The following is a 112,311-nucleotide window of genomic DNA, read 5'->3' as shown; positions in this document are numbered from 1 at the left end:
CGGTGGCCCAGATGAACTCGGCCATCACTCGCCCCACGGCGTTAGAGTTCCGCGGCGAGGCGGCGCGCTGAGCAGGGCGCGACGAGCGGCGGCGAGCGGCGTGGTGACGTCGCCACCGCGGCGCAGGGCGTCGGCGGCTGCGTCGAGGGCAATGGCTGCGCTGCGCTCCTGTTCCGGCAGTCCGACACGGATCAGCAGCAACGAGTCCGCAGTGGCCGCGGGGTCAAGGCTCGCGTTGGCCAATGCGTTGTCGAAGCGCGCCAAGCGGGCCGCGCGCTCGGGGTCGAGCGCGGCACGTGGACTGCGCTGGCCTGGCCTGGCCTCGTCCTTGCCGGCGAGGCGCACGCGGGCGAGGTCCACCACGACCCGCGGCGGGCGCCCGCGCAGGTAGATGCGCTCGGCGGCACGGGCGCGCTGCAGTGCCTCGATCGCGCGCTCCATCCACGGAATCGCGGCGGCAGGGCGTCCGGTCTCGAGTTCGCTCGAGGCTCGCCACATGTGGTTGTAGGCCTCGAGCAGCGGGCGATTGATCGCCACGATCGGCGTCTCGTCGCCGTGGTTGTCGAGGCTGCGTGTGACATCGGCGTTCGCGGCACGTTCGGCAGCGGCGAGGATGTCATCGACGTTGACTTCGGAGTCCGGCGAGTGGTCGTGCCCGTCCCCGGCGTAGTGCGAGTGTTCCCCGCCGTCCTCGTCGCCGCCGAGTCGGAGGAAGACGACCTCACCAACTTTTTTGCGCAGCTTGGTCTGGTCCACGGCGATGACGCGGGAGCGACGCGTGGTCTCGGCCTCGCGCAGTCGACGCGAGAGCTCGACCAGCTCCTGCGTCTGCATCAGGATCATCCGCTGGGAGAGCGCGTCCTTTTCCGGCTCGGCGGGTGGCAGTGGCTCCACGGAGACTGAGTCGTATTCGTCCGCGCGCGCGATGCGCAGCGTGCGTGTCTCGGAGCTGCCCTGCCCCGGGCCGGTCACGTCGTTGAAGTCGCGGGCGAGGGCGCGCAGGTGGATCATGTCACCCGGCTTGAGGCCCAGCGTATCGAGACGCAGCGTGCCGGCGATGCGCCCCTCCCGGGTGCGCGGTTGGAAGCGCTGCGCAGCGGCTCGCACCGTGCGGAAGGTGTAGAGCTCGCCGCTGCCCGCCGAGATGATGAGCTCGAAGGCGGCGTCCTGCAGGCCGAGGTCGTCGCGCAGCTCGGCGGCCAGTGGCAGCTCGCCTCGCGGTTCGCGCAGCACCGAGTCACGGGCTGGAGCTTCGAGACGCACGCTCGGTACAGAATCGATCAGTGGGTCGAGCAGCAGCACGCGCTCGCCGGCGGGGCCCTGGAGACGAAGCGCCGTGGCGGCGGCTGGCATCGGCAGGGTGATGGTCCAGCGGTCACCGGATGCCAGCGCGCGGATCTCAGCCGCAGACCCGCCCGCATCGCTTGAGTTGCCGCCCGACGTTGCGTCTGCGCCCGTGCCCGCCCCCGCCGCTCGCGCCGTCACGCCGCTGCCCCGCCCTTCAACGGTCACGCGGCTGCCTACCAACGCCTGCACCGTGGCGGGGTTGTCCACGACTTCGCTTTGCAGTCCGCTGTAGGCTGGCGGCAGGAGCCGCACGACGATGGTCGCCAGGGGATTCGCGGCGGCGGCGCTGCCCGCGCCGACACGGTTCAGGGCGTCACCAGCTGCGGGAGCGCTAATGCGCTGCATCACGCCCGCTGGCAGCAGGAGGAGGAGCGCGGCGACCAAGAGCAGAGCGAATGCCGGCTTCGTGAGCGAGGCCTTCGCAGCGTCGCGCAGTTCGCGCTCGAGCGGCACGGCGTCTGTCGTTGACTGCAGCGTCGGCGAGGGCGCGGCGAGCCCCGCCTGCGTGACCAGCGTATAGCGCAGTGCCGGGAGCCGACGCTCGAACCACAGCGCGATCTGCTCGTCCGTCGCCCGCAGCACGTCGCGCAGTGGGCCAGCCAACTGCCACAGGCCCACCGCGAGCGCCGCAAGACACGGGGCTGGCGCGAGCCGCGTGCGCGCCGTGAGGCCGAGGCCGATCACGGCATCGAGCGCCACGAGCAGGAGCGCGGCCAGCGCAGCCGCGAGCGCGGCGTAGAGCGCTGCGCGCCCCGCGGCGACGAGCACGAGTTGGCGCTTGGCGCGCTGCAGGCGCTGGCTTGTGGTCACGCCTTGGCCTCCGTACGACGGCGCAGCAGCTGTTCGCTCACGAGCGCCAATGCCGCGAGCAGCAGCAGCCAGGCGGCTAGCGGTGACGCATCCGCGCGCAGCGGCAGTAGTTGCTGCGCCGACGCCAGGTGATCGGGGCCACGCAACCACTCAAGCGTGGAGTCGGGCAAGGCCGGCGCGACGTCGCCACCGCACGGTGCAAGCACCACATCAAGGAACTCGGCGAAGGGCTGCCGCAGCGTCAGGTCGCCTTCGATCGGCAGGCCGACGCCGACAGTCTTGGCGCAGCCCGCGCCGAGTGCGCGTTCAGTGGCTGCTATGGTGCCGTCGCGCCAGCGGGCGATGGATCGACTGGTCGCGGCGCCGCCCTGACCCGAGCCCATAGCAGATTCGGCCGCTGCCGAGTCGCCGAGGGGGACTCGAATGAGCGGTGCGACCACCGACGCGGCCTCGCTGCCGAACGCCACGACACCGTCTGGCCTGACGACAGTGCCTTCGCCCCGCGCAGGCCAGTGCACAAGCACGGCCCCCGTCGTCCCCCGCGCCCACGCCGAGTCCGCTGGGCCGGGCGCATCCCGCGTCACCCGCAACGGATGCGAGCCTCGGCGCCGCGACCACGCCGCGAGTGCCGGTGCCAGTGGATCGTCCCGCATCGACGAACGCAGACCAGCACGAAGGCCGCGAGTGCTGTCGCGGCCAGCGCGCAGCTCAACGAACTCCACACGACCCGGCCAGGCGGCACGGAGGGTCGCCGTGGCCGCATCGAGCGCGTCTCGTCGGGAGGTACCAACCAGCACCAGTCGCAGCGAGTCGGCACCGCGCGCGATCTGCGCAGCGGCATCGCCGGCGGCGACCAGTGCCGGCGACCAACTGGCGCGGCGCACGGATGGCGACGAGAGGCTGTCCAAGGCGTCAACCGGCACGATGCGTGCTGCTGTATCGAACACCACAAGCGCGGCGCCCTCGCCGAGCTGTTCGCGCGCCGCGTGTCGCGCAGCCTCAACGTCGGCGACTGCCGTAGTCCATTCCAGCGCGACCACCGCGCGCACGCTTGGCCCGGGCGCATCCAATAGCGGCCGCGCGAAGGCGAGCGCGAGCGCGGCCACGGCGAGCAATCGCAGCGCCAGCAGCAACAGGTCGGTCGGCCTCGCTGCACGTGAGACCGCGCGCGCCTCCGCCTCCGGTACGAATCGCGCCGTGGGGAGCGGTGCCGTGGGCGGACGACGCGTCGTGAGCAGGTGGATTGCCACGACGGCAGCTGCGGCCGCGGCACCGAAGGCAAGTATCCAGGGCGCGAGGAAGCTCATCGCGTGACCTCAAGCACGCCTGCCCGGGCCACGCGGCGCACGACGAGCTCTACCGGCTCGTCATCCACGATCTCGTGCACGACCACGCCATCGCGGCGGCAACGCTGCGCGACATCGGTTCGGAACGCGGCGAAGCGCTGGCGATACCCATCGCGCGTGAACGGCACGAGCGGACGTTCAAGGCTCGGGTCCTCGGGATCCCGCGCCATCACATCGGTCGGCGGCGGCTCGAGTTCCTGCCGCGACACCACGTGCACGAGATACGCCTCGCCACCGCGCACCACGTGCTGGGCCAGCGCGGCGCGCCAGCTGTCGAAGTCGCCGAGGCAGTCGGTGATAAGCACGCAACGCGCGGCGCTCGCGGCCAACAGCGGCGTCAGCGGCCGCGCGCCCGAAGGCTCCACGCCATTCAGCGTGCGCGTGATGTCCGCGAGCACGCCGGCCCGCGTGCGCGGCTGCAGGCGGATCGGGCCAGTGTTTGCGTTGACGAGCAGTCCAACGGGGTCACCGCTGGCGTGCGCCACCGCCGCGAGGCCGACGGCCACCGCCTTGGCGGTCGTCCACTTGTTGGCGTCGGCCGCGGGGAATCCCATCGACGCGCTCGCGTCCACGACAAACGTCGTCCCCAGCGTGGCGTGGTCCGGCGCAAGCCGGATGAAGGCCCGATCGCTGCGGGCGAGCAGTTTCCAGTCGAGTCGACGCGGGTCATCACCCTGCCGGTAGGGCCGGTACTCGGCAAACTCCGGCGCCGCGCCGCGTGACCTCGCTTGGTGCGCACCCGGCGCACCCTGCGGCACGGGCCGACGCGCGGGCCAGCGCACGCCGCGCACGGCGTCGAGCAACGCGCCGTACGGGCCGACCGGCACGCTAGATCCCGGTCAGCCCGCGCGGCTCGGGGACGCGCGCGAGCAGGTCCTCGACAATCCGCTCCGCGTCCACGCCCTCGGCCTCGGCGGCAAAGTTCGGCAACACGCGATGCCGCAGCACCGGGCGCGCCACGCGACGGATGTCGTCGGGCGAGACATTGTGCCGCCCGTCGAGCAGCGCCGCGGCCTTGGCGCCGAGAATCAACGCCTGGCCAGCGCGTGGGCCGGCGCCCCAGCGCACGAACTGCTCGACCAACGGCGTGGCTTCCCCACCCTTGGGCCGCGTCGCGCGGGCCAGGGCTGCGGCGTAGCGCAGCGCCGCGTCGGCCGCGGGAATCTCGCGCGTCAGCCGCTGCAGGTCGCGTACCTGCTGCGCGTCGAGCATCGGCTTCAGTGGCGCGTCGTCCACGCCCGTGGTCGCACGGAGGATCGAGACCTCATCGTCCGCGTCGGGATAGCCGATGCGGATGTCAAAGAGGAAGCGATCCAACTGCGCTTCGGGCAGCGGATACGTGCCTTCCTGCTCGATGGGGTTCTGCGTGGCGAGCACGAAGAACGGCTCGGGCAGTGACATCGTCTCGCCGGCGGCGGTGACGCGGTGCTCCTGCATCGCCTCGAGCAGCGCGGCCTGCGTACGCGGCGGCGCGCGGTTGATCTCGTCGGCGAGGACGATGTTGGCGAACACCGGCCCGCGCACGAAACGAAACGCGCGGTGTCCAGTCTGCGAGTCTTCCTCGAGCAGCTCGGTACCGGTGATGTCGCTGGGCACGAGGTCCGGCGTGAACTGGATGCGCCGGAAGTCGAGCGCCATCGCCTCGGCCACCGAGCGGATCATCAGCGTCTTGGCGAGGCCCGGCACGCCCACCAGCAGCGCGTGGCCGCCGGCGACAAGGGCCATCAGGATCTCATCGAGCACATCCTGCTGCCCGACGATGCGGCGGCCCACCTCGGCGCGCAGCGACGCCGCGGCGGCCAGCAGCTGTTCGCGATCAGCTGCGGTCGGAACTCGCGCGGCGGTGGTCAGCGGACGGGCCGCCGGTGGCGGTACGTGAGGAGGAAGGTCGAGCCGTCGCGGGCGCCGGCCACGCTCACGGGCGCGCCTTCATCGAGCACCTCGAAGCCGCGCAGCTTGAGCACGAACTCCTCCAGCGGGTGATGCTGCTGGCCGAAGGCCTCCAGCGCGGCCTGCTTGAGCGCGGTGACGCTGGTGTCGCTCGCACAGCGCACGGCGATGGTGTCCCAGACCTCGGGCATCTGCACGCGCACGGTGAACGCGTCCGCGGCCTCGGCGCCGAGTCCGATCAGGCCCGGGCGGGCGCGGAGGGAGTTGACGAGCGCGCTCACGCGACGGCTCCGGCGGTCGCGGCCTCGGCTGCCGGCGGCAGCGAGGCGAGGAACTGCGCGACCTGCGCGTCGAAGAGATACGACGAGGCGCTGACGGCGGTGCCGCCGGCTTCCTCGGTGGCGGCGATGACGATCTCCTCGCCGCCCTGGCCGCGGAGGCTCATCCAGTTGGGCCCCTGCTTCTCGAGGAAGGCCGCGTAAATGCCCGAGCGGCGGGCGAAGAAATCGCGCGCGGCTTCAAGGACATCGGCGGTGCTGAGGACGGTGCGCTGGTGCTGCAGGGTGCGGCCGGACTGCTGATGACGCGTCACGAGTGGTGCTCTCCTATTCGATGTCGGTCAGACACCTGAAATCTATTCGACGGTTGCGTCGATGTCGTCGGTCTGGGACTTACGCGCGGAGTGGTCCGGGCGTTCGTCCTCGAGGGCGGCCTCGGCACGGCGGAGTCGGGTGCGCAGGGCGGCACGCTCAGCCATCAGGGCCATGAGGTCTGCGCCCGCGGCCAAGAGCCCTCGGATGCCGCTGCTGCGCAGTCCGGCGGCCTCGAAATAGAACGCGGCCACGCCCAACACGCCCTCCGTGGCCTCGAGGGGGATAGCGACGAGGGAGCGAATGCCGAGCTCGCCGGCGACCTCCTGCCAGTCCTCCATCTCCGGGTCGGCGAAGACGTCCCCGACCTCGATGGTCCGTCGCTCGGCGGCGGCCTCGCCGGAGGGGCCGAAGCCGAGTCGGACGCGCATTTCGCCGAGCCAGGGCCGCCAGCGCTCGGGCCAGCCGTGGGCGGCGGCGAGGAGCATCAGTTCGCTGTTGCGGTCCAGTACGAACACGGCGCCGGCCGTGGCGCCGGCGGCCGGGCAGAGGCGGTCGAGGGCGTCCTGATAACCTTCCGCTGGGTCGATAGCCCTGGCGGCCGCGTGAGCGATGCCTCGGATGGCCTCGATGGCCTGGCTGTCCTCTTTGGTGGGCTCAGGGGCTGGCTTGAGCTGCCATCTGTTTCGGCGGGCGGGCATTCGTGTTGGGCTGGGGCTCGTGCGATTGCCACAGAGGCACAGAGACACAGAGGGTGCATCACCGCACTTCGACCTCTGTGACTTCTCTCCTGAATCTCTTAAGGGGGTGTGGCGGACAATACTGTCCGCCACACCCCCAAAGAAACTTGACCAAGATTGGCGCAGAGGCCAGCGCGTGCCCCGACCCCTCTGTGCCTCTGTGCCACTGTGGCAATCAGTTGCAGTTAGTCCGCGTACAGCCGAGCCGCCAATGAGTCGCGCAGAGTCATCGTGATCGGTCCGACCACACCGCCAGCCACGGGTCGCTCGTCGAGCGTGACGATGGCCTGCACGTCGGTGGTGGTGCCGCAGACGAAGAGCTCCTGCACGTTCGGCAGCTCGCGCAGCGTGAACGGGCGCTCCTCGCAGCGGATGCCGTGTTCGCGGACGATCTCCATCAGGATCGCCCGGGTGATGCCCGGGAGGATGTAGTTCGTGAGCGGGGCCGTGCGGAGGACACCATCGATGACCGCGAAGCAGTTCGTCGCCGCGCCCTCGGTGATCATGCCATCGCGATGCAGGATCGCCTCGTAGGCGCCCGCTTCCGCGGCCGCCTGCCGGGCCAGCACCGGACCCAGGAGGTTCACAGTCTTGAGGTCGCAGCGGGCCCAGCGTTGGTCTGCGTAGGTGATGCCCTTGGCGCCGCGCTGGCGCATCTGCTGATTCGGCACGAAGGCCGCGGCCGAGCCGTAGATCGTCGTGGCCGTTCCGGCGGGCGGGAAGTGATGCGTGCGCGGGGCGGCGCCGCGACTCACCTGCAGGTAGACCGTGGCCTCGCCATCGCCGAGTCCGTTCTCGGTGACGAGCCGCTCGCAGACGCCGCGCATCGTGGCCGAGTCGGCGCCGCTGGCGTCGATACGCAGGCCGGCGAGGCCCTGCGCCATCCGGGCGGCGTGCGCGTCCCAGGCGAAGATGCGCCCGTTGATCACGCGCACCACTTCATAGATGCCGTCGCCGAAGATGAAGCCGCGATCCTCCACCGGGATCATCGCGTCCGCTTTCGGGACGAACTTGCCGTTGAGATAGACGATGCTCATATGCGACTCAGCCCACCATGCGTTCGATGCCGGCGATCACCGGCGCGAAGGACAGCCCCTTGCCTGCCACGCGCTGCGCCTGCTCGTGCGCCAACTCGCGCTGGCCGTGCGCGAAGAGTTCCTCGACCATCCACGGGCCCGCACGCGGATTGCGCCACCAGTCTGCGTCGAATCGCTCGCGCAGCGATTCATCGAGCACGGCCTGCAGCTGCCAGGCGCGGAGGTAGCGGGCGGCGTAGTAGCGCGGGTCCACGTCCACGAACGCATCACTGCGCTGGTAGCGGAAGCCCGTCGCGTCCGAGAGCGTCTGCACGAAAAGGTCCGGCAGCGCACTCCACGCCACCGTACCAGAGTGCAGTTGCGTCTCGTAGATGAGCTTCGCGCAGTAGCGTCGCACGAAGTGCAGTTCCTCAAAGCCCATATACCGCAGGAACTCGCCGAGTTCTGTCTTGCCGAGTCCGCTGTAACGCGCGAGCCAGCCACGGTCCTTGAGGCGATGGTCGAAGAGCATCGCGTAGCCTTCGGTGACCGAGTTGTCGCCGAGCCAACGGAACTCGAAGGGCAGCGCGCGGTCCATGTTGGCGAAATGCAGCGCGTGGCCGAGTTCGTGGAGCAAGGTCATCCAGTCGTTCTGGCCACCGTGCGGGCGCAGCACGAGGTGCACCACGTCCGGGATGCGCACCGGCGCGCAGAACGCCCGGGGCCGCTTTCCTTCCCGCTCGGCCGTGTCGTAGCGCACGCGGCCGTTGGCGTCGGGGCTCGTGCCCATCTCCGTGACCTGGCGGCGCACCTGACGCTCCATCTCCTCGGCCGTGAAATACGGATCGAACTGCGGCGCGCGCATCAGCGCGGCGACGTCGGCGCGCGTGGCGTCGGTGGGCGTGAGGTCGAGGCCACGCTTGAGGAACTCAGGGAAGATCTCGTCCCACATGGCCTGCGTGTCGCGCAAGAAGGCCTCGCACTCGGCGCGCAGGGCGTCGAGCGAGACGCCGCTCAGGGCTTCCCAGCTGGCGTTGTAGCCCGTGGCGATGCCGAAGGACGCGACCAGCTCGTGTTCGCGCTGGAACTTCTCGAGGCGCATCGGGGCCAGCTCGCGCTCGACCAATGTGGAGCGGGCGTTGTCGAGCGCGCGACGCGTAGCGGCGTCACGCGTGTTGCCCAGCGTGATCGGCACTTTCTGGTAGGGCTGCTCGGCACCGTCCGGTGTGCGGACGACGGCCTTGTTCTCCCAGGCAATCTCGCGCTCGTCCAGTGCGGCGAGCTCGCGACCGATGCGGGATTCGATCAGCCAGTCGAGCAGGATGCGGGACGAGCGATGGGCGGCGGCGCTGGCCGACTCGGCAAAGGCGCCGGCGGTGGTCGCAGCGCCTGGGCGAGTGCCCGCGCCAGCACCCGAACCGCCATCAGTCGGCTGCGTCGCCTTGAACAGCTCCAGAGCCTGCGCAAACGCCTCGTCGTTGTACGCGGCCTCGTGCGCCGCATAGATCGGCTGAAGCTTCGGCTCCCCCTTCAGCCCCGCATACGCGGCGTGGTACTCCTCGGAGATGGCCTCGAGGAAGGCCTCGCCGCGCTGCCGGAGGGCGTCGAGCGACTCGTCGCGGTCAGCCATCGACGAGCGACGCACGCGCGCTCGCGTGGTCGGCCTCGATGTACTTGCCGATGATCTCAACCACCTTCGACGTCGAGACGCGGATCTGGCCCATGTCGTCGCGGAATCGGATCGTCACGTCGTCGTTGGCGGTGGAGTCGCCGTCGATGGTGATGCCAAACGGCGTGCCCGCTTCATCCTGCCGGCGATACCGCCGGCCGATCGCGCCCGCTTCGTCGTAAAACACGTTGAACTTCTTCCGCAGCGCCGTCGCTAGCTTCTCGGCCATCTCCGGCTGTCCGTCCTTCTTGGTCAGCGGGAACACGCCGGCCTTGATCGGCGCCAACGCGGGATGGAAGCCCAGCACCGTGCGGCCTTCCTGCTCGCCGGGGACGGCCTCTTCGCGCAGGGCGTTGACCATCACCGCGAGCGTCACGCGGTCCGCGCCGACGGAGGTCTCGATCACGTACGGCAGATAGCGCTTGTTGGCCGCCTGGTCCACGTACTCCAGCTTCTTCGACGAGAACTGCTGGTGCTGGGAGAGGTCAAAGTCGCTGCGGTTGTGCACGCCCTCGATCTCCTGGAAGCCCAGCGAGCCACCGAAGTCGAAGTTGATGTCGAAGGCCGCGCGCGCGTAGTGCGCGAGTTCCTTGTCGGTGTGTTGGTGGAACTCGAGGCGGTCGCGCTCGAGGCCGAGGCCGAGGTGCCAGTCGAGCCGCGCCTGCTTCCACTTCTCGAACCACTCCATGTCCGTGCCCGGCTCGACGAAGAACTGCATCTCCATCTGCTCGAACTCGCGCGTGCGGAACGTGAAGTTCCCGGGCGTGATCTCGTTGCGGAACGCCTTGCCGATCTGCGCGATGCCGAAGGGCACCTTCTGGCGCGTGGCCTGCTGCACGTTCAGGAAGTTCACGAAGATGCCCTGCGCCGTCTCGGGGCGCAGGTAGACCACGGCCGCCGAGTCCTCGACGGGGCCCATGAAGGTCTTGAACATCAAGTTGAACTGCCGCGGCTCGGTGAGCTGGCAGTCTGTGTGCTCGCCCGGCTTCTTGCTCGGCTTTCTGGGGCACTGGGCGTCGGCGAGCTTGTCGGCGCGGAAGCGCGCCTTGCAGGCCTTGCAGTCCACCAGCGGGTCAGAGAAGCCGGACACGTGGCCGGAGGCTTCCCAGACCTTGGGATGCATCAGAATCGCGGCGTCGAGGCCCTCGACGTCATCGCGCTCGCGCACGAGGGCGTTCCACCAGCGCTGCTTGACGTTGTTCTTGAGCTCGACGCCCAGCGGGCCGTAGTCCCAGACGGATCCGGTGCCGCCGTAGATCTCGGAGGACTGGAAGATGAAGCCGCGGCGCTTGGCGAGGCTGACGAGGGTTTCGAGGACGTCGGGGCGTGACACTGCGGACGGAGGACGGAGGTCGAAGGACGAACGCGATGGATGCGGGAATCTAACGTCCTGCTGGCGACCTGCCCGGTGCGCGGATATGCTCCCCCGACAAGGTCCAAGCCGCCTCCCTTGCCGACCACGCCAGCCCCTCCGCCTGCAGGGCCCAGCACTCCTCTCGCGAGGGCGCTGGGCTGGCTCACGCCCCCGGGCAACAGCAGCGTTCGGCTGCGGCGTCTCCTCACGGTCGTCGTTGGCACCTGTGCGATCGCCACGGTGACCATGGTTCCCCTGGCCCTGCTGCTGCCCGAGACCGCCGGCCGCCGCCTGAGCGCGCTGGCCGTGCTCCTCGTGGTCGCGGCGGTGGTCGTCGCCGTGGCCCGCAGCGGCCGCGTGGCGCTGGCCAGCTGGCTGCTGATCGCGGGGCTGCTGGCCCTCGTCACGGAGCGCGCCTGGTTCAACGGCGGGCTGTACTCGGTGATGCCGGCCTATCTCATCGTCTTCGTGCTGATGGGCAGCGTGTTGCTGCAGCGGCGGGGAGCGATTGCCGCGGCAGCGGCTGGCGCCGTCATCGCCGGCGTGTTCGCCCTCGGACACCTCTCGGGCTGGATTCTCCCCGCGAGCGGCAGTGAGCCTCCGTTGGCCGTGCTGATCCAGACGCTGCTCGTCATCGGCGTCTCCCTGCTACTGCAGGGCATGGCAGCCGCCGCATTCCAGGGCGCGCTGAACAGGGCCGAGTCGGAGATCCGCGAGCGCGCCGCGACCCAGGCGCGGCTCGACCTCGCACTCGAGCTCGGCGAGATCGGCATTTGGACCTATGACTTGGCGACCGGCCAGTTCCACGTCGATGAGCGGACGCTCAGAGCGCGCGGTATCGCTGGGACCGAACGCCGCAGCTTTGATCGCGCGGAATGGCGCAGCTGGATTCATCCCGAGGACCGCGACCAATCCTGGGCGGAATTCGAGCTCACGCTGAGACACGGCGCTCCGCTGCACATCGCGCTGCGCACGCTGGGAGCCGACGGTGCGACCCGACACATCGTCAGCTCCGCGACCCCCATTCGCAATGCTGCCGGCGACATCACACAGATCCTCGGCATCAGCGTCGATGTCACCGACCGCACCGTGGCCGAGCTCGAGCGCGCGCGACTCGTGCACGACCTTGGCGAACGGGTGAAGGCGTTGCGCCTGCTCCACGCCACGGCCGTCACCTCGCAGCGCGCGTGGTCGGATACGCGCGAGCTGCTCGGGCACGTGGTGGCATTGATGCCCGCCGCTTGGCAGTACCCGGAGTGCACCGAAGCGCGCATTGTGCTCGGCGAGGTCGAGGTCGCAACGCCCGGCTGGCGCGAGACCGCCTGGATGCAATCTGCCCCGCTCACGGCGATTGGGCGGAGCGGCTCCGTCGCGGTGGCCTACACGGAGCAGAAGCCCGACGCGGACGAAGGTCCGTTTCTCCGGGAGGAACGCGATCTCCTCGCCTCGCTGGTCGAGATGCTCTCCGCCGTGCTCGAGAGCCGCCAGACGCAGCAACTGCTGGAGGAGCAGGTGGACAAGCGCACCGAGGAACTGCACCAGGCGCGCCAGCGGCTCGCCGAGCAGCTGCACCAGCTGCAGGACCTCGAGCGACTGCGCGACGACCTGTCGAAGATGATCGTGCACGACCTCCGCGGTTTCCTCACCGTGATCATCGCCAACCTGGAGATGGCGCAGGCCGAGTCTGGCGACGGGCCCGACGGCGTGGTGATGGATGCGCTCGGCGCCGCGCAGGCCGTGAATCGGATGGCCAACACGATCCTCGACGTGAGCCGGCTCGAGTCGGGGCAGATGCCGATCAACCGCACGCCGACGGAGCTCTGCGAACTGGCGCGGGAGACGGCGCGGACCTTTGCGGTGATGGACCGCTCGCGGAGCATCCGCTGCGAGTCAACGGTCCGCGTTACGGTCGACTGCGACGCCGACCTCGTACGGCGCGTCCTCGAGAACCTGGTGAGCAACGCGCTGAAGCACACGCCGGCAGGCGGTACCATCACGCTGGACGTGCGGGAGGATGCAGACGGCGTTGCCGTCTCGGTCCGCGACGAGGGCGACGGCATTCCGGACGACCTACGCCCGCGACTCTTCGAGAAATACGCAACGGGCCGGCACGACCCGCGGTATCACTCCTCGGGACTCGGCCTCGCCTTCTGCAAGCTGGCCGTGGAAGGCCACGGCGGAACCATCGCTGTCGCGCCGGCCGAAGGCCGCGGCAGCGTGTTCACATTCACCCTGCCGCGAGCGCCGCAGCAATCTGCGCCCCGTGCCCTCGCCCGTTCTCGATGAACACCTTGTTGGCGTCGTAGCCGCTGGCCAGCACACCGGCCAGGAACACGCCCTTCACATTGGTTTCCATCGTCGACGGGTCGTGCTTGGGGATGCCTGTCTTGTCATCGATCCGCACACCGAGCTCACGCAGCAACTCCGAGTCGGGCGTGAATCCGGTCATCAGATAGACGTGTTGGCCCGGTAGGATCCCTTCCCCGTCCGGCCCCTCGACGTGCACGCGCCCAGGCTCGATGGCCGTCACGCGCGTGTTCCAACGCACCGCGATGCTGCCGTCCTTCATCCGGTTCTCAAGATCGGGCAGCACCCAGGGCTTGATGTTCTTGTCGAAGGTCGGCCCGAAATGCACCAGTGTCACGCGCGCGCCGTGGCGATACAGATCCAGCGCCGCCTCGGCCGCTGAGTTGCCGCCGCCGACGACGATGGCCTCGCGCTGGAAGGCCTCGTGGCCCTCGCGGTAGAGGTGCGTCACGTGCGGCAGTTCCTCTCCCGGGACCTTGAGGAGATTGGGCGTCCCGAAGTAGCCGGTGGCGAGGACCACGGCGCGGGCGTGGGTGGAGACGATTTCGCTGCCGCGCGGCTTGGAGTGCAGGAGGAAGCCATCGCCCTCTCGACGGATGTGCACCACCGGCTCGTACTGCCGCACCCGAAGGCCGAGATGATTCACCACGCCGCGATAATAGGCGAGGGCGTCGCGACGCGTCGGCTTCTCGCCGGCCAGCGCGAAGGGCACATCGGCGATCGCAATCTTCTCGGCGGTGGAGAAGAAAGTGATGAACGACGGGTACGAGGCGATCGAACTCACCACGCAGCCGCGGTCAAACACCACGGCCGGAATGCCGATCTTCTCGATGGCCGCGGCCGCCGCGAGACCACAGGGCCCTGCCCCGACCACGGCCACCGGCAGCGGGCCGGCGTCCTTCACGGCGTGCAGCACCGCGCGGTCGGGGCCGGTGCTGCTCACAGCCCGATGATGCAGGCGGAGCCGGTGTCGCTCACAGCCCGATGATCTGGTCCCGGCGGGTGCCGACGCTCACGTACTGCGCCGGGCACTCCACCAGCTCGACGATGCGATCGAGATACTTTCGCGCGTTCGTCGGTAGCTCGGTCAGCTTGCGCGCGCCGCTGGTGGGCGTCTTCCACCCATCGAACCACTCGTACACAGGTTCGATGCCCTCCAGCTCGGCGATGTCGCCCGGGAACTCGCTCACCACCTCGCCGCCGATCTTATAGCCCGTGCAGAGCGCGATCTTCTCGAGATGATCGAGCACGTCGAGCTTCGTGATCGCCAGGCCCGTGAGCCCGTTCACGCGCACTGCGTAGCGCACGACGACGGCGTCGAACCAGCCGCAGCGGCGCGGACGGCCCGTGGTAGCGCCGAATTCATTGCCGACCTTCCGCAGCTCCTCACCCATCGCGTCGTTGAGCTCGGTCGGCATCGGGCCGCCACCGACGCGGGTGGTATAGGCCTTCACCACACCGATCACTGCGTCCAGCGAGCGCGGCGAGATGCCCACGCCGATGGCCGCGCCACCGGCTGTCGTGCTCGACGACGTCACGAACGGATAGGTGCCGTGGTCCACGTCGAGCAGCGAACCCTGTGCGCCCTCGAGCAGCACGGCCGCGCCCTGCTTCTGCGCGCGGTGCACGGCGAGTCCCACGTCTTCGGCGATCGCCAACAGCCGCGGCGCGATCTTCTCCAGCGCGGCGAGCGTGAACGCCGAGTCTGCGCGCTTCTCCGAACCGAAGCCCGCCAGGATGTGGTTGGCGTAGTCCGTGCCCTTCTCCACCAACGCCTTGAGGCGAGCTGGATTGCGCAGGTCGAGCACGCGGATGCCGCGGCGCGCGACCTTGTCCTCGTAGGCCGGGCCAATGCCCCGCCCCGTGGTGCCGATGGCCTTGCTGGCGGCGCTCTCCTTGTCCACCAGCTTGTGGTAGGGCATCACGAGATGCGCGCGGTCCGACAGATAGAGCCGGCCCGCGACGTCCACGCCATTCGCCACCAGCGCGTCGACCTCCTCGAACATCGACTCGGGATCCAGCACCACGCCGTTGCCGATGGCGCAGCGCACACCGCCGTGCAGGATGCCGCTGGGCACCTGGTGCAGCACCGTGGACTCGTCACCGACGTGCACCGTGTGGCCCGCGTTGGCGCCGCCCTGGTAGCGCACAACCCAGTCGGCACGCTCGGCGAGTACGTCCACCAGCTTGCCCTTGCCCTCGTCGCCCCACTGGGCGCCGACGATCACGATGGTGCGAGTCTTGGTATCGAACATTCTTGGTCTGCGAGGGCGGCGAGGGGGGCGCGCGGCCGGCCCAGTGGAGGGGCGGCGAAAAACCACAAAAAAACGCCCCGGCAGGCGGGGCGTTGAAGAAATCTACGGAGAGTGCCGTCGGAGGCAACCAAGGTCTGAGTACCCCGGATCGGCGCTCACTGTTCGCCAATGAGCACGAGGCCCTCGACACGTAGGCCACGCGCAATCGGGACGCGGCCATCGAAATCGGTCGCAGCCCCGAAGGAAACCCGCCTCGCTACGATCCGCGGGTCGGCGCGAACTCAGGGTGCTGTGCCTCCAGCGAGACGTGGCGCAGATACCTCGCGAGAGAATCGATCGAGTCTCTCGAAACCCAGTCTCCCTCGACTTCAGCCTGCAAGTACACACCTCCCGACGGAATGGCCTCGATAACCGCCGCCGGGGCCTCAGCCTGCAGCGTGGACAAGCCGCCTAGTCGGTCAACCAGCGCAGAACCCAGAAGGTTGCCCAAGTACGCAGTTCGAACGTAGTCGCCAACCTCATGGCGATAACGCTGCCAGAACCCAAGCCAGGCCCAGTGCTCTCGCTCGTCGTCCGAAGGTTCACTGCCTAGCAACGATGAGGGAATCGCGTCCAACTCCATCTGAGCCTCCGCGTACGTTCTCGCGCGATGAATGAAGCCGTAGGATGCGCGAAGCTGGGCGAAGCATTCGATCGTGATCGTCGAAAAACTGCCGAGCGCACGCGTCCCGTCGCCCGGCCGAAGTATCAGCTTGACCTCGAACGGATAGGCCGCACGCCGAGACGTTACGGCGGTCGACAACCAGAGATCCACTTCAAGGCGAGAACCTTCCAACGCATCGCCCTCAAAATCCAGCATTACGGCTGACAGTTCGCCAGCAGCTGCATCCGCAATCAGAGTCCGCTCGATTTCGGTAGTTAGGCGAACTCGTCGCGACGGACGGGTCGACTCGCGCCGCACATGTTTGCACCCAACGACCGTCCGGCGACCAGATGCAGCGCTCAGACTCTGTATCAGGCCAGCGAGATGAGTGGAACGCTCCGAAAAATCTGTTGAGTGATAGATGATGGAGGCTAGCATCGGCGATCAAGGGTCATAGTACTTGGCACGAAACTCGTACGTGCATTCCGGGCACTGCTGCGCAGCGGCGCGCTCGTACTTCCTCGCTGACGCGGCTGCCGCCCGCCGTCCGCTCTCGGTGTTGGGTTTGAGGTCCTCAACGATAATGTGGTTGCCGTCGCGTTTCCACGCATCAGGTCTCAAGCGTTCCTTCCCAAGGGTCTTGTTGACGTTCCAGCCTCCCTCGGCAGTCTTCTCCGCGAAGTAAGCGTCATGCGCTTGGTTGCCGCGCCGCACCGCCGCCGCGACACGTGCGTTGCGCATTCCTGCCCCGGCGACCGCCGGAACCATCGGAACGACCGCTGCGACGACGTCGATCGCGAGTGCGAGACCGTTCCCGATCCCTAGCCCGTTCTTCTTGATGTCGGCGATTCCTGCGACGATCATGGCAACATCGAAGAGGCAGTCTGGACATAGCCCAAACGGATCGCCCGAGTTGACGGGGTCGCCATCCCCATATCCGTACAGATTCAGCCCGCCCGCGAGCCCGATCGGGTCCTCCTGCGTGAATCGACCCGTCTGCGGATCGTAGTATCGATTTCGGCGATAGAGCAGCCCCGTGGCATCAGCCTGATCGCTCACGAGGCTCCCCCACCAGCTGTTGGTCTGTGGGGGGCTGGTCCTCGCATCTGGAGCGTGCCGAATGTCGACCTGCGCAGCTGGCCAAACGGGTTCGTAGCCGAGTGTCGTTCCCGAGATCTGGATCTCGCCTGCTGCGTTCCCGCGCCAGTTTCGAATGATCGAGAGCCCGACCCCGCTGCCGTTCCAGACCAGCAGAGGCACGTCGATGGCGCCCGCCTGCATGTTCCGTCGCTGGCCGTACCACGCATCGTTCGAGGGAGAAACGTCTAGCGTTGCTGGCGACAGATTCCAGGCCGCAGGCCGCCGCGACTCCCAGAGAAGGAAGTCACCGTCCCACGCGGCGCGCGTCAGCGACTGCTGGCACGCCTCAGGATGCGGGCTGGTGGTCGGAGGATCACCGCAACCAAGCGTGTCTGCGTACGTGTGCGCCAGCACCCGACGCCCCAGCGCGTCATACCAATAGTCGTGCGTCTGCGCTACGCCACCAACAGTGTCATTGACAACCCGATACTGCTGGACCCGTCGGGGCTTCTCGTTCGCATCGTAGAAGTTCCAGGTCCAGAGATGGCCGCCAGTCGCACGCGAGAACGTATCCTCGCACATGACTGGGGTCCAGACGCGTCGAATGCTCTTCTGAGTCGCAACGTTGCCGGAGGCGTCGTAAGTGATATTCTGGAGTTCACCCGCTCCCGTGGACACCCATGTTAGCCTGCCCGACAGACCTGCGTTTCGTACTCGACCGGCGAGCGGAAGCCCAGTGACGAGTGTCGCCGCTCCCGATTGTACCACGCCTCGATGAAGGTGCCAAGCTCGTGGCGCGCGTCCTCGCGCGTCTCGAATACGCCGTCATCGAGCAGCTCCTTCGTCAGCGTCGCGAAGAAGCTCTCCACCACCGCGTTGTCCCAGCAGTCGCCCGTCCGACTCATGCTGCAGACCATGCCGCCGTCCCGGAGCGCCCGCTGGTAGGCCGCGCTCGCGTACTGCGATCCCCGGTCGGAGTGGTGCAGCGCGCCGCAGGCCCCGCGGCGCCAGCGCGCCATCTTGAGCGCCGCGAGCACCAGCTCCTGATCGAGCCGGACGCTCGTCGCCCAGCCGACGACGCGGCGGGACGCCACGTCGAGGATCACGGCCAGGTAGAGCCATCCTTGGTGCGTGGGGATGTAGGTGATGTCGGCCGCCCAGCGGCGATTGAGGTCCGTCCGGGTGCCGACCGCGAAACGCCGGCCGAGCCGGTTGGGCGCGACGGGCTGCGTGTGCTCGGAGTTCGTCGTCACCACGAAGCGGTGCGCGCCTTTCGCCCGCAGCCCCGCGAGCCGCATCAGCCGCGCCACGCGCTTCTCGCTGCACACGTGGCCCTCTGCCCGGAGCTCGCGGCAGAGCCGTGGGCTGCCGTAGCGCCGGCGCAGTCGGTAAAAGTGCTTCCGCACGTGCACTAGCAGCGCCGCGTCCGACTGTCGGCGCTTGCTGAACGGCTCCGCCCGCCACTTGAGCCGGCCCTCGACACCCCGAGCACGCGGCACAGCGTGCTTACGCGCCACGTGCGGGCGTGCGCGCGGATGAACGCATACTTCAGCGGGCATCCCTGGCGAAGAAGGCCGTCGCTTTTTTTAGGATGTCGCGCTCCTCCTTCAAGCGCGCGTTCTCGCGCCGCAGCTCGCGGTTCTCCTCCGCCAACGTCTTGGGACGCTGGTCCGGCTCCGCATACCCCGCCACCCGCGCGTCGCGGCGCCAATTGCGGAGCGTCTCCACGTGCACGCCCAGCTCCTGCGCGAGCGCCCGGATCGGGGTCGAGCCCTCCAGCACCCGTCGCAGCGCCTCCTCCCGGAACTCCAGGCTGTACGCCTTCGGCTGCTTCTTCCGCATGGATCACCTCCTGTCCAGAAGCTCTCTCTGGACCGTTGCGGTGTCCACTAAATCGGGTGAACATCACCCCACCACGCGATCGAACTGCGATACGAGTTCTCTCCAGCTACGGGCGACTGCACTGCGAGCCTGTCAGCGTCAGCGAAGTGCCGGGACTGCGATGTAGAGGCAAAGATAAACGACCGTATGGGTCATCACTGAGACCTCGAGCCCTCTGGACCAGTAGAGCCAGCCATACATGACGCCGGCAATCATGTTCACGGTCAGCACGCGCGCAACGGTGAACGGATCATCCATACTGCTGAGGTGCCACCACAGGCCGGTGATCGCCGCCGCCGCGAGAGTGCCACACCACTGCGCCTACTCTTTCGGCTTCTCCACGACGCGAGAGAGCGCGAGATATGCCAACCACGCAATGAACGTGGCGAGCATGAGGCGAAACATCACTTCTTCAAGCACGCCTCCGAACAGTGACACGAAGACGCGGGATACAACCGCGGGATGATCGTCGAGCGAGGGCATGCGGCCAATCGTGGCCCCGTAGAACAGCAGGACGTCAACGGCGACGATCAGTAGCGCAGTGAAAATGCCGAACACCGGAACGAGGCGCAGGTCTCGGAGCAGATCTGGCCGCGTGCGACCGGACGGTGCGGCGAGCCCAAGCGGCGTTCCCAGTCCAAGCGGGCGGGGTGGCCAAAGTAGTTTCATTGCGTCTCGCGGTAATCCATGGCGTCAAAGTCGTAATGCGGCACTCACCGAGGTGAGCACTCGACCGAGTATCGCAACTCCGCCATTCCTTCGCCAATCATGCGGGCGCCACGGAGCCGGAGTGTGGGACTCAGCACCTGCCGAGGGAACAGCGGCTTGCCGCGCCCGAGCGTGACGGAACCGACCTGGATGATGAGCTCGTCCAGCAGGCCCGCATCGTAGAACTGGCCCGCGAGTTCACCGCCACCAACGACCCAGCGATTGCGTTGACCCGCCGCAGCGACCATCGCGGCATGCACGGGCGGGACCGGTCCCTGCACAAAGCGGAGGTCAGCGCCCGGGACCGTAGGAAGCCGGCGAGTGGTATAGACCCACGTCGGCTGGGTGTAGGGCCAGCGTGAGCCCGTCTGCGCGGCAACCGTGGCGACATTCCGCAGAATCCACTCGTAGGTGGCGGATCCCATGGCCAGCGCACCGACCTGAGCGAAGAACTCCGGGTAGCCGGTGGCATTCAAGTCGGCGAGCGGGAACAGCCAGTCGATCGAGTGGTCATCGGTGGCGAGGAACCCATCAAGGCTCGCAGCCGTATAGTACTGTGTTCTCATGGAGATGTGTGGACGGCCCGCAAGGCGTCAGCTTCTGCAGCGGGCGCTCCAATAACATGCGCGCGCAGCGCGCTTCCATAGACGCCCGTCTGCAGCAATCATCGCCATTCCGGCGCCTCGCGAACGTTGCGACCAGAGGGCCCGCCGCGCAACGGAACGATGACGGGCCGCACCCGAGTCGGGCGTATGCTCGGCGCTGCCCGGTCCCGGAGCGCGCGGTGGGCATCGTGGCCTGCTTGAAGACGCACGGCAAGGGGCAAACTGGCATCCGCACCTCCATCCGCTCGTCACCGACGGCGGCTTTCGGCCCGACGGGACGCTCGTCGCATGGGCCGTGCATGACACCGCTCCGTTGACCGAGGCGTTCCGCCGCGCCGTGCTCCGGCGCTTCAGCCTGGATCTGTTCGACACCGCGCAGGCGGCGGCGTATCGCTCCGACAAGTCGGAGGGGCCAACGGCGGGGACCGAGACCGTGGACCCGCTGGAGTTCCTGGCCCGGGAGCTGGTCCACACCCCTGAGAAGGGGCACGTCACCACGCGCTGCTACGGCTGGTCTGCCAGCCGCCCGCGCGGGATGCGACGGCAGGCGGAGTCCACGGCCATGGCGGTGCCGCCGCCGATCGTGCCCGCGGGACGACTCGCGCCAGATCTGTAAAGTCGCCCCCCTCGCGTGCCCATCCTGCCACGGCACGATGCGGATCGTCGCCTTCATCACGCAGGCGTCGGTGATCGACCGGATCCTCACGCACCTCCGCGCACGCGCGTCCACGGCCGCACCTTGCGGCGCGCGGTGTTCCTCCTCGACCCGAAGACCGTCCGGACTGGGCGCCGCGCGCCAAGCGACGGCAGCCTCCCGCGCCCCCCGAGCACGGCCCCGACGCCCCGCCGCAACCCGTTCATCGGTGCTCGCGCGGTCGGCGATCGGACGGTGTACTCGACCGACCCCGATTGCACGTCCTATCCCGCTATAGTCTGTGCGGGGCCGGCGTGACCGGTGGTCGGGTCGCTGCACAGCCTTGCGGGGGCGCAGTCCGGCAGATATACTTGACATAAATCATGTCAACTGTCGATTTGCTGTCAGGTATTGCCCGAGTCCCGATCAGCTACTTCGTCTACTCGGCGTTCAGCTACTACGGCGGGCGCCACGGCGGACAGCTGCCCGGCAGCTGGTTCGTGCGCGCCCTGACTGCGCTCGGCCGAAACGAGGACGCCGTGCGGCAAACGCTCTACCGCATGGAGCAGGATGGTGAGCTGATCGGCCGCAGGGCGCGGCGCACCAAGTTCTATCGCCCGTCGGCGTACGCGCGCGCGGAGATCGATGCGGGAACCGAGAAACTGTTCGCCGCACGCGACGAGCGGTGGGATGGCCAGTGGACGTTCGTGCACGTCGGGCTGCGGCGGCCGGCAGTGGCGAAGCAGCGTGAACGCGTGATTGCGCTGCTGGCGGTGGAGGGGTTTGCGAGCGTGGACGCGAACCTCTACGCCCATCCACGACGGGCGGAGCGTCGCCTGTACGAGGCGTTGCCAGCGGCCAGCAGGCGGGAAGTCGTCATTCTACGCGGCGTGCCGGGCAACGCCGAATCCACCGCCGCCCTCACGGCCCTCTGGAAGGTGGGGGAGCTGGGACGGCGGTACGCAAAGGTCGAAGCGCAGCTTCAGAGACTCGAGCGGACCGCAGCACGGAGAATCGACGACGCCGACGCGTTCCGATGGCGATTTGCCGTCGTCTTCGGATTCCTCGGCGTTGCGTGGGACGACCCGAACGTGCCGGGGGAACTGCTCCCGCCGGATTGGCCCGGTGAGCGCGCGCGCGATCTGGCGGCGCGCCTCTATCGGAAGCTGCTGCCGGGCGCGGTGCGATACGGCGACGCGATTTACGCCGAAACCGAAGCCTCAACTATCACCGAGGGAGCGTCACGATGAAGCCTGCATTCACTTCCGCACTGGTTGCTCTGACCACCATGAGCATGTGGCCGGCTTTGGTGGTGGAGCAGACCTGCGCGCCGGGCGTCCCCGTCGCATTCGTCGGCGCCGACGTGCTGACGATGATCGATTCTGCGCTGCTGCGGCGGCAGACGGTGCTCGTGCGCGACGGTCGCATCACCGCCATGGGGTCTGTGCAGGTGCCGCCGGACGCGTGTCGCATCGACGCCACCGGACAGGTGCTGATGCCCGGCCTGTCGGACATGCACGCGCACATGACCCGCTCATCGATTCCTCTGTTCCTCGCGAACGGCGTCACGCTCGTCCGCGAGATGAACGGAAGTCCCGCGCACATCGAGCTTCGCGACCAGATCGCGACAGGTCAGGTTGTCGGCCCGCGGCTTGTCGTCGCATCGCCGCTGCTGACTGGCATCCCACTGCGTGTCAGACACCGGCTGATCGTCTCGGAGCAGGATGCATACGAGGCGGCACATGAAGCGAAGGACGCGGGATACCAGTTCCTGAAGATCTACGACGACCTGTCGCCCGAAGCCTATGAGGCACTCGAAGCGGCTGGCCGAACGCTCGGCCTTCCGCTAGACGGCCATGTGCCAGCCAGCGTTGGCCTGAAGCGCGTCATCGCTGCGGGCCAGGCGATACAGCACACGGACAAGGTTGCGTTCGCCCTGGCCGGCCACAATCCCGATTCGGCCAGGCTGCCGGAAGCACGCGCGCTGTTCGCGGGCAAGGGCGTCTGGCTGACGCCAACTCTGGCATCGCTGCGCGCACTCGACGGCGCCGGCACATCGGAGTACGCGGCCGCGTTCGAGCGGCCGGAGATGGCCTATGTGGACTCTACGACACTGGCGTGGTGGTCGACGCTGCGGCGCGGAGACCGACGGCCGGTGAGGTTGTCGCCGTACTATCACTTCCAGACCGCGCTGCTCAAGACACTGCGCGACAGCGATACGCGCTTTCTGCTGGGAACGGATGCTCCGAATCCACTGATGGTCCTCGGATTCTCGGTGCACGATGAGCTGGAGACACTGGTGCGTGACGCGGGCTTCACCAGATGGGAAGCGCTCGTCGCAGCAACGCGCAACCCGGCGATGTTTCTCGGCGATTCGACAGGTGGGATCATTCGCGTGGGAGCGCGGGCCGACCTTATTCTTCTCCGGGGCAACCCGCTGAAAGACCTCGCCACGCTTCGCGCCCCAGTTGGTGTGATGGCCGCGGGATGGTGGCTCGATCGGGTGCGACTGGACGAGATGCTGGCCGAAGCAAAGGCGAGATAGCCTGCAAGCAGGCTTGCCGAGCGAAGCTCGGAATCGACATATGCCACGCTGCAACCCCAGGGGACCGAATGGAGACATCCAAAGTGATCGTGCCACTCGCGGACCTCCAAAGGAGATCGCACCTTCGCGTGCTCTTCTGCGCCGTCGTCGCCGGGTGTTCATATGCAGCGCTGGCGTTCGCCGCATCGACCTTCTGAGCCCAGGGCGCATAACGTGCGCTTGTGCCGCAGCCGGTTGTCAGCCCATCAAGTCACGTTAGGCGGTACGGCGTGAAGCGAGAACCATTGCTAGCGGCACCGGGACGGGGGCAAGCTGGGGGGCGCTGATCCCCCGGACGCCCAGCCACGAAGGGCACGCGCTCATCCTCGACAACGATGCGATCGGTGACGAGCTGCCGAACCGCCGTCGCCTCGCGTCGGGCGGGTGTGAAGCGTCGGCGACGGAGCGCCCGCAGGGCCGCCTCCCCGAACTCCGGCGAGGTCGCAAAGAGTACGCGCGCGCGCTCGAGAGCAGGTACACCGCGCTCGTCGACCACGAATTCGAGTTCGGCGACGAGGCATTGAATGCCGTCTGGAAATACCACCCCTGTGGGGCGCCCGCCTCCACGCGGGCGGGCTGGCGTCTCGACCTCGCAAGCCGCAAACACCGGCTGTGATCCGAATCGCACGGAGTCTGGCGGCACGGCGGCGCACTCGACCGCCGGTGTCTGCGCTGCGAGGGCGTGCCACGGGAGCAGGAAGAGGAGGAGGCCGAAGACTCTCACTGCGCATCTCCTATGACACGAAGGTCTCTGATGTCCGGTGAATTCAAGCAATCAATGCAACGGCTTCGTCGAACACTTCCGCCGGCGTGTGGAAGTCGAGCGTCTTGCGGGGCCGGCCGTTGAGCCGGTCGGCGACGGCGTCGAGCTGCCGCTGCGTAACGTTGGCGAGGCTCGCGCCGGTCGGGAAGTACTGCCGCAGCAGGCCGTTGGTGTTCTCGTTCGTGCCGCGCTGCCAGGGACTGTAGGGGTCGCAGAAGTAGACCTGCACGCCGGTGGCCACGGCGAAACGCCGGTGGTGCGCGAGCTCCGTGCCGCGGTCCCAGGTGAGGGAGCGCGTGACGTGCGTCGGCAGCCGGCGGATCTGCCGGATGAGCGCGGGCACCACCTGGCTCGGCTCCTTGCTCGCGACCTTCACGAGGATGGCGAAGCGCGAGCTGCGCTCGACGAGCGTGGCGATGTGCGTGTTGCCGCCGCCCGCGAGGAGGTCGCCCTCCCAGTGGCCCGGCACGGCGCGGTCCGCGGCCTCCGCCGGGCGCGCGCTGATGGGGACGGCGTCGACGATCTGGCCGCGCCCCTGCCCCTTGCGCGTCGACGCGCGGGAGCGCCGCACGACGCGCCCCGTGCGGAGGTGCGTGAGCAGCTCCTTCTTGAGCACGCCGCGCGCCTGGACGTAGAGCGAGCGATAGATCGTCTCGTGCGACACCTGCAGCTCCGGCGCGTGGGGGAACTCGCGGCGCAGCCAGCCGCTGATCTGCTCCGGCGACCACTGGGCCTTGAGCTTCACGGCAATGAGATAGCGCAGGCGCGGCCGGGACGCGAGGCGGCAGGCCTTCGGCCGGCGCGCGAACTCCCACGCGCGGCCGTCGGCGCGAATCGCACGGTACCTCGTGCGGCCGCCGTGCCGCGCGACCTCACGGCTGATGGTCGACGCCGCGCGGCCGAGGCGACGCCCGATGGCGCGGAAGGACTCGCCCGCGGCCAGCGCCCGCGAGACGACCTCGCGCTCCTCGAACGACAGCACGCGCTCCGAGCGGGCGCGGAGGCGCGGCGAGATGCCGCCCTCCAGGCGGATCACGCCGTGGACGGCGCCGGGGTTCTTGGCGAGGTCGGCGGCGATCTCACGGATCGAGTCGCCGGCGCGGTAGCGCCGCCAGAGCTCGGTGCGCTGCTGCCAGGTGTAGCCGTGCGCGCTGGGGATGAACATCGCAACTGCCTCCATATAGAAGGGACCCATGAAGGTGTTGCATCGACCCTTTGAACCCAGTCCGCCTAACGTTTGCTTCAGCTGTGGCCGTTCAAATAAGACGCGGCGGCGGGGCCGCCGCAAACACCTCGCCCTAGGCCAACAGGCGGCGGCCCCGCCGCCGCCTCCGACGCACGGCCATCTGCTGCAAGCGTCGTTAGGGCGTCGCGCGCGGCACCATAAGCGCTGCTAGTCTCCAGGTGCGCAGGCCGCAGCTGCCACTGGTCACGCGAAGTCCCGTTCTCACCCAGGTCTCGTACGCCGGATGCGAAATGGAAATGTCATAGACGCCAGGGCGTCCCACCGCGCTCTCCACGTGAAGCCAACCGTAAGCTGATGTGTCAACTGGCACGACAAGAGAGTCGAGGAAGCCGTCCGCACGCTGCGTCAGCGTGAAGCCCGCTGCGTTCACCTCGGACCAGGCAGTGTCCGTGACCCGCACCTGAATCGAGGGGCGGTCCCAGTTTGGGGCGCCGCCGTTGCACACGGTCAAGTTGTCCGGATTGCAGCTTGCGAGCCCGAAGGACGCCACAACTGCGCTCGAAACGCGGGCAACCCAGCGCCAGCCTGACGGAGCCGCAAGGATGAGGGGCCGTTGTCGCATCGCTGAGAACTACCCGTGCACATTGTCGGCGGTCACGAACGCAAACCGACCGCCCTAACGTGAATTAGCAAGCAGCATCATTCACACCTACAAGTGCATCTCGCACGCGCCAGGTGCTATATGCACCGGTAGGTCTGCCACACACGCCGGCGCGCAAGCTCCACCAATCCAATCACTTGCCAACCGCGCGCCCGACGCGCCCCAGCGGCGCATCCATGCCTGCCCCGCCTGTGAATGCAAAGCTGTGAGCAGGACGAAACAGCCCTACGCCAACACCCCCGCCACTTCGGCTCGTCCCCCCGCATCCAACGCCAACAACGGCTGACGCGGCACCCCACCAACCTTCCCCACCGCATCCAACGCCGCCTTCACTCCGGGCACGCCGAGCTTCGCGACAATCACGTCCGCCATCGGCTTGAGCGCCGCCTGCGCCTCCGTGATCCCGTGCGCATTCGCAGTCTGCACGCCGCGCAACACCTTGAGCGTGAGGTCTGCGGCAAAGAGTGAGACGGCGAGAATCCCGCCGCGTGCCCCAGCCTCCAGCGCCGCCCGGAACGTCGACCCAGACCCCGTGATCACGGAGAAGGAATCCGACTGCGCCTTCAGGAACCCCGCGAGCTGATCCAGCGACCCCGAGCTGTCCTTGATCCCAATCACGTTCTCGTGCTCGGCCAGCTCCGCCACCAATTCCGCCGGCAACGCGAAATGCATGTACTTCGGGATGTTGTAGAGCATCACCGGAAGCGGCGACTCGTCCGCCACGCGCCGATAGTGCGTCCGCAGCTCCGCCATCTGCATCGAGGACGCGTAGTAGTGCGGCGCCACGACGAGCACCGCATCCGCGCCGGCGCCCTTCGCGGCGGCGCAGCGCGCGACCGTCTGCCGCGTGCTCTCCGCCCCGCAGCCCGCAATGAGCCACTGGTCGGCAGCAATCAGCGGCCGCGCCGTCGAGAGTAGCCGTACCCGCTCATCCTCTGCGAGCAGCGCTGCCTCACCCGTCGAGCCAGCAACGACGATTCCCGATAGCCCCTCCGCCAGGTGCGCGCGCACGTTCGCCGCGAAGCCCTCAAGGTCCAGATCCTCCGACCCTGTCACGAACGGCGTCGTGACCGGTCCAAACACCCCGCTCAGGCTGCGCATCATCCACCCATGTTGAACTTGAGCGCCAAGTCACTCGGCCGCGTCGATGCCGCCAGTGCCACCTTGAGCTCGATCTGTTCCTCCTGCACCAGCTGCTCCAGATGCTGGTCGAAGGTCTGCATCCCATACTGCTCGCGGCCGGCGGCGATGTAGTCGCGGATCTCGTTGACCCGGTCACGGTCGAGCATCAAGTCGCGGATCGTCGGTGTCACGATCATGATCTCCAACGCGGCCACGCGCCCGTTCCCATCCTTGCGCGGCAGCAGCCGCTGAGACACGACGGCGTGCAGCGACTCGGCGAGCCGCACGCGCACGACGTCCTGCTCCTCGGGCGGAAACATCGCCATGATGCGCAGCACCGTGCTCTGCGCATCGGGCGTGTGCACGGTCGAGATCAACAGGTGCCCCGTCTCAGCCGCCTTCATCGCCGTGTCGATGGTCTCAGCATCACGCATCTCGCCGATGAGCACGACGTCGGGATCCTGGCGCAGTGCCGCGCGCAGGCCCATCCGGAAGTCGGCGGTGTCCACGCCGATCTCGCGCTGCGTCACCGAGCTCTGCAGGTCGCGATGCAGGAACTCGATCGGGTTCTCCAGCGTGACGATGTGCTTGTTGGCGTGCTGGTTGATGTGGTTGATCATCGCCGCCATCGTCGTGCTCTTGCCCGAGCCCGTCACACCGGTGACGAGGATCATCCCGCGCTCGGCCTCGGAGATCTGCTTGAGCACGGGCGGCACGGCCAGCCGCTCGAAGCTCGGCACCTCGAAGGGAATGACGCGCATCACGATCATGAAGCTCGAGCGCTGCCGCAGGATGTTTACGCGGAAGCGCCCGATGCCCGGCGCGCCCCAGGAGCAGTCGTAGTCGTTGATCTTGTCGATGCGCGCCCGGTCGTCCTCGTTGGCAATCAGCCGCAGCGCGATGCTCTTGGTCTGCTCGGGCGTGAGCGACTGCTTGGTGAGCGGCACCAGCTTGCCGTCGATGCGCGCGCGAAAGACGTCGCCGGCCTTGATGTGCAGGTCGCTTGCGCCGCGCTCCACCGCCGCCTTGATGATCTTTTCCATCGGCTCCGTCGGGTCAGTAGCCGGCGCGCTTGTCCACCACGTTGCGGAGGGGTTCCCCCGCCCGATAGCGCGCCCAATTGTCGAGGAACAACGCCTGCAACCGGTCCCAGAAACGCCGCGGCGACACACCACTGACGTGCGGGGTCCAGAGAACCTGCGGAAGGTGCCATAGCGGGCTGTCCGCCGCCAGCGGTTCCTTGGCAAAGACGTCCAATACCGCCCCACGGATACGGCCGGCCTCGAGCCCCTCGGCCAAGGCCGCTTCGTCCAGCAACGCACCTCGTGCGACGTTTACCACGATCGCGCCCGGCCGCAGTGCCTTGAGCCGCTTGGCGTCGAGCAGCTGCCGCGTCTCGTCGGTCAGCGGCGTCGAGAGGACAATCACGTCCGCGTGCGGCAGCAGGCCATCGAGTTCGCTGAGTCCGTGGATGGCCGCGAAGCCGTGTGGCGCGCCGAGTCCCGGCCGTCGACGGATACCGGTGACACGCGCGCCCAAGGCCTCGAAGCGCCAGGAGATCTCGCTGCCAAGTCCACCCGCGCCGATGACCAGCACGTGGCACTCGTCAATCTCACGCACCAAAGCGCGCGAGGTGGCGAAGGCGCTCTGGTCCCAGTTTCGGTCGCGACGCATCTCGGCGGCGAGATCCAACGCACGCAGGAAGTGCAGCACACCCGCCAGCACGTGCTCGGCGATGGTCGGGCCGTAGGTGCCGGCGGCGTTGGTCAGCAGCACATCGCCCTCACGCACTTCGTCGAACAAGAGCGTCGCGACGCCCGCCGTGCCCGTCTGCACCCACTTGAGCTGCTTGCCCGCGAGGAACAGCGAGCGCGGCATCCCAAAACCGAAGTAGACCTCGGCGTCGGGAATGACGCGCAGAGACTCGTCACTCGGCTGCTGCGCGCCATCGCCGAAGGAATCGGTCTCGGCCTCCACGATGTGCGTGCGCCAGCCGTCCGGCGTGGCCTCGCGGATCGCCGCAGCCACGCGGTCAGGCAGGTTGAAGGCCTCCGCCTTGGAGCGGAGGTCCACGACCAGCAGGCGATCAGACATCGCGCGGGAGACTACGAGCGCCGTTGGCGCAGGTCTTAGGCATCACGATCGGCTATCGTGCCGCGCGCCGCACTCGGGTCGCGATCGGCGGCCCGACGTCCGCCACGCGGCGGCGTGTCCGCCGCGCTGCGATCCTCACTGCGCTCCGCGTGCGGATGATGATTGTCGTCGTGCCGCGCGAGGAAGCGCCCCTCGATCCACCCAAGCCCGCGCAACACGATCATCACCGTCGCCGTCGCGGCCAGCGCCTCGAAGTGGTAGCCCGCGCCGACCGTGAGCCCAATCGCCGCCACGACCCAGATCGTCGCCGCGGAGGTAAGCCCGGTGATGGCCCCGCGCGTGTGCAGAATGGTGCCCGCGCCGAGGAAGCCGATCCCCGTGACCACCTGTGCGGCGATGCGGCCAGGGTCACCCACACCGCTGTCCTGCGTGATGCGAATCGAGAGATCCATCAACAACGTCGAGCCGATGCAGATGAGGATGTTCGTGCGCAGGCCTGCCGGCTTGCCCCGCATCTCGCGCTCGAGCCCGATGCCGCCGCCCGCCAGGATGGCGACGAGGATCTTCGCCCCCAGGTCGAGGCGCAGCGTCTCGACGAGCGCAAGGAAGTCAGCCACGCGCGTCGAGCCCCATCTTGTCGCGCACGGTGTTCATCGTGGCTCTCGCCACCTCGCGCGCGCGCGCCGCGCCCTTGCCGAGCAGTGCATCCACTTCGGCCGGGTTGGCCTGCAACGACTCGGCGCGCGAGCGGATGGGCGTCAGTTCCTCGACCATGTTCGCGTGCAGCACCTTCTTGCAGTCGATGCAGCCCCACTTGGCGCCGCGACAGTTCGCATCCACCTCGGCGACCGTCGCCTCGGGCGAGAAGGCCTTGTGCAGCTCGAAGATCGTCTTGCACTGCTCGGGCGTGCCGGGATCGGTCTTCCGCTGGCGCGCGGGATCGGTGATGGCGGGCCGCAGCTTGGCCCACATCTCGTCCGGCGTCTCCAGCAGGCCGATGGTGTTGCCCAGCGACTTGCTCATCTTCGCCTGCCCGTCGAGACCCACGATGCGCCGCGTCGCGGTGAGCTTTGGCTTGGGCTCGGGGAAGAACGGCGCGTCGGGCGAGAAGCGCGCATTCCAGTTGCGGGCCACCACGCGCGAGAGTTCCAGGTGCTGCACCTGGTCCTCGCCCACGGGCACGGTGTCCGCGAGATACAGCAGGATGTCCGCCGCCTGCAGCACGGGATAGTTGAGCAGGCCGGCCATCACCTGCTCCTGCTTGGCGGACTTGTCCTTGAATTGCACCTGGCGTTCGAGCTCGCCGAGTGGGGTCACGGTGTTAAAGACCCACTGCAGCTCGGTGTGCTGCGGCACGTCGCTCTGCACGAAGAGCGTGCACTTGGCGGGGTCGAGCCCCGAGGCCAGCAGCGAGATCGCCATGTCGCGCGTGCGGCGCCGCAGGTCCTCTGGCGCGTAGGCGATGGTGATGGCGTGGTAGTTTACGATGCAGAAGAACGACTCGTGCTCGTGCTGCAGCGCGACCCAATTCTTCACGGCCCCCAGGTAGTTGCCGATGTGGAGTTCGCCGGAGGGCTGGATCCCGCTGAAGACACGCGTCATCACACGAAGTTACGGAGCGTAGAGTGGGGCATCAACGGGAGAACGCGGAGCTGTTGGCGATGGCGGTCCGGGCCGCGGCGGCGGGCGCGGCGGTGATCGCCGAGGCGGCGCCACGGGTGCGGGAGCTGGACTGGCACTCAAAGGCCGCGCCGACGGACTTCGTCTCGGAGGTGGATGTGGCCGCCGAGCGGGCGATTCTGGGGCTGCTGACGGCCGAGCTCCCCGAGGCGGCGGTCCTGGCCGAGGAGTCCGCGACCTCCCTGCCCCCCGAGCGCCTGCAGCGCGGCCTGGCGCTGGTGGTGGACCCGTTGGACGGCACGACGAACTTCCTGCACGGATTTCCGGCCTACGCGGTCTCCATCGCGATCCTGCGGGACGGGGAGCCGGTGGCGGCGGTGGTGCACGATGTCCCTCGTGGCGAGGTCTTCACGGCCACCGCCGGGGGAGGCGCCTTTGTCGGGGACAGCTCGACAGCCGCGAATGGGTCCGCTGGCCGCGAGCGCCTGCGCGTCTCGACCATCTCCCAGCCCGAGCGGGCCCTGATCGGCACGGGCTTCCCGTTCAAAGACGCGGACGACATCGGGCCCTACCACCGGCAGATGGCGTCTGTCATGGCAGAAGTTGCCGGCGTCCGCCGCCCCGGCGCGGCCGCCCTGGACCTGGCCAGCGTCGCCGCCGGCCGCTTCGATGGCTTCTGGGAGCAGATGCTCTCGCCCTGGGACTTCGCCGCCGGGATGCTGCTCGTGCGCGAGGCCGGCGGCATCGTGACGGACCTGTCGGGAGCCCACCTCAGGGCCTTCGGGAGGTCATCCGTTTTGGCCGGTTCCGCCGTGATGCATCGGTGGCTGGCTGAGGCTTTGGCGCGGGCTTAGGGGAACTGCTTTGCCACAGAGACACAGAGACACAGAGAACCGCAACTTCAACTTCCTTGGGGGTCCCTCGGGCGGATCCCAGCGGGGCGACCGCCTCCGAATGCACTTGTAGTTCTCTGTGTCTCTGTGCCTCTGTGGCAATGCAGTTCCCCCCCTCCACAAGGGCTAGATTCAAGCACCACCCCGAATCCACAACAAGAGCGAAATGTCCCTAGTCGAGTGCGTCCCGAACTTCTCCGAAGGCCGCGACCCTGCGGTCATCAATGCCATCCGCGATGCCATCGCCAGTGTGCAGGGCGTCGTGGTGCTCGATGTCTCCAGCGACCACGACCATAACCGCACCGTCGTGACCTTCGTGGCGCCCACGGACGTGGCCGCCGAGGCCGCGTTCCGTGGCATCAAGGTCGCCAGCGAGCGCATCGACCTCACCCAGCACCAGGGCGAGCATCCGCGCATCGGGGCCACCGACGTCTGCCCCTTCATCCCGCTCGAAGGGACGTCGATGGAGGACTGCATCGTCCTCGCCCGCCAACTCGGCGAGCGCGTGGGCAATGAGCTGCAGATCCCCGTGTTCCTCTATGAGCGCGCCGCCTCGCGGCCGGATCGCGTCAACCTCGCGGACATCCGCCGCGGTGAGTTCGAGGCCGCGCGCGAGGAGATCGGCAAGGATCCCAAGCGCACGCCCGACTACGGGCCCAACAAGATCCACGCCACCGCCGGCGCCACCGTCATCGGCGCGCGGCCGTTCCTCGTCGCCTTCAACGTCTACCTCGGCAGCAAGGAGAACATTGCCGTCGCCAAGAGCGTCGCCAAGGCCGTGCGCGGATCCAGCGGCGGGCTCAAGGGCGTGAAGGGACTCGGGCTTGAAGTGGACGGCCAGGCGCAGGTGTCGATGAACCTCGTGGACCTCGACGCCACGCCCCTGCACCGCGCCTACGAGATGGTGAAGATGGAAGCCGAGGCGCAGGGCGTCACGCCAACCTGGAGCGAGATCGTCGGGCTCGTGCCCGAGCGCGCGCTGTTCGAGGCCGCGGCGCGGCATCTGCGTTGGCGTGGGTACTCGCCCGAGGCCGTGCTCGAGCGGAAGGTGCGCGCGGCGGCTTCGGGCGGCGAGAGCGTCGCCGGCTTCACGGCCGACGTCGCGAGCTCGGCGCCCGTGCCAGGTGGCGGCTCCGTGGTGGCACTCACCGGCTCGCTCGCGGCGGCGTTGGCGCAGATGGTGGCTGGACTCACGGTGGGCCGGAAGAAGTACGTCGCCGTCGAGGAGCAAATGAAGGAGCTCGGGCTGCGCGCTGCTGCGTTGGTGAAGCGGCTGCGTCAGCTCAAGGATGAGGATGCGGCCGCGTACACTTTGGTCAGTGATGCATACAAGCTGCCGAAGGAATCGCCCGAGCAGGTGACCGCGCGCGACGCCGCCATCCAGGCCGGTCTGATGAAGGCCGCCGAGGTGCCGCTGGAGACGGCGCGCTGGTGCGCCGAGGTGGCGGAGCTGGCAGCGATCTGCGCCGAGAAGGGGAACACCAATGCGGCCAGCGATGCTGGCGTTGCCGCACTGCTCGCCGAGGCCGCGGCCAAGGGTGCCGCGTACAACGTGCGCATCAATGTGGTCGGGATGCCGGACAAGGCCGCTGGCGCGCCGATGGCGAAGGAGTCCGAGCGTCTGGTGAAGACGGCAAGTGAAGCGGCGGCGCGGGCGACGGCAGCGGTTGAGAAGCAACTCGCGTGAGTGCGCCGCGCGCGACCGCACTCTGCGTGGGCGCCCTGGGCGTGAGTGCACAACGTAGCGCAGGCGCGATGCGAGTGCTTCGCAGCTTTGGTCGCGCGGCGTTGCTCGCGCTGCTGCTCCTGGCGACCTCCGCGTCAGATGCTCGCGCCCACCTCGGCCTGCGCAGTTCATCGCCGGCCGCAGGCGACACCGTCCGCACGCGCATCACCGAACTGCATCTCGGATTCACCCAGAACCTCACGCTTGATGTCATCCGCCTGCGGCTCTCGGATGCCACCGGTCGCGAGATCCCGCTCGGTGGCCTGCGCTACGTCGAAAGCTCGCTGCGCGATTTCGTGGTGCACGCCGGCCCCGTGCTCTGGGACGGCGACTACCGGCTCGAGTGGCACGTGGTGGGCGCAGATGGGCATCCGGTCACGGGCGAAATCCGCTTCGTGGTCGCCGGTGTGCAGCAGGCGCCGCCTCCGGCCGATCCGCTCGAGGGGTTGCGGCCTATTCCCGCCGGACCGCCAGCCGCCCTGTCGGACGTAGAGTCTACCGCCGCGCTGAACACGCCCTGGGCCGTCACCGTGCGCACGGCGCACTTCGGATTCCTGCTGGTCACCGTGGGTGTGGTGGTCTTCGCGTTGGTCGTGATGCCGGGTGCGCAGCGCCGCGTGCTCGCCGAGTCGGCGCCCTTGGAGCCGGCCGCGGTGCCAGCGTTGTCCAAGCGCGTCGCGGTCGTTGGGATGTTTGCCTCTGGCCTGCTGGCCCTGGCCACCGACCTGCGGATCGACGTGCAGGCCAATGCGCTCTTCGAGGCCTTCGGCGGCGGTGAGGCGGGCGCGCGGGCGTTCATCGCCTCGCTGCAGGGCATGCCCTGGATGCGCGCGCTGGTCTGGCAGGCCTACGCGTCCATTGTCTCGCTAATCGGCTTCGTGATGGCACGGCGGGGAGTACGCTGGGGCTGGTGGGTCGCGGCCCTCGCAGTGCCCGTCTTCGTGGCCGCGCCCGGCTTTGCGGGCCACGCGGCGAGTACGGAGCCACGCACGGCAGGCCTGATCCTCGACGCGCTGCACGTGCTTTCCGCCTCGGCCTGGCTGGGCGCGCTCGTCGTGATGTTCGTGGCGGCCATCCCTGCCCTGCGCAGGCTGCCGAACGCCATCAGCGGCCCGCAGATCGCCGCGCTGGCGGAGTCGTTCACGCCGATGGCGCTCACGGCTGCGGCCGTGCTGGGCGTAACCGGCGTGGCCGGGGCCTGGCTGCGAGTGGGCTCAGACGCCGCAGCCTGGACCGGGCCCTACGCCACGGCGCTGCAGACGAAGATGGCCGCGCTGGCGATTGTGCTGGCGGCGGGGTTCTGGAACTGGAAGCGTGTGCGGCCGCGGCTGGGCGGCGCGGAGGGTACGCGGGCGCTGGTGAGGACGACGTCGGTTGAACTGCTCGGCGGTGCGCTGGTGTTGATCGCGACAGCCGTGCTGGTGGCGACGCCGCTGCCGCACTGACGGCTGCGCCGCCATCGGCGGCGACAGCAGCGACTAGTCCAGCGTCGTCAGCACCCGCGGCCCATCGGCCGTGATCGCCACCGTATGCTCGAAGTGCGCACTCAGCGCCCCATCGAGCGTGACGATGGTCCACTTGTCCGACAGCGTCTTGGTGGCTGCCGCACCCGCGTTCACCATCGGCTCGATCGCCAGCGTCATCCCGGCCTGCAAGCGCGGCCCCCGCTTCGGCTTGCCGTGATTCGGCACCTGCGGCTCCTCGTGCATCGCCGCCCCGACACCGTGCCCGACCAGATCACGGACCACGCTGAAGCCCGCCTTCGTCACCACGCCCTCGACCGCATGGCCGATGTCGCCGATGTGGTTGCCAAGCTTGGTCTCGCGGATGCCGGCCCACAGCGACGCTTCCGTGACCTCCATCAGCTTCTTGGCCTCTGACGAAATCTCACCCACGGCGTAGGTCCAGGCCGAGTCGGTGTGGAAGCCGCCATAGTGCACGCCGATATCCACGGTGATGATGTCCCCGTCCTTCAGGATGCGCTTGGCGCTGGGGATGCCGTGAACGATCTCCTCGTTGAGCGAGATGCAGGCCGAGCCGGGGAAGCCGTAGAGACCCTTGAAGGACGGCGTGGCACCCGCGTGCGAGCGGATGAACGACTCCACCATCGCGTCGATCTCCAGCGTGCTGGCGCCGTCGACGAGGGCAGGCTTGATGTGCTGATGCGTGGCGGCGAGGATGCGGCCGCCGGCGGCCATCGTCTCGAGCTCGCGTGGGCTCTTGAGCTGGATCATCGCGTCAGGCCCACGGCAGTACGCGGTATGGCGCGGACGGCTCGCGCCGTCACTTCCCTACAGCCTTGAGCGCGCGCGCCGTCACGTCGTCGAACGAGCCCACGGCATCGATGTGCTGCACATTCGCCTTCTCGCCGACATACCAGTCCAGCACGGGCTTGGTCTGCGCGTGGTACACGCTGAGCCGGTTGCGGATGGCCTCGGGCTCGTCGTCCTTGCGACGCACCAGGGTGCCGCCGCAGCCATCCGGGCAGGGGGTGCCGGGCTGCTCGCCCGTGAACGGCTTCTGCGTCTTGTCGCAGGTGGTGCGGCCGGAGAGGCGCTCCACGAGCAGTTCGTCGGCGATCTCGAAGTTGAGCACCACGTCGACCTGCTTGCCGATCTCCTTCGTGAGCCCCTTGAGGCCCTCGGCCTGCGGCACCGTGCGCACGACGCCGTCGAGGATCGCGCCCTTCGCGTAGGTGCTCGACAGCAGCGCTTCCTTGATGATCCCGAGAATCACGCTGTCGGGGACCAGGTCACCGCGGTCCATGAAGCCCTTGGCCTCGAGACCCAGCTTCGTGCCGTCCTTCACCGCGGCGCGGAGCACATCCCCTGTAGCGAGCTTGGGGACGCCGAGGGTCGCGGCGATCCGCTCCCCCTGCGTCCCCTTGCCTGCACCGGGTGGTCCGAGCAGGACGACCAGCACCTAGAAGCCCTGCGTGACGTTGCGACCCCGGAAACGCACGCGGCCACCCTTCTTCATGAAGCCGTCGTACTTGCGGAGCAGCAGGTGGTTCTGCATCTGGGCCATCGTGTCGAGCGCCACGCCGACCACGATAAGCAGCGAGGTGCCGCCGAACTGGAACGGCACGCCAAAGATGTCGGCCAGCCAGATCGGGAGCAGCGCGATCACGGTCAGGAACGCCGCACCCGGCAGGGTGATGCGCGAGACCACGTGGTCGATGTACTCGGCCGTCTTCGAGCCCGGCTTGATGCCCGGGATGAAGCCGCCCTGCTTCTTCAGGTTCTCCGCCAGGTCCACCGGATTGAAGATGATGGACGTGTAGAAGTACGTGAAGAACATGATGAGCACGGCCGAGAGCGTGAAGTAGAGCCACGTCCCGGGCGCGAACATCTCGGAGAACTGGGCCAGCGCCGGGTTGCCGGAGAACTGCGCGATCGCGCCCGGCACCACGATGATGGACTGGGCGAAGATGATCGGCATCACGCCGGCGGTGTTGATGCGCAGCGGGATGAAGTTCTTCGCCGCCTCGCGCTGACGGCCGCGGGCCATCGTGCGCTGCGGGATCTGGATGGCGATGCGGCGCGCGGCGAGGGTCATCGCCACGGTGCCGGCCACCACCAGGAGCATCGTGATCGTCATCCCGATGAGCGAGAGCAGCGAGACCGCGCCCGTGCTCACGAAGGAGAACGTCTGGAAGATGCCCGGGATGAAGCGCTCGACGATGCTGAAGAAGATCAGCAGCGAGGCGCCGTTGCCGAGGCCGCGCTCGGTGATCTGCTCGCCCAGCCACATCACGAACAGCGCGCCCGTGGTGAGGAAGAGCACCATCTGGAAGACAAAGCCCGTGCCCGGGTTGAGCACGGCGCCCTGCACGCCCGAGGTGAACAGCGCGTAGCCATAGCCCTGCACGGCGGCGAGGGCGACGGTGCCGTAGCGCGTCCACTGGGTGATCTTCTTGCGCCCCTCCTCGTCCTTCTGGAGCTTGTCCATCGAGGGGACCACCGCGGCCGCGATCTGCATGAAGATCGACGCCGAGATGTAGGGCATGATGCCCAGGGCGAAGATCGTGGAGCGGGAGAGGTTCCCGCCCACGAACAGGTCATACAGCCCGAGCAGCCCACCGCCCTGGCTGGCGAAGAAGTCCAGCATCGCCGTCACGTCCACGCCGGGGGCGGTGACGTGCGAGCCCACCCGGTAGATCACCAGGCAGAGGAACGTGAACGTGATCTTCTGCCAGAGCTCCGGCGTGCGGTAGATGTTCCCCACCGCCGCCATCGGGTTCGGCTGGGCCATTGCTTACGCCTCGACCGCGCCGCCAGCGGCGACGATCTTGGCCTTCGCCGCGGCGCTGACCTTGAGTCCCTTGACCGTGAAGGCCTTGGTGACCTCGCCGTTGGCGAGGACCTTGGCCGGCCCCTTCGACGCCTTGGCGAGGCCAGCGGCCTCCAGCGTCTCCATGGTCACGTCCGTGCCCGACAGCAGCGCAAGCTCATCGAGCCCGATGACCTGGGCCTCGACGCGGAACGGATTATGGAAGCCACGCTTCGGCACGCGACGCGTGAGCGGCATCTGGCCGCCCTCGAAGTGCGGCTTGTTGCCGCCCGGGCCGTGGTGGCCGGCGCGGGCCTTGATGCCCTTGTGACCCTTGCCCGACGTCTTGCCCGTGCCGGAGCCGGGGCCGCGCCCGAGGCGCTTGCGGTTCCGGTGCGAGCCCGGCGTACGCGCCAGGGTGCCCAGGGTGATCTTCTCGTCGCTCATCGCTTACTCCTTCTCCGGCGTGACGGACACGAGGTGCCGCACGCGCTTGATCATCCCGCGCAGGCTCGGGCTGTCCTGGTGCACCACCGAATCCTGGTGGTGCTTGAGGCCGAGCGCCTCGAGGGTGGCGTTCATCTTCTTGTCATGGCCGATGCCGGACCGCACCTGCGTGATGCGGACCTTCCCCTCGGTGAGGGTGTTCGGCTCGGTGTGCTTGGGCCCGCGGGTGCGGTGCCACACGAACGTGCGCGGCATTTACACAACCTCCTTCGACTTCGCCCGCGACTTGTACGGCAGCGAGGAGACCTCGACGCCGCGCTCGCGCGCGATCTGCTCCACCGTCGTCAGGCTGGTCAGCCCTTCGAGCGCGGCGAGCACCATGTTGTGCGGGTTGGTCGAACCCAGCGACTTGGTGAGGATGTCGTGGATGCCCACGCACTCCAGCACCGCACGCACCGCGCCACCGGCGATCACGCCGGCACCGGGGGCCGCCGGCTTCATCAGGACCTTGCCGGCCCCGTGACGCCCGACGATCTCGTGCGGGATGGTCGCGCCGGTCATCGGCACGCTCACCATGTGGCGACGCGCGGCGTCGACGGCCTTGCGGACCGCCTCGGACACCTCGTTCGCCTTGCCCGTCGCCACGCCAACCTTGCCCTGACCGTCACCGACGGCGACGAGGGCGTTGAAGCTGAAGCGCCGGCCGCCCTTCACGACCTTGGCGACGCGGTTGATGGCGATCACGTTCTCCAGCAGGTCGCTGCCTTCGCGCTCCTGCATCGGGGCGCCGCCACGGCCGCCGTCACGGCCGCCGCGACCATCGCGACCACCGCCCGGACCACCGCGACCGCCGCCGGGACCACGGCCACCGCCCGGACCACCGCGGCCGCCGCCCGGGCCACCGCGCCCGCGCCCGCCACCCGGTCCACCACGGCCACGGCCACCAGGACCGCCCGCGCCCCCTCCGAATGCTCCACTCTGTTCAGCCATTTAGAACTCCAGCCCGCCGTTGCGGGCTCCGTCGGCCACCGCCTTCACGCGGCCGTGATACTGGTAACCACCACGATCGAACACGACCTTCGTGATGCCGGCGGCCTTCGCCTGCTCGGCCACACGCTTGCCGACCTCGACCGACTTCTCCGACTTCTTGCCCGTCAGGCCGCTGTCCGTCACGGTCATCAGGGTCTTGCGCTGCACATCGTCCACCAGCTGGGCGGTGATGTGCTTCAGCGACCGGAACACGACGAGACGCGGCCGCTCGGCCGTGCCCGCCACCTTGGCCCGCACCCGGGCATGACGGCGCTGCCGCAGCGCGGCGCGCGTCTTCGGAACTCGCTTCCCAGGCATTACTTACCTCCGGCCTTGCCGGCCTTCCGGCGGATGGTCTCGCCCACATACTTGATGCCCTTGCCCTTGTACGGCTCGGGCGGACGCAGCGACCGGATCTCGGCGGCCACCTGGCCCACCTTCTCCTTGTCCGCGCCCTCGATGACGACCTGCGTCGGCTGCGGCGCCGAGAGCTTGATCCCCGCCGGTGCCTTGTACTGCACCTGGTGCGAGAAGCCCAGCGCGAGCTGCAGCCCGAACGGCTTCGGCTCCGCCTTGAAGCCGACGCCCGTGATCTCCAGCTCCTTCTTGTAGCCCTTCGACACGCCCTCGACCATGTTGGCGATCAGGGTGCGCGAGAGGCCGTGCAGCGACTTGTGGCCTGGCTCATCCGACGGCCGCGCCACGGTGATGACATTGCCCTCGAGCTTGACGGACATCTCGGGGTGGATGGTCCGCGACAGTTCCCCCTTGGGGCCCTTCGCCGACACCGCATTCCCCTCGACCTTCACCGTCACGCCCGACGGGACGTTGATAGGCAGCTTGCCAATACGCGACATGATGGGGTCTCCTTACCAGACGTAGGCGAGGAGCTCACCGCCGGTGCGCTGCTGGCGCGCCTCGCGGTCCGTCATCAGGCCCTTCGACGTGCTGAGGATCGCGACCCCCAGCCCATTGCGCACGCGCGGGATCTCGGCGGCGCCGACATACTGCCGGAGGCCGGGCGAAGACACGCGCTTCAGCTCGCGGATGACCGGCGTGTTGCCGGCATACTTGAGCGCCACGCGGAGGACCTTCTTCCCCTCGGGCGTCTCGAGCGTCTTGTAGTCCGTGATGAAGTTCGACTCCTTCAGCAGGCGTGCGATCTCCACCTTCATCTTGGACGCCGGAATGTCCACGCGGCGATGCTTCGAACCGACAGCATTGCGGATCCGCGTGAGCATATCGGCGATCGGGTCGGTCATGCTCATTTGGTGACTCTCACTGAGTATGGATGTGGTTCCCGGGGCATTGTGCGGTCCGGGCCTTCATCCGTTGAACTGCTGAACCACAGTTGTGAGTTGTGAGTGGTGAGTTGTGAGTGAACGGCAACGACTCACTACTCATAACTCATAACTCACAACTGCCGTCCTACCACGACGCCTTCCGAACCCCCGGAATCAGCCCCTGCAGCGCCATCTCGCGGAACGCGATACGGCTCAGGCCGAAGGTGCGGATGTTTCCGCGGCTGCGGCCGGTCATTTGGCAGCGGTTGCGGATACGGGCCTTGGCACCGTTCCGAGGCAGCTTCTGCAGCGCGACCTGCGCCGCCCGCTTCTCCTCGTCGCTGGCCGTGACGCTCTTCACCACGGCGCCGAGCGCGGCACGCTTCGCGGCCTGCTTGGCCGCCATCGCCTTGCGGCGCTCGTTCTTCTCGATCGTGCTCTTCTTTGCCATAGAATCCTCAGCCCTGGACGACGATGGGCTTGTCATCGCCGCGGAACGGCATCCCGAGCTCCCGGAGGAGCGCGAAGGCCAGGTCGTCGCGGTTCGTGGTCGTCACGAACGTGATGTCCATGCCGTGGATCTGCTCCACGAGGTCATAGTTGATCTCGGGGAAGATCATCTGCTCCTTCACGCCGAGGCTGTAGTTGCCACGGCCGTCGAACGAGCGGGTGGACAGCCCACGGAAGTCACGGATGCGCGGGATGGCCGTGGACACGAAGCGGTCCATGAACTCCCACATCCGCGCGCCGCGCAGCGTCACCGACACGCCGATCTCCTGGCCTTCGCGCTGGCCGAAGTTCGCGATGGACTTCTTGGCCTTGGTGCGCACCGGCTTCTGGCCGGTGATGGTGGCCATCTCGTCCACGATCGCGTCGAGCACCTTGGGCTGCTTGATGGCCTCGCCCATGCCGACGTTCAGCGTGATCTTCGAGAGGTTGGGCAGCTGGTGCGGGTTCTTGAGCCCGAACTGCTGCATCAGCTTCGCGCGCACCACCGACTGGTAGTGCTTCTGGAGGCGGGGCGCCGGCACCGGCAGCCCCACTCCCTTATGGTCCTTCGGCAGCATCGAGGCGCGCTTCTCGCCGCCCTGGCCACCGCTCTTCTTGCCCTGCGTCTTGGTCGTTGCCATTGGTCAGTCCTCGCTCAGCGGCTGCGCGGGATGGGAGACCCGCTCTTGGCGCTGATGCGCTCCTTCGTACCGTCGGCGTCGATCTTCGCGCGCACGCGCGTCGGCTCGCCCGACTTGGGGTCCAGCAGCATCACGTTCGACAGCGCGACGGGCGCCGGCATCTCGATGATGCCCGACTGCTCGTCGGCCGTGCGCGCGCGACGGTGCTTCTTCACGATGTTGATGCCCTCGATCGTCACGCGGCCCGTCTTCAGGTAGACGCGGATGACCTTGCCGTCCTTGCCGGCGTCGTCGCCGCGCATCACGCGGACCGTATCACCCTTGGTGATCTTGGTCTCGACGCGATCGGCGTTGCGGGCGTGGCGCAGGACGTTCTTCTTCCCGCGCGTCTTGCGATGGGTCAGGATACGCATTTACAGCACCTCAGGGGCCAGCGACACGATCTTCATATAGCGCTTGTCACGCAGCTCGCGGGCGACGGGCCCGAAGATGCGCGTGGCACGCGGCTCGCCCTTGTCATCGATGATGACCACGGCGTTCTCGTCGAACTTGATGTAGGACCCGTCCTTGCGGCGGGTCTCCTTGACGGTGCGGACGACGACGGCCTTGGCCACGTCGCTCTTCTTCACGGTGCCGTTGGGGAGCGCGTCCTTCACCGCCACGACGACCTTGTCGCCAAGGCCGGCATAGCGACGGCGCGTCCCGCCGAGCACGCGGATCACGAGCGCCCGCTTGGCGCCCGAGTTGTCCGCCACCTTCACCACACTCTCTTGCTGGATCATGGTAGTCGGTCTCCCTTAGCGCGCGCGCTCGACGATCTCGAGGAGGCGCCAGCGCTTGTCCTTCGACAGCGGGCGGGTCTCCACGATGCGGACGGTGTCGCCGACCTTCGCCGAGTTCTCCTCGTCGTGCGCCTTCAGGCGCTTGGTCCGCGTCACCATCTTCCCGTACACGGGGTGCGGCACGCGACGCTCGATCGCGACCACGATTGTCTTGGCCATCTTGTCGCTCACGACCAGGCCCTGACGCACCTTGCGGGTGGCCCGGCTCGCGGCGGCGGAATTCACGGTTTCAGCCATCTGGGTCTCCTCTCGCGCGCCTTAGCGCGCGGCCTCCATCTTCTGGGCCTTCTCGCGGAGCACCGTCTGAAGCCGCGCGATGTCGCGGCGGATGGTGCGCAGGCGCAGCGGGTTCTCGAGCGCCTCCGTGGCGCCGCGGAAGCGGAGACGGAACTTCTCCTCCTCCAGCTCGCCGAGACGCGTGCGGATCTCGTCCACACTCAGTTCCCGAATCTGATCAGCCTTCATTGCCCTGCGCCTCCTCGCGCACCACGAACTTGGTCTTCACGCCCAGCTTGGCGGCGGCCAATCCCAACGCCTGCTGCGCGATCTCCTTCGTCACACCCTCGATCTCGAACAGCACGCGGCCAGGCTTGACCACCGCCACCCAGAGTTCCGGCGAGCCCTTGCCCTTACCCATGCGGGTCTCGGCGGGCTTCTTCGTCACCGGCTTGTCGGGGAAGATCCGGATCCAGACCTTGCCGCCGCGCTTGATGTGGCGCGTGAGCGCCACGCGCGCGGCCTCGATCTGGCGCGCCGTGATCCAGCCCGGCTCCAGCGCCTGCAATCCAAAGTGGCCAAAGGCCACCGTCGCGCCGCGACGGGCCAGACCCGTCGTGCGCCCCTTGAACATCTTGCGGAACTTGACCCGCTTCGGTGCCAGCATTGGTCAGCTCTCCTTAGGCGTCCGAGGAGTACGTCGAGTTGCCCCGACGACCCTCGATGACCTCGCCCTTGAAGATCCAGACCTTCACACCGATGGTGCCGAAGGTGGTCTTCGCGGTCGACGTCGCGTAGTCAATGTCCGCGCGGAGCGTGTGGAGGGGCACCCGCCCCTCGTGGTAGCCCTCGACGCGTGCGATCTCGGCGCCACCGAGGCGGCCCGAGCACTTCACCTTGATGCCCTCGGCGCCCATGCGCATCGCGCTCTGCACCGCGCGCTTCATGGCGCGACGGAACGAGATGCGCTGCGCCAGCTGGGCGGCGATGTTGTCGGCGACGAGCTGCGCCTCGATCTCCGGGCGCTTGATCTCCTCGACGTTCACGCCGACTTCCTTGCCCGTCAGCTGCTGGAGCTCGGTCTTGAGCTCCTCGACCGCCTGGCCCTTCTTGCCGATGACCACGCCCGGACGGCCGGTGTGGATGGTCACGACGACCTTCCCCGGCTTCCGCTCGATGGTGACTTCGGCGATGGCCGCGCCCGAGAGACGCGCCTTGAGGTACTTCCGGAGCAGCGCGTCTTCCTTGAGCAGCGCCGGGAAGTCCTTCTTGGCGAACCACTTGGACCGGTGCTGGGTGCTCACGCCGAGGCGGAAGCCAACCGGATGCGTCTTCTGTCCCATTATCGACCTTCCTTCTCGGCCACGACGATCTCGACGTGGCTGGTTCGCTTGATCATCGGCGTCGCCCGGCCCATGGCCGCCGGCGTCCACCGCTTGAGCTTCGGTCCCTCGTTCACGATCGCGTGCTTCACGTACAGCGCGTCCACGTCGAGCGCCGCGTTGTTCTGCTTCGCGGCCTGCTCGGCGTTGGCGACGGCCGACGACAGCACCTTGGAGATCTGCTGCGCCGCGTGCTTCTTGCTGAACTTCAGCATCGAGAGCGCGTCGTTGACCGGCAGCCCTCGGATCTGGTCAATGACCAGCCGCATCTTGTAGGGCGACTGCCGCGTCGTCCGCTGGATGGCCCGTGCCTCGGTCATGGCTTACTTGCCTCCCTTGGCCGGGGCCGCCGCCGCAGCGGGCGCCGCCTTCTTGTCGGTCTTGTTGTTGCCGGTGTGGCCACGGAAGAGGCGCGTCGGGGCAAACTCGCCGAGCTTGTGCCCGACCATGTTCTCCGTCACGTAGACCGGGATGAACTTGTTGCCGTTGTGCACGGCGAACGTGTGCCCGACGAACTCGGGGATCACCGTGCTCGCGCGCGACCAGGTCTTCACGACCTTCTTCTCGTTCTTGGCGTTCATCGCCACGACGCGCTTGAGCAGCGCCTCCTGGATGAACGGGCCCTTCTTGATGGAACGTGACATAGTTGGGTTCCTTGATCAGCTCTGGGTGGCCTTGCCGCGCTTCCGGCCACGGACAATCAGACGCTGCGACGCCTTCTTCTTGTTGCGCGTCTTGACGCCCTCCTTCTTGCCCCAGGGGCTCACCACGTTGCGGCCGCCGCGCGTGCGGCCACCGTGCGGGTGGTCCACCGGGTTCATCACTTCACCGCGCACCTTCGGGCGACGCCCCATCCAGCGCGTCTTGCCGGCCTTGCCCCACGAGACCAGCTCGTGCTCGGCGTTGCCGACCTCACCGATGGTGGCGAGGCAATCGCCGTGGATCAGGCGCATCTCGGTGCTGGCCATGCGCAGCGTCACGTAGTCGCCTTCCTTCGCGACCACCTGCAGCGAGGTGCCGGCCGAGCGGGCCATCTGGCCGCCCTTGCCCGGCTTGAGCTCCACGTTGTGCACGGCGGTGCCCAGCGGCACCTCCTTGAGCGGCATCGCGTTGCCCGTGCGCACGTCCGACCCCTTGCCGCTCACGATGGTGTCGCCCACCGCGAGGCCCTTGGGGTGCAGGATGTAGCGCTTCTCGCCGTCCGCGTACTCGACCAGCGCGATGCGCGCCGAACGGTTCGGGTCGTACTCGATGTGCTGCACGGTCGCCGTGACGCCGTGCTTGTTGCGCTTGAAATCGATGATGCGGTACTTGCGCTTGTGACCACCGCCGAGGCGGCGCATCGAGATGTGGCCGTGGTTGTCACGACCACCGCTCTTCTTGAGCGGCTCGGTCAGCGACTTCTCCGGCGTGCTGCGCGTGATCTCGGCGTTGTCGGACACGGAACGGAACCGCGTCGCGGCGCTCACCGGCTTGAATTGACGGATACCCATTGGCTCAGCCCTCGAAGATCTCGATCGTGTCGCCCGCCTTGAGCGTCACGATGGCCTTCTTCCACCGCGGCCGCAGGCCGGACGTCGACCCCACGCGACGCGGCTTCCCGCGCTGCTGCGAGGTCCAGACCCCCGTCACCTTCACCCCGAAGAGCGACTCGATGGCCTGCTTGATGGCAATCTTGTTCGCGGTCGGATGGACCTCGAACGTGTACTCGCCACGGCTCTGGTACGCCGCCGAGGTCTTCTCGGTGACGATGGGCCGGACGATGGTGCGATGCGTAGTCGGCATTGGTTACTTCCCCTTCTTCTTGGCAGGGGCCTTCTTGGCAGCCGCCTTCTTCGCCGCCGGCTTCTTGGCAGCGGCCTTCTTGGCGGCCGGCTTCTTGGCAGCGGGCTTCTTCGCCGCCGGCTTCTTGGCGGCGGCCTTCTTCGCGGCCGGCGCCTTCTTCTTCTCGGCCTTCGCCGCGGCCTTCTCGGCCTTGGCCGGCGAGGCCTTCTTGCGGGCGACCTTCACCTTCTCGACCGCCTTCTCGGCCACCGGCTCCAGCTCCTGGCCGATCGCGCCCGCCTCGACGAGCACCACGTCCGACCAGAGCAGGTCGTAGGTGCTGGCGTCGCTGTACGGCATCACGATGACGTTCGGGATGTTGCGGCCCGAGAGGTACACGTTCGGCTTCACGCCGTCGGTGAGGATCAGCGCCTTCTTATGATTGAGCTCGAGGCGGGCCAGCAGCTGCACGAGCTGGGCCGTCTTGGGCTTGTCGTAGGCGAAGCGGTCGATGACGAACACCGACTCCTCGCGGGCGCGGGCGTTGAGCGCGGACTTGCGGGCCAGCGCCTTGATCTGCTTGGGGACCTTCTGCTCGTAGCCACGGGGCTGCGGACCGAACACGGTGCCGCCGCCGACCCAGTTCGGGGCGCGGGTCGAGCCCTGACGGGCGCGGCCGGTGCCCTTCTGCTTCCACGGCTTCTGGTTGCCACCGACGACCCAGCGGCGGGTCTTGGTGGCGTGCGTGCCCTGGCGGGCGTTGGCGAGCTGCGCCTTCACCGCCTGGTGCATGACCGGCAGGTTGACAGTGCCGTCGAACGTCGCGGCCGGCAGCGCGACCTTGTCGCGCGGGGTGCCGAGCGCCGTGAACGTGGCGGCCTGGAAGTTGTTGTTGTCGGACATCGGTTAGCCCTGCTTGCGGACGAGGACGATCCCGTTGGTCGGGCCGGCGACGGAGCCGCGGATATAGATCAGGTTGCGCTCGGCATCGATCTTCTCGACGCGGAGGTTGATCTGGGTGTGCCGCGCGGCGCCGTAGTGGCCGGGCATCTTCTTGCCCTTGATGACGCGCGACGGGTCGGTGCCGGGGCCGATGGAGCCGGGGCGCCGGTGCTTGGTGTTGCCGTGGGTGTTGGGACCACCGCCGAAGCCGTGGCGCTTCACCACGCCCTGGAAGCCGCGGCCCTTCGACGTGCCGGTGACCTTGACGATCTCGCCGGGGGCGAAGATGTCCACCTTGATCACGTCACCGACGTTGTACGTCGGCACCTCGGCCTTCCCAGGCGCATCGTCCAGCCGGAAGGAACGCAGCACGGCGGGCGGCGTCTCGAGGCCCGCCTTCTTGGCGTGCCCGATGACGGCCTTGTTCGCGCGACGGCCCTTCGGCGTCTTCTCTCCCTTCTTCGACTCGCGCGGCAGGCGCTGTGCGCCATAGCCGAGCTCGACGGAAGCAAAGCCCGCCTGCTCCGACGTCACGACCTTCGTGACGGGATTCGGCGTGGCCTCCACCACCGTGCAGGGGATCTGCTGCCCCTTGTCGTCGAAGATCTGGGTCATGCCCAGCTTCTTCCCGATGATTCCGATCATTGCTCTCTCGCTCAGTTAGTCGCGGCCCGGGCGCACCCTTGTGTGCGGTCCGTTGTGGCCGGAGGACCATCAGCGGTGAGTTTTGAGGCGTGAGTTGTAAGTGGTGAGAGAAGCGGGACACCCCGCATCGCCCTTCACTTACGACTCAGAACTCACAACTCACCACTGCCGTTACTCAACCTTGATCTCGACATCGACACCGGCCGGCAGATCGAGCTTGGTCAGCGCGTCCACCGTCACGGCCTTCGAGTCGAGGATGTCGATCACCCGCTTGTGCGTCTTCAGCTCGAACTGCTCACGCGACTTCTTGTCGACGTGCGGCGAACGGAGGACCGTCCAGCGCTGCGTCTTCGTGGGGAGCGGGATCGGACCCGAGATCTGGGCCCCGGTCTTCTCCGCGGTCCGCACGATGTCCGCCGAGGCCTGGTCGATCACCGCGTGATCGAATGCCTTGAGACGGATGCGAATACGTCCAGCCATTGATTCTCCACTGGGTTCGTCGGGGGCGGCGGTCGCCGCCCCGACGTGCCCCGTTCGTTGTTAGGCGAGGATCTTGGTCACCACGCCGGCACCCACGGTGCGGCCGCCCTCACGGATGGCGAAGCGCAGCTGCTCCTCCATCGCGATCGGGATGATGAGCTCGATCGTCATCTGCACGTTGTCGCCCGGCATGACCATCTCCGTGCCCTCGGGCAGCTCGATGGCACCGGTCACGTCCGTCGTGCGGAAGTAGAACTGCGGGCGGTAGCCCTTGAAGAACGGCGTGTGGCGGCCGCCCTCTTCCTTCGTGAGGACGTAGACCTCGGCCTGGAACTTCGTGTGCGGCTTGATCGAGCCGGGCTTGGCGAGCACCATGCCGCGCTCGATTTCCTTCTTGTCCACGCCGCGGAGGAGGAGGCCGACGTTGTCGCCGGCGAAGCCCTCGTCCAGCAGCTTGCGGAACATCTCAACGCCGGTGACGACGGTCTTCTTGTCCGAGTTGTAGCCCACGAACTCGAGCTCCTCACCGACCTTGCACTTGCCGCGCTCGATACGACCGGTCGCCACCGTGCCACGGCCCGTGATCGAGAACACGTCCTCGACGGGGAGCAGGAAGGGCTTGTCGACCTCGCGGACGGGCTCCGGGATGTACGTGTCGAGGGCGCTGTAGAGCTCCTCGATCGTGGCCACCCACTTCGGGTCGCCGGCGATGGCGTTGGACGCCGAGCCGCGGATGACCGGGGCGTTGTCGCCGTCGTAGTTGTACTTGGAGAGCAGCTCGCGGACCTCGAGCTCGACGAGGTCGAGGAGCTCGGCGTCCTCGACGAGGTCGCACTTGTTCAGGAAGACCACGATCTTCGGCACGTTCACCTGGCGGGCCAGGAGGATGTGCTCACGGGTCTGCGGCATCGGGCCGTCGACGGCCGACACCACGAGGATCGCGCCGTCCATCTGCGCGGCGCCCGTGATCATGTTCTTCACGTAGTCGGCGTGGCCGGGGCAGTCGACGTGCGCGTAGTGGCGCGCGTCCGTCTCGTACTCCACGTGCGACGTGGCGATCGTGAGGATCTTGGTGGCATCACGACGACCCTGCGACTCGGACGCCTTCGCGACCTCGTCGTAGGCGACGTACTTCGTGTTGCCGAACTTGTCCGCCGAGATCTTGGTCAGGGCGGCCGTGGTGGTGGTCTTGCCGTGGTCGACGTGGCCGATCGTGCCCACGTTCACGTGCGGCTTGGTCCGCTCGAACTTTGCCTTGGCCATTTCTTGCTTCCTGAGGTGGTGTGAAAGGAATTCGACTTCAGTGCTGTGCTTCTGACTTACGACTCACAACTCATGACTTACAACTGCCGTTTGCCTACTTGACCTTCGCGATGATCTCGTCCGCCTTCGCCTTCGGCACTTCCTCGTAGTGCGAGAACTCCATCGAGTAGACCGCGCGACCCTGCGTCATCGAGCGGAGCTTGGTGGAGTAGCCGAACATCTCGGAGAGCGGCACGGTGGCACCGATGACCTGGGCCTCGCCGCGCTGCGTCATGCCGCCGATCTTGCCGCGGCGGGCGGAGATGTCGCCCAGCACATCGCCGAAGAACTGGTCGGGGCTGACGACCTCGACCTTCATCATGGGCTCGAGGATGACCGGGGTCGCGGCGCGCGCGGCCTCCTTGATGGCCATCGAGCCGGCGATCTTGAACGCCATTTCCGACGAGTCGACGTCGTGATACGAGCCGAAGACCAGCTCGACCTTCACGTCCACCATCGGGTAGCCGGCGAGGATGCCGTTCTCGAGGGCTTCCTTGATGCCCATCTCGACCGGCTTGATGAACTCGCGCGGGATGACACCGCCCGTGATCTTGTCCTCGAAGACGTAGCCCTGGCCCGGCTCGGCGGGCATCGCATTGATGACCACGTGGCCGTACTGGCCCTTGCCGCCGGACTGGCGGACGAACTTGCCCTCGATCTTCTCGACGCGCTTCTTGATCGTCTCGCGGTAGGCCACCTGCGGACGGCCCACGTTCGCCTCGACCTTGAACTCGCGCATCATGCGGTCGACGATGATCTCGAGGTGCAGCTCGCCCATGCCCGAGATGATCGTCTGGCCCGTCTCGGCGTCCGTGTGGACGCGGAAGGTCGGGTCTTCCTCGGCCAGCTTGTTCAGCGCGATGCCCATCTTGTCCTGGTCGGCCTTGGTCTTTGGCTCGACCGCGACGTCGATGACGGGCGTCGGGAACTTCATGGCCTCGAGGATGATCGGCTTGTCCTCGTCGGAGAGCGTGTCGCCGGTGCGCGTGTCCTTGAGGCCGATGGCGGCGGCGATGTCGCCGGCGCGCACTTCCTCGATCTCCTCACGCTTGTTGGCGTGCATCTGCAGGAGGCGACCGATGCGCTCGCGCTTGTCCTTGGTGCTGTTGTAGACGTGGGCGCCGGCCTTGAGCACGCCGGAGTACACGCGGAAGAACGTCAGGCGGCCGACGAAGGGGTCGGTGGCGACCTTGAACGCCAGCGCGGAGAACGGGACGTTGTCGGACACCTCGCGGGTCTCGACAGTCGCATCGTGCTGCGGCGCGTGGCCCTCGATGGCGGGCACGTCGTTCGGCGCCGGCAGGTAGTCGATGACCGCGTCGAGCAGGGCCTGCACGCCCTTGTTCTTGAACGAGGCGCCGCAGAGGATCGGCACGAACTTCATCGAGCAGGTCGCCGCGCGGATGGCGTGGCGGATCTCCTCGACGGTCAGCTCCTCGCCGCCGAGGTACTTCTCGATGAGCGTCTCGTCGTGCTCGACGACCATCTCGACCAGCGCGTGGCGCGCGGCCTCGACCTTTTCCTTGAACTCTTCCGGGACGTCGGTGACCGTGAAGGTCTTGCCCATCGTCTCGTTGTCGAAGATGTACTGCTTGCGCTCGATGATGTCGATGTGGCCCGTGAACAGCTCGCCCGAACCCACCGGGAGCTGGATCGGCAGGGCCGCCTTGGAGAGGCGGTCCTGGATCATCTCGACGCAACGTTCGAAGTTGGCGCCGACACGGTCCATCTTGTTCGAGAAGATCATGCGCGGGACCTTGTAGCGGTCGGCCTGGCGCCAGACGGTCTCCGTCTGCGGCTCCACGCCCGCCACCGAGTCCAGCAGGGCCACGGCGCCGTCGAGCACGCGGAGCGAACGCTCCACCTCGACGGTGAAGTCCACGTGCCCCGGGGTGTCGATGATGTTGATGCGGTACTCCGGCCCCTCGCCCTTCTGGTCCGACTGGCCGTGGCGCATCCAGAAGCACGTCGTCGCGGCGGACGTGATCGTGATGCCGCGCTCCTGCTCCTGCTCCATCCAGTCCATCGTGGCCGCGCCGTCGTGGACCTCGCCGATCTTGTGCGACTTCCCCGTATAGTAGAGGACGCGCTCGGTCGTCGTGGTCTTGCCGGCATCGATGTGCGCCATGATGCCGATGTTCCGGTAGTACTTGAGATCGGTCGTGCGAGGCATCGTATTCGGTCGGAAAGCTTGGGAAGTCAGGGGAACAAAAACGCGGCTGGACCAGGCGTTCCCCCCATGAAGCGATCCGGGGAACCGGTATCCATCCGCACTCGCCGGGTACAGTCGCCACTGCTGCGCGACTGGGGACCCACGGCGCGTCGAGGGCCAACGCGAACCATCCCTCGACGTTCAGTTGTCCTGCGTGCTTTTCGGGAATCTCGGCGCATCACTCGCGTGATGCGGGATCGATCGGGCTGTCCACTCCCCCCGCGCGTCTCGAACATGCCGACGTTGGCGGGCCCATATTGCCGGAACGCAGTGCTCCGGGGTGCTCGAAAATGATCGCCTCGAACACCTTGCTGCGGCGAGACGCCTTGCAGCGTTTCTCCGTAGCCCGTGAAAAGTACTCCCCAGTGACCGGAAGTCAACTCCCCGCTTGTGGTTATGCTAGGCGAGGGATGCGGGCCTAGGGTGCCCCCTACGCTCGGGGGCGGGCACGCAGGAGTGCGGCTAGGAGCCGCTGGCAGGAAGGGGCGTCCAGGTTGGACAGCACGATGACCGTCCACGAGCCGTCGACCGCCGTCCGTACCTCGTTGCAGACACCCGCGTACGGGCCGCCGCCTCCGTGGCCGACGTATCGCGTGCCGCCGATGTCGTCGACCATCATCCCGAAGCCGTAGTGGGAGGGCTGCGCGCCGCCCTGTACCTCCACCCGCGGCTGGGTGAGGCTATCCAAGAGTTCGCGGCCCACGAGGCGCCCGTCGTGGAGGGCGCCCAGGATCAGGGCCCACTCCTCGGCCGTGGCGTAGCCGCCGCCCGCACCCGTCCCCCCGTACGGACCTAGCGTGCCCTGCCGCGTACGCGGTCGGAGGTTGAGGGGGTCGGCCGGGGAGCCCGGCAGGCCGTGGGCTCGCCGTGCCATTGCGCTGCTGTCGGCCCGCCCCGGATCGCGAGCAACGCCGGCGGGCCGCAGCAGGTGATCCCTCAAATATTGTGGATACGGCTCACCGCTCACGGCCTCCACAATCGCCGCCAGAATCTCGAAGCCCTCGTTGGAATACGAAAATCCGCGCACTGGCTGAATGGGCCGCGGCGCAATGAGGCGGGCAATCTCCGTCATGCGCGCGTACTCGCGCGTGGCGTCGAACCCTGGAACGTCCCACAGTTCCCCGAAGCCTGCCGTGTGCGTCAGCAACTGGCGCACACTCACAGCGCGCGCACTCGGATCCCAAGGCAATGTGGGCAGCAGGGCGGCCAAGGTGTCGTCCCAGCGCAGGCGCCCCTTCTCGACCAACTGCGCGATGCTGATCGCCACCAGCATCTTTGGCGTGGACGCCTGTCCGAGTAGCGAGGACGGCAGCAGGCGTGTGCCGAGGGTATCGACGAAGCCCACTGCCTCGTTGGCGAGAATCCTTCCGTGGCTGGCCACGACGACCTGACCGCTGAATCCCCCGACGGCACCCAGTCGCTGCACCTCGTCGTGGACTGCCGCCGAAACCGCCTCGAGACTGGCCTCGTTCCCGGGCAGCGCGCCGGCCACGGCAATGTCGCGGACCTCGGCGGCAGGATCCACGGCACGCAAGGCCCGCAGCGACCACAGCCGGCTGGGATCCTGTCGGTCCACTGCATAGGCCAGCGTCAACCCGCGGCCGGCGCGTGTGGACCACAGTTCGAGGATGCGACCGGAGGCCGTCTGTTGCTGCCCTTGCACCACGAAGGGTGCACCATCCCGGAGGAGGACGCCCAGCAACCGACGCTGCGCGGCGACCTCCTCGGGTGACTGGCGCGGCGAGTGCTGCGCCTCAATGAATGCGTCGCCATCCGCCCGCGAGGAGTCGCCGAGCACCCGGAGCAGTGCGTCCCCCATCAGGGCGACCGCCTCGCGAGGCGGCGCGGGCGCTGGCGTGCCGAGGGACTGGGCATCGACCGTGGATATGGCAAAGGCCGCTGCGACAAGGACGCGGGCGGCGTAGCAATGGGTGGGGGTCGTCATATGCGGTATCGGACAACGCTGCCGGGGGAACAGTTGCGCGGGTGCTTGCACTCTGCCGCCCCCGTCGTAGGCTAGAGGCAGGCGTGGATCGCCGCCGCGCCATCCCCCTGACCGGAGTCGTCGATGATTACCGTCGCCCGTCCCGCGCTTGCTGCCGCGGCGCTTGCCGTGTGCGCCCTGGCGAGCGCTCCCCGGAGCACCGCCGCCCAGCAGGGCTTCATGGCCGCGATGCATGCCGACATCAATCAGGCCCAACGGAAGATCGTCGGGTTGGCCAACGCCATCCCGGAGTCGGCCTACGCGTGGCGACCTGGGGCCGGCGTGCGTTCCATCGGGGAGGTCCTGCAGCACATCGCCGCGGACAACTACATCCTCCCAGTCCTGATGGGCACACCGGCGCCCGCCTCGACAAACATCACGGCCGACTACAACACCGCGGTGGCCTACGAGTCGCGGAAGGGCCTGACCAAGGCGCAGATCGTGGCCGACCTCGAGGCGTCATTCATGCATCTGCACCGCGCCATTGGCGTCAACTCCGACGCCAACCTGACCGAGCAGATCAACTGGTTCGGGAGCCAGTCGGCGCGGTTGAACGCGATGGTCGGCACGGTGACGCACCTGCACGAGCACCTCGGGCAACTGATTGCGTATGCGCGCTCCAACAACGTGAAGCCACCCTGGAGCAACTGAGCCCGAACGCGCTCCGCCAAGCGCGCCGTGCCCTTTTGCGACTGAAGCTCGGCCTGCTCGGCGCGGCGCTCTTGGCTGCGGAGCCGACGTCGGCGCAGGAATCGCCGCCTCGGCTCTCGGCACTTCGGTTGGAACCGCCGACGCTGGCGCAGGGCTGGGCGAAGCCGACGGCGACCGGACTGCGGGCAGTCGGGAGCGCGCAGGGGCAGGATTCCTTGCCCTGCTGGGACTGCGACCGCGCGCGTCAAGCCTGGCCCGCATTCGGTGAGTGGACGCTGGGCATGTGGACGGCCTGGGCCTTTAATCGATTCCTGCGCGAGGGCGACGTCGGCGACATCTCGCTCAACCAGTGGCTCACGAGTTGGCGCGGACGCTGGGACTGGGATCCAAACGGCTTCGTCGTCAACCAGATCGGCCACCCGCTGCAGGGCGCGACCTACTTCAACGGGTATCGCACGAACGGCTACTCCTTCTGGACCGCTTCGGCGATGACCTTGGTTGGTTCTTTCGTCTGGGAGTGCTGCGGCGAGAAGAACCTTCCGGCAGTCAACGACTTGTTGACCACCTGGATCGGCGGGACGGGCGTGGGCGAGATCACACGACGGCTCTCGGACGCCGTGCTCGACAACGAGGCCCGCGGCGCCGAGCGCTTCTGGCGCGAGGCGGGCGCGTTCGCCGTGAACCCCGTGCGCGGCTTCGATCGGATCGTGCGCGGTCACGCGCACCGCGTCGGCGCCAACCCGCCGGACGCTCGCCCGCACAACTATCGGGCGAGCGTGGTCACGGGAGCGCTCGCCTTGGGCACGAACCGCACCGGCGAGACGCAGTGGCTGACCGGCGCGAAGTTGGCGGGCCGCGTCGTCTACGGCGATCCCAGCCAGCTGACCGAGGCGCCGTTCTCGACCTTTGAGGTGGACTTCGAGCTCACGTCGATTCCGGGAGCGCCGCTCTACTTCATGCGTTCGGAAGGCAACCTCTGGGGCAAGGTGCTTCGCCGCCAAGCCACCGGCACCGATTGGCTGCTGTCTTCGCACCTGCGATACGACTACGTGCGCAGCCGCGCCTTCGAGATCGGCGCGCAATCGGTGACCTTCGGCGTCGAGCGCGACTACATGTTGTTCAAGAAGGTGCGCGTGACTGCGGGCACCCGTCTGCGCGCCATCCCGATCGCGGCCGTAGAGGACGACTTCCAGCCGCCGAGCGACGAGGGGCGGAACTACGACTACACGTATGGTGGCGGGCTCGAGTTGCAGACCTCCTTCACCTTCCCCAACGACTTCCGAGTGCGCACCCGCAGTAGCCAGACGGCCCTTCGGGTAATCGACGGCGTCGCCACCTCGCACGTGCTTGAGCGGCAGGAGTTCCTGCTCGATGCCCCACTGGGACATCGCACCAGATTCGAGGCCGGTCTCCGGTACCAGACGCGCCGCAGCTACTTCGCCGATCAACCACGCACGCGGGCCTACGCGCCGGAGTTTTGGTTGGGGCTGGCCATCAACCCGCCGCGCTGGCGGCGGTAGGTGGCGGCATTGAAGGAAGGCTCGGCCTCTAAGGCCTCGAATGCCACGAGGGGCCCCGACCATCGGTCGGGGCCCCTCGTGATGCCTGCGGACGACAGCGCTTACCAGCGGTAGTGCGCGAAGGCCTTGTTGGCCTCGGCCATGCGGTGCGTGTCTTCCTTCTTCTTGATGGCGTTGCCCTCGCCCTTGGCGGCGGCGAGCACCTCGGCGGCCAGCTTCTCGGCCATCGACTTCTCGTTGCGCTCGCGCGAGTAGCTGATCAGCCAGCGCATGGCCAGGGCGGTGCGGCGCTCGGGACGCACCTCGACCGGCACCTGATACGTGGCGCCGCCGACGCGGCGGGACTTCACCTCGACGACCGGCTTGAGGTTGGTCAGCGCCTGCTTGAAGACCTGCACGCCCGGCTGCTGCGCCTTGGCCTCGACGACGTCCATCGCGCCGTAGAAGATGCGCTCGGCGGTGGACTTCTTGCCCTGGTACATCAGGACGTTGATGAACTTGGAGACGGTCTGGCTGTCGTAGCGCGCATCCGGCAGGATGGTGCGCTTCACGGCACTCTTGCGGCGGCTCATTTACTTCTTCCCTCCAGCCGGGGCACCCGCCTTCGGCTTCTTGGTCCCGTACTTGGAGCGGCTCTTGTTGCGCCCGTTGACGCCGGAGGCGTCGAGCTTGCCGCGCACGATGTGGTAGCGCACGCCGGGGAGGTCCTTCACACGGCCACCGCGGATGAGCACGATCGAGTGCTCCTGCAGGTTGTGGCCCTCGCCGGGGATGTAGGCAGTGACTTCGAAGCCGTTGACGAGACGCACGCGCGCGACCTTACGCAGCGCGGAGTTTGGCTTCTTGGGGGTGGTGGTGTACACGCGGGTGCACACGCCACGCTTGAACGGATTCTCCTTCAGAGCCGGCGCCTTGTCCTTCTTGACGACTTCCTTGCGGCTCTGCCGGACCAACTGATTGATCGTCGGCATCTTACCCTAAGGTGTTCGGACTTCTGTAACTACGTGGATCGCCCGACGGGCGGCACGGAACAGAGCCTTAAAAGGTAGGCGACCAAGGGGCCTTGGTCAACCGGCGCGGCTCAGGGCACGAGGGGCGGCGCCGTCATCCCGATTGAGGCGGAATTCAGCCCGCCGGCAATCGACCGCGCCTTGAGGGCGAGCAGGACCGTGACCGTGAGGATGCCCACCGTGATCACGGTGTTCTTGCCATCGAGCCGCTTGGACTCGATGTAGTCCACGGAGGCCAGCGGCACCTCGGTGCGGCGGGACTGCCCCGGCTGGTAGCCCTTGATGCTGTCGTTCTCCACCCACCCCGAGGCCAGCACGAGGACACGACCTGTGTAGAGGGTCACGCGCGAGGAGGGCGGCAGGGGCTGGCCCTCACGGAGCCTGCCGACCGCCCGGTAATGGAAGCAGCCGCTGAGCAGGCCGACCGCGACGACAAGCAGTGGAAGCGTGCGACGCAGGGGCATCGCCTCGAAGATGTGGGACCTAGGTCTGGACGTCCAGCCCACTGGCCTACAGGTCCACGACCTGGTCGACCGGCAGGGCATCGCGCTCTCGCACCTGGGCCGTGAAGGCGCCGCAGAGATGGGCGATGCCGTTGGCGTAGTACGAGATCAGCTCACGGCCGCGCGGCAGGACGACAAACCGGTCCCCGTCGCGGTGCAGCACGCGGCGCATCCTGAGCATCCGGTAGGCGCGCTCGAAGGTCTCGCCACCATCGCGCTGCGCCTCCGCCACCTCGGCGCCCGACGCGACCAAGACGTCACGCAGCTCCTCGATGCGCGCGAGCAGCGGTGCCTCGGGAACGATCTCGCTCTCGAAGGTCTGCAGGGCGGCGCAGACCAACGGCACGGCGGTCACGGGCACGATGGCGCCGACGCGTTGCATCATCGTGTCGGTGAAGGCCTGCACGCGGGCCAGGCGCTCGGCGCGCGGCAATTCGAATAAGGCCGTGCCTTCGGCGCGGATCCCTTCGAGCCACGGGGCCACGGGATGCGGCTCACCGACCACCACAGCAGCTCGGCCATAGCGCCGCCAGCGGCCACTGCCCAGTCGCCCGAACGACGAGATGGCAAAGTTCAGCACCTCGCGCAGCTGGCTGAGGCGCGAGGGCCGTTCCCCGCCCTCGCTCGCCCGCAGCTCCCGCATCAGCGAGCGGTCCTCGAGCACGCGGTCGTAGTTGATCCCCACCGGCACGATGTACATCCGCTCGGCGAAGCCGGGCTCGCAGGCAGTCCCCAGGAAGTAGTCGAGAAGACCAATCTTTGCCGGCCGCAACTTCCCGTCGCGCGAGAGGCCGCCCTCGGGGAAGATGCCCTGCGTGACCCCGTTGCGCGTGATGAGCTGGACGTAGCGCTCGAGCACCGTGTGGTAGAGCGGCTCGCGGTAACGGCGGCGGATGAAATACGAACCGAAGCTCTTGAACAGGTACTCGAGTGGGAACACGCGCGCCCACTCGCCCACGGCGTAGCTGATGGCGACCTGCCCGGCGAGGGCGTAGCCGGCGAGCACGTAGTCCGCGTTGGATCGGTGGTTCATCACGTAGAGCACAATGCTCTCGCGCGGGAGCGCCGTGAGCGCCGCGCGATTCCGGATCTTGACCGTGGTCTTATAGAAGAGTCCCAGCGCCGCCTTGGAAATGGCGTAGCCGAACTGGTAGTACATGAAGAGGTTGAAGACCGGGACGATCTCGTCGAGGTAGGTCTCGACGCGACGCCAGACCTGGGCCCTGGGCAGTGCGTGTTCCTCGGCGTGTGCGGCGACGCCGGCGGCGATTGCTGGATCCGCCAACAGCGACTGCACGATGTAGCGCTTGCCGGTGAGCTTGAAGCGATCCACGCGGGCGCGGAAGCGCAGCAGCGCGCGACGCGCGGCGCGGGCGGTCCAGCGGCGCCACACGAGCAACGCGACAACTGCAAGCACGGCGATGGCTGCCGTCCAGATCGCCCAGCGCGGGATCACGGCGCGAACTCGAGCTCGAGCATATCGCCGACGCCGACGGCTGCCCAGCGCTGCAAGTGCGAATCGCGCGCGTCGCGCACGGCCACGAGCGTCGCCTCGTCGAGTGCGTGAGGCTGGGGGCCGGCGCTTGATGGCCAAGCGGTTGCCAGCATCTCAGCCATGTCCTGTGCACTGCTGCGCGCCGCGCCAGCCGCTTCGCTGGCGCGTTCGGCATCCAGCAGGCCGACCAGCAACTCGACCCACAACGCCTCGGTCGGCAGGGCGCCGCGGGGATACGGCGGCAGGAAGTCGTCGAACTCCCAGCCGGAGGCCACCAGTCCATAGAAGGCACCGCGCAGCCGCAGCACGGACTCGACGGCGAGGTGCGTCAGGTCGTGCGCGGCGAAGAACGCCGCGTGCCGATCCGTCTGCCGTTGCCAGGTGCGCGAGCCGTCGGCGCGCTCGAGCACGAGCGTTCCGCCGCCGTCCGAACGTCTCGTGATGTGAACGCGAAGGAGCCTCATCCTGGCGAACCCGCCTCGCCACGCTGGCGCTTGAGGGCCGCCAGCGACTCGCGCGCCGCATCAGCCTCGCGCGTTCCGGGGAAGGCATCGATGAGCCGACGCAGCTCTGCCATCGCCCGCCCTTCGTCCTGCAGCGGACCGAGGTGGATGTCGACCACCTTCTGCTGGATGTAGCGCTTCGTGTCGACAGACCCCGCACCCGAGCTTCGCGCGTGCTGGAAGAGCTGGAGTGCCCGCGCGGCATCGCGGCGTTCGCGCAGATGGAAGTCCGCCGCCTTCACCACGACGCCGACGCTGCCGCCGCTGTTGGCGATCTCCTCGTCAAAGGCTGCGGCGGCCGCATCGAGATCCCCGCGCGCAATCATCGCGTCGATGTGTGAGTAGGTCGGCACGTACGACGTGGTTTCGCCGCTCGGCGCATAGAGTGAGCCCGCGAGCTTGGCACCTGTGGCAGCGGTCACGCGGTGCACGACGAGACCGATCAAAAAACCCGGCGGCAATCCCAGGAAGCCGCCGAGCACGCCGCCGGTGGCAATCATCAGCCAGATGAACCCGACGCCGCCCACGAGCAGCCCGTGCAGGAAGCCTTGGTCGACCATCCATTGTAATGACCAGCGGTCGCGGGACTTGTGGTCCACGGTGGCTCCCAAAGCGAGTGCGGATGGCGATAGAATGACATCAGCGGGCGCATTCCACCACGGGGGACGCCGGATGCACGACGATGGGAAGGACCCGAAGGCCGAGCCGCTGCGGTTCAAGGTCGACGAGGCAATCGAGATGCTCGCGCGCACGCCGGACCGGCTGCAGGCGCTCTGCGCGGACCTGTCGAGCACTTGGACAGATGCCGACGAGGGCCCCGACACGTTTTCCACCTGGGAGAACCTCGCGCATCTCCTGCAGGGCGAGCGCGCCGACTGGATCCCTCGCGCGCGAATCATCCTGGCACAAGGTGAGTCGCGGCGCTTCACGCCCTTCGACCGGCGCGCGCACCGTACCGCCTGCGCCGGCCGGTCCATCGCGCAACTGCTCGATGAGTTTCGCGAACGTCGCGCGAGCAACCTGCGGGAGCTTCGGGGCTGGTCGCTCAGCGGCTCGCAGCTCGCGCTGACTGGTGAACACCCCGAACTCGGCACGGTCACGCTCCAGCAACTGCTTGCCACCTGGGTCGTGCACGACTTGGGCCACATCGGCCAGATCGCGCGGGTGCAGGCCAAGCGTTATCGGGCGGACGTGGGGCCTTGGCGCGCTTACTTGCCGGTGCTGGATCGCGGGCCGCGCTGATGCCGGAGGACCCGGACGCGCGCCTCTGCGCCGTGGCCTGGCGCGGGGTGGCGCCAGCGGCGCGTTAGCTTCCCACGCATGGGAATCGCGGACATCCTCGTCGTCGCGGCCACGGCCCGCGAGCTGGCGCCACCGCAGGGTTGGGGCACGTTACTCTGCGGAGTCGGCCCCGTGGACGCCGCGGCCCGCACGGCAAATGCGCTCGCCGCGGCACAGCCGCGTGCGGTCTTGCACGTCGGCATTGCTGGCGCGCGGCGACGGGCCGCGCTCGCGCCAGGCTCGCTGGTCATCGGTTCCGCCTCGCTCTACACGGATTTGATTGTGCCGCCGGAGTTCGGCAGCAGCGAGATCCTGCCCGACCACGGACTGCTCCGCGCCTGCTCCGCCGCGTTCCCCGACGCACCCTGCCTGCCGATTGCGACGGCCGCACGGGTCGGCGCGAGTGCCGCCGGCGATGTCGAAGCGATGGAAGGCTTCGGCGTGCTGCGCGCGGCGGCACTGGCGGCGGTGCCAGCCATCGAGCTGCGCGTCATCTCGAATGAAGTCGAGGAGACCGATCGCGCGCGCTGGCACTTCGAGGCGGCGTTCGACGCGTTGCATCGCATCACCCCACGCTTGGTGGAGGCCGTGGCGTCGTGCGTGAACTGAGCTTCGGCTACTCCCCCTGCCCCAACGACACGTTTGCCTTCCACGCGTTGGCGCACGGGTTGGTCGAGGCGCCGTTCAGACTGCGGCCGGTGTTGTTGGACATCGAGGAGCTGAATCGCCGCGCGCACGAGGGCGAGTTCGAGCTCACCAAGCTCAGCGTGGGCGCCTTTGCCAGCGTCGGGTCCAAGTACCGGCTGCTGCGTAGCGGCGGCGCGCTCGGGCACGGCGTTGGACCGTTGGTCGTGGCACGCGCCACGATGTCATTGGCCGAAGCCGTGCGTGGCCGCCTGGCGATTCCCGGACGTGAGACGACGGCGTTTCGCTTGCTCCGACTCGCGGCGCCAGGGCTCGGCGACCCCATCGAGATGCGCTACGACCGCATCCTGCGCGCCGTCGCGGACGGCGCGGTGGATGCCGGGCTGATCATCCACGAGAGCCGCTTCACCTACCAGGACCACGGCCTCGTGCGCGTCGCCGACCTCGGCGAGTGGTGGGAACGCGAAACGCAGCTGCCCGTGCCGCTTGCCGGCATCTGCGCGCGCGAGGACCTCGACGTCGAGACGCGCGATGCCGCCGAGTCCGCCATCCGCGCCTCGGTGCGTTACGCCTTCGACCATCCGACGGCCAGCGCGGACTACGTGCGCGCCCACGCGCAGGAGATGTCCACCGAGGTCTGTGCGCAGCACATCGCGCTGTACGTGAATGAGTGGAGCCTCGACATCGGCGACGCCGGCCTGCGCGCCATCACGCGACTGGTGGAGTCACCGGGCGCAGCGTGAGCGAGTAGAGCCCCGAGCCAATCGCGAGGGTGCCCAGCGCGGCAAGGATGATCACAGGTCGTTGCCACACGGTGAAGCCGATCATCCAGACGCTGAGCGCGGCGAAGGCCAGCGGCACCACCGGGTAAAGCGGCGTGCGGAACGGTCGTTCGAGCCCCGGCTCGCGCCGACGCATCCGCATCAGGCCGGCCACCGCCAGGAGATTCATCAGATTGAGCACGATGCCGGCGTAGGCGAGCACCTGCTCGAACGACGCGGTGACGATGAGCAGCGCGACCAGCGCCATCTGCAGCGCGAGCGCGCGCCGTGGCACGCCATCGGGTCCTGCGGCGCCCATCCAGCGCAGCGCCGTCGACCCGGCACCGACAGCCTGTGTCACCCGTGCACCGGCGTAGAGGAAGCCGGAGATCGTCGCGACGAGCACGAGCGCGATCACGCCGCTCATCAGGCGTCCGCCAAGTGGGCCGAAGACGCGCGTGCCGGCGAGCGCGCCCACCTCAACCGTGCCGCGCAGCTCGGCGATGGGCACTGCGCGCAGGAAAACCCAGTGCAGCAACAAGTAGAGCAGCGCGACGATGAGCACGGCGATGACGACCGCCCGCGGGATCGTGCGCTGCGGCTCGCGCACCTCACCAGCGACGTAGCCAATCGCGTTCCAACCCGTGTAAGCGTAGACCACGTAGATGAGCGAGATCGCGAACGGCGCTGAACCAATGGACCGGAAGGCCGCGGCCTCCGGGGCGAATGACAGTGGTTCACGAGGGCCAATCGCCAGGCCGGCCACAATGAAGGCGAGGATGACGACCAGCGTGCTGCCGGTCGTGAGCAGTTGGAAGCGCCGTGCGCTGGAGACGTGCCGGGCGTGTACCGCGCCGACCACCAGCAACACCGCAAGCGTGAGCAGGCGGGGATCCACCGGCACGACGGCCGTGGCATATCGTCCGAACGCGATGGCGGCCAGGGCGATTGGCGCCGCGAAGCCGGCGGTCATCGAGACGAACCCACCGATGAAGCCCAGTCGCGGGGACCAGGCCCAGCTGAGGTAGACGTACTCACCACCCGAGCGCGGAATGGTCGTGCCGAGCTCCGCGTAGCAGAAGGCACCGGTGAGCGCCAACAGCGCGCCCACGGCCCAGAGCGCGAGCAGGGCGAAGCCGCTGGTGATGTCCACGACCTGGAAGCCAAGGCTGGTGAACACGCCCGTGCCCACCATGTTCGAGATGAGCACCGCGGTGGCGGTGACGACACCGAGGCTGCGGATCTCTTGGGACACGCGCACAAGTTACCGCGCTGGGCTGGAGGCGCTATCATTGGCCCATGTCAGGCACACTGATCGCCATCTGGAAGAAGCGTTCGCACCGCGGGCCGATGGATGCCGTGGAGTCGGCCACACTGGTGACGGACGCAGGCCTCGAGGGCAGCGTTGACCGCAGCCGACGGCGCCAGGTCACGCTGGTCGACGCCGAGCGCTGGGCGCGTGCCGTCGCGCTGCTGCCGGAGCCGGTGGATCCCATCGCGCGGAGGGCGAACCTGCTGGTCTCCGGCGTCGTGCTCGCGGAGACGCGGGGCCGGCTCCTGCGTATCGGCTCGACGCTGCTGCAGATCGGCGGTGAGACCACGCCCTGCGAGCGCATGGAGGAGGCCGCGGCGGGACTGCAGGAGGCGCTGCGCGACGACTGGGGCGGCGGCGCCTTCGCGCAGGTCATCGAGGGTGGCGACATCGCCGTCGGTGACTCGGTGGACTGGGTCGAGCCGAAGACCGGCGCGGCCTGAAGAGCCACGCGCTCGCGAGCCACTGCGGCGGACACAGTAGCTTTCGGGCGTGGACCGTAGGCTGACCTTCGACAATCGCTTCGTCAGGGAGCTTCCCGGCGACCCGCTCGACAGCAACGAGCGGCGGCAGGTGCTCGGGGCCGCGTGGACGCGCGTGCGGCCAACACCGGTCGCGGCACCGCAGCTTCTCTCGCACGCAACCGAAGTGGCCGCGATGATCGGTCTCGCGCCCGACGCCCATCGCGAGCCGTGGTTCGCACAGGTCTTCGCGGGCAACGCGCTACTCAACGGGATGGACCCCGTTGCCGCCTGTTACGGCGGCCATCAGTTCGGCCACTGGGCAGGCCAACTCGGCGACGGACGCGCCATCTCCCTCGGCGAGGTGCTCACGGCGGGCGGCGAGCGCTGGGAGCTGCAACTCAAGGGCGCCGGGCCCACGCCTTACGCGCGCACGGCCGACGGCCGCGCCGTGCTGCGCTCGAGCCTCCGCGAGTTCCTCTGCAGCGAGGCGATGCATCACCTCGGCGTGCCCACAACGCGTGCGTTGAGCGTGGTCACCACGGGCGAGCAGGTGCTGCGCGACATGTTCTACGATGGCAATCCCGCACTCGAGCCTGGTGCCGTGGTCTGCCGCGTGGCGCCGAGCTTCCTGCGTTTCGGCAACTTCGAGATCCTCGCCGCCCGCGGCGACCACGCGCTGCTGCGACAGTTGCTGGACTTCACGGTCGACCGCGACTTCCCTCGGCTCGGGGCGCCGGCCACTGATCGAGACGCGCGCTGGTTCGCCGAGGTCTGCGAGCGTACGGCGGTGATGATCGTGCACTGGATGCGCGTGGGGTTCGTGCACGGCGTGATGAACACGGACAACATGAGCGTGCTCGGCCTGACGATCGACTACGGGCCCTACGGCTGGGTGGAGGACTTCGACCCCAACTGGACGCCGAACACCACCGACGCGATGGGACGGCGCTATCGCTACGGCAACCAGCCGGCGATTGCGCAGTGGAACCTGGAGCGGCTGGCGGACGCACTGCGACCGTTGTTCGCGGACATCGCGCCACTGCGCGATGGGCTCGCGCGCTACGTCGAGACGTTTAACCGCGAGTACACGGCGATGTTGGCGCGGAAGTTCGGGCTCCCCGTGTTTGCGGGGGATGGCGAGGCCCTGATCACCGAAGGCTTGGCGCTGCTCGAGGCTGCAGCGATGGACTACACGCGGTTCTTCCGCGCGCTCACGGATGCGCGCAGCACCGTGCCCAGTGGAGGTGCCGAGGCTGTGGCCTGGCTGGGCGACGTGTTCTACGATGAGTCCGCGCGAGACCGCAACGCAGCAGCGATTGGGGCGTGGCTCCGACGCTGGGACGCACTGGCCACCGCACGCGAAGCAATGGCCACGACAAATCCCGTGTACGTCCCACGCAACTACCTCGCACAGGAAGCCATCGATCGCGCCGCCGAGGGCGATGCGTCGCTGCTGGACGAACTGCTCGATACGATGCGGCAGCCGTACACGTGGCAGCCGGGGCGTGAGCGTTTCGCCGAGCGGCGGCCGGAGTGGGCACGGCATCGGGCGGGTTGCTCGATGCTCTCCTGCAGTTCCTAGGTTTCGTCGCGTCGCCGTTGTTTCGGCGGCGGTTACTCGCTGCCACGCGCGCGCGGGCGTTGCGCCAAGGTGACGACGCCGACCAGTACGCCGCCTGCCACAACGCCAATCGCGCCGTTCAGCAGCCACGTGACCAGTCCACTCGCTGCACCCGCCGCGTGCGCCCAGCGCTCCACCACCACGGCGATTGGATGGATGCCATGCACGATGATGCCGCCGCCGACGAGGAACATCGCCGCCGTGCCGCCGACGCTCAACGCGCGCATCAACCACGGGGCGGCCGCGAGGATCCATCGTCCGAAGGAGGCGCCCGCGCCCCCGCCCTGCACCAGTTGCACGCCGAGGTCGTCGACCTTCACGATGCCTGCCACCAGTCCGTACACGAGCACCGTGATGGCCACGCCAATCACACTCAGTGCGACGACCTGTTGGCCGATCGGCGCCGTGGCCATCGTGCCCAACGCAATCACGATGATCTCTGCCGACAGGATGAAGTCCGTGCGGATGGCGCCCTTGATGCGCGCGCGTTCCAGCTCGACCAGGTCGATCTCGGGCGTCCGCAGCGCCGTCGAGAGCTCTTCCTTGTGCTGCGTGCTTTCCTGGGGGTGCAGCCACCTGTGGAAGACCTTCTCGAAGCCCTCAAAGCAGAGGTAGGCCCCGCCGAGCATCAGCAGGGGCACCACCAGCTTGGGCACGAAGGCACTGATGAGCAGCGCGGCGGGCACGAGGATGGCCTTGTTGACGAAGCTGCCCTTGGCCACCGCCCACACCACCGGCAGCTCACGTTCCGCGGCGAAGCCGCTCACCTGCTCGGCGTTGAGCGCCAGGTCATCGCCCACCACGCCGCTGGTTTTCTGCACCGCGACCTTGCTGAGGGTCGCGACGTCGTCGAGCAGCGTGGTGATGTCATCGAGCAGGGCGAGGAGGCTGGCGCCGGCCATGGCGTGGGGTTGGGGATGCAGGAAAGCAACGCGCGGGGGGCGAGAGAGCAAGGCCGCTTGGGCTGCGTCGCGCGGGACGAGTCGCCGGCGGGACGGCGCGGGCTAGGTTTCATCGACGGCCCTCGCGGCGAGAGCCTGGCTCCCCTCCACGAATCGCCCTTCGTGCCCACCCGCCTGTTCGTCTACGGAACCCTACTGCGCGGCGAGCTGAACTACGGCCTGCTCGCCGAGGCCCGGTTCGTGCGTCCGGCAGCCACGCCGCCGGCCTACACGCTCTACGCCCTCGACGGCCATCCAGGGATGGGCGACGAGGGCGTGACAGGCGTACTTGGCGAGGTCTTCGACGTCGATGCCACAACCTTGCAGGCGCTCGATGCGCTCGAGGGACATCCCGACTGGTACGTCCGCCGACCAATCGTGCTGGCCGACGGCGAGCGCGTCGAGACCTACATCCTGCCCGCGCGATTCACGGCGCAGCGCGCCGTGATCGAGGACGGGGATTGGCGGCGCTGGCGCCGAGAGCGCGAGCGGGACGCCGCATCAGCTGCGACGCCCCGCGACAAGCACTAGAAGCGGAAGCCGACGCCCAGCGTCAGCCAGCTGGCGCCACCACTCTCAAAGGTCTTGTTGTACGAGGCGGTGACGTCGAGCATCAGCAGGCCGATGGAGACGTTCGGCGAGTACGCCCACTCCTTGGCGTCGGTGAGGTACGCTGCCTCTAGCCCGAGGTCGAGCAGCGGAATCGGCGAGAAGTGCGGGCCGACCTGCAGCGTGATCTCGTTGGTGTCCTCGACCAGCGGATTGGCGGCCTTGAACTGCGTGAAGGTCGCACTGCCCATCAACTTGAACATCAGCAGTGGCACCCCGACGCGTGCATACGCGCCAAAGCCGGCGTCGTAAGCGTCGCCGAAGTCACCTTGCGGCAGGGCGGCGTGCGCGCCGATGCGCACGTCGAGCAGTGGGATCTGTGCCTGGGCCGGGGCGGCGACCAGCGCGAGCAGACCAAGCGTTGCAGCGAGACGGCGGATCATTGTGGTATTCCGGTTGAAGGATGGACGAGCATCCGACAGCAGTGCTCCAACATCAGGACGTTTCACCCGCCCTGTTGGTCATGGGTTCCGCAGGCCACGGCCCGCACTCCAGGGGGCGCCCGCCGCCGCCATCGCGGCCTGCAACGCCGGCAGGTCGCGCTCCAGGAGCGTCCGCAGGTCTCCCTCAAGCGCAGTGAGTTCGCCAGCCGCCAGGTCGGCCTCGCGGCGTTGCGTGGCCGTCGGCGGATAGCGATTGTCGAACTGCGCCGCAGCGCCGAGTCGCGCGCCGATGCTGTGCTCGTTGGATTCGTTCAGCGAGGAGCGGGCCGGATCGCCGTTCATGCGACGCGCGAGCCCTGCCACTTGGTTGTTCAACGCATCAATCCGCGCGAACAATGCCGCATCCGGCCGCGAGGCCGCGACGACCGACGCGCGCGCGTGCCGCAGTTGCTCGCGCAGCCATCCCAATTCGCGTCCGACAGCCGCCGACCGCAGCTGCAACCCTGCCACACGCTGCTGGAACGCGGCCACCGCCACGTAGTCGGGGTTGCCCGGGATGTTCGGCACGGGCCGCAGCGTGAAGCTTTGGGCTTCGCCGAGCGCGCGGACACCTGACGCCGACACCAGTTGCAGCTGCGCCGTGTACTCGCCCGGCGCCGCGAGCGGACCAAGCGGTTCACCAGCCCAGGGCGGCCGGAACGCCGGCGGATTCAAGTCCACAGGCTGCGGACTCGCGAGGCGCATATCCCAGTTGATGCGGTGCAGTCCCGTGCGCGACGGCGCGTCCAACAGCCGAACGACCACTCCCGACGCATTGCGAATCGCGACGAACAGCTGCGGCCCGCGCTCCTGCTGCTCCGCACGCAGGCGATCGAATCCCGGGAACGGCACGTCCGCGTTGCGCTCGGACAGCCGCCGCTCCTCGGCGCGGCGCGCCTCCTGCGCCGTGCTGGGCATCGAGGACACATAGTAGGTCAGCAGCGCACCCTGCGGCGGATTGGCCGTGGCGTAGTCGTCGGTGCCGAGCTCCGGACGGCCCGTGGCCTGGCCGACCACATAGGGCACATACCACCAGGCATCGCGCACCGGCATCAGTGCGGCGACATCGGCGCGAGCGCCGGTGCTCAGGCTGCGCAGCGCCGTATAGTCATCGAGCACGTAGAAGCCGCGGCCAAAGGTCGCCGCCACCAAGTCATTGTCGCGCCGATGCAGCTTGATGTCGCGCACAGCGATCGTCGGCATCCCGCCGCCGAGCTTGTGCCAGTTCGTGCCGCTGTTCGGCGACCAATACACGCCGAATTCAGTGCCGAGGAAGAGGAGCTCGGGCCGCTCGTGGTCCTGCTGCACTGCCCACACAACGGTGCCGCGCGGCAGGTCGCCGGCGATCGAGCGCCAGGAGCGGCCGAGGTCGGTGGACACGTACACGTATGGCGCGAAGTCGCCGTTCTTGTGCGCGTCGGCGGCCACGTAGAGTGTGCGCGCGTCGTGCTGCGAGAACTCCACGTCATTGACGAACGAGAGCGGGGGCAGGCCCGGCATCGCGGCGGCACGCGTCCACGTGGCACCGCCGTCGCTGGTGACCTGCACCAGCCCGTCATCCGTTCCGACGGCCAGCGTGTTCTCCGCGCGCGGCGACTCGCTGATGGCCGTGGTCGTTGCGTACTTGGACATCGCACCGTGGTCATAGAGCGCGTCCACGCTCCAGGTGCGACCGTAGTAGCGCTGGTTGTAGCGCTCGGCGCCCGTGGTCAGGTCGCCACTGATAGCGGTCCAGCTGTCACCGCGGTCGTCGCTGCGCCAAACGCGCTGAGAGCCGTAGTAGATGCGCGTCGGTCGATGCGGGCTCACCAGTAGCGGCGAATCCCAGTTCCAACGCTCCGGCGGATCCGATGCTGCGGGCTGCGGCTTGATGAGCACCGTCTCGTCGTTGCGACGGTCCTTCCGCGCCAGGCTGCCCTGCTGCCACATCAGGTACATCAGGTCGGGATTGCCCGGCTCGAAGGCGACGCCGTAGCCATCGGCGCCAAGCGGCACGTACCAGTCCTGGTTGCGCACGCCCTCCTCGTGCAGGGTGCGCGCCGGACCGTGCAGCGTGCCCAGGTCCTGCGCGCCACCGAGGATGTCATAGAAAGGTGCGCGGTCATTCAGCGCCACTTTGTAAAACTGCGAGACGGGCAGGTTCGGGAAGTGCCGCCAGTGAGAGCCTTCATCGAAGCTTTCGTAGAGCCCGCCATCAGTGCCCACGATCATGTGCCGACCGTCGGTGGGGTCAATCCAGAGCGCGTGGTTGTCGCTGTGCTTGTCGTGCCCGGTCTCGAGGTTGCCGAAGCTGCGTCCGCCATCGCGCGTGACCTGCAGGAAGACATCCATCTGCACGACCAGATCCGCATCCGTCGGCGAGGCCTCGATCTCCTGGTAGTAATGCGGCCCGGTGCCGCCGGAGATGTAGGCATTGCGCTTCTCCCAGCTCTCGCCGCGGTCCACGCTGGCGTAGAAGCCGCGGCTGGCGCCGGCCGCCTCGATGGTCGCATACACACGCGACGGGTCGGCCGGCGTCGTCGCCAAGCCAATCTTCCCGATCTCACCGCTCGGCAGGCCCTGCGAGACCTTCCGCCAGGTGCGGCCGTTGTCGGTGGACTTGTAGATGCCCGACCCGGTGCCTCCCGCCAGGAAGCCCCACACGTGCCGGCGCCGTTGGTACGCGGCGGCGTAGACCACGTCGGGGTTCGCGGGATCGAACTCAAGGTCCGTCACGCCGGTGTTCTCGTCGATCTGCAGCGTTGCGCTCCAGGTCGCGCCGCCGTCGGTGGAGCGGTACACGCCGCGCTCGCCGCCGGCCGACCACAGTGGACCTTCCGAGGCCACCAACACCGTGTTGCCGTCGCGCGGATCCACGAGGATGCGTCCGATGTGCTGCGAGTTGCCGAGCCCCATCTTCTGCCACGATGCGCCGCCGTCGCGGGAGCGGTAGACGCCGTCGCCCCAACCGACGTGGCGGCCGCTCACGTTCTCGCCCGTGCCGACCCACACCGTGCGCGGGTTCGATGGGTCGATGGCCAGGGTGCCGATCGAGTACGAGGCCTGGCGATCGAACACGGGCGTGAAGGTCACGCCGCTGTTCGTGGTCTTCCACACACCGCCCGAACCGACAGCGATGTACCAGGTGCGCAGGTCGCCGGGATGCACGGCGATGTCGGCGATGCGCCCGCCCATCAGCGCGGGCCCGACGCTGCGCATCGGCAGCGATTCTGCGGCGCGGGCGGGGATCGCCGTGGCCTGCGTGGCGCCGACTCCAGGGAGCAGCGGTAGAAGGATCAGCGCCGCGAGCGCGCGGCGAGTCGTGATGGTCAGGAGCGACATGCCGAACGACCTCGGGTCAGGGTGCGCCAATGCACAGTGGAATCTTGGAAGCCTGTGAACCGCGGAGAGCTAGACAGACGGAGAACGCACGAAGCATCTAACCGAAGAGCTTGCCGAGTCCCTTCTTGGCGTGCTCCTGCACATCGAGCTTGTAGAACTCGACGGCATTGCGCCACAGCATCAACTCCTTGTCCTTGGGCGGCAGCCGCAGTTCGTCCATGAACTGCAGGTAGGACTCCATCGAGACCAGCGGCCAGTCCGTGCCCCACAGCACCTTCTTGGGGTTCACGCCCCAGAGGATCATCTCCTTGAGTTGCGTGCGCATGTACGCCTCGAAGCGATCGCTGAAGTCACCAAGCGTGAGGCCGGAGATGTCCGTGTACACGTTGTTGTTCTTGTACACGACTTCCATGCAGTCGCGGAACCAAGGATTCCCGAGGTGGCAGATGAGGAAGCGGACCTTGGGGAAGTCCACCGCGACGTCATCGACGTTGATGGGGTGCGAATACTTCACGCGCCCCTGCGGCGCGTAGGTATCGCCGCAGTGGATCATCACCGGGACATCGAACTCCTCGGCGAGCTGATACGCGGGCGCGAGCTTGGTGTCCGCTGGATAGAACGGCTCGTAGCCCGGATACAGCTTGAGGCCCTTGATCTCCTTGGCCTCGAGCATCGCGCGCAGTTCGGCGACGTCCTTCTCGGAAAAGGTCTTGTACGAGATGCCGGCGATGACGTGGATGTTGGCCATCCCCTTGGTCGCGTCCACGACGGCGCGCGTGGAGGGGCGACCCGGCGTGACCTTGTACGAGGTGAGCACCATCGAGATGTCCACGCGATTGCGGCGCATCGAGGTCTGCAGCTTCTCGAGGCAGCCTGGGAGGTCGTCGAGAGTCTCGTCGTGATAGTTGTTGAGATGCGTGTGGCAGTCGATGATCATCGTCAGGACTTGAAGTGTCGGTTCAGGATGTCCTCGGCCCAGGCACGCCCTCCCAGCCCGAAGGCGATGGCCGCCGCCAGGCAGACAGCGGCGAAGGCGATCTGGAATGCCGACACGAGCACTTCGCTGCGAATGGCCAGCTGCTCGGCGGCCATGAACACGGTGAAGATGAGCACGCCGGCGCGGGTGAGGACGGCGAGCCCGCGTGCCGCCGGCGAGCCGACGTTGTTCAGGTAGCTGAGAACGGCGCGCCCAAGCACGCGCGCCGCCAGCGAACCAAAGAGCAGGATGCCGATGGCCAGCACGATGTTCGGGATGATGTCCCACACCGCGAGGATGAGGTCGTTGGCCGCGTTGACGCCGAGGGCGTCGAGCAGCGCCACGAAGACGCCGGCGAGAATCACCCAGTAGATGGCGTTCGCCACCAGGGTGACCGTCGTCATCTTGACCTCGCCTTGCACGAGGAAGTCGTCAAAGCCCACGCGCTCGGCCAGCACGTCCACCTTCAGCCAGCGCAGCAGGCGGATCGAGAGGCGCCGCGCAATCCGCGCGAGCAGCCAACCTGCCATCAGGAGTGCGGCGGCGAGCAGGAGGTCCGGCAGCAACTCGACGAATCGCGCCCACGAGTCCTGGAGCGATCCGAGCACGGAACTGGAGCGGAACATGGACAGGCTCCGGTTGAAGTGCCTCCAACCTATCGTCTGGCGCAGGCGGCGGACACCCGAGCGCGTGGGTGCAGACCGAGGCACCCGCCGTCTGCCTCTGGTGCGCGGAGTCCTCCCAAAGCACGACGGGGCGGCCTCGTCGCCGAGGCCGCCCCGTCTGTGCCGTGAATCGCGTGGGTCAGCGCTGCATCTGCTGTCCCATCCGGAACTCCCGCGGCGGCACGTTGCCCTGCAGGTGCTCGACGAAGTAGTCCCAGCGGCGGCGCATGATGTAGGCGCCGTCCGGGCCGAAGCCGTGCCGGGCGTGCGGCAGCAGGATCAGGTCGAAATCCTTGTTGGCCTTCATCAGCGCATCCACGACGAGCAGTGTGTTCGACACCGGCACGTTGTCGTCCATCATGCCGTGGATCAGCATGAGCTTGCCCTGCAGGCGCGCGGCGTGCGTCTGGTTGGCCTCGTCGGCGTAGTTGTCCGAGTTGCCGTTCTTGACGAGCAGGCCCTGGTAGCGCTCGCCCCAGTCGTCCTCGTAGTTGCGATTGTCGTGGTTGCCCGACTCCGCGATGCCGACCTTGAAGAAGTCCGGCGCGCGGAACATCGCGGCCGCGGTGGCGAAGCCGCCGCCCGAGTGACCCCAGATGCCGACGCGGTTGAGGTCGACGAACGGGTACTGCTTGGCGAGATCGCGGATGCCAGAGACCTGGTCGGGGATCGTGTTGTCGCCCATCCGGCCGTAATAGGCATCGTGGAAGGCCTTCGAGCGCAGCGGCGAAGAGCCCATGCCGTCGATGGCCACGACGATGAAGCCGAGCTCGGCCAGCGCGCGGTGATCACCGCGGGCGGGCGAGAACGAGCGCGAGCCCACCGAGCCGCCCTGAGGGCCCGGGTAGATGTAGGTGACGACCGGATACTTGCGCGTGGAGTCGAGCTGCGTGGGCGTGAACATCAGCCCGTACAGGTCGGTCACGCCATCGCGGGCCTTCACGACGATCGGCGTCGGCGGCGTCCAGCCGGCGGCCACGAGGCGCGAGACGTCGGCGCGCGCGAGTTCGCGCACCACGCGGCCGTCGGCGCGGCGGAGCACCGTGACCGTGGGCGTGTTGGGCGTGGAGTAGCTGTCGATCCACCAGTTGCCGTCTGGCGAGGGCGAAGGCGAGTGGTTGGCGTTCTCCGGCGTGAGCAGCGTGTGGCCGCGGCCGTTGAGGCCCACGCGGTAGAGATGCGCGAAGTACGGATCGCGGCCGGCCTCGCGGCTGTTGCCCACGTAGTAGACCTGGCGGGCCTTCGTGTCGATGCGTGCGATACGCAGCACGTTGCCGTCGCCCGAGGTGATACGATTCTTGAGCTGGCCGGTGTTGAGGTCGTAGAGAAACAGGTGGTACCAGTTGTCGCGCGTGCTCCACCAGATGAGTTCGTTGCTCTCCGGCAGGATGCGCCACAGCTCGGAGTCGATGCTGGCATCGCCGATGTGGGTCTCGTTGCGCTCCTCGAACAGCGTGCGCACCTCGCCCGTGCGGGCGTCGGCCACGCGGAACCAGGCCTGCTTGTGGTCACGCGAGACGGAGACGAAGGCCAGCTTGGAACCGTCGGGGAACCACTGGAGGTCGCAGAGCTCGCGGCCGCAGGCAATGTGGTCGCTGACTGTGGAACGATGCGCGTCCGGCGCCATCTGCAGGCGCGTCATCTTCGGACGGCCGTTGCCGCCATCGAGCGCGATCACCACCCGATGGATGCGGAAGATCACCGAGTCGCCAGGCAGCGGATACTTCCAGGCCTGCAGCTGCGGCGAGCCGACGTTCGTGGAGACCATGTACATGTTGTCCACGCCACGGCCATCGTGCTGGAAGGTCGCGATCTGCTTGCTGTCCGGGCTCCAGGTGACGACCGGATTGTCGGAGTGCACCCAGCCGGCGTTGTTCGTCGCGTAGCCGAAGCCATCGACGCCGTCCGTGGTGAGCGCGGACTCGGCGCCTGTGGTGAGGTCCTTCACCCAGAGGTTGTGGTCACGGATGTAGACCGCGCGCGAGCCATCGGGGCTCACGGAGCTGTTCGCGGGCGGGCGCTGCGCCGGCGCGGTCGTGCGCGTGGGCGCGCAGGGATCCTGGTCAGCCACGCAGGCGCGGCTGGTGTTGCGCGCCGGGTCCACGATGCGGAGTTCCGAGCCGCCCTCAGTAGAGAGGCGATACCACAGCCGGCCATCGGGCAGCCAGCTGACCTGGCTCGCGGTGCCGGACATCAGCCGCATCACGGACGGCGCCAGCATGCGCTCGGCGCGCTGGTAGTCCTCGACACTGACTTGCCGGGAGGTCGACTGCGCCAGAAGCAGCGCAGGCGCGGAGAGGAGCAGGACGGTCCGCAGGATCATCGCACGCATGGGAAGACGGGATTGGGGCGGAAGGTTGGCGCGCCGGGGGTTTCGACGAAAAGGCCCCTTTCTATAGATGCGCGCCGCCGGACGCCGGAAGATAGCGCGAGCGCGGCCGGGGACAGGCACCCGACCCTGGCTCCGGCCGTCCGCCGAAGGCTTGCGTTATCCGTTTGATTTAACTACATAGTTAAACTATGACTGGCGCCAAACAAAAGCGGATCCCACGATCGCGCACCGCTGCGCCCGATGCCGACACCGAGGCCAAGATCCTCGCGGCCGCGCGGCGCGTCTTCACGGCCAAGGGCACGGCCGGCGCGCGCATGCAGGACATCGCCAAGGAAGCGGGTGTCAACCAAGCCCTGTTGCACTACTACTTCCGCTCCAAGGCTGCACTCAGCGAGCGTGTCTTCCTTGAGGCCGCGGGGCGGCTCGTGCAGATCATCCCGACCGCGTTCCGCGACAGCGCGACGCTCGAGGAGATGGTCACCACCTTCGTGCACGGCTACATCGATACGGTGCGCGAGGCGCCGTTTCTGCCCGGCTATGTGCTGGCCGAGCTGCACCACGATCCCACGCGCATCCGCACACTCGTGCAGCGGCTCTCGGGCCGCGACCCGCAGGCCGTCGTCCACCAGGGCCTCGCGCGCGTGCAGCGCCTGCTCGGCACACGACTCAACGCAGAGCAGTTCCTCCTCAACCTGATGGCCCTGTCCGCATTCCCCTTCGTCGCGCGACCCGTGCTCAACGGCATCCTCGGGCAGGACGAGGCGGCCTTTGCCGCCTTCCTCGACGAGCGTCGCCGCACGCTGCCCACGTTCATCCTCAACGCCATCTCGCGATGAGACTCCTCCCTTCCCCATTTCTTGGACTGGCCACGGTCGCGTTGGCGATCGGAGCCGGCGCATCGCGGCTGCCCGCGCAACGCATCACCCTGCCGGACCTGCTCGCGGCGAGTGCGCAGGCCGACGCCCGCCGTGCCCAGCTCGCATTGGCGGACTCCCAGGCGGCGCTTCGTCGCGCCTCGCTCAACGCGGAGCGGCTGCCCAGCCTGCAGGCGCAGGCCACGGGCCAGTACGTCTCGGACGTGCCATCGATCGGTGGTGTGCCCGTGGTGCCCTACCAGCAATACGATGCCTACCTGATGCTTCGGCAGCGGCTCTGGGATCCCACGCGCAGCGCGCGCCGGGGCGCCGATGACGCGCAGGCCGCCGAGGCGGCCGCGCGGATTCGCGGCACACTCTGGCAGCGGCGGCAGGCCGTGAGCGATGCGTTCTTTACGGTGCTCGCGCTGGATGCGGAGCAGCGCACACTCGAAGCCAGCAATCAGGACCTCGACGCGCAACTCGCGCTGGTGTCGTCCCGCGTCTCGGCAGGCGTGGCCCTGCCAGGCGACCGCGAACTGCTCGCGGCGGAGCGGCTGCGGCTCGCGCAGCGGCTCGATGCCGTGGCCACGGATCGCCGGGCCACGCTGGAGATCCTGCGCTCGCTGAGTGGCGTCGCCGTCGGCGATGACGCCCAACTCGAGCCACCCAATCTTGATACCGATGCCGCGGCGACCCTCGCGGCCCTCGACACGCTGCGCGAGCGCGCCGAGTTCGCGCAGTTCGACGCCGCTCGCGCCGCGCTCGACGCGCGCGCACGGGCCAGCACGCGACAGGACCTCCCGCGCGTCTCGGCCTTCGGGCGCGGGGGATACGGCCGGCCCGGCATCAATCCCCTCGCGCGCGACTTCCAGTCTTACTGGATCATCGGCGTGCAGCTGGAGTGGTCGCTGCTCAATTGGCGCGTGAACGACCGCGATGCAGAGGTGCAGCTGCTGCAGCGCGAGATGCTGCGCCACGACGAGACGACGTTTCGGGAGCAACTGGAACGTGCGGTCACGCGCGACCGGGCCACGGCCGGGCGACTCGAGCGCGCGCTGGAGAGCGACTCAAGCATCGTCGCCATCCACAGCACCGTGCTGGCCGAGACCGAGCGTCGCTTCCGCGAGGGCACGGCCACCGGCGCGGAGTATACGGACCGCCTCACGGACCTACTGACCGCGCGCATTGCGCGCGATCGCCATCGGGTGCAGCTCGCCGAGACGCGCGCACGCATCCTCATCACCCTCGGGCAGGAGCTGCACTGATGCGTCGCCTCGCACTTGGCCTCCCTGGCCTACTCGTCCTCGCGCTCGCCTGCGGCAACGGCGACGAGCCCGATGCCTACGGCAACTTCGAAGCCGATGATGTCGTGCTCTCCGCGGAGACGCCGGGCCCGATCCTCCTGATGCAGGCGGAGGAAGGCGCCCGCGTGGCTGCGGGCAGTGTGCTCGCCATCGTGGACACGGTCCCACTCTCGCTCGAGCGCCGCCAGCTGCTGTCGCAGCGCGAGGTGCTGCGCGCCCGCGTTCGCGAGGTCGAGGCGCAGCTGCGATCGATTGACGCGCAAGCGGAGATTGCCACTCGCAACCGAGAGCGTACCGACCGGCTCCGCGCCGACGCTGCGGCGACGGCCGCGCAGGCGGATGCCGCCGAGCGTGAGGTGCGCGTGCTCGCCGCCCAACGCCTCGCCGCCGAGGCTGCCGCGTCGAGCCTGGCGGCAGAGCTGCGCGCACTCGAGACGCGGCTTGAGAGCGCCGAGGATCGCCTGCGCCGCGCCACGCTGCGTGCGCCGTTCGACGGAACGGTGCTGGCGACCTATGCGCGCTCTGGCGAGACCATCCAGCCGGGACAACCCCTGCTCGCGCTGGCCGACCTGCGCACGCTGACGCTGCGCGCCTATGTGACCGGCGACCAACTCGCGAGCTTCCAGCTCGGCCAGCGCGTCTCCGTGCACGCCGACGCTGCGGACGGTGTGGCGCAATTCGCTGGCACCGTGGCCTGGGTCTCGGCCAAGGCGGAGTTCACGCCCACCCCGGTGCAGACGCGCAGCGAGCGCTCGGACCTCGTGTACGCCGTGAAGGTGCGCGTGGACGATCCGGACGGGCGCCTGAAGATCGGTATGCCTGGCGATCTGAACTTTCGCGAGCCTGACGGGAGCCCGCGGTGAGTCCGGCCGCTGACGCGACAGGCGGCGCCAAGGGACCTGGGGTGTCGGCGCCAATCGAGGTCGACGGACTCGTCAAGCGCTTCGGCGACACGACGGCACTCGACGGCGTCAGCCTGCACGTCGGCGCCGGTGAGCTCTTCGGGCTTGTCGGACCGGATGGCGGGGGAAAGACGACGCTGTTCCGCATCCTCACGACGCTGATGCTGCCCGATGCGGGCCGCGCACGGGTGTTGGGCTTCGACGTCGCGACCGACCTGTGGGAGATCCGCGCCCGCGTCGGCTATATGCCGGGCCGCTTCTCGCTCTACGGCGACCTGAGCGTGGAGGAGAACCTCCGCTTCTTCGCCGATGTCTTCGGCACCTCGCTCGAGGCCGGCTACGAGTTGATTGCCCCGATCTATTCCCAGCTGGAGCGATTCCGCGACCGACGCGCCGCCGCGCTCTCGGGTGGGATGAAACAGAAGCTCGCGTTGTCCTGTGCGCTGGTGCATCGCCCGTCGCTGCTGCTGCTCGACGAGCCGACGACCGGCGTGGACGCGGTCAGCCGGCGCGAGTTCTGGGACCTGCTCGACGGACTACGCGCGGATGGGCTCACGATCCTCGTGTCCACCCCATACATGGACGAAGCCGCACGCTGTGATCGCGTGGCGCTGGTGCAAGCGGGCCGCATTCTCGCGGTCGACGCACCGTCGCGCATCAGCGAACGCTTTCCGCGCCCGTTGTTCGCCGTGCGCACGCGCCAGCGTGCGGCGGCCATTGCGGCGCTGCGTCAGCTTCCGCACGCCGTCTCCGTCCTGCCCTTCGGCGAGACGATCCACGTCAGCGATGCTCGCACGGGCGCGGACCAGGCGACGCTGGTCCGTGAGCTCGAGGAAGCGCTGCGCAACGCAGGCATCGAGGCGGCCGAGGTACGGCCCATCAACCCCGGCATCGAGGACACGTTCATCGCCTTGATGGGCGCCACACCTGGAGCCGCGGCGTGACCGCCATCGAGGCACGTGGCCTGACGCGGCGCTTCGGCGACTTCACCGCCGTCGATGCCATCTCCTTCGACGTCGCACCCGGCGAGGTCTTCGGCTTCCTTGGCGCCAACGGTGCCGGCAAGACCACGGCGATCCGCATGCTGATCGGCCTGCTGGCGCCCTCCGACGGATCGGCGCGCGTGGCGGGGTTCGACGTGGCCACGGAGTCTGAGCGCGTACGGCGGGCGATCGGCTACATGAGCCAGCGCTTCTCGTTGTACGAGGATCTCACCATCCGCGAGAACATCGCGCTGTATGGCGGCATCTACGGCCTCGCGGACCGCGTGATCGCCGAGCGTGGCGGCCGGCTGCTGTCCGAGCTTGGCCTGGAGGGACACGCCGACGACTTGGTGCGCAGCCTGCCGCTGGGCTGGAAGCAGAAGCTGGCCTTCTCCGTGGCGCTGCTGCACGAGCCACAGGTGGTGTTCCTCGACGAGCCCACCGGCGGCGTGGACCCAGTGACGCGCCGCCAGTTCTGGGAGCGCATCTACGCGACGGCGGCGGCTGGAACGACAGTGTTCGTGACGACGCATTATCTCGACGAAGCCGAGTACTGCGACCGAATCTGCATCATGGTGGACGGACGCGTGGCGGCGTTGGGGACACCAGAGGACCTGAAGCGCGAGTATGCGGCGGAGTCGCTCGACGCGGTGTTCGTGCGGCTGGCACGCGGCACGGGAGCGGCGGCGTGAGTGGCGCAGCTGAGGGCACGAGCGACGCGGTGCGCGGCGCGGCGGCGCGGCGGCGCGTCATTGGCAGCCGCCGCAAGGCGCTGGCGGCCTTCGTCCGCAAGGAACTCCGCCACATTGTGCGCGACCGGCAGACCTTGGTCATTCTCTTGGCGCTACCGCTGGCGCAGGTGGTGCTGTTCGGCTTCGCGCTGCGCTCGGACATCCGAGACATCCGCCTCGCGTTCGTGGAGCAGGCGCCGGACGCGGAGACGGCGGCCCTGCGCACGCGCTTCGCGCAGAACGGCCGCTTCACCGTGGTCGATGCGCGCGCCGACGAGGTCGAAGGCCTCTTCAGGGCCAACCGACTGGACGTCGCCGTGGAACTCGAATCCGGGCTGGCCGAACGCAACGCGGACGGGCGGGCGGCTCGTGTGCGGGTCGTCGCGGATGCCTCGGATCCCAACACCGGGACCACGATGCGCGCCCATACCCTCGCCGTGCTCGACAGCTGGCAGCGCGACCGCGCGACTCGCGCGGCGGGCGTCATGCTCGAGCCGCGCATCCGGATGCGCTTCAACCCGACGCTGGAGAGCGTCAACCTCTTCGTCCCCGGGCTGATCGCGCTGATCCTCACGATGGTCACGGCCCTGATGACCGCCATCTCGCTCTCGCGCGAGAAGGAACGGGGCACGCTCGAGGTGCTGCTGGTCTCCCCGCTGCGGCCCTGGCAGGTGATTTTGGGCAAGGTCGCGCCGTACCTGCTGCTGGCCTTCGTCAACGTCGTGACAATCCTGCTGGCCGCGTGGCTGGTGTTCGGCGTGCCCTTCCGCGGGTCGCTGGCCCTGCTGTTGCTTGGCAGTACGCTCTACGCGCTGGTCGGCCTCGCCCTCGGCGTGCTCATCGCCGCCGTCACAGGCTCGCAGCGCGCCGCGATGCTGGCCGCCCTTGGCGGCACGATGCTGCCGAGCACGCTGCTCAGCGGGCTCATTTTCCCGATCGCCTCGATGCCGCGCGTGTTGCAGGTGCTCTCGAACATCGTGCCCGCACGCTGGTTCGTGGAGATCTCCCGCAGCGTGATGCTCAAGGGTGCCGGGTGGCAACACCTCTGGCAGGAGTTCGCCGTGTTGACCCTGATGCTGCTGGCGATGCTCACCGTCGCCACGCGACGCTTCTCGGTTCGGCTCGACTGATGCGCGCACTCCGGGTATTGCTCCGCAAGGAGTTCCTGCAGATCCGTCGCGATCCGGTGCTGCTGCGGATGATGTTCGTCATCCCCATCATCCAGCTGATCGTGCTGGCGAACGCTGCGACCTTTGAGGTGAAGGAGAGCCGTGTGTGGGTCGTGGACCAGGACCGCAGCGCGGAGTCGCGCGGCGTCGTGGACCGCCTGGTCGGCACCGGCCGCTTCCGCGTGGTGGGCGCCTCGCCGACGTTCACCGAGGCCGAGGCCGCGCTGATGGAGCGCGGCACGGACGCCGTGGTCAGCATCCCACCCGACTTCGCGCGCGACCTGCGGCGCACACGGCGGGCGACGGTGGGACTGAGCTTTAACGCCGAGGACGGCGCGCAGGCCGGCGTGGCCTCGGCCTATGCCAACGAGGTGCTGCGGCGCTACGCGGCGGAGCTGTCGGCGGAACTTGCACTCGCCAGCCCGGCGCTTGCGGCCCGCGCGGCGCTACAGCGCGGTACGCCGCGCCTCGAGGTGCAGACGCGCGATTGGTACAACGAGTCGCTCGACTATCGGCAGTTCATGGTCCCCGGCATCCTCGTGCAGCTGGTCACGGTGGTCGGCACGATCCTCACGGCGCTCAACATCGTGCGCGAGAAGGAGATCGGCACGCTGGACCAGCTGAACGTGACGCCCATTGCCCGCTCGACGTTTGTCATCGCGAAGCTGCTGCCGCTATGGATCATCGCGCTGGTGCAGCTGTCGATTGGGCTCGTGGTGGCGCGCTTCCTGTTTGCGGTGCCGTTTGAGGGCTCGCTAGCGCTCGTCTATACGGCGGCGGCAATCTATCTGGTGGCGGCACTGGGACTGGGGCTCTGGATCTCCACGGTGGCGGAGACGCAGCAGCAGGCGCTCTTCCTCGCCTTCAGCGTCTTGATGGTCTACATCTTGATGAGCGGGCTGTTCACGCCGGTGCGCGCGATGCCGACGTGGACGCAGTGGTTGGCGCAGCTCAATCCCTTGATGCACTTCATCAAGTTGATGCGCGCGGTGCTGCTCAAGGGGGCCACGGTGCGGGATGTGTGGCCGCAGTTGGGGGTGCTGGCCACGGCGGGCGCGGTGTTGATGTCCTTGGCCGTACGGCAGTATCGCAAAGGCGGCGCCTAGCGATATCCGGCGGGCGCTTCACAGACGGCCGTCGGAGGGCGATTATTGTCCCCCGTGATCGAGACCCTCGCCCCCACCAAGGACGTTCGCCGCGTCATCCTCGCCTCGTCCCTCGGGACGGTGTTCGAGTGGTACGACTTCTATCTGTACGGGTCGCTCGCGGCGATCATCTCCCGACAGTTCTTCTCCGGCGTGAACGAGACCGCCGGCTTCATCTTCGCCCTGCTTGCCTTCGCGGCGGGATTCGCGGTGCGGCCGTTTGGTGCCGTCGTGTTCGGGCGACTCGGCGACCTCGTGGGGCGCAAGCACACCTTCCTCGTGACCATCGTGCTGATGGGTGCCTCGACCTTCCTGGTCGGCGTGCTGCCCACCTACGCACGCATCGGCATCGTGGCGCCGGTGGCCCTGATTCTCCTGCGGTTGCTGCAGGGCCTGGCGCTGGGTGGCGAGTACGGCGGCGCGGCGACGTACGTGGCCGAGCACGCGCCGCCAGGGAAGCGCGGGCTCTACACGAGCTGGATCCAGACCACGGCGACGCTCGGACTCTTCCTGTCGCTGCTGGTGATCATGGGCTGCCGCATTTGGATGGGCACGGAGCGCTTCGAGTCCTGGGGCTGGCGTGTGCCCTTCCTCTTCTCGGTTGTGCTGCTCGGCGTCTCGACCTGGATCCGGCTGTCGCTCGACGAGTCGCCGCTCTTCAAGAAGATGAAGGCCGAGGGCAAGCACTCGAAGTCGCCGCTCCGCGAGTCGTTTGGGCGCTGGGGCAACCTGCGGATCGTGCTGCTGGCGCTGTTCGGCATCGTGGCGGGCCAGGCAGTGATTTGGTACACGGGTCAGTTCTACGCGCTGTTCTTCCTGACGCAGACGCTGAAGGTGGACGCGCAGACGGCCAACATCCTCGTGGCCATCGCCCTGGCCATTGGCACGCCGTTCTTCATCGTGTTCGGTTGGCTGTCGGACCGCGTGGGCCGAAAGCCGGTGGTGATGCTGGGATGCGCGCTGGCGGTGATCGGCTACTTCCCGTTGTTCAAGGCGCTGACGCGCGCGGCGAATCCGGCGTTGGCCGAGGCGCAGGCTGCGGCGCCGGTGGCGGTGTTGGCGGACCCGGCGGGCTGTTCGGTGCAGTTCAATCCCGTCGGCACCAGCGCCTTCACCGCTGCCTGCGACGTGGCCAAGAGTGCGTTGGTGCGACGCGGGGTGCCGTATCGCAACGATGCGTCGGAGGGAGCGGTCGCGGTGCTGGTGGGTGAGGTCCGCGTGGCGTCGTACGATGGCGCCGCGGCCGACGCGTCGACGGAGCGCGCGCGCTTCGAAGGCGCGTTGGACGAAGCGCTGCAGGCGGCAGGCTATCCTCGCGCGGCCGACCCGGCGCGGTTGAACCGCGTCTCGGTGGTGGCCGTGCTAGTCGCACTCGTCATCCTCGTGACGATTGTGTACGGCCCGATCGCGGCGATGCTGGTGGAGCTCTTCCCCACGCGCATCCGCTACACCAGCATGTCGCTGCCGTATCACATCGGCAACGGCTGGTTCGGCGGCTTCCTGCCGACGACGGCCTTCGCGATCGTCGCGGCGACGGGCAACATCTACGCTGGACTCTGGTACCCGATCGCAGTGGCAGCGCTCACGCTGGTCATCGGCCTGCTGTTCGTGCCGGAGACCAAGGATGTGGATATCGCCGACGACTAGCCTCGGCGCGGGCAGTCAGGCGGCCTGCTGTTCCACCATGCCGAGCGCGCGCACGCGCTCGGCAAGCTGGTCGGGGCCGAAGGGCTTCACCAGGTAGCTATCGCAGCCGACGGCGATGGCGCGCTGCACGTGCGATCGATCGGAGAGGGCCGTCAGCATCAGGATGCGCGAGGGTTGGTTGGCGCTGACGTGCGACTCGGCGCGTCGTAGGGCGAGCACCGTCTGGTGGCCGTCCATCCCGGGCATCTGCACGTCGCAGCAGACGAGCGCGTACGGCCGCGAGCCTCGCAGGGCATTGCGATAGAGCTCGAGTCCCACGAGGCCGTCCTCGGCAGTCTCGACCGTTCCAAAGGCAGAGAGCGCCACCTCAAGGAGGAGGCGCATCTCGGGGTCGTCATCGATGACGAGGATGCGAGGGCCTGTGCCGTCGCCGGCGGCTGCGGCAGCCTCAGGCGTCTCGGCGGCGTCCACGGGCGGCAGCCTCGGCCAAGTCGTTGGTGTCGCGACGCGGGGTCGGCGCGAACTCCTTCAGCTGGGCGATGACCATCCGCAGGGCGGCGGCGGAGTCGTCGAGCAGGACTTCCCGATGGGCGGGGGTCATGATCAGGCCGGCGCGCCGGTGAGCAGCGCGTCAATCTTCTCCTTCAGCACCTGCGGCGTGAAGGGCTTGACGATGTAGTAGTTGAGGCCCGACTCGAGCGCCGTCATGATGTCTTCGCGCACGGAGCGCGCGGTGACCATCAGGATGGGCAGTTGCTTGAAGCCATCCTTGGCACGCACCGCCTGGGCCAACTCCACGCCGGACATGTTCGGCATGTTCCAGTCGGTGATGATGAAACCGATGGAGGCATCGAGCTTCTCGAGCGCCTCGACGCCATCGCCGGCCTCGACGACATCACTGTAGCCAATGCGCTGCAGCGAGTTGACGACGATACGGCGCATCGTGGCGGAGTCATCTACGACGAGGAAGCGCATACGAGGGTCCGGAGACGTGTTGAGGGACGGTCAGATCTCGCCGGAGGCGAGCAGGCGACGGGCGACGGACTGGAGCACGTCCGGCGACGAGTAGAAGTCGGTGGCGAGGCGCTCACGCACCTGCTCGAGGCGCGCGACACGATCGGGGTGCAGCGAGGCGAACTCGCGACCGGCCGCGGAAAACTCCACGGAGTCGCGGCGAGGGGCGGGCGCGCTGGGCGCTTCGGTAGACTCCGACTGGCGCGCAGGAACGCGCGGCGACGAGGTCGGGGTGGGCTGGATCGGCGCGGGGCCGACGGAACGGTCAATCTTCATGCGATGAATCCTCCTGCAACGGAGTTTCGGCCGCGCGCGCCCACACTTGAGTGCGGCAGCCGCAATCCCCTAGGCGGACCGCCGATATCCCTCGGCGGCCATGTCGATTAGGCGAAGGGCGACCTCGTGGGGCTGGATCGCTTCGTTCGCTGAATCGAGATATGACGCGATGACTTGCTGAAACTGTTTTGATGATGGCCACTTCTCTCCGCCAGACTTGCCCTGAATCGGTTGAGGCCGAGCGACACGTCCTATAGAAGACGCGGAGGCGGAGCCGCTGGAGGTCAGGGACACACGATCGGGGGTCGGAGTCGTCGACATACGCCAGAAGGTGTCGGTCGCTCGCGCCGCCACTTGAGCGGGGAGTGAAGACCCGCCGGCTCGCGCCCGATACTCCTGCATATGCGCGTCACCAACCACGCTTCGACCCTGCAGGCCATCAACGCCATCACGGCGTCGCGATCGAGCCTGGAGGATGTGCTCGCCCGGCTCTCGTCGGGCCGGCGCGTCAACACCGCATCCGACGATCCCGGCGCCGCGCTGGGCATCATGCAGAACGAGGCGCAGCTGCGTGCGCGTGAGCAGTATCGTCGGAACATCGGCAGCGCGACCTCGCGGGTGAACCTCGAGGACAGCGTGCTCAGCCGTCTCACCGACCTGATCACGCGCGCGCGCGAGCTCGCGGTGAGCCAGGGTTCCGACACCGCCACCCCGGCCACACGTGCGGCGGTGGCGCGCGAGGCAGAACAGCTGCTCAGCGACGCCGTGCAGTTGGCGGCGACGAAATTCGACAACGAGTTCCTCTTTGGCGGCGTGCGCAGCGACGCGGCGCCCTTTTCATTGGATACGTCCGGCGCGGCGCCCGTCCTCACGGTCGCCACGCCAGCACCAGTTGGAACGCGCGCCGTGGAGATTGCCGCGGGCCAGCGCTTCACCGCCACGCACGACGGACTCACGGTCTTCGGTGACGACACCACCGGGCCGCTGGCGGCGCTGACGCAGTTGACCGCCGCCCTGGCTTCGGGCGACGGCGCCGCGGTCCGCGATGCGCTCCCGGCGCTCGACACCGCACTGTCGCGCACACAGACCTTGATCGCCGAGACGGGCGCCCGCGCCAACCAGCTGCAGAGCGTCGAGCTCACGCACACGCTGGTCGCGCTGGACCTCGAGGCGAACATCTCGGACCTGCGCGACGTGGACCTCGAGACCGCGCTCACCGAACTGGCCGGTCGTCAGACCGCCTATCAGGCCGCGATGGCGGCCACGGCCCGCGTGGCGGGCCTTTCCCTCGCCGACTACATCCGATGAGTCTCGCGACGCTCCCTGCCCCGACCTCGCACTCCACGCCGCCGACCACCGGTTCGCATCGCGAAGTGCACACGCTCTTCGGCCCGCTGTCCGTGGACCGCGCGCACGTGCTCACCTTCGCGGATGGCCTGCTCGGCTTCCCCGCGCAGCGCGAGTGGCTGGTCTTGGCTTCCGACCGGCCACAGGCGGCCTGGCTGCAGTCGGCGGAGACGCCGGAGCTCGCGCTCCTGCTGGTCGATCCCTTCGCGGCGTTCCCCGGCTTCTCGGTGATGGTGCCCAGCGACGCGCAGCGCGCGTTGCGGGCCGTGCCCACCGACGACGTGGCCGTGTTCGCGCCCGTTACGCTTGGGGCCGAGGGCGTGCCGGCGACGGCGAATCTCTGCGGGCTCATCCTTATCAATTGGCGCACGCGCACGGGCGTGCAGTGCGTCATTGACGGTGGCGCCTGGTCCGTGCGGTCGACCGTTCCCGCGGGTGTCCTGGACTGACCGCAGCGAGCGGTTTGGGGCGGGCAGTAAAGTCCCGCGCCGACCGCCCGACACTGCTGGGTGAGGTCGAGGCACCTAGGCCCAGACCCGAGGGAGCACGGATGCTCCCGACACCCAATCAGGAGAAGCAAGGATGCGTATCAACACGAACGTGGGCGCGATGCAGGCCGCCCGCAGCCTGGGCATGGTCCAGGAGTCTGTGAAGTCGTCGAGCGAGAAGCTCGCGTCGGGCTTCCGGATCAACAAGGCCGCGGACGATGCCGCCGGCCTGGGTATCGCCAACAAGCTGCGCTCGGACATCCGTGCGTACCAGCAGGCGACCCGCAACGCGGAGCAGGCGAACTCGGTGTACGCGATCGCCGACGGCGCTGCGCAGTCCGTGCAGAAGATGCTTGACCGCATGAAGGAGCTGGCCTCGCAGTCCGCCTCGGACTCCGTGGACGGCGCCGCCCGCACGCGCATCAACGCCGAGTTCGTGGCGCTGCGCTCGGAAATCGACCGTACGGTCAACACCACGAAGTTCCAGGGCAACACGCTGCTCAACGGCGGCTTCGGCGCCTCGGTCTCGGGCGGCACCGCCCTGGCCGCCGGCACCGGCGTCTACAGCGCGGAGATCTCGGGCACGGCCGCCGGGACCTACACGCTCTCGCACGCTGCTGGCGCGGTCACGATGACCGACGCGAACGGCGTCTCGCAGACGATCGCCGCGGGCGACATGCCGGCGGACGGCTCGATTGCCTCGCTGAACTTCTCCACCTTCGGCCTGACGGTGAACACCGACAGCTCGTTCACGGCCGCTGGCCTGGACACGCTGACGGTGACGGTCACCGCCGGCTCGGGCACCTTCCTCATCGGCGCCTCCGGCGACTACGCCGGCCAGGACTCGCTGACGATCTCGGGCGCCACGCTCGACCTCCGCACCTCGGCCCTCGGCGTTGACGCGTCGACGGTGGACTCGCTGGCCAACGCGCAGACCGCGCTGACGGCGATCGACGGTGCTATCTCGGCCGTGAACACCGCCCTCGGTGAGATCGGCGCCGGCCAGAGCCGCATTGAGTCCGCGGTCTCGAACCTCCGCACCGTCATCCAGAACTTCTCGGCCGCGGAGAGCACGATCCGCGACGTCGACATGGCGGACGAGATGGTGAAGTTCTCCAAGAACCAGATCTTGGCTCAGGCCGGCACCGCGATGCTGGCGCAGGCGAACCAGGCTGGCCAGGGGATCCTTCGGCTCCTCCAGTAGTCGGAGCCGCAGGACGAGTTAACCCGCCGTCCCCGGCGCCGATCTAGGCACCGGGGGCGTCGGCGTCCCACAACCGGGCTTCGGCCCAAGCAGGACCAATGACGCAACCTCTCGCATCAATCAGTGGCATTGCCAGCGGCATCCAATGGCGCGACCTCGTGGACCAGATCATGGACGCCGAGGCCGCCCGCCGCTTCGACCCGTTGGCCCAGCGCCAGAGCGCGCTGCGCTCGCAGGCCGACGCCTGGCGGCAATTCCAGACGCTGGTCGGCACCTTCCGTGATGCGGCGTCGCGTCTGCAGGCCCCCACGAGCTTCGATGTCTTCAAGACGACGCTGCTCCGTCCCGCCAGTGGACGTGAGCTGGTCTCAGTCTCCGCCGGCGAGAAGGCTCAACCCGGCAGCTATGCCATCGAGGTGCTCGGCACCGCGCGCGCAGAGCGCCTGAGCGGCGCCGTCGCGTCGGCGGCGACGACCGCGCTTGGCGTGGCCGGCAGCTTCAGCATCAATGGACGCAGCGTCACGGTCACGGCGGATGACACGCTGACCACGCTGCGCGACAAGATCAACACGGCCGCCGCCGGCGGCGGTTCGACCGCTGTGACGGCCACCCTGCTCTCGTCCGGCACCGGCGTTCGCCTCGTGCTCGGCGCGCAGGCCACCGGCACTGCCGGCGTGGAACTGTTGGGCGACGGCAGCGGCGTGCTGCAGTCGCTCGGCTTCACCGACGGCAGCGTGCAGGCCAACATCGGTGCCAATGGCGCCACGAAGACCTTCCGCGTCTCCAGCGGCACGGCCGCGGTGGCCACGATGCTCGGCATCCCGTTGCCGACGCCGTCGACCATCACGGTGGGCGGTCAGAGCATCACGGTCGACCTCGAGAACGACTCGCTGACCAGCATCGCGGCGCGCATCGCGGCGGCCACCGGCCTGCCCGACTCCGCGCGCGTGATGAGCGAGAAAGTGGGATCATCCACGCGCTACTGGCTGGAGACGGATCTCCCGGTCGAAGTGGATGCGGGCGACGCGGTGAACTCGGCGCGCGCGATGGCCGTGCTCGGCTTCACGAAGGAAGGCCGCAGTGGCATTGCCCAGGTCGTGGCCGCGACGCAGGCCTACGGCGACAGCAGCAGCGGACTTGCCGCGACCGGCAGCTCCCTGCTCAGCAACCTCACGGTGAATGGCCAGGCACTCGCGCTGGCCGATGGTGACACGATCACCATCGGTGGCACGCGCGGCGACGGAACAACCGTGCAGCACACCTTCGCGGTTGGCGCGGGCAGCACGCTGCAGGACCTGCTCGATGCCATCGGCGATGGCACGAGTGGCTTCGGCGCCGGCAGCCGCAGCGCGGCCGCCTCGCTCAGCGCGGGCCGCGTGCAGCTCAGCGATGGCACCGCGGGCGATTCCGCCCTCAGCCTCTCGCTGACGCTGACGCGCAGCGGTGGCTCGTCGATCAGCCTTGGCACCTTCAACACCGCCAACGGCACCGTGGGCCGCGACCGCGTGATCACCGCCGGCGCCGACGCGCAGGTGCGCGTGGACGGCCAGCTGATCCGCAGCTCCACCAACACCATCTCCAGCGCCATCCCCGGCCTGACCATCTCGGCGCTGAGCGCCGAGGTCGGCGCGATCACGACGGTGCAGGTGCAGCAGGACCTCGAAGCCGTGGCCAAGACGCTGCGCGATTTCGCGACGGCCTACAACGCCGTGCAGTCCTGGGCCACGACCAACAGCGCCGCCGGCGGCACGTTGGCCAACAGCTCCTCGCTGCGCTCGATGGCACAGTCGATGAGCACGGCGCTGCTGCAGACCGTGGTCGGCGCCACGGGCGTGTACACGTCGGCGGCGCTGGCGGGCCTGGAGCGCGACAAGAACGGCGTGCTCTCGCTGAAGGACACCGCCTTCCGCGCCGCCCTCGAGGCCGACCCCACGGGTGTGCGGCGCCTCTTCTCGCTCGCCGGCAGCGCCAGCGATGCGTCGGTGGAGTTCATCGCCGCTGGCAGCAAGACGCAGCCCTCCGACACGGGCTACGCGGTGGACATCACGCAGGTGGCCACGCAGGCGGAGACCATCGGCGCGGCGTTCGCGACCTACTCCACCGCCGGCACGCCGGACACGATGTCCATCACGGATGGGGCGACGGGTCGCACGGCGAGCGTGGCGCTGGCTGACGGCGACACCCTGGCCGCCATCGTGCTGCGCTTGAACACGGCGTTTGCCGCGGAGAGCGTGCGGCTGACGGCTGAGGAGTCAGGCGGTGCGCTGCGCATCGTGTCGGCCGAGTACGGCTCCGACGGCGGCTTCACGGTGGCCTACACGCCGGGCTCGGCGGACGGCACCTCTACGCTGGGCATCGCCGCCGGCAGCTACAGCGGACTCGATGTCGCCGGCAGCATCAATGGTGTCGTGGCGAGCGGCCGTGGGCAGATCCTCACGGGCGGCGCCAGCGACGACGCCGAGGGCTTGGCCATCCGGTACACCGGGGCGACGGCCCGCGCGGCCGGCAGCGTCACACTCTCGCTTGGCATTGGCGGGGTGTTGGGGCGCATTGCGCAGGAGTTGGCGTCCGAAGCCAGCGGTGCGGCCCTCCAAAGCACGACGGCAACGCTTAAGGCTGACGCGATCGATCCGAGACTAGACGACATCCAGAAGCGGCTCGATGCCCGGCGCGATGCCCTGATTCGCCAGTTCGTGGCGATGGAAGGTGCCCTCGCGAAGTCCCAGGCACTGAGTTCCGCCCTGACCGCTCAGATCGATTCCCTCCGCGCAACGACCTCAGACCGTTGACGCGGGCCCACTCCCGCCACGGGATCAGGAAATGCCGCGTCCGTCGGTGCAGCAGTACCGCGAAGCCGAGATCCTCACCGCCTCGCCTGGCCGTCTACTGGTCATCACCTACGATGCCCTGCTGGCCGCGATGACGCGCGCCCGCGTCGGCATCGCGATGAAGGACGAGCAGGTGACGAGCAGCGGCCTCGACCGCGCGCGCGGCCTGCTCGGCGAACTGCTGGCCACGCTGGACCACTCCGTCGGCGGCGATCTCTCCAAGCAGCTCTCCGCCCTCTACGTGTTCCTGCTGACCGAGATGGGGTCGGTGGCGCTGCGTGGGGACGTGAACATGCTGGACCGGCACATCCACATCGTGCGCGAGCTGCGCGATGCCTGGGTGCAGATCCAGGACACGCCGCAGCGGCTGGCCTCGTGATGATGCGCCACGCCACACCGCGCGCGGCTCTGGAGACGCTGGAGCGCGAAATGATTGCCATCGGCGACGACGTCTCGACGCCCGGTGCAATGCTCGAACAGCGCCTTGGGTCCGTGCTTGAGCTGTTGCCGGTCATCGGCATTGCCGCGCGTGACCCCCAATACCACGCCGAGCGCGGTGCGGTAATCACGCTGCTGCTGGAGATGTCCGCCAAGGCTGAGGGACTGCAGGAGCGAATGCGCCAGCGGATGGGCGAGCTCTCCCGCGAGATGGGCCAGCTGCGCAACCAGCGCGAGGCCGCATTCGGTTACGCGCGGCCGCCGCGCACGCGGATGGCGCAGCTCGATATGGTCGGCTGAGCCATTCGCGGCTGTCGTGGCAGGGGGCGGGGCGTTAACGTTCCGCAGTCTGACCGTCCCACTTCCCTGCAATGGCCACCATCCTCTACGTAGACGACGAGCCGTCGGTGGGCTCGATCATCGAGGACACGCTGGAGCGCGCCGGCCACCGGGCTGTCGGTGCCCGGTCGGTCCCCGAGGCGATGGATGTGCTGGCGCGGGGTGGGATCGACCTCATCATCTCCGACTACCGGATGCCGGGCGTCACGGGGCTCGAGTTCCTGAGCATCCTGCAGCGCGAAGGCATCGACGTGCCGGTGATCATGCTCACCGGCTACGGCAGCATCGAGCACGCGGTGGCCAGCCTGAAGGCCGGCGCGGTGGATTACATCACCAAGCCCATCCGCCCCGCGCAGTTCGAGCTGGCCATCGACCAGGCGCTGGAACTGGTGCGTCTGCGGCGCGAGAACGAGGGCCTGCGGCGTGAGGTGATGGAGTTCCGCACCGAGAAGCAGATCATCGGCGACTCGCCGGTGATGCGCCGCTTGATGCAGACCGTCGCGATGGCGGCGCCCACGCGCGCCACCGTGCTGCTGCAGGGCGAGAGCGGCACGGGCAAGGAACTCATCGCGCGTGCGCTGCACAACCAGAGCGACCGCTCCAACGGACCATTCATTCAATTGAACTGCGCGGCCCTGCCCGAGGGCTTGATCGAGAGCGCGCTGTTCGGCCACGAACGCGGCGCCTTCACCGGCGCGGTGAAGCGCGTGGCCGGCGCCTTCGAGCGCGCGCACCGCGGCACGCTGCTGCTGGACGAGGTCAGCGAGATGCGGCTCGACCTGCAGGCCAAGCTGCTGCGCGTGCTGCAGGAGCAGGAGTTCGAGCGCGTCGGCGGCACGGCGCCGATTCGCGTGGACGTGCGCGTGATCGCGACGACCAATCGCGACCTCGCCGCCGAGGCGGCGGCGGGCACCTTCCGCCAGGACCTCTACTTCCGGCTCGGCGTCATCCCCGTGCTCATCCCGCCTCTGCGGGAGCGGCGCGAGGACATCCCGCTGCTGGCGCAGCGCTTCGCCGAGCTGACGGCGGCGGAATTGGGCAAGGACGTGCGTGGCATCCATCCCGACGCCATTCGCTACCTCTCGGAGCAGGACTGGCCGGGCAACGTGCGCGAGCTGCAGCACACGGTGGAGCGCGCGGTGATCTTCTCCAGCTCGTCCGTGGTGCCGATGTCGGCTTTCGATGCGTCGCGGTTCGGGCTGACGACAGGCGTGCCGACGCCGCGTTCCATCCCGAACATCCCGCCGCCGCCGTCGCGGGCGGTACCCGGCGTGACCGGGACGACACCTGTGTCCGGCGGCTCCACCCCCAGCGACGGCGTGGTCACGCTGACCACGTTCAACGTTGACGACGCGGAACGCGCCTTGATCCAGCGTGCCCTGACCGAGACCAATGGGCACCGAGCGAAGGCGGCTGATCTGCTTGGCATCAGCGTCCGAACCCTGCGCAACAAGCTGAACGCGATGGGGGTCGGCGGCGGCGAGGAGCCGGACACGAACGAGTAGCTCGCCCCCCGGAAAAACCGGAAGCAATAGAAGACGCCAGCGGCACAAGTTGCCGTTGGCGTCCCTTTTTTCCGTGCGTTCAGGTGCTGCCGATCGCGGCGACCGATGCCACGTAACCGTTTGCAATAACAGGGGTTAGCTCACCGGCGGCAGGTCGGATTCTCCTTTGGCATCGCCGTTGCCTTTACGGACGGCGACAGCAACCCGGAGACCGACCCCCGTGAGCTTCATCGACAGAACCACAATGGCAGCACCCCTCAAGGTCAGCCTGGACCAGAGCGCCGCGCGCGTCCGGTCCATCGCCGACCGTGTGGCGCGTGCCGGCCGCGATGGTTTCGTGCTGCCGCCCGTGCCGGGTGCGACGGCGGCCCAGGCGCCGGAACCGGTGGACCTCGAGGCCGAGATGTCGCGGTTGGCCGACGAGCAGCTGCGCTTCGACGCAGCCAGCACCCTGCTGCAGAAGGCCTACGCCGGGCTGCGCGCCAGCCTGCGGGATCGCTGATCGTGCCGCGCATCAACCCGCCGGTGAACCCGGCCTCCTTGGTCAACAAGCGCCCGCCGATGTTCCGCGGGCTTGGCATCGCGGCCAGCGGCCTCGATGCGCAGCGCCTACGGATGGACGTGGCGGCAGCGAACATCGCCAACGCCGACGTCACGCGCACGGCCGAGGGTGGCCCATACAAGCGGCGCGTGGTCGAGCTGGAGACGGCCTCGCAGACGCAGTTCACGAAGGCGCTGAGCAAGGCGCAGGGCTTGATGCCCGCCGAGGTCGCCAAGATCGCCGCGGTCTCGCAGTTGCCGGGCGAGACGGGACCGAACCAGGAGTTCGGCGTCGCGGTGTCCGGCGTGAGCGAGGACCAGACGGCCGGTCCGCGCGTGTACGAGCCCGGCCATCCCGACGCGGATGCCGACGGCTACGTGACGTACCCAAACGTCCGCGTGACGGACGAGATCATTGACTTGATGGACGCGCGGCGCCTGTTCGAGGCGAACGCGACGGTCTTCCAGGTCGCGAAGGCAATGCTGCGCCGCGCAATCGACATCTGAGGTCACATATGAGCATCCACGGCATCCCGTCCACGAATCTCCCGAACCTGTATCCGACGCGCGCCGAGCCGCGCACGCCGGCGCAGACGAATGACGTCGCTCCCGCCAAGGGCCAGACCGCCGCTGCGGTGCCCGCGCGGACGGACGAGGCGCAGATCAGGCGCGACAACGTTCGCGATGCGGCACGCGAGGCCAACCGTGTCGTGCCCCGCCCCACCTCGGCGGTCCCCGCCGATGCGCCCGAGGGTGTGGACCCGCAGCTGTGGAGCGTGTTGACCGCCGATGAGCGCTCGTTCTTTGCGCGCAGCGTCTCGCAGGGCCCGCTGACCTACACGCGGATGATGAACCAGATCAACCGTCCGAGCGCCGCGGCGATGCCGCGCGGTGGCCGGATGGACGTGCGGGTCTGACGATGTCCGATCCGATCGGCGCCGCCGTCGCGCGGGCATACGAGCTGGCCAGTGGCGCGATGCGCGTCGGGCAGGACACGGGCGTGCGGTCGTTCAACGTCCTTCCCGCCGACGGGCAGGGCGACAGCTTCGCCGACTCGCTGACCAAGGCGATCAACGGCGTGTCGCAGCAGCAGGACACCGCGACGGACACCCTGCAGGCGTTCCTGCGCGGCGACGACGTGGAGCTGCATCGCGTGATGGCCGCGACGGAAGAGGCGCAGATCGCGCTGGAGATGCTGATCGAGGTGCGCAACAAGTTCACGGAAGCGTATCGCACCCTCACCACGATGCAGGGTTAAGGCGCGATGACCGAGATGCTGGGACGGATGGGCAATGACCGCCGCGTGATGATCGGTGTCGTGGGCGTGGCGCTCGCGGTGGCGATGTTCGGCGTGACGCAGTGGCTGACGCGCCCGACCTGGGTGCCGGCGGCGACGGGCGTCGAGCTCGCGCTGAGTGGTCAGTTGACGGCGCGCCTCGACGAGGCGGGCATTCCCAACAAGCTGGACCGCGGTGGCAGCGACGTGATGGTACAGGAGCAGGACCTTGCGGCGGCCCGCGTTGCATTGGCCCGCGACGGTCTCGCCACGGGCAGCCGCCCGGGTCTCGAGCTCTTCGACCAACAGACCTGGGGCTGGAACGACTTCACGCAGCGGGTGAACTACCGCCGTGCGCTCGAGGGCGAACTCGAGCGCACGATCGGCCGCATGGGAGGCGTGGATCGCGCCAGCGTGCATATCGCCATCGGCGAGCGCGCGGCCTTCCGTCGAAGTGACGCCAAGTCGGCCACCGCCTCGGTGGTGCTCTCGATGCGCAACGGCCAGGCACCGAGTGCCGAGGTCGTGCGCGGCATCGCGCAGCTCGTCTCGTCAAGCGTGGACGGACTCGAGTCCGACCAAGTCAGCGTGCACGATGTCTCGGGCCGGCTGTGGTCCGAGCCCAACGATGGAAGCTCGGCCGTGCTCTCCGCGCGGCAGCTGCGGATGCAGCAGGAAATCGAGCACTATCTCGAACAGAAGGCCGAGGCGATCGTCGCCGACGTCGTGGGCGCCGGCAACTCGCGCATCCGCGTATCGGCGGCGCTGAACTTCGACCGTATCGAGCGCACGACGCTCTCGGTCGATCCGGCGCGCCAGGCGATCGCGCAGGAACAGAAGGCCGAGATCATCCCCGGCGCCGAGGGCGGTGCCGCCTCGAGCAACGTGGCGAACAGCTATGAGACGTCGAAGAGCACCGAGGTGTACTCGGGCGCCGTCGGCGGCATCGAGCGCCTCACGGTCGCAGTGGTCGTCAACGAAGTGCGGCGCGGCGCGAACGGCAATACGCAGGTCGTGCGCCGTTCGCCGGCCGAGCTGCAGCAGTTGGAGTCGTTGGTGCGCGGGGCCATCGGCCTCGATGACGCGCGTGGCGACGGAATCACCGTGGTTGGCGCGCCGTTCGAAACGGTTGCGCTGCCGACGACCGACGCGGCAGTTCCCGAGTCCGGCCCCGGCGTGGTCACGCTCATCGAGCGCTACCAGCGACCGGCGCTCAATCTCGTCGGCATCGGCGCGATGGCGATCATCGCGTTGATGACCTTGAATGCGATCCGCAACTCGGGGCCGGGCGTCCCGACCGCAGCGCTTGCCAGCGGCGGCAACGCCACGGCGACGGCTTCGCTTGCTGCCGGTGAGGCGGCCGCGCCTGCCGCCTCGCCCGCGCCGAGCTCACGCCCCGCCCCGCGCATCGTCTTCCCCGAAGCGGACACGCAGGTGCGCGACCGCGTCACGCAGACCGTGGAGAAGGACCCCGACTCCGCCGCCCGGCTCGTGAAGAGCTGGCTCAAGGAAGGCTAAGTCGTGCGCGCCCTGCCGAGTGGGAACCCGTCACTGACCGGTCGCCAGAAGGCGGCCGTGCTCTGTCTCGCCTTGGGCGCCGAGAACGCGGCCAAGGTGACGCAGCGACTCTCCGCCGAGGAGGCCGAGGTGATCTCGCTCGAGATCGCGCGGATGGATCGCGTGGATCCCGAGGTCGCCAAGAACACCCTGATGGAGTGGATCGACCTGGCCTTGGCCAGCGAGGCGGTCTCTACCGGTGGCGTCGAGTACGCGCGGTTGATGCTCGAGAAGGCATACAACACCCAGAAGGCGCAGGCGATCCTCAAGCGCATCACCAGCCATCTGGCGGACACCGCCGGGCTGCAGCGCCTGCGGCACGCCGATCCCAAGCAGATCGCGGGGATGTTCCGCAGCGAGCATCCCCAGACCACGGCGCTGGTGATCGCGCACCTCGCGACGCCGCAGGCGGCGGCGGTACTGAAGGAACTCGACCCCATCGTCGCCGCCGATGTCGCACTGCGCATGGCGCGCATGGAGAAGGTCTCGCCCGAGATGCTCGAGCTGATTGAGCGCTCGCTCGGCAGCGACTCCGACCTCGACTTCCAGCGCGGCATGTCCAGCGCGGGTGGCCCCGCCTCCGTGGCCTCGATTCTCAACCTGCTCCAGGGCGCGCTCGAGAAGTCGATTCTCGAGAAGGTCGCCGAGCAGGACTTCCAGCTCTCCGAGCAGATCAAGAACCTGATGTTCGTGTTCGAGGACCTGCGGGGCCTCGACGACCGCGCGCTGCAGCGCCTGCTGCGCGACGTGGACACGAAGACGCTCGCGACCGCCCTCAAGGGTGCCAGCGCGGAACTGCGCCAGCGCATCACGGGCCAGATGTCGCAGCGCGCCGCGCAGGCGCTGGTGGAAGAGATGGAGATGCTCGGCCCCACGCGCATGAAGGACGCCGAGGCGGCGCAGGCGACGATCGTCGCACAGGCACGCGCGCTCGAGGAAGCGGGCGAGATCGTGCTCACCGGCGGAGGCGACGATGTCGTCCTCGGCTAGGCTGCGCGCCTTCGCCAACGACGGCGTCGCCCAGGCCTGGACGCCGTTGGCGTTCGACCTGCGGTCCAAGGCCGCGCCGAAGGCGGAGCCTGACGTGGATCCCGTGGCTGAGGCCTACGCGCTTGGCTTCACGCAGGGTCGGCAGGAAGGCGAGCGCGCCGAGCGCGCGCGCCTCGGTCCTTCGGTGCGTGCCGCCGAGGAAGCCATCGAGGCGGTGAACCAAGCCGATGGCCGCTGGACCGGCGCAGTCGAGGACAACCTTGTCACGCTCGCGCTGGCGATTGCGCGGCACGTGATCGACCGCGAGGTCGCGCAGGACCCCGAGGTGGTGGAGCGGCTGGTACGCAAGGCGCTCGAGAGCTTCCCCGTGGACCAGCCCGTGCAGATCCGCGTGCACCCGGACGACCTCGCGATCATTCGCGCGTTGCGCGACGAGCGGCCGGCGATGGCCTTTGGTCGCGACGAGACGACGACCATCTGGGTCGCCGACGCCCGCGTCTCGCGCGGCGGCTGCATGGTCGAGGGTCGCGAGCGCATCGTGGACGGTCGCATCGAGACCGCGCTGGAGCGCGTGTACCGCCGTTTGGTGCACTCGCGTGCTTGAGCTGATGGAGCGCCGCATCGCGAGTCTGCCTCGCGTGGTGCCCCACGGGCGTGTGACGTCCGTGACGGGACTCGTTGTCGAGGCCGTCGGCCTCGATGTCGGCGTCGGCGACATCTGCCAGTTGCAGTCGCTGTCCACGGGCCGTCGTGTGCTGGCCGAGGTCTGCGGCTTCGACTCGGAGCGGGCGCTCTTGATGGCGCTCGGTGAACTCGAGGGCGTGCATCCCGGCGCGATGGTGACGCCGCTCGGCCATTCGTTGCTGGTCTCCGTCGGACCCGGCCTCCTCGGCCGCGTGCTCGACGGATTCGGGCAGCCAATCGACGGCGGTCCGCCGCTGCGCATCACGGACCGCGTGCCGATGTCGGCCGAACCGCCGAATCCGCTCACGCGCGCGCCGATCACCGAGCCCCTTGTCACCGGCGTGCGCGCCATCGACGGCCTGCTGACCATCGGTCGCGGCCAGCGGATGGGCATCTTCGCCGGTTCCGGCGTGGGCAAGAGCACGCTGCTGGGCATGATCGCCCGTCAGGCCTCGGCCGACGTAAACGTGATTGCGCTGCTGGGCGAGCGTGGCCGTGAGGTGCGCGAGTTCATTGAACATTCGTTGGGCCCTGAGGGCCTGGCGCGCTCCGTGGTGATTGTCGCGACCGGCGACCAGTCGGCGTTGGCCCGCGCGCGCGGCGCGTCGGTGGCGACCGCCATCGCCGAACACTTCCGCGACCAGGGCAAGCACGTCTGCCTGATGCTCGACTCCGTGACGCGCGTGGCGATGGCCTGGCGCGAGATCGGACTCGCCATCGGCGAGCCGCCGACGACGAAGGGCTATCCGCCTTCCGTGTTCGCGATGCTCCCGCGCCTGCTCGAGCGCGCCGGCACCTCGGCCACGGGCGCCATCACGGCGCTCTATACCGTGCTGGTGGACGGCGACGACTTCAATGAGCCCGTGGCGGATGCCGCCCGCTCGATCCTCGATGGGCACCTCGTGCTGACACGGAAGCTCGCGTCGGCCGGCCACTTCCCGTCCATCGACATCCTCGACAGCAAGAGCCGCGTGCGCGACCAGGTAATCCCGCCCGCCCAGCGCGACGCGGCCACGATGGTGATGCGTACCGAGGCCGCGTACCGCGAGCAGGAGGACCTGATTCTCGTGGGCGCCTACCAGAAGGGTGCGAGCGCGCTGGTGGATGCCGCCATCGCCAACCGCACGCCCATCAATGAGTTCCTGCGGCAGGCGCCCGACGAGCACGCGCCGTTCATCGGCACCACGGACCGCCTGCAGAAACTGTCCCAGCGCATCGCTGGGACACCGGATCGGGGGGCAGCCGCGTGAAGGGTGAACAGTTCGACTTCCGGATGGACCGCCTGCTCGCGCTGCGCGAGCGCTCTGAGGAGGAGGCCGGCGCGGCAGTGGCCGGCGCGCGCGCGCGTGTCGAGACGCTGCGCGATGTGCTGCGAGAGGTCGAGGGCATCGTGAAGCAGGCACGCCTGCGCATGCTCGGCCAGACCGGCCGCGACACGTCGCCGGGCGACCGCGTGGCAATGGGACTGTTGCTCGAGCAGGCCGAGAGCCGCGCCGCGGAGATCCGCACGCAGATCGCGGAAGCGGAGGCCAGCGAACGCAGCTGCCTCGAGGCGCTCTCCGCCCGCACACAGGAGCGCCGCGTGCTGGAGCGCCTGCGCGAGAAGCACCGCGCCGCGTGGCGCGCCGACGCCGAACAGCGGGCACGCCTGGCAATGGACGCCATTGCCCTGCGGCACGCGACGACTGGACCACAGCGAGGGATTGCCTAGGATGTTGAAGCCGATCATTGCCGCTGCGGCGGCCTTTGCCATCTTCGCCGCTGCGGGTACGGGCGTCGGGATGCTGCGCGCGCCGAAGCACGTGGCCACGGACAGCACGTTGGCCGCCGCCGACTCGACCCACGACGGGGCGGATGCGGGCGTGTTGGAATCCGGCGAGCTGGTGCTCAATGCCGACGCGGGCGTGGACCACGCCTCCGACGCCGAAGCAGAAGCCGCGCACACCGAGTTGGCAGCGACCGGCATCGACGCGACGTCACCTGCGGCTCCGACCACCTCCGGACTCGGTGCGCCGGATGCATCGGTGGCCGCACGCGCAACCGCCGGATTGCAGATACGGCCGACCGCTGCGGTGGCCGCCGCGGACTCGATGGCGCTTGAGCGCACCGGCAAGGTCGCCAAGCTCTTCCAGTCGATGTCCGCCCGCGACGCCGCCAAGGTGCTCGAGCAGATGGCGGACCAGGACGTGATCACGATCCTCAGCGCGCTGCCTGAGCGTCGCGCCGGCGAGATCCTTGCGCTGATGTCCGCCGAGCGCTCGGCGCTGCTGACGCGCTCGATGCTCGCGCGCGGCAACGGAGCGTCCAAGTGATGGTGCCATCCACGTTGTTCCCGACTGCCGCAGCTGCGACAGGCGAGGCCTCGACCTCGGCGACGGCGGCGAGCGCCGCGGCGGATGCCGCAACGGCGACGCGTTTCGCGGCGCTGATGTCCATGCTCGCACATCCCGGCCGCATCACCACGCGCGAAGGGCTTTCGCAGGCGGCGCCAACTGCCACGCTCGCAGGAGAGGCTGAGGCCGCGCCGTCGGCTGAGGCGCTGAAGGCGCGCGAGGCACTGCGTGCGTTCGTCGAAGGCGTGACCGCCGGGGCCACGGGTTCTGACGCCCACGCCGATAGTGCCGCTGATGAGTCATCGGACGCTTCGACCGCGGCAGCCGACGCTATCGCGTCCGGCGCTGCGTCATCGCCGACCGCTCACGCGCAGCTCGGTGCCGTCGACGACGGCATCGCCGTTGCCGCGATGGTCGCCGCCGCGGCGAGCGGATCGTCGGCCGCTGCCTCCGCTGATGCATCGGGCATTGCAGCTACGGAACTCGCGGCGACGTCCGCCAAGCCGAGTGCGTCGTCCGCGGAGGCGCTGCGCCCCGTGCGCGATCTCGAAGCGCTGCATCCAGAGCTACGCATCCGCGTCGAGCGCGTCATCTCGCGCATGGCAAGCGAGCACGGGCACAGCGTCAGCGTGGTCGAGACGTATCGCAGCGAGGAGCGGCAGGCGGCGTTGCACGCCAAGGGCCGCAGCGCGCCCGGCGAGATCGTGACCTGGACGATGGACTCGTTGCACACACAGGGCCGCGCTGCGGACCTGGTGGTCGATGGTGACTGGTCGAACACGGCCGCGTATGAGCGCCTGCAGCGCATTGCGCGCGAGGAAGGCCTTTCGACGCTGGGGATGAAGGACGCGGGACACGTTGAGCTGCGCGAGGGCGCGCTCGCCGGTGCGTCTGCGAACGCGGGCGGGCGCGCGGGCTTGGCACCGCGCGCCTCGGCTGTTGCGACGGCGGCGGCCACGAGCAGCACTGCAACGCCGTTCGCGAGTGCCGGCGCGTCCGTCGCGGCGCCGGCAGCGCCTGCTGTCGTCGGCGCTGCGGCAGTTGCCACGCCGGCAATCGTTGCGCGGGTGGCCACAGTGGCCTTGGTGCACGAGCCCGGCAGCAAGCCGATCGCAGCGTCCTCGGCTTCAGCGGCGGCGATGTCTGCAACGGCTGCGACACCTGCAACGCCGACCGCATCGCCGGCGACGGCCGCAGCGCCGGCGCTTTCGTCGGCGTCGGAATCTGCAATGGGCACACCCGTCCATTCGGCCACGTCAGACGACGCATCCGCCCCCATCCCCTCCGACGACACGAGTCGCGGGGCTCTGGGAGGGCCGGCTACTGGCACAGCCGCCGCGTCGCGCGGCGCCGAGCTGTCCCTCCGCACCAGCGAGACTCGGCCGGTCGACGAGGAACTTGAGTCCTCCGATCTCACGGACGCGACGGCAATGGATGCCGCTGCCTCCGCCGACGCGGAGCGTCCGGCGTTCGAGCTCCGCGGGCGCACCGAGCGCAGCGCGGGCAGCGGCACCACAACCGGCACCGATCGCATTGATGGGCCACGCGTCTCTGAGCGCCTCGACCGCATTGAGGCCTTGGCCGAGGCCAAGAGGTCGCAGCCGCTGCAGAGCCTGACGCTGCGCGTCGAGGACGAGGCCGGCCGCGATCATCGCATCCGTGTGGACCTCCGCGGTGACAGCGTCGCCGCGGACATCGCTGTGGCGCGCTCGTCCGAAGTGTCGGCGTTGACGCGCCGACTGCCGGAACTCGCGCAGCGCTTGGGCGAGCACGGCTACGAAGCGTCGGCGCTGCAGGTGCGCACGCTGACCACCGAGTCCAGCCACGCCTCCGACTCCCGCCACGGCGGCGAGGGGCGAGACGGACAGCAGCAGCACGCGCACCAGAACCCACATCACCGGCATCGCGCGCGGCGCGAGCAGGAAGGAGAGACCCAATGACCGCGCCCATTTCGCCCGTTTGGGGTGGCGCACCAACCGCCGCACCGCTCACGCAGGCCGGCGGGCAGCTTGGCAAGGACGAGTTCCTGAAGCTGCTCGTCGCCCAGATGACGCATCAGGATCCACTCAACCCGCTCGACGGCCAGCAGATGGCCGCCCAGCTGGCGCAGTTCTCGTCGGTTGAGCAGCTCGTCAACCTCGGCACCAAGCTCGACAACCAGGCCGCCGGCCTGGACGCGATGCTCGGCGTCATCAACAACACCGCCGCCGTGGGCCTGATTGGCCGCGAGGCGATGGTGATGGATGACCTCGTGGCGGCAGGCCCCAACGGCACCGAGCGGGCCGAGGTCATGGTGCCGTCGAGTGGCGGCGTGGGCACGCTGCGCGTCACCGACCTCGAGGGCAACACGCTGCGCACGATCCCGCTCGGTTACATGGCGGGCGGCGAGCGCAGCCTCGATGTCGCCGACGCACTCGACGGCCTTCCCGAGGGGTCGTATCGGATTGCCGTGGACTTCGAGTCCGAGGGCGAGACCACCCCGCTCGCCACCCAGGTCGCCATCCGCGTGGACGGCGTCCGCCTGAGCGCCGAAGGCGCCTACGTCACCGCTGGTTCACTCACGTTCCCCATCGGGCTGATCTCGTCGATCCGCGCCGGACACTTCACCTCCTGAGAGGAGATCCCGTAGATGCTTCGTTCACTCTTTGCCGGCGTTTCCGGTCTGCGCAATCACCAGATCCGGATGGACGTCATCGGCAACAACGTCTCCAACGTCAACACGGTCGCCTTCAAGGCCGGCCGCGTGACCTTCAAGGAAGGCTTCGCGCAGCTGCTGCAGGGCGGCAGCCGTCCGCCCGGCGACCAGGGCGGTATCAACCCGATCCAGGTCGGCCTCGGCATGCAGATCGGCTCGGTGGACACCGTGTTCGCGCAGGGCAACCTCGAGACCACCGGCCTCAACACCGACGTGGCCATCCAGGGCGACTCGTTCTTCGTCGTGCGTAAGGGCACGCAGAGCTTCTTCACGCGCTCCGGTAACTTCCAGCTCGACGCCGACGGCCGCCTCGTGGCGCCGACCAACGGCTTCATCGCCCAGGGCCGCGTCGCCGTGAATGGCGTGTTCCAGGACGGCATCCGCGACATCCGCCTGCCCTTTGGTCAGAAGACCTCGGCGCAGGCGACGACGTCGATGAACATGGCTGGCAACCTGAACGCCGCCGCCGACGTGTTCGACCTCTCGGATCCGGACGGCGCCGGCCCGCTCACCGGTGGCTTCAATGCCGACACGCGCGCACTGGCGGCCAACACCGGCTCGTGGACCGAGACCTCGATCTCGGCCTACGACTCGCTGGGCAGCAAGTACGACGTGAAGGTCTACCTCTACAAGACCGCGTCGAACGAGTGGACCTGGGAAGTCGACCCGACCAACCTCGTGAACGCCGGCGTGCCGGTGGGCTCGATTGCGGGCAGCGGCGTCTTCACGTTCGACACCGACGGCACGCTGCTCAACCCCGCGCTGCAGACGGTGAGCTTCGCCCCCCCGGGCGCGGATCCGGTCACGATCTCCATCGACCCGGGCGCGGGCGTCAACGGCATCACGCAGTACGCCTCGACGACCACCGCCGTGCTCCGTGACCAGGACGGCTACACCTCCGGCACGCTGCAGAACTTCTCGGTGGACCGCACCGGCCTCATCACCGGCTCGTTCACCAACGGCGTGAGCGTCGCGCTGGCGCAGATCGTGCTCGCCGACTTCAACAACCCGGCCGGCCTGCTCCGCATCGGCGACAACATGTACCAGGAGTCCAGCAACTCGGGCGGGCCGGTGCTTGGCTTCGCCCTCGAGGGCAGCCAGTCGACGCTGACTAGCGGCGCGCTGGAAATGTCCAACGTCGACCTCGCCGCCGAGTTCACGGCAATGATCGTGGCCCAGCGTGGCTTCCAGGCCAACAGCCGCGTGATCACGACCTCGGACGAGATGCTGCAGGAGTTGGTGAACCTGAAGCGCTAAGCGCTGAGGGGTGAAGGATGGGGAACGGGGCGGCGCCGGCGACGGCGCCGCCCCGTCTGCATCCAATAGATGTGGCCTGAGGGAAAAAGATGCCGCCCGTCCGAGGCCGAGGGACGGAAGTGCCAGACTCGGCACGCGTTTCCGCATTGGCGGCAACCATCTAAGTGATTGCAAAACAATGGTTTATCTGCCGTTGGCACGATGGCACGGCCCCTGCTTTTCCAAGGTGTCGAGAAGCACTCCGTCCATCTGCCATCTGCCATGAGCCAAGAGCCAGAAACCACCGACGCTGCACCGGCCCCCGCGAAGGGCGGCAAGAAGCTCCTGATCGGAGCGATTGCCGGCGGCGCGCTCGCCGGGCTCAGCGCCGGTGCCTTCGGGATTGCGCCCGCCCTCTCCGCCAAGCCTGCCGACGCCACCGAGGCGCACGCCGCTGACACCAGCGATGCGCACGGCGCCGACACGGTGAAGTCGACGGCGACGCGTCCGGTGGTGATCAACAACCTGATCGTGAACCCGGCGGAGTCGCGCGGTTCGCGCTTCCTGCTGGCCAGCGTCGGCTTCGAGTTCGCGCCGGCCATGTCGGACGACGAGTTCCAGCTGCGCGAGACCGAGGTGCGCGACCGCATCCTCACGGTGCTCGCGCGACAGACGCTCGAGGTGCTGGTGGACTACGCGCGCCGCGATGCCATCCGCGCCGAGGTGCGAGCCGCCGTCGACTCGGTGCTTGGCGCCGGTCGCACGAAGCGGGTGCTGTTCCCCCAGTTCGTCATCCAGTAAGCGACGATGGCGTCCGACGCACTCTCCCAGAACGAAATCGACGCGCTGCTGAACGCGGGCAAGTCCGCGTCGCGCGCGTCGGTGGCCACCCGGCAGCCGGACCACGTCGTCTATGACTTCCGGCGCCCGCACCGCATCTCCAAGGACCGGCTGCGCACGATCGAGGCGATGTACGAGCGCCTCGCCAAGTCGCTCGAGGCCTGGCTGATGAGCCGCCTGCGCCGCCAGATCGAGCTGCGCCTGCAGTCGGTGGAGCAGTACAGCTTCGGCGAGTTCACGCTCTCGCTGTCCACGCCCTGCGCCGCCTTCGGCTTCGACATCAAGAACTTCGAGGGCCAGAAGGGCGTCATCGACATCGGCCACGAGCTGGCCTTCCTCACGGTCGACCGCTTCTTCGGCGGCACGGCGCCCTCGGTGTCGATGAACCGCGCACTGACGCCGATCGAGCGCCTCACCGTGCGCACGCTGATCGAGCGCACGCTGGGCCTGCTCAAGGAAGTCTGGCAGGACCACGCCCCGCTGGACCTCGAGATGACGACCTTCGAGTCGTTCCCCGAGATGGTGCAGGGCGGCAGCCGCGAGGACCCGGTGCTGGTGGCGAACATCGAGATCGCCGCCGACAACCTGCGCTCGCTGCTCATCATCTGCCTGCCGCTCGGCGTCCTCGAGAAGTTCTTCGCCGAGGGTGATGGCCGCCGCGTGAAGCCGATGGTCGGCTCCGCCAGCGAGCGCGCGGAGACGCGCCGCATCGCCGAGCTGAGCCTGCGCGGCGTCTCGGTGGATGTCGCGGCCCGCCTGCCCGTGTTCGACATCACGATGCGCGAGCTGCTGCGCGTGGGCGAGGGCGGCATCCTGCCGACCGGCCTGCCCACCGACACGCCGCTGGAGTTCTTCGTCGGCGGCCGCGCGCGCTTCAACGCCTCGCCGGGTCGCATCGGCCAGCGCGTCGCCGTCCAGCTGGGCGATCAGATCGAGCCCGGCCGTCCCACCTCTTCGCTGTCCTCTTCACCCATCGCCTTCACTCCCGACCAATGACCGCTCCGACCGCAGCCGCCGGCGACCAGGTTCCCTTCGCCGCGTTGATGGACCTCCCGCTCTCGGTGAGCATCGAGCTGGGCCGCACGCGGATGTCCGTGCAGGACCTGCTCAAGCTCGGCCGTGGCTCCGTGATTCGCCTTGAGCGTCTGGCCGGTGAGCCGATCGATGTCTACGTCGCCGACAAGCACTTCGCCGAGGGCGAGGTGTTGGTGGTGAACGAGCACTTCGGCATCCGCATCACGCGGATCCTGGCCCCGATGCAGCCGCAGGAGTCGGCCGCGTAACCATGACGGGGATCCTCGGCATGCTCTCCGCCCTGGCCTTCGTGCTGGGGTTGATCTTCCTCGCGGCGAAGCTGCTCAGGCGCTATGCGCCCGTGGCCGGCGCGGGCGCGTCCGGGATCCCCATGCAGGTGCTCCGGCGTTTGCCGCTGGGGCCGAAGCAGGCGATTGCGCTGGTGCAGATCGACCAGCGGGTACTCGCGGTGTCCGTGGGTGACGGCGGCGTGCGACTCCTGACGGAGTTCGACGCCGACGCACCCACGGCCGCCGCGGTCCTGCCGCCGGCACGCGCGGCAGCCCTCGCTTCCAATGATGTACAGCTGCGCGCGAGCTGGCAGGAGACCCTGAGCCGCGCCGTCTCGCAGACGCTGCGCAACACGGGGCTCGCGCTGCTGGTCGCGCTCTCGCTGGCTGCTCCGCGTTCCCTGAATGCGCAGGCTGCGCCGCGTGCCGCCACCCCCGCGCAGGCCGTGGCCGCGCAGGGCGGTGCCTCGGCCGCCCGCCTCGACAGCCTGATCCCGCGCCTCGCCCCGCAGATGTCGCTGCAGGTCGGGCAGCAGAACAACGGCGGCCTCCGCCTCTCGGGCACCGTGGGCATCGTCGTGATGATGGGCCTGCTCACGATGCTGCCCATGCTGGTCCTGATGATGACGGGCTTCACCCGCATCCTCATCGTGATGCACTTCCTGCGGCAGGCCATCGGCGCGCAGAGCGCCCCGCCCGCCCAGTTGGTCGCCGGCCTCTCGCTGCTGCTGACGCTGTTCGTGATGGCGCCGACGATCGAAGAAGCCAACCGCACGGCCTTCACGCCCTGGATGGACGGCGCGATGGAGCAGGCCGAGATGCTGAAGACGGCCTCGCATCCCTTCCGCACGTTCATGCTCTCGCAGGTACGCGAGGAGGACGTCGAGAACTTCCTCGAGCTCTCCAACACGCCGGCCGTCAACAGCCCCGAGGAGATCCCCATCCTCGTGCTGACCTCGGCCTTCGTCACCTCCGAGCTGCGCACCGCGTTCCAGATCGGCTTCGCGCTGTTCCTGCCGTTCATCGTCATCGACATCGTCGTCGCCTCCGTGCTGATGTCGGTGGGCATGATGATGGTGCCGCCGGCGATGATCTCGCTGCCGTTCAAGCTGCTGCTCTTCGTGCTCGTGGATGGTTGGACGCTGGTCATCCAGGGCCTCATCCGGAGCTTCGCCTGATGTCGGACGCGATGATCGTCGATCTCGCGCGCCGCGCGATGCTGATGGCCATGCTGCTCGGCGCGCCGATGCTGCTCACCGCGTTGGCGCTTGGCCTCGTGGTCAGCCTCCTGCAGGCGGTGACGCAGATCCAGGAACAGACGCTGGCCTTCGTGCCCAAGTTCGCGGCAGTCGCGATTGTCTTCCTGCTCGCCCTGCCCTGGTTGATCCAGACCGCCGTGCGCTACACGGCCGAGATCTTCCGCGCCATTCCGGGGATCACGGGCTGATGGCCAGCTTCGATCCCCTCGCTCCCGGCTCCGCCGCGACGCTCGTGCTTGTCGGCACGCGCGTGAGCGGGATGATGCTCATTGCCCCGAGCTTCGCCACGACCGTGGTCCCGCGCCTCGTGCGCGTCGCCATTGTGGTGCTGCTCACTGTGCTCTTGCAGCCGGCCGTGCTTCCGTTGGTGACCGATCCGCAGCTGACGCTGTCGGCGGTCGCCACGGAAGCACTGGTCGGCTTCGCTATTGGATTGGGTGCCGCCGTCATCGTCGGCGCCGCCGAGATGGCCGGTGACGTGATGGCCGTGCAGATCGGCCTGTCCGGTTCCGCCATTCTTGATCCCGTCGATACCAGCGCGCAGCTGCCGGTGCTCGGCGTGCTGCTGCGGATGTTCACCATCGCGCTGCTGCTCACGCTGGACCTGCACCACGTGATGCTGCAGGCGATGGCCGACAGCTTCTCGACGCTGGTGCCGGGCTCGGCGGTGGACGCCGCCGGTGGCCTGCGCTCGATGGTCGCGGTCGGCTCGGCGCTGTTCGCGATTGGCATCCGCTTCGCCGCACCGGTCATCGCCGTTGTGCTGCTCGCCACGATCGCGCTCGCGATCCTCTCGCGCGCGGCGCCGCAGATCAACCTGATCAGCGTCTCCTTCCCGGTGCAGATCGCCATCGGGCTGTTCGTACTCTCCGCTGCCCTGCCGGCCATTGGCCGCACGCTGCAGGGCTGGCCCTCCGTCTACCAGGACCTGCTTGCCCGCACGGGCGACGGGTTCGTCGCCACGCCGTAAGCCCCATGGCCGAGCAGAGCGAACAGGAAAAGACTGAGGACCCGACCCAACGCCGCCTCCAGCAGGCGCGTGAGGACGGCCGCGTGGCGCGCTCGCAGGAGCTCTCCACGGCGACGCTGCTGCTTGGCGCCGCGCTCACGATCACGATGCTGGCGCCCAGCGCCGGCGGCCAGCTGCTGCAGTTGGTCGGCGAGTCGCTCTCTCGCCTCGGCGAGGCCCGCGACGCGGCCAACGTGCTGCGGCTGATCGAGCACAGCGGCTGGTCCATGCTGATGATCGTGGCCGTGCTCTGCGCGGCCACGGCACTGCTCGCGTTGGCCACCGGCGCCGTGCAGGCCCGTGGCACGCTGACGCCGAAGCCGCTGGCGCCCAAGTGGAACCGCGTCTCACCGCTCGCGAACGGCAAGAACCTCGTCAGCTCCAAGGCTCTGGTCGAGCTGCTCAAGGCGCTGGCCAAGGTGGCGCTGATTGCGCTCTGCACCTATGTGGTGCTGCGCCGCGCCTGGCCGGACCTGCTCGACCTTGGCGCACGTGATGCGCAGAGCCTGCTGGCCGTGCTGCGCCAGACCGGCGTGCGCCTGTTCTTCGTCGCGGGTGGCGCCTTTGCGCTGCTCGCCGCCGGCGACTTCGGCTGGCAGCTCTGGCAGCACCAGCAGCAGCTCAAGATGACGAAGGAAGAAGTGAAGCAGGAGATGAAGCAGACCGACGGCGACCCGATGCTCAAGTCGCGCGTCCGCGCGATGGCCCGCGCCCGCCTGCGCAAGCAGATGATGGCCGCCGTGCCGAAGGCCGACGTCATCATCGTCAACCCGACGCACCGCGCCGTGGCCCTGCAGTACGACCCGATGACCGCCCCCGCGCCGATCGTGCTGGCGATGGGCGAGCGCAAGGTCGCCGAGCGCATCAAGGAGATCGCCAAGCAGCACGGCATCCCGATGATCGAGAACAAGCCGCTGGCCATCGCGCTGATCGCCAGCGCCAAGGTCGGCATGATGATCCCTGCGGAGCTCTACGTGGCCGTCGCCGAAATCCTCGCCTTCGTCTTCCGCCAGCGGGCGCTGCGCGGTGAGCAGCCCTCCTGGGTGCGGGGCGCCAACTGATGGCCGCCACTGCCATGACCTCCGACCGCGGCACGATGGGCACTCGCCTGATGGAGGCGGGCACCGCCATCGGCGTGATCTTCATCCTCGCGCTGCTGATCATCCCGCTGCCGTCGCTGCTGCTGGACCTGTTCCTCACGCTGTCGTTCGGCGCCGCGCTGGTCGTGCTGCTGACGGCGCTCTACGTGCGCGACCCGCTGGAGTTCAGCTCCTTCCCCGCCCTGCTGCTGATCCTGACGCTGTTCCGCCTGGCGCTCAACGTGAGCACCACGCGACTCATCCTGGGTGAGGGCCACGCGGGCGAGGTCGTGAAGGTGTTCGGCGAGTTTGTCATCGGCGGCAACTTCGTCGTCGGCATCGTCATCTTCCTGATCCTCGTCGGCATCAACTTCATCGTCATCACGAAGGGCGCGAGCCGCGTGGCCGAAGTCGCCGCGCGCTTCACCCTCGATGCGATGCCCGGCAAGCAGATGGCCATCGACGCCGACTTGGGCGCCGGGCTGATCGACGAGGCCACCGCCCGCACGCGCCGCGAGACCATCGCGCGCCAGGCGGACTTCTACGGCGCGATGGACGGCGCCTCGAAGTTCGTGAAGGGCGACGCCATCGCCGGCCTGCTTATCACGGGCATCAACATCGTCGGTGGCATCATCATCGGTGTGGCGCAACGCGGGCTGCCGCTGTCGAAAGCGGCCGGCACGTACACGGTGCTCACGGTCGGCGACGGCCTTGTGACGCAGATCCCGGCGCTGATCATCTCCACGGCTGCCGGCCTTATCGTCACGCACTCCGCCACCGGCTCGCGCATGGGCACGGTGGTCGGCCGCCAGCTCGGTGGCCAGCCGCGTGCGCTGTACGTGGCGGGTGCGGCGCTGGCCGTGTTCGGCCTGCTGCCCGGCCTTCCCACGATTCCGTTCGTTGCACTCGGCGGCGTGTTTGGCGCGCTGGGTCGGATGGGTGAACTGCGCATCGCCGAGGAAGAGGCACGCGCGGTGATCAGCACGCCGGAACCAGCCGCCGCCGAAGTTGCACCGCCGAGCCCGGTGCAGGACCTGCTCTCGCTGGATCCGATCGAGCTGGAGCTCGGCTTCGGCCTCATCCCGTTGGCCGACGAGGTCTCGGGCGGCGAGCTGCTCAAGCGCGTCGGCCTGCTGCGCAAGCAGGCGGCGCTGGAGAGTGGCGTGCTGATCCCGGCGATCCGCATCCGCGACGACATCCGCCTGGGCACGCACGCCTACGCCATCAAGCTGCGCGGCACCGAAGTCGCGCAGGGCGAAGTGCTGCCGCGTCACCTGCTCGCGCTCGATACGGGCTCAGTGGTCGCGCCAGTCGAAGGCATCGAGACCGTGGATCCGAGCTTCGGGCTGCCGGCGCGCTGGATCGCGCCACGCGCGCGCGAGGAAGCCGAGGCGCTGGGCTACGCCGTGGTCGACGCCACGACGATGATCGCCACGCACATGATGGAGACGCTCAAGAGCCACGCTCACGACCTGCTCGGTCGCCAGGACGTGCAGGAGATGCTCGATACCGTGAAGCGCACGAACCCGGCACTGGTCGAGGAGCTGATCCCGGCCAGGCTCACGTTGGGTGTGTTGCACCGCGTGTTGCAGCGCCTGCTCAAGGAGCGTGTGCCGATCCGCGACCTCGTCACGATTCTCGAGGCCGTCGGCGACGCCATCGATATCACAAAGGACCCGGACCAGTTGGCCGAGCACGCGCGTCGCGCGCTGGGCCCGGTGCTGGCGCGCCTGCACGCCGACGAGTCGGGTGTGGTGCGGGCCATCGGCATGGGGCCCCGCCTCGAAGCCACGCTGACCGCGCTGTTCACCAACCGCGGTGGTGGCGCCGGCATGCTGGCCCCCGAGCAACTGGTGAACGCGCTGCGCGACCTGCAGCGCCTCTCGGGCGAGAGCCCGGATGGACGCCCGCTGCCGCTGCTGGTGCCGGCGGGTCTCCGCATCGGCGTGCGCCGACTGCTCGAGCCGGTGCTGCAGAAGCTGCCCGTGCTCTCGTTGGCCGAGCTGCCGCCGACGGTCCACATCAACACGATCGCCACCTGGGAGATGAAGAATGCGGCTTGAGACGTTCAAGGGACGCGATGTCGCCACCGTGCACGCGCTTGCGCGCAAGGCGCTGGGCGACGACGCGCTGATTCTCGAGACGCGTGCGTGCTCGGTGGATGGACGCCCCGGCATCGAGGTCGTCGCCGCGCTCTCGCAGGATCTCGAGCGCCTGCGTCGCCTGTTGCGTCCGACGCGTGTGTCCGGCCCGAACGGTGCGCGCCCGCGCGTGATCGCGCTGGTCGGCCCCACGGGTGCCGGCAAGACGACCACGCTGGCCAAGCTCGCGACGCATCCCGACGCCTTCGGTGGTCGCCGCATCGGCCTGCTGACGCTGGACACGCATCGCGCGGGTGGTGTCGAACAGCTCGAGGCCTACGCGGACGCCGCCGGCCTCAGCTGCGCGCAGGCCTACGATGCCAACGAAGTGAAGTTGGCATTGCGCCGCTTCGCCCAGTGCGAGGTCGTGCTCGTCGACACGGCGGGCCGTGGGCCCGCCGCCGCCGCACTGCAGGCCCGTACGCGCGACCTGCTCGGCATCCTCCGCCCTGACGAAACGCACCTCGTCGTGCCGGCCACGCTGCGCCTCGACATCGCCGAGCGCGTGCGCGAGGCGCACCAGGTGCTGCGGCCGACGCACGCGTTGCTCACCAAGCTCGACGAAGTGCCCGCCGACCGTGCGCTTGGCACGCTGACCTCGCTGCTCGGCTTGCCGATGCGCTGGGTCACCGACGGTCAGGACGTGCCGCTCTCGCTGCACGATGCGCCGACGCCGATCCTCAAGCCGCTGGGCCTGGCCCCGCG

122 protein-coding genes (2 of these 122 running past the window's edge) are annotated in these 112,311 nt (G+C 68.4%); 52 read left to right on the top strand and 70 right to left on the bottom strand.

Going from position 1 to position 112,311, the window contains the following annotated elements; translation table 11 throughout:
* The 11 genes from KF709_10985 to KF709_10935 all read right to left on the bottom strand — a co-directional run.
* Positions 1–25, bottom strand: the start of a protein-coding gene (locus KF709_10985; protein MBX3174928.1) for a DUF4159 domain-containing protein. It extends 587 nt beyond the left edge of the window; only the first 25 of its 612 coding nucleotides appear in the window; the start codon lies at positions 23–25; its stop codon lies beyond the left edge, outside the window.
* Positions 25–2,157 carry a hypothetical protein gene (locus KF709_10980; protein MBX3174927.1) on the bottom strand — a complete coding sequence of 711 codons (2,133 nt, stop codon included), beginning with the start codon at positions 2,155–2,157 and terminating at the stop codon, positions 25–27. The genes KF709_10985 and KF709_10980 overlap by 1 nt, the downstream gene beginning before the upstream one ends.
* On the bottom strand, positions 2,154–3,464 hold the full coding sequence (locus tag KF709_10975; GenBank protein MBX3174926.1) for a BatA domain-containing protein: 1,311 nt from the start codon (positions 3,462–3,464) through the stop codon (positions 2,154–2,156). The genes KF709_10980 and KF709_10975 overlap by 4 nt, the downstream gene beginning before the upstream one ends.
* Positions 3,461–4,330, bottom strand: a complete 870-nt coding sequence (locus KF709_10970; GenBank protein MBX3174925.1) for a DUF58 domain-containing protein — start codon at positions 4,328–4,330, stop codon at positions 3,461–3,463. The genes KF709_10975 and KF709_10970 overlap by 4 nt, the downstream gene beginning before the upstream one ends.
* 1 nt (position 4,331) lies before the next feature.
* Positions 4,332–5,228 carry an AAA family ATPase gene (locus tag KF709_10965; GenBank protein ID MBX3174924.1) on the bottom strand — a complete coding sequence of 299 codons (897 nt, stop codon included), beginning with the start codon at positions 5,226–5,228 and terminating at the stop codon, positions 4,332–4,334.
* A 122-nt stretch (positions 5,229–5,350) separates the two neighbouring features.
* Positions 5,351–5,674: a hypothetical protein gene (locus tag KF709_10960; protein ID MBX3174923.1), complete on the bottom strand. Its 324-nt coding sequence runs from the start codon at positions 5,672–5,674 to the stop codon at positions 5,351–5,353.
* Entirely contained in the window at positions 5,671–5,985 is a 315-nt protein-coding gene (locus tag KF709_10955; protein MBX3174922.1) for a hypothetical protein, read from the bottom strand. Before KF709_10955 ends, KF709_10960 begins: the two co-directional genes overlap by 4 nt.
* A 42-nt stretch (positions 5,986–6,027) precedes the next feature.
* Positions 6,028–6,684, bottom strand: a complete 657-nt coding sequence (locus KF709_10950; protein MBX3174921.1) for a GAF domain-containing protein — start codon at positions 6,682–6,684, stop codon at positions 6,028–6,030.
* Between the two features lie 224 nt (positions 6,685–6,908).
* A complete protein-coding gene (locus KF709_10945) occupies positions 6,909–7,760 on the bottom strand; it encodes an aminotransferase class IV (GenBank protein MBX3174920.1) in 852 nt (283 codons plus the stop codon).
* A 7-nt stretch (positions 7,761–7,767) separates the two neighbouring features.
* On the bottom strand, positions 7,768–9,369 hold the full coding sequence (locus KF709_10940; protein MBX3174919.1) for a hypothetical protein: 1,602 nt from the start codon (positions 9,367–9,369) through the stop codon (positions 7,768–7,770).
* Positions 9,362–10,741 (bottom strand): glycine--tRNA ligase, encoded by a 1,380-nt coding sequence (locus tag KF709_10935; GenBank protein MBX3174918.1) that lies wholly within the window; start codon positions 10,739–10,741, stop codon positions 9,362–9,364. Before KF709_10935 ends, KF709_10940 begins: the two co-directional genes overlap by 8 nt.
* Before the next feature lie 261 nt (positions 10,742–11,002).
* On the opposite strand from KF709_10935, the gene KF709_10930 reads away from it, so the two are divergent.
* Complete coding sequence (locus tag KF709_10930) at positions 11,003–13,048, top strand: PAS domain-containing protein (protein ID MBX3174917.1); 2,046 nt, start codon at positions 11,003–11,005, stop codon at positions 13,046–13,048.
* Here the strand turns inward: KF709_10930 and KF709_10925 are convergent.
* From KF709_10925 to KF709_10885, 9 genes are all read right to left on the bottom strand, one after another.
* Entirely contained in the window at positions 12,990–14,012 is a 1,023-nt protein-coding gene (locus KF709_10925) for a YpdA family putative bacillithiol disulfide reductase (protein ID MBX3174916.1), read from the bottom strand. The genes KF709_10930 and KF709_10925 overlap by 59 nt on opposite strands.
* A gap of 31 nt (positions 14,013–14,043) precedes the next feature.
* On the bottom strand, positions 14,044–15,324 hold the full coding sequence (locus KF709_10920; protein MBX3174915.1) for an adenylosuccinate synthase: 1,281 nt from the start codon (positions 15,322–15,324) through the stop codon (positions 14,044–14,046).
* Positions 15,325–15,580: 256 nt separating this feature from the next.
* A complete protein-coding gene (locus KF709_10915) occupies positions 15,581–16,183 on the bottom strand; it encodes a hypothetical protein (protein MBX3174914.1) in 603 nt (200 codons plus the stop codon).
* Positions 16,184–16,411: 228 nt separating this feature from the next.
* Entirely contained in the window at positions 16,412–17,629 is a 1,218-nt protein-coding gene (locus KF709_10910) for an RHS repeat-associated core domain-containing protein (GenBank protein ID MBX3174913.1), read from the bottom strand.
* Positions 17,630–17,730: 101 nt separating this feature from the next.
* Positions 17,731–18,546 carry an IS3 family transposase gene (locus tag KF709_10905; GenBank protein MBX3174912.1) on the bottom strand — a complete coding sequence of 272 codons (816 nt, stop codon included), beginning with the start codon at positions 18,544–18,546 and terminating at the stop codon, positions 17,731–17,733.
* A 49-nt stretch (positions 18,547–18,595) separates the two neighbouring features.
* Positions 18,596–18,889 carry a transposase gene (locus KF709_10900; protein MBX3174911.1) on the bottom strand — a complete coding sequence of 98 codons (294 nt, stop codon included), beginning with the start codon at positions 18,887–18,889 and terminating at the stop codon, positions 18,596–18,598.
* Positions 18,890–19,027: 138 nt separating this feature from the next.
* A complete protein-coding gene (locus tag KF709_10895; protein MBX3174910.1) occupies positions 19,028–19,186 on the bottom strand; it encodes a hypothetical protein in 159 nt (52 codons plus the stop codon).
* Positions 19,187–19,249: 63 nt separating this feature from the next.
* Positions 19,250–19,597, bottom strand: coding sequence for a hypothetical protein (locus tag KF709_10890; GenBank protein ID MBX3174909.1), 348 nt, complete (start codon positions 19,595–19,597; stop codon positions 19,250–19,252).
* A 44-nt stretch (positions 19,598–19,641) separates the two neighbouring features.
* A complete protein-coding gene (locus KF709_10885) occupies positions 19,642–20,202 on the bottom strand; it encodes a dihydrofolate reductase family protein (GenBank protein ID MBX3174908.1) in 561 nt (186 codons plus the stop codon).
* Positions 20,203–20,536: 334 nt separating this feature from the next.
* Here KF709_10885 and KF709_10880 point away from each other — a divergent pair, with 334 nt between their 5' ends.
* The 3 genes from KF709_10880 to KF709_10870 all read left to right on the top strand — a co-directional run bounded on the left by KF709_10880 (position 20,537) and on the right by KF709_10870 (position 23,420).
* On the top strand, positions 20,537–20,857 hold the full coding sequence (locus tag KF709_10880) for a transposase (GenBank protein MBX3174907.1): 321 nt from the start codon (positions 20,537–20,539) through the stop codon (positions 20,855–20,857).
* Positions 20,858–21,258: 401 nt separating this feature from the next.
* Entirely contained in the window at positions 21,259–22,125 is an 867-nt protein-coding gene (locus KF709_10875) for a hypothetical protein (GenBank protein MBX3174906.1), read from the top strand.
* A complete protein-coding gene (locus KF709_10870; protein MBX3174905.1) occupies positions 22,122–23,420 on the top strand; it encodes an amidohydrolase family protein in 1,299 nt (432 codons plus the stop codon). Before KF709_10875 ends, KF709_10870 begins: the two co-directional genes overlap by 4 nt.
* A gap of 806 nt (positions 23,421–24,226) precedes the next feature.
* On the opposite strand, the gene KF709_10865 is transcribed toward KF709_10870, so the two are convergent.
* From KF709_10865 to trpS, 6 genes are all read right to left on the bottom strand, one after another.
* Complete coding sequence (locus KF709_10865; protein ID MBX3174904.1) at positions 24,227–25,387, bottom strand: IS30 family transposase; 1,161 nt, start codon at positions 25,385–25,387, stop codon at positions 24,227–24,229.
* Positions 25,388–26,294: 907 nt separating this feature from the next.
* A complete protein-coding gene (locus tag KF709_10860) occupies positions 26,295–27,173 on the bottom strand; it encodes a dihydrodipicolinate synthase family protein (protein MBX3174903.1) in 879 nt (292 codons plus the stop codon).
* A complete protein-coding gene (locus KF709_10855; GenBank protein ID MBX3174902.1) occupies positions 27,170–28,234 on the bottom strand; it encodes a PilT/PilU family type 4a pilus ATPase in 1,065 nt (354 codons plus the stop codon). Before KF709_10855 ends, KF709_10860 begins: the two co-directional genes overlap by 4 nt.
* A gap of 13 nt (positions 28,235–28,247) precedes the next feature.
* Positions 28,248–29,285, bottom strand: coding sequence for a D-2-hydroxyacid dehydrogenase (locus tag KF709_10850; protein MBX3174901.1), 1,038 nt, complete (start codon positions 29,283–29,285; stop codon positions 28,248–28,250).
* 35 nt (positions 29,286–29,320) lie between these two features.
* Positions 29,321–29,902 carry an MgtC/SapB family protein gene (locus KF709_10845; GenBank protein MBX3174900.1) on the bottom strand — a complete coding sequence of 194 codons (582 nt, stop codon included), beginning with the start codon at positions 29,900–29,902 and terminating at the stop codon, positions 29,321–29,323.
* Positions 29,895–30,887, bottom strand: a complete 993-nt coding sequence (gene trpS, locus KF709_10840) for a tryptophan--tRNA ligase (GenBank protein ID MBX3174899.1) — start codon at positions 30,885–30,887, stop codon at positions 29,895–29,897. Before trpS ends, KF709_10845 begins: the two co-directional genes overlap by 8 nt.
* Before the next feature lie 23 nt (positions 30,888–30,910).
* Between trpS and KF709_10835 the strand changes: the two genes are divergently transcribed.
* The 3 genes from KF709_10835 (at position 30,911) to KF709_10825 (ending at position 34,969) form a co-directional block, all read left to right on the top strand.
* Entirely contained in the window at positions 30,911–31,759 is an 849-nt protein-coding gene (locus KF709_10835) for an inositol monophosphatase (protein MBX3174898.1), read from the top strand.
* A 205-nt stretch (positions 31,760–31,964) separates the two neighbouring features.
* Positions 31,965–33,485, top strand: a complete 1,521-nt coding sequence (ftcD, locus tag KF709_10830) for a glutamate formimidoyltransferase (protein ID MBX3174897.1) — start codon at positions 31,965–31,967, stop codon at positions 33,483–33,485.
* Between the two features lie 68 nt (positions 33,486–33,553).
* Positions 33,554–34,969 carry a copper resistance protein CopC/CopD gene (locus KF709_10825; GenBank protein ID MBX3174896.1) on the top strand — a complete coding sequence of 472 codons (1,416 nt, stop codon included), beginning with the start codon at positions 33,554–33,556 and terminating at the stop codon, positions 34,967–34,969.
* 33 nt (positions 34,970–35,002) lie between these two features.
* Here KF709_10825 and map read toward each other — a convergent pair whose 3' ends face one another.
* The 27 genes from map to KF709_10690 all read right to left on the bottom strand — a co-directional run bounded on the left by map (position 35,003) and on the right by KF709_10690 (position 53,415).
* Positions 35,003–35,758 (bottom strand): type I methionyl aminopeptidase, encoded by a 756-nt coding sequence (gene map / locus KF709_10820; protein MBX3174895.1) that lies wholly within the window; start codon positions 35,756–35,758, stop codon positions 35,003–35,005.
* Between the two features lie 49 nt (positions 35,759–35,807).
* Complete coding sequence (locus KF709_10815; protein MBX3174894.1) at positions 35,808–36,446, bottom strand: adenylate kinase; 639 nt, start codon at positions 36,444–36,446, stop codon at positions 35,808–35,810.
* A complete protein-coding gene (gene secY / locus KF709_10810) occupies positions 36,447–37,778 on the bottom strand; it encodes a preprotein translocase subunit SecY (protein MBX3174893.1) in 1,332 nt (443 codons plus the stop codon).
* Between the two features lie 3 nt (positions 37,779–37,781).
* A complete protein-coding gene (rplO, locus tag KF709_10805; GenBank protein ID MBX3174892.1) occupies positions 37,782–38,243 on the bottom strand; it encodes a 50S ribosomal protein L15 in 462 nt (153 codons plus the stop codon).
* Between the two features lie 3 nt (positions 38,244–38,246).
* Positions 38,247–38,498, bottom strand: a complete 252-nt coding sequence (rpmD, locus tag KF709_10800; protein ID MBX3174891.1) for a 50S ribosomal protein L30 — start codon at positions 38,496–38,498, stop codon at positions 38,247–38,249.
* Positions 38,499–39,233 carry a 30S ribosomal protein S5 gene (gene rpsE, locus KF709_10795; protein MBX3174890.1) on the bottom strand — a complete coding sequence of 245 codons (735 nt, stop codon included), beginning with the start codon at positions 39,231–39,233 and terminating at the stop codon, positions 38,499–38,501.
* Positions 39,234–39,590 carry a 50S ribosomal protein L18 gene (gene rplR, locus KF709_10790; protein ID MBX3174889.1) on the bottom strand — a complete coding sequence of 119 codons (357 nt, stop codon included), beginning with the start codon at positions 39,588–39,590 and terminating at the stop codon, positions 39,234–39,236. It lies immediately after the preceding gene.
* Positions 39,590–40,129 (bottom strand): 50S ribosomal protein L6, encoded by a 540-nt coding sequence (rplF, locus tag KF709_10785; GenBank protein ID MBX3174888.1) that lies wholly within the window; start codon positions 40,127–40,129, stop codon positions 39,590–39,592. The genes rplR and rplF overlap by 1 nt, the downstream gene beginning before the upstream one ends.
* 12 nt (positions 40,130–40,141) lie before the next feature.
* The gene (gene rpsH / locus KF709_10780) at positions 40,142–40,540 is read right to left on the bottom strand and encodes a 30S ribosomal protein S8 (GenBank protein ID MBX3174887.1); all 399 of its coding nucleotides are present in this window, start codon (positions 40,538–40,540) and stop codon (positions 40,142–40,144) included.
* 160 nt (positions 40,541–40,700) lie between these two features.
* Positions 40,701–41,006: a 30S ribosomal protein S14 gene (gene rpsN / locus KF709_10775; GenBank protein MBX3174886.1), complete on the bottom strand. Its 306-nt coding sequence runs from the start codon at positions 41,004–41,006 to the stop codon at positions 40,701–40,703.
* A gap of 7 nt (positions 41,007–41,013) precedes the next feature.
* The gene (gene rplE / locus KF709_10770; protein MBX3174885.1) at positions 41,014–41,622 is read right to left on the bottom strand and encodes a 50S ribosomal protein L5; all 609 of its coding nucleotides are present in this window, start codon (positions 41,620–41,622) and stop codon (positions 41,014–41,016) included.
* Positions 41,623–41,699: 77 nt separating this feature from the next.
* A complete protein-coding gene (gene rplX, locus KF709_10765; protein MBX3174884.1) occupies positions 41,700–42,098 on the bottom strand; it encodes a 50S ribosomal protein L24 in 399 nt (132 codons plus the stop codon).
* Complete coding sequence (rplN, locus tag KF709_10760; GenBank protein ID MBX3174883.1) at positions 42,099–42,467, bottom strand: 50S ribosomal protein L14; 369 nt, start codon at positions 42,465–42,467, stop codon at positions 42,099–42,101. It lies immediately after the preceding gene.
* Between the two features lie 15 nt (positions 42,468–42,482).
* Positions 42,483–42,764: a 30S ribosomal protein S17 gene (rpsQ, locus tag KF709_10755; protein MBX3174882.1), complete on the bottom strand. Its 282-nt coding sequence runs from the start codon at positions 42,762–42,764 to the stop codon at positions 42,483–42,485.
* A 21-nt stretch (positions 42,765–42,785) separates the two neighbouring features.
* Positions 42,786–42,992, bottom strand: a complete 207-nt coding sequence (rpmC, locus tag KF709_10750) for a 50S ribosomal protein L29 (protein ID MBX3174881.1) — start codon at positions 42,990–42,992, stop codon at positions 42,786–42,788.
* Positions 42,982–43,410: a 50S ribosomal protein L16 gene (rplP, locus tag KF709_10745; GenBank protein MBX3174880.1), complete on the bottom strand. Its 429-nt coding sequence runs from the start codon at positions 43,408–43,410 to the stop codon at positions 42,982–42,984. The genes rpmC and rplP overlap by 11 nt, the downstream gene beginning before the upstream one ends.
* Positions 43,411–43,423: 13 nt before the next feature.
* Entirely contained in the window at positions 43,424–44,086 is a 663-nt protein-coding gene (rpsC, locus tag KF709_10740) for a 30S ribosomal protein S3 (GenBank protein MBX3174879.1), read from the bottom strand.
* Positions 44,086–44,445, bottom strand: a complete 360-nt coding sequence (gene rplV / locus KF709_10735) for a 50S ribosomal protein L22 (protein MBX3174878.1) — start codon at positions 44,443–44,445, stop codon at positions 44,086–44,088. Before rplV ends, rpsC begins: the two co-directional genes overlap by 1 nt.
* A 3-nt stretch (positions 44,446–44,448) precedes the next feature.
* Positions 44,449–44,769 (bottom strand): 30S ribosomal protein S19, encoded by a 321-nt coding sequence (gene rpsS, locus KF709_10730; GenBank protein MBX3174877.1) that lies wholly within the window; start codon positions 44,767–44,769, stop codon positions 44,449–44,451.
* Positions 44,770–44,784: 15 nt separating this feature from the next.
* Positions 44,785–45,618 carry a 50S ribosomal protein L2 gene (gene rplB, locus KF709_10725; protein ID MBX3174876.1) on the bottom strand — a complete coding sequence of 278 codons (834 nt, stop codon included), beginning with the start codon at positions 45,616–45,618 and terminating at the stop codon, positions 44,785–44,787.
* Between the two features lie 4 nt (positions 45,619–45,622).
* A complete protein-coding gene (locus KF709_10720; protein MBX3174875.1) occupies positions 45,623–45,910 on the bottom strand; it encodes a 50S ribosomal protein L23 in 288 nt (95 codons plus the stop codon).
* Between the two features lie 3 nt (positions 45,911–45,913).
* Positions 45,914–46,792 carry a 50S ribosomal protein L4 gene (gene rplD / locus KF709_10715; GenBank protein ID MBX3174874.1) on the bottom strand — a complete coding sequence of 293 codons (879 nt, stop codon included), beginning with the start codon at positions 46,790–46,792 and terminating at the stop codon, positions 45,914–45,916.
* A 3-nt stretch (positions 46,793–46,795) separates the two neighbouring features.
* Entirely contained in the window at positions 46,796–47,476 is a 681-nt protein-coding gene (gene rplC, locus KF709_10710; GenBank protein ID MBX3174873.1) for a 50S ribosomal protein L3, read from the bottom strand.
* Between the two features lie 171 nt (positions 47,477–47,647).
* The gene (gene rpsJ, locus KF709_10705; protein ID MBX3174872.1) at positions 47,648–47,956 is read right to left on the bottom strand and encodes a 30S ribosomal protein S10; all 309 of its coding nucleotides are present in this window, start codon (positions 47,954–47,956) and stop codon (positions 47,648–47,650) included.
* 60 nt (positions 47,957–48,016) lie between these two features.
* Positions 48,017–49,219 (bottom strand): elongation factor Tu, encoded by a 1,203-nt coding sequence (gene tuf, locus KF709_10700; protein ID MBX3174871.1) that lies wholly within the window; start codon positions 49,217–49,219, stop codon positions 48,017–48,019.
* Between the two features lie 94 nt (positions 49,220–49,313).
* Positions 49,314–51,431: an elongation factor G gene (fusA, locus tag KF709_10695; protein MBX3174870.1), complete on the bottom strand. Its 2,118-nt coding sequence runs from the start codon at positions 51,429–51,431 to the stop codon at positions 49,314–49,316.
* A 469-nt stretch (positions 51,432–51,900) separates the two neighbouring features.
* Entirely contained in the window at positions 51,901–53,415 is a 1,515-nt protein-coding gene (locus KF709_10690) for a serine hydrolase (GenBank protein MBX3174869.1), read from the bottom strand.
* Between the two features lie 123 nt (positions 53,416–53,538).
* Here KF709_10690 and KF709_10685 point away from each other — a divergent pair, with 123 nt between their 5' ends.
* Positions 53,539–54,105, top strand: a complete 567-nt coding sequence (locus KF709_10685) for a DinB family protein (protein ID MBX3174868.1) — start codon at positions 53,539–53,541, stop codon at positions 54,103–54,105.
* A 35-nt stretch (positions 54,106–54,140) separates the two neighbouring features.
* The gene (locus KF709_10680) at positions 54,141–55,625 is read left to right on the top strand and encodes a DUF3943 domain-containing protein (GenBank protein ID MBX3174867.1); all 1,485 of its coding nucleotides are present in this window, start codon (positions 54,141–54,143) and stop codon (positions 55,623–55,625) included.
* 101 nt (positions 55,626–55,726) lie between these two features.
* Here the strand turns inward: KF709_10680 and rpsG are convergent, their stop codons facing one another.
* The 6 genes from rpsG to KF709_10650 all read right to left on the bottom strand — a co-directional run bounded on the left by rpsG (position 55,727) and on the right by KF709_10650 (position 59,735).
* The gene (rpsG, locus tag KF709_10675) at positions 55,727–56,197 is read right to left on the bottom strand and encodes a 30S ribosomal protein S7 (GenBank protein MBX3174866.1); all 471 of its coding nucleotides are present in this window, start codon (positions 56,195–56,197) and stop codon (positions 55,727–55,729) included.
* Positions 56,198–56,596, bottom strand: a complete 399-nt coding sequence (rpsL, locus tag KF709_10670; GenBank protein MBX3174865.1) for a 30S ribosomal protein S12 — start codon at positions 56,594–56,596, stop codon at positions 56,198–56,200. It lies immediately after the preceding gene.
* 110 nt (positions 56,597–56,706) lie between these two features.
* A complete protein-coding gene (locus tag KF709_10665) occupies positions 56,707–57,099 on the bottom strand; it encodes a hypothetical protein (GenBank protein MBX3174864.1) in 393 nt (130 codons plus the stop codon).
* A gap of 46 nt (positions 57,100–57,145) precedes the next feature.
* Complete coding sequence (locus KF709_10660; GenBank protein ID MBX3174863.1) at positions 57,146–58,594, bottom strand: 1-acyl-sn-glycerol-3-phosphate acyltransferase; 1,449 nt, start codon at positions 58,592–58,594, stop codon at positions 57,146–57,148.
* On the bottom strand, positions 58,591–59,097 hold the full coding sequence (locus KF709_10655; protein MBX3174862.1) for a hypothetical protein: 507 nt from the start codon (positions 59,095–59,097) through the stop codon (positions 58,591–58,593). Before KF709_10655 ends, KF709_10660 begins: the two co-directional genes overlap by 4 nt.
* On the bottom strand, positions 59,094–59,735 hold the full coding sequence (locus KF709_10650; protein MBX3174861.1) for a hypothetical protein: 642 nt from the start codon (positions 59,733–59,735) through the stop codon (positions 59,094–59,096). The genes KF709_10655 and KF709_10650 overlap by 4 nt, the downstream gene beginning before the upstream one ends.
* A 109-nt stretch (positions 59,736–59,844) precedes the next feature.
* Here KF709_10650 and KF709_10645 point away from each other — a divergent pair, with 109 nt between their 5' ends.
* The 3 genes from KF709_10645 (at position 59,845) to KF709_10635 (ending at position 61,805) form a co-directional block, all read left to right on the top strand.
* Positions 59,845–60,378: a DinB family protein gene (locus tag KF709_10645; protein ID MBX3174860.1), complete on the top strand. Its 534-nt coding sequence runs from the start codon at positions 59,845–59,847 to the stop codon at positions 60,376–60,378.
* A gap of 78 nt (positions 60,379–60,456) precedes the next feature.
* Positions 60,457–61,026 (top strand): hypothetical protein, encoded by a 570-nt coding sequence (locus KF709_10640; protein ID MBX3174859.1) that lies wholly within the window; start codon positions 60,457–60,459, stop codon positions 61,024–61,026.
* Positions 61,014–61,805, top strand: coding sequence for a 1,4-dihydroxy-6-naphthoate synthase (locus tag KF709_10635; protein MBX3174858.1), 792 nt, complete (start codon positions 61,014–61,016; stop codon positions 61,803–61,805). Before KF709_10640 ends, KF709_10635 begins: the two co-directional genes overlap by 13 nt.
* Here the strand turns inward: KF709_10635 and KF709_10630 are convergent.
* Complete coding sequence (locus tag KF709_10630; protein ID MBX3174857.1) at positions 61,771–63,078, bottom strand: amino acid permease; 1,308 nt, start codon at positions 63,076–63,078, stop codon at positions 61,771–61,773. The genes KF709_10635 and KF709_10630 overlap by 35 nt on opposite strands.
* A gap of 44 nt (positions 63,079–63,122) precedes the next feature.
* Between KF709_10630 and KF709_10625 the strand changes: the two genes are divergently transcribed.
* Entirely contained in the window at positions 63,123–63,578 is a 456-nt protein-coding gene (locus KF709_10625; GenBank protein ID MBX3174856.1) for an MOSC domain-containing protein, read from the top strand.
* Between the two features lie 49 nt (positions 63,579–63,627).
* The gene (locus tag KF709_10620; GenBank protein MBX3174855.1) at positions 63,628–65,181 is read left to right on the top strand and encodes a YdiU family protein; all 1,554 of its coding nucleotides are present in this window, start codon (positions 63,628–63,630) and stop codon (positions 65,179–65,181) included.
* A 32-nt stretch (positions 65,182–65,213) separates the two neighbouring features.
* Here the strand turns inward: KF709_10620 and KF709_10615 are convergent, their stop codons facing one another.
* On the bottom strand, positions 65,214–66,122 hold the full coding sequence (locus KF709_10615; protein MBX3174854.1) for a DUF808 domain-containing protein: 909 nt from the start codon (positions 66,120–66,122) through the stop codon (positions 65,214–65,216).
* Between the two features lie 162 nt (positions 66,123–66,284).
* On the opposite strand from KF709_10615, the gene KF709_10610 reads away from it, so the two are divergent.
* The gene (locus tag KF709_10610) at positions 66,285–66,692 is read left to right on the top strand and encodes a gamma-glutamylcyclotransferase (GenBank protein ID MBX3174853.1); all 408 of its coding nucleotides are present in this window, start codon (positions 66,285–66,287) and stop codon (positions 66,690–66,692) included.
* Here the strand turns inward: KF709_10610 and KF709_10605 are convergent.
* From KF709_10605 to KF709_10585, 5 genes are all read right to left on the bottom strand, one after another.
* Positions 66,689–67,153, bottom strand: coding sequence for a hypothetical protein (locus KF709_10605; protein ID MBX3174852.1), 465 nt, complete (start codon positions 67,151–67,153; stop codon positions 66,689–66,691). The genes KF709_10610 and KF709_10605 overlap by 4 nt on opposite strands.
* Positions 67,154–67,231: 78 nt before the next feature.
* On the bottom strand, positions 67,232–70,513 hold the full coding sequence (locus KF709_10600; protein ID MBX3174851.1) for a hypothetical protein: 3,282 nt from the start codon (positions 70,511–70,513) through the stop codon (positions 67,232–67,234).
* Between the two features lie 97 nt (positions 70,514–70,610).
* A complete protein-coding gene (locus tag KF709_10595; protein MBX3174850.1) occupies positions 70,611–71,450 on the bottom strand; it encodes an amidohydrolase in 840 nt (279 codons plus the stop codon).
* A 2-nt stretch (positions 71,451–71,452) separates the two neighbouring features.
* Positions 71,453–72,115, bottom strand: coding sequence for a hypothetical protein (locus KF709_10590; protein ID MBX3174849.1), 663 nt, complete (start codon positions 72,113–72,115; stop codon positions 71,453–71,455).
* Between the two features lie 178 nt (positions 72,116–72,293).
* Complete coding sequence (locus KF709_10585) at positions 72,294–74,477, bottom strand: DPP IV N-terminal domain-containing protein (GenBank protein MBX3174848.1); 2,184 nt, start codon at positions 74,475–74,477, stop codon at positions 72,294–72,296.
* Positions 74,478–74,674: 197 nt separating this feature from the next.
* On the opposite strand from KF709_10585, the gene KF709_10580 reads away from it, so the two are divergent.
* From KF709_10580 to KF709_10545, 8 genes are read left to right on the top strand one after another with little or no spacing between them, the layout of a single operon-like run.
* Positions 74,675–75,322 (top strand): TetR/AcrR family transcriptional regulator, encoded by a 648-nt coding sequence (locus KF709_10580; protein MBX3174847.1) that lies wholly within the window; start codon positions 74,675–74,677, stop codon positions 75,320–75,322.
* A complete protein-coding gene (locus KF709_10575) occupies positions 75,319–76,608 on the top strand; it encodes a TolC family protein (GenBank protein MBX3174846.1) in 1,290 nt (429 codons plus the stop codon). The genes KF709_10580 and KF709_10575 overlap by 4 nt, the downstream gene beginning before the upstream one ends.
* Positions 76,608–77,510, top strand: coding sequence for an HlyD family efflux transporter periplasmic adaptor subunit (locus KF709_10570; GenBank protein MBX3174845.1), 903 nt, complete (start codon positions 76,608–76,610; stop codon positions 77,508–77,510). Before KF709_10575 ends, KF709_10570 begins: the two co-directional genes overlap by 1 nt.
* Positions 77,507–78,493: an ABC transporter ATP-binding protein gene (locus KF709_10565; GenBank protein ID MBX3174844.1), complete on the top strand. Its 987-nt coding sequence runs from the start codon at positions 77,507–77,509 to the stop codon at positions 78,491–78,493. Before KF709_10570 ends, KF709_10565 begins: the two co-directional genes overlap by 4 nt.
* Positions 78,490–79,224: an ABC transporter ATP-binding protein gene (locus tag KF709_10560; GenBank protein ID MBX3174843.1), complete on the top strand. Its 735-nt coding sequence runs from the start codon at positions 78,490–78,492 to the stop codon at positions 79,222–79,224. Before KF709_10565 ends, KF709_10560 begins: the two co-directional genes overlap by 4 nt.
* Positions 79,221–80,393, top strand: coding sequence for an ABC transporter permease (locus KF709_10555; protein ID MBX3174842.1), 1,173 nt, complete (start codon positions 79,221–79,223; stop codon positions 80,391–80,393). Before KF709_10560 ends, KF709_10555 begins: the two co-directional genes overlap by 4 nt.
* Complete coding sequence (locus KF709_10550) at positions 80,393–81,538, top strand: ABC transporter permease (GenBank protein MBX3174841.1); 1,146 nt, start codon at positions 80,393–80,395, stop codon at positions 81,536–81,538. Before KF709_10555 ends, KF709_10550 begins: the two co-directional genes overlap by 1 nt.
* A gap of 54 nt (positions 81,539–81,592) precedes the next feature.
* The gene (locus tag KF709_10545; GenBank protein MBX3174840.1) at positions 81,593–83,224 is read left to right on the top strand and encodes an MFS transporter; all 1,632 of its coding nucleotides are present in this window, start codon (positions 81,593–81,595) and stop codon (positions 83,222–83,224) included.
* Positions 83,225–83,239: 15 nt separating this feature from the next.
* On the opposite strand, the gene KF709_10540 is transcribed toward KF709_10545, so the two are convergent.
* From KF709_10540 to KF709_10525, 4 genes are read right to left on the bottom strand one after another with little or no spacing between them, the layout of a single operon-like run.
* Positions 83,240–83,695 (bottom strand): response regulator, encoded by a 456-nt coding sequence (locus KF709_10540; protein MBX3174839.1) that lies wholly within the window; start codon positions 83,693–83,695, stop codon positions 83,240–83,242.
* The gene (locus KF709_10535; GenBank protein ID MBX3174838.1) at positions 83,673–83,825 is read right to left on the bottom strand and encodes a hypothetical protein; all 153 of its coding nucleotides are present in this window, start codon (positions 83,823–83,825) and stop codon (positions 83,673–83,675) included. The genes KF709_10540 and KF709_10535 overlap by 23 nt, the downstream gene beginning before the upstream one ends.
* Positions 83,826–83,827: 2 nt before the next feature.
* The gene (locus tag KF709_10530; protein MBX3174837.1) at positions 83,828–84,199 is read right to left on the bottom strand and encodes a response regulator; all 372 of its coding nucleotides are present in this window, start codon (positions 84,197–84,199) and stop codon (positions 83,828–83,830) included.
* 30 nt (positions 84,200–84,229) lie between these two features.
* Positions 84,230–84,514, bottom strand: a complete 285-nt coding sequence (locus tag KF709_10525) for a hypothetical protein (protein MBX3174836.1) — start codon at positions 84,512–84,514, stop codon at positions 84,230–84,232.
* 402 nt (positions 84,515–84,916) lie between these two features.
* On the opposite strand from KF709_10525, the gene flgL reads away from it, so the two are divergent.
* The 29 genes from flgL to KF709_10380 all read left to right on the top strand — a co-directional run.
* Positions 84,917–85,822, top strand: a complete 906-nt coding sequence (gene flgL, locus KF709_10520; GenBank protein ID MBX3174835.1) for a flagellar hook-associated protein FlgL — start codon at positions 84,917–84,919, stop codon at positions 85,820–85,822.
* Positions 85,819–86,310, top strand: a complete 492-nt coding sequence (locus tag KF709_10515; GenBank protein ID MBX3174834.1) for a flagellar assembly protein FliW — start codon at positions 85,819–85,821, stop codon at positions 86,308–86,310. The genes flgL and KF709_10515 overlap by 4 nt, the downstream gene beginning before the upstream one ends.
* A gap of 133 nt (positions 86,311–86,443) precedes the next feature.
* Positions 86,444–87,553, top strand: coding sequence for a flagellin (locus tag KF709_10510; protein ID MBX3174833.1), 1,110 nt, complete (start codon positions 86,444–86,446; stop codon positions 87,551–87,553).
* A 98-nt stretch (positions 87,554–87,651) separates the two neighbouring features.
* Complete coding sequence (fliD, locus tag KF709_10505) at positions 87,652–90,342, top strand: flagellar filament capping protein FliD (GenBank protein ID MBX3174832.1); 2,691 nt, start codon at positions 87,652–87,654, stop codon at positions 90,340–90,342.
* Between the two features lie 31 nt (positions 90,343–90,373).
* Positions 90,374–90,760 (top strand): flagellar export chaperone FliS, encoded by a 387-nt coding sequence (fliS, locus tag KF709_10500; GenBank protein ID MBX3174831.1) that lies wholly within the window; start codon positions 90,374–90,376, stop codon positions 90,758–90,760.
* 2 nt (positions 90,761–90,762) lie between these two features.
* A complete protein-coding gene (locus tag KF709_10495; GenBank protein ID MBX3174830.1) occupies positions 90,763–91,119 on the top strand; it encodes a hypothetical protein in 357 nt (118 codons plus the stop codon).
* 71 nt (positions 91,120–91,190) lie between these two features.
* Positions 91,191–92,663 carry a sigma-54-dependent Fis family transcriptional regulator gene (locus KF709_10490; protein ID MBX3174829.1) on the top strand — a complete coding sequence of 491 codons (1,473 nt, stop codon included), beginning with the start codon at positions 91,191–91,193 and terminating at the stop codon, positions 92,661–92,663.
* Positions 92,664–92,907: 244 nt separating this feature from the next.
* Positions 92,908–93,165 (top strand): hypothetical protein, encoded by a 258-nt coding sequence (locus KF709_10485; GenBank protein MBX3174828.1) that lies wholly within the window; start codon positions 92,908–92,910, stop codon positions 93,163–93,165.
* A gap of 2 nt (positions 93,166–93,167) precedes the next feature.
* Positions 93,168–93,710, top strand: a complete 543-nt coding sequence (gene flgC / locus KF709_10480; GenBank protein ID MBX3174827.1) for a flagellar basal body rod protein FlgC — start codon at positions 93,168–93,170, stop codon at positions 93,708–93,710.
* 8 nt (positions 93,711–93,718) lie between these two features.
* Positions 93,719–94,120: a hypothetical protein gene (locus tag KF709_10475; protein MBX3174826.1), complete on the top strand. Its 402-nt coding sequence runs from the start codon at positions 93,719–93,721 to the stop codon at positions 94,118–94,120.
* Positions 94,121–94,122: 2 nt separating this feature from the next.
* Positions 94,123–94,461, top strand: a complete 339-nt coding sequence (gene fliE / locus KF709_10470) for a flagellar hook-basal body complex protein FliE (protein MBX3174825.1) — start codon at positions 94,123–94,125, stop codon at positions 94,459–94,461.
* A 6-nt stretch (positions 94,462–94,467) separates the two neighbouring features.
* On the top strand, positions 94,468–95,997 hold the full coding sequence (fliF, locus tag KF709_10465; protein ID MBX3174824.1) for a flagellar M-ring protein FliF: 1,530 nt from the start codon (positions 94,468–94,470) through the stop codon (positions 95,995–95,997).
* Positions 95,998–96,000: 3 nt separating this feature from the next.
* Complete coding sequence (gene fliG, locus KF709_10460; GenBank protein ID MBX3174823.1) at positions 96,001–97,026, top strand: flagellar motor switch protein FliG; 1,026 nt, start codon at positions 96,001–96,003, stop codon at positions 97,024–97,026.
* Positions 97,010–97,630, top strand: a complete 621-nt coding sequence (locus KF709_10455; GenBank protein ID MBX3174822.1) for a hypothetical protein — start codon at positions 97,010–97,012, stop codon at positions 97,628–97,630. Before fliG ends, KF709_10455 begins: the two co-directional genes overlap by 17 nt.
* A 4-nt stretch (positions 97,631–97,634) precedes the next feature.
* The gene (locus KF709_10450) at positions 97,635–98,960 is read left to right on the top strand and encodes a FliI/YscN family ATPase (protein ID MBX3174821.1); all 1,326 of its coding nucleotides are present in this window, start codon (positions 97,635–97,637) and stop codon (positions 98,958–98,960) included.
* On the top strand, positions 98,957–99,421 hold the full coding sequence (gene fliJ / locus KF709_10445) for a flagellar export protein FliJ (protein MBX3174820.1): 465 nt from the start codon (positions 98,957–98,959) through the stop codon (positions 99,419–99,421). Before KF709_10450 ends, fliJ begins: the two co-directional genes overlap by 4 nt.
* A 1-nt stretch (position 99,422) precedes the next feature.
* Positions 99,423–100,022 carry a hypothetical protein gene (locus KF709_10440; protein MBX3174819.1) on the top strand — a complete coding sequence of 200 codons (600 nt, stop codon included), beginning with the start codon at positions 99,423–99,425 and terminating at the stop codon, positions 100,020–100,022.
* Positions 100,022–101,983 carry a hypothetical protein gene (locus KF709_10435; protein ID MBX3174818.1) on the top strand — a complete coding sequence of 654 codons (1,962 nt, stop codon included), beginning with the start codon at positions 100,022–100,024 and terminating at the stop codon, positions 101,981–101,983. Before KF709_10440 ends, KF709_10435 begins: the two co-directional genes overlap by 1 nt.
* Positions 101,980–102,657 (top strand): hypothetical protein, encoded by a 678-nt coding sequence (locus KF709_10430; protein ID MBX3174817.1) that lies wholly within the window; start codon positions 101,980–101,982, stop codon positions 102,655–102,657. Before KF709_10435 ends, KF709_10430 begins: the two co-directional genes overlap by 4 nt.
* A gap of 15 nt (positions 102,658–102,672) precedes the next feature.
* A complete protein-coding gene (locus tag KF709_10425; protein ID MBX3174816.1) occupies positions 102,673–103,995 on the top strand; it encodes a flagellar hook protein FlgE in 1,323 nt (440 codons plus the stop codon).
* Positions 103,996–104,256: 261 nt separating this feature from the next.
* Complete coding sequence (locus KF709_10420; GenBank protein ID MBX3174815.1) at positions 104,257–104,775, top strand: flagellar basal body-associated FliL family protein; 519 nt, start codon at positions 104,257–104,259, stop codon at positions 104,773–104,775.
* A gap of 6 nt (positions 104,776–104,781) precedes the next feature.
* Positions 104,782–105,810 (top strand): FliM/FliN family flagellar motor switch protein, encoded by a 1,029-nt coding sequence (locus tag KF709_10415; protein ID MBX3174814.1) that lies wholly within the window; start codon positions 104,782–104,784, stop codon positions 105,808–105,810.
* Complete coding sequence (gene fliN, locus KF709_10410; GenBank protein ID MBX3174813.1) at positions 105,807–106,097, top strand: flagellar motor switch protein FliN; 291 nt, start codon at positions 105,807–105,809, stop codon at positions 106,095–106,097. Before KF709_10415 ends, fliN begins: the two co-directional genes overlap by 4 nt.
* Before the next feature lie 2 nt (positions 106,098–106,099).
* Positions 106,100–107,296 carry a flagellar type III secretion system pore protein FliP gene (gene fliP / locus KF709_10405; GenBank protein ID MBX3174812.1) on the top strand — a complete coding sequence of 399 codons (1,197 nt, stop codon included), beginning with the start codon at positions 106,100–106,102 and terminating at the stop codon, positions 107,294–107,296.
* The gene (gene fliQ / locus KF709_10400; protein MBX3174811.1) at positions 107,296–107,565 is read left to right on the top strand and encodes a flagellar biosynthesis protein FliQ; all 270 of its coding nucleotides are present in this window, start codon (positions 107,296–107,298) and stop codon (positions 107,563–107,565) included. Before fliP ends, fliQ begins: the two co-directional genes overlap by 1 nt.
* Positions 107,565–108,347, top strand: coding sequence for a flagellar biosynthetic protein FliR (locus KF709_10395; protein ID MBX3174810.1), 783 nt, complete (start codon positions 107,565–107,567; stop codon positions 108,345–108,347). Before fliQ ends, KF709_10395 begins: the two co-directional genes overlap by 1 nt.
* A gap of 5 nt (positions 108,348–108,352) precedes the next feature.
* Positions 108,353–109,447, top strand: coding sequence for a flagellar biosynthesis protein FlhB (locus KF709_10390; protein ID MBX3174809.1), 1,095 nt, complete (start codon positions 108,353–108,355; stop codon positions 109,445–109,447).
* Positions 109,447–111,528 carry a flagellar biosynthesis protein FlhA gene (flhA, locus tag KF709_10385; GenBank protein ID MBX3174808.1) on the top strand — a complete coding sequence of 694 codons (2,082 nt, stop codon included), beginning with the start codon at positions 109,447–109,449 and terminating at the stop codon, positions 111,526–111,528. The genes KF709_10390 and flhA overlap by 1 nt, the downstream gene beginning before the upstream one ends.
* On the top strand, positions 111,518–112,311 hold the 5' portion of the coding sequence (locus tag KF709_10380) for a hypothetical protein (protein MBX3174807.1). Its footprint extends 16 nt past the window's final position; the window shows 794 of its 810 coding nt (coding positions 1–794); the start codon lies at positions 111,518–111,520; its stop codon lies off the right edge, out of view. Before flhA ends, KF709_10380 begins: the two co-directional genes overlap by 11 nt.

The organism is Gemmatimonadaceae bacterium, assembly GCA_019637445.1.
In the GTDB taxonomy this organism is placed as follows: Bacteria; Gemmatimonadota; Gemmatimonadetes; order Gemmatimonadales; family Gemmatimonadaceae; genus Pseudogemmatithrix.
The sequence above is the reverse complement of the archived record's forward strand: the minus strand, read 5'-3'. Positions and strand labels throughout refer to the sequence as shown.

Excerpts from the sequence above, each read along its gene's own strand:
- KF709_10975 (MBX3174926.1), bottom strand. The coding sequence starts at position 3,464 with ATGAGCTTCCTCGCGCCCTGGATACTTGCCTTCGGTGCCGCGGCCGCA.
- KF709_10965 (MBX3174924.1), bottom strand. The coding sequence starts at position 5,228 with ATGGCCCTTGTCGCCGGCGGCCACGCGCTGCTGGTGGGCGTGCCGGGC.
- KF709_10950 (MBX3174921.1), bottom strand. The coding sequence starts at position 6,684 with ATGCCCGCCCGCCGAAACAGATGGCAGCTCAAGCCAGCCCCTGAGCCC.
- KF709_10945 (MBX3174920.1), bottom strand. The coding sequence starts at position 7,760 with ATGAGCATCGTCTATCTCAACGGCAAGTTCGTCCCGAAAGCGGACGCG.
- KF709_10940 (MBX3174919.1), bottom strand. The coding sequence starts at position 9,369 with ATGGCTGACCGCGACGAGTCGCTCGACGCCCTCCGGCAGCGCGGCGAG.
- KF709_10920 (MBX3174915.1), bottom strand. The coding sequence starts at position 15,324 with ATGTTCGATACCAAGACTCGCACCATCGTGATCGTCGGCGCCCAGTGG.
- KF709_10915 (MBX3174914.1), bottom strand. The coding sequence starts at position 16,183 with ATGCTGGATTTTGAGGGCGATGCGTTGGAAGGTTCTCGCCTTGAAGTG.
- KF709_10910 (MBX3174913.1), bottom strand. The coding sequence starts at position 17,629 with ATGTGCGAGGATACGTTCTCGCGTGCGACTGGCGGCCATCTCTGGACC.
- KF709_10900 (MBX3174911.1), bottom strand. The coding sequence starts at position 18,889 with ATGCGGAAGAAGCAGCCGAAGGCGTACAGCCTGGAGTTCCGGGAGGAG.
- KF709_10895 (MBX3174910.1), bottom strand. The coding sequence starts at position 19,186 with ATGGATGATCCGTTCACCGTTGCGCGCGTGCTGACCGTGAACATGATT.
- KF709_10890 (MBX3174909.1), bottom strand. The coding sequence starts at position 19,597 with ATGAAACTACTTTGGCCACCCCGCCCGCTTGGACTGGGAACGCCGCTT.
- KF709_10885 (MBX3174908.1), bottom strand. The coding sequence starts at position 20,202 with ATGAGAACACAGTACTATACGGCTGCGAGCCTTGATGGGTTCCTCGCC.
- KF709_10875 (MBX3174906.1), top strand. The coding sequence starts at position 21,259 with ATGTCAACTGTCGATTTGCTGTCAGGTATTGCCCGAGTCCCGATCAGC.
- KF709_10870 (MBX3174905.1), top strand. The coding sequence starts at position 22,122 with ATGAAGCCTGCATTCACTTCCGCACTGGTTGCTCTGACCACCATGAGC.
- KF709_10865 (MBX3174904.1), bottom strand. The coding sequence starts at position 25,387 with ATGTTCATCCCCAGCGCGCACGGCTACACCTGGCAGCAGCGCACCGAG.
- KF709_10860 (MBX3174903.1), bottom strand. The coding sequence starts at position 27,173 with ATGATGCGCAGCCTGAGCGGGGTGTTTGGACCGGTCACGACGCCGTTC.
- KF709_10855 (MBX3174902.1), bottom strand. The coding sequence starts at position 28,234 with ATGGAAAAGATCATCAAGGCGGCGGTGGAGCGCGGCGCAAGCGACCTG.
- KF709_10850 (MBX3174901.1), bottom strand. The coding sequence starts at position 29,285 with ATGTCTGATCGCCTGCTGGTCGTGGACCTCCGCTCCAAGGCGGAGGCC.
- trpS (MBX3174899.1), bottom strand. The coding sequence starts at position 30,887 with ATGACGCGTGTCTTCAGCGGGATCCAGCCCTCCGGCGAACTCCACATC.
- ftcD (MBX3174897.1), top strand. The coding sequence starts at position 31,965 with ATGTCCCTAGTCGAGTGCGTCCCGAACTTCTCCGAAGGCCGCGACCCT.
- KF709_10825 (MBX3174896.1), top strand. The coding sequence starts at position 33,554 with ATGCGAGTGCTTCGCAGCTTTGGTCGCGCGGCGTTGCTCGCGCTGCTG.
- map (MBX3174895.1), bottom strand. The coding sequence starts at position 35,758 with ATGATCCAGCTCAAGAGCCCACGCGAGCTCGAGACGATGGCCGCCGGC.
- secY (MBX3174893.1), bottom strand. The coding sequence starts at position 37,778 with ATGGCCCAGCCGAACCCGATGGCGGCGGTGGGGAACATCTACCGCACG.
- rplO (MBX3174892.1), bottom strand. The coding sequence starts at position 38,243 with ATGAGCGACGAGAAGATCACCCTGGGCACCCTGGCGCGTACGCCGGGC.
- rpmD (MBX3174891.1), bottom strand. The coding sequence starts at position 38,498 with ATGCCGCGCACGTTCGTGTGGCACCGCACCCGCGGGCCCAAGCACACC.
- rpsE (MBX3174890.1), bottom strand. The coding sequence starts at position 39,233 with ATGGCTGAACAGAGTGGAGCATTCGGAGGGGGCGCGGGCGGTCCTGGT.
- rplR (MBX3174889.1), bottom strand. The coding sequence starts at position 39,590 with ATGCCTGGGAAGCGAGTTCCGAAGACGCGCGCCGCGCTGCGGCAGCGC.
- rplF (MBX3174888.1), bottom strand. The coding sequence starts at position 40,129 with ATGTCGCGTATTGGCAAGCTGCCTATCAACGTCCCGTCGGGCGTGACG.
- rpsH (MBX3174887.1), bottom strand. The coding sequence starts at position 40,540 with ATGAGCATGACCGACCCGATCGCCGATATGCTCACGCGGATCCGCAAT.
- rpsN (MBX3174886.1), bottom strand. The coding sequence starts at position 41,006 with ATGGCAAAGAAGAGCACGATCGAGAAGAACGAGCGCCGCAAGGCGATG.
- rplE (MBX3174885.1), bottom strand. The coding sequence starts at position 41,622 with ATGCTGCCGAAGGACCATAAGGGAGTGGGGCTGCCGGTGCCGGCGCCC.
- rplX (MBX3174884.1), bottom strand. The coding sequence starts at position 42,098 with ATGCGTATCCTGACCCATCGCAAGACGCGCGGGAAGAAGAACGTCCTG.
- rplN (MBX3174883.1), bottom strand. The coding sequence starts at position 42,467 with ATGATCCAGCAAGAGAGTGTGGTGAAGGTGGCGGACAACTCGGGCGCC.
- rpsQ (MBX3174882.1), bottom strand. The coding sequence starts at position 42,764 with ATGGCTGAAACCGTGAATTCCGCCGCCGCGAGCCGGGCCACCCGCAAG.
- rpmC (MBX3174881.1), bottom strand. The coding sequence starts at position 42,992 with ATGAAGGCTGATCAGATTCGGGAACTGAGTGTGGACGAGATCCGCACG.
- rplP (MBX3174880.1), bottom strand. The coding sequence starts at position 43,410 with ATGCTGGCACCGAAGCGGGTCAAGTTCCGCAAGATGTTCAAGGGGCGC.
- rpsC (MBX3174879.1), bottom strand. The coding sequence starts at position 44,086 with ATGGGACAGAAGACGCATCCGGTTGGCTTCCGCCTCGGCGTGAGCACC.
- rplV (MBX3174878.1), bottom strand. The coding sequence starts at position 44,445 with ATGACCGAGGCACGGGCCATCCAGCGGACGACGCGGCAGTCGCCCTAC.
- rpsS (MBX3174877.1), bottom strand. The coding sequence starts at position 44,769 with ATGTCACGTTCCATCAAGAAGGGCCCGTTCATCCAGGAGGCGCTGCTC.
- rplB (MBX3174876.1), bottom strand. The coding sequence starts at position 45,618 with ATGGGTATCCGTCAATTCAAGCCGGTGAGCGCCGCGACGCGGTTCCGT.
- KF709_10720 (MBX3174875.1), bottom strand. The coding sequence starts at position 45,910 with ATGCCGACTACGCATCGCACCATCGTCCGGCCCATCGTCACCGAGAAG.
- rplD (MBX3174874.1), bottom strand. The coding sequence starts at position 46,792 with ATGTCCGACAACAACAACTTCCAGGCCGCCACGTTCACGGCGCTCGGC.
- rplC (MBX3174873.1), bottom strand. The coding sequence starts at position 47,476 with ATGATCGGAATCATCGGGAAGAAGCTGGGCATGACCCAGATCTTCGAC.
- rpsJ (MBX3174872.1), bottom strand. The coding sequence starts at position 47,956 with ATGGCTGGACGTATTCGCATCCGTCTCAAGGCATTCGATCACGCGGTG.
- tuf (MBX3174871.1), bottom strand. The coding sequence starts at position 49,219 with ATGGCCAAGGCAAAGTTCGAGCGGACCAAGCCGCACGTGAACGTGGGC.
- fusA (MBX3174870.1), bottom strand. The coding sequence starts at position 51,431 with ATGCCTCGCACGACCGATCTCAAGTACTACCGGAACATCGGCATCATG.
- KF709_10690 (MBX3174869.1), bottom strand. The coding sequence starts at position 53,415 with ATGACGACCCCCACCCATTGCTACGCCGCCCGCGTCCTTGTCGCAGCG.
- KF709_10685 (MBX3174868.1), top strand. The coding sequence starts at position 53,539 with ATGATTACCGTCGCCCGTCCCGCGCTTGCTGCCGCGGCGCTTGCCGTG.
- rpsG (MBX3174866.1), bottom strand. The coding sequence starts at position 56,197 with ATGAGCCGCCGCAAGAGTGCCGTGAAGCGCACCATCCTGCCGGATGCG.
- rpsL (MBX3174865.1), bottom strand. The coding sequence starts at position 56,596 with ATGCCGACGATCAATCAGTTGGTCCGGCAGAGCCGCAAGGAAGTCGTC.
- KF709_10665 (MBX3174864.1), bottom strand. The coding sequence starts at position 57,099 with ATGCCCCTGCGTCGCACGCTTCCACTGCTTGTCGTCGCGGTCGGCCTG.
- KF709_10655 (MBX3174862.1), bottom strand. The coding sequence starts at position 59,097 with ATGAGGCTCCTTCGCGTTCACATCACGAGACGTTCGGACGGCGGCGGA.
- KF709_10640 (MBX3174859.1), top strand. The coding sequence starts at position 60,457 with ATGGGAATCGCGGACATCCTCGTCGTCGCGGCCACGGCCCGCGAGCTG.
- KF709_10625 (MBX3174856.1), top strand. The coding sequence starts at position 63,123 with ATGTCAGGCACACTGATCGCCATCTGGAAGAAGCGTTCGCACCGCGGG.
- KF709_10615 (MBX3174854.1), bottom strand. The coding sequence starts at position 66,122 with ATGGCCGGCGCCAGCCTCCTCGCCCTGCTCGATGACATCACCACGCTG.
- KF709_10605 (MBX3174852.1), bottom strand. The coding sequence starts at position 67,153 with ATGATCCGCCGTCTCGCTGCAACGCTTGGTCTGCTCGCGCTGGTCGCC.
- KF709_10600 (MBX3174851.1), bottom strand. The coding sequence starts at position 70,513 with ATGTCGCTCCTGACCATCACGACTCGCCGCGCGCTCGCGGCGCTGATC.
- KF709_10595 (MBX3174850.1), bottom strand. The coding sequence starts at position 71,450 with ATGATCATCGACTGCCACACGCATCTCAACAACTATCACGACGAGACT.
- KF709_10590 (MBX3174849.1), bottom strand. The coding sequence starts at position 72,115 with ATGTTCCGCTCCAGTTCCGTGCTCGGATCGCTCCAGGACTCGTGGGCG.
- KF709_10585 (MBX3174848.1), bottom strand. The coding sequence starts at position 74,477 with ATGATCCTGCGGACCGTCCTGCTCCTCTCCGCGCCTGCGCTGCTTCTG.
- KF709_10580 (MBX3174847.1), top strand. The coding sequence starts at position 74,675 with ATGACTGGCGCCAAACAAAAGCGGATCCCACGATCGCGCACCGCTGCG.
- KF709_10575 (MBX3174846.1), top strand. The coding sequence starts at position 75,319 with ATGAGACTCCTCCCTTCCCCATTTCTTGGACTGGCCACGGTCGCGTTG.
- KF709_10570 (MBX3174845.1), top strand. The coding sequence starts at position 76,608 with ATGCGTCGCCTCGCACTTGGCCTCCCTGGCCTACTCGTCCTCGCGCTC.
- KF709_10550 (MBX3174841.1), top strand. The coding sequence starts at position 80,393 with ATGCGCGCACTCCGGGTATTGCTCCGCAAGGAGTTCCTGCAGATCCGT.
- KF709_10535 (MBX3174838.1), bottom strand. The coding sequence starts at position 83,825 with ATGACCCCCGCCCATCGGGAAGTCCTGCTCGACGACTCCGCCGCCGCC.
- KF709_10530 (MBX3174837.1), bottom strand. The coding sequence starts at position 84,199 with ATGCGCTTCCTCGTCGTAGATGACTCCGCCACGATGCGCCGTATCGTC.
- KF709_10525 (MBX3174836.1), bottom strand. The coding sequence starts at position 84,514 with ATGAAGATTGACCGTTCCGTCGGCCCCGCGCCGATCCAGCCCACCCCG.
- flgL (MBX3174835.1), top strand. The coding sequence starts at position 84,917 with ATGCGCGTCACCAACCACGCTTCGACCCTGCAGGCCATCAACGCCATC.
- KF709_10515 (MBX3174834.1), top strand. The coding sequence starts at position 85,819 with ATGAGTCTCGCGACGCTCCCTGCCCCGACCTCGCACTCCACGCCGCCG.
- KF709_10510 (MBX3174833.1), top strand. The coding sequence starts at position 86,444 with ATGCGTATCAACACGAACGTGGGCGCGATGCAGGCCGCCCGCAGCCTG.
- fliD (MBX3174832.1), top strand. The coding sequence starts at position 87,652 with ATGACGCAACCTCTCGCATCAATCAGTGGCATTGCCAGCGGCATCCAA.
- fliS (MBX3174831.1), top strand. The coding sequence starts at position 90,374 with ATGCCGCGTCCGTCGGTGCAGCAGTACCGCGAAGCCGAGATCCTCACC.
- KF709_10495 (MBX3174830.1), top strand. The coding sequence starts at position 90,763 with ATGCGCCACGCCACACCGCGCGCGGCTCTGGAGACGCTGGAGCGCGAA.
- KF709_10490 (MBX3174829.1), top strand. The coding sequence starts at position 91,191 with ATGGCCACCATCCTCTACGTAGACGACGAGCCGTCGGTGGGCTCGATC.
- KF709_10485 (MBX3174828.1), top strand. The coding sequence starts at position 92,908 with ATGGCAGCACCCCTCAAGGTCAGCCTGGACCAGAGCGCCGCGCGCGTC.
- KF709_10475 (MBX3174826.1), top strand. The coding sequence starts at position 93,719 with ATGAGCATCCACGGCATCCCGTCCACGAATCTCCCGAACCTGTATCCG.
- fliE (MBX3174825.1), top strand. The coding sequence starts at position 94,123 with ATGTCCGATCCGATCGGCGCCGCCGTCGCGCGGGCATACGAGCTGGCC.
- fliF (MBX3174824.1), top strand. The coding sequence starts at position 94,468 with ATGACCGAGATGCTGGGACGGATGGGCAATGACCGCCGCGTGATGATC.
- KF709_10455 (MBX3174822.1), top strand. The coding sequence starts at position 97,010 with ATGTCGTCCTCGGCTAGGCTGCGCGCCTTCGCCAACGACGGCGTCGCC.
- KF709_10450 (MBX3174821.1), top strand. The coding sequence starts at position 97,635 with ATGGAGCGCCGCATCGCGAGTCTGCCTCGCGTGGTGCCCCACGGGCGT.
- KF709_10440 (MBX3174819.1), top strand. The coding sequence starts at position 99,423 with ATGTTGAAGCCGATCATTGCCGCTGCGGCGGCCTTTGCCATCTTCGCC.
- KF709_10435 (MBX3174818.1), top strand. The coding sequence starts at position 100,022 with ATGGTGCCATCCACGTTGTTCCCGACTGCCGCAGCTGCGACAGGCGAG.
- KF709_10430 (MBX3174817.1), top strand. The coding sequence starts at position 101,980 with ATGACCGCGCCCATTTCGCCCGTTTGGGGTGGCGCACCAACCGCCGCA.
- KF709_10425 (MBX3174816.1), top strand. The coding sequence starts at position 102,673 with ATGCTTCGTTCACTCTTTGCCGGCGTTTCCGGTCTGCGCAATCACCAG.
- KF709_10420 (MBX3174815.1), top strand. The coding sequence starts at position 104,257 with ATGAGCCAAGAGCCAGAAACCACCGACGCTGCACCGGCCCCCGCGAAG.
- KF709_10415 (MBX3174814.1), top strand. The coding sequence starts at position 104,782 with ATGGCGTCCGACGCACTCTCCCAGAACGAAATCGACGCGCTGCTGAAC.
- fliN (MBX3174813.1), top strand. The coding sequence starts at position 105,807 with ATGACCGCTCCGACCGCAGCCGCCGGCGACCAGGTTCCCTTCGCCGCG.
- fliP (MBX3174812.1), top strand. The coding sequence starts at position 106,100 with ATGACGGGGATCCTCGGCATGCTCTCCGCCCTGGCCTTCGTGCTGGGG.
- fliQ (MBX3174811.1), top strand. The coding sequence starts at position 107,296 with ATGTCGGACGCGATGATCGTCGATCTCGCGCGCCGCGCGATGCTGATG.
- KF709_10395 (MBX3174810.1), top strand. The coding sequence starts at position 107,565 with ATGGCCAGCTTCGATCCCCTCGCTCCCGGCTCCGCCGCGACGCTCGTG.
- KF709_10390 (MBX3174809.1), top strand. The coding sequence starts at position 108,353 with ATGGCCGAGCAGAGCGAACAGGAAAAGACTGAGGACCCGACCCAACGC.
- flhA (MBX3174808.1), top strand. The coding sequence starts at position 109,447 with ATGGCCGCCACTGCCATGACCTCCGACCGCGGCACGATGGGCACTCGC.